Source organism: Morganella sp. HSTU-ASny43, from assembly GCF_022819185.1.
GTDB lineage: Bacteria > Pseudomonadota > Gammaproteobacteria > Enterobacterales > Enterobacteriaceae > Morganella > Morganella morganii.
Genome location: NZ_WSPG01000006.1, coordinates 1 through 115343 on the forward strand (window position 1 = coordinate 1; position 115343 = coordinate 115343).

At 52.1% G+C, this 115343-nt stretch carries 98 protein-coding genes and 1 other annotated feature (1 of these 99 running past the window's edge); of the genes, 48 read left to right on the top strand and 50 right to left on the bottom strand.

Annotated features, from left to right (window positions below; translation table 11 throughout):
• The first annotated feature begins 356 nt into the window (after nucleotides 1–356).
• The 3 genes from GN208_RS04490 (at nucleotide 357) to yeiB (ending at nucleotide 2585) form a co-directional block, all read left to right on the top strand.
• Nucleotides 357–545, top strand: coding sequence for a hypothetical protein (locus GN208_RS04490; RefSeq protein WP_015422563.1), 189 nt, complete (start codon nucleotides 357–359; stop codon nucleotides 543–545).
• Between the two features lie 225 nt (nucleotides 546–770).
• Nucleotides 771–1430, top strand: coding sequence for a GTP cyclohydrolase I FolE (folE, locus tag GN208_RS04495; RefSeq protein ID WP_004235735.1), 660 nt, complete (start codon nucleotides 771–773; stop codon nucleotides 1428–1430).
• A gap of 3 nt (nucleotides 1431–1433) precedes the next feature.
• On the top strand, nucleotides 1434–2585 hold the full coding sequence (yeiB, locus tag GN208_RS04500; protein ID WP_004235736.1) for a DUF418 domain-containing protein YeiB: 1152 nt from the start codon (nucleotides 1434–1436) through the stop codon (nucleotides 2583–2585).
• Between the two features lie 7 nt (nucleotides 2586–2592).
• Here yeiB and sanA read toward each other — a convergent pair whose 3' ends face one another.
• The 6 genes from sanA to metG all read right to left on the bottom strand — a co-directional run bounded on the left by sanA (nucleotide 2593) and on the right by metG (nucleotide 9722).
• Nucleotides 2593–3375, bottom strand: coding sequence for an outer membrane permeability protein SanA (gene sanA / locus GN208_RS04505; RefSeq protein ID WP_004235737.1), 783 nt, complete (start codon nucleotides 3373–3375; stop codon nucleotides 2593–2595).
• A gap of 135 nt (nucleotides 3376–3510) precedes the next feature.
• Nucleotides 3511–5208, bottom strand: coding sequence for an NAD-dependent malic enzyme (locus tag GN208_RS04510; protein WP_004235738.1), 1698 nt, complete (start codon nucleotides 5206–5208; stop codon nucleotides 3511–3513).
• 198 nt (nucleotides 5209–5406) lie between these two features.
• The gene (gene cdd / locus GN208_RS04515; RefSeq protein WP_004235739.1) at nucleotides 5407–6291 is read right to left on the bottom strand and encodes a cytidine deaminase; all 885 of its coding nucleotides are present in this window, start codon (nucleotides 6289–6291) and stop codon (nucleotides 5407–5409) included.
• 131 nt (nucleotides 6292–6422) lie between these two features.
• Nucleotides 6423–7118, bottom strand: a complete 696-nt coding sequence (locus GN208_RS04520; RefSeq protein ID WP_004241693.1) for a CidB/LrgB family autolysis modulator — start codon at nucleotides 7116–7118, stop codon at nucleotides 6423–6425.
• Nucleotides 7112–7564: a CidA/LrgA family protein gene (locus GN208_RS04525; protein WP_004235741.1), complete on the bottom strand. Its 453-nt coding sequence runs from the start codon at nucleotides 7562–7564 to the stop codon at nucleotides 7112–7114. Before GN208_RS04525 ends, GN208_RS04520 begins: the two co-directional genes overlap by 7 nt.
• Nucleotides 7565–7688: 124 nt before the next feature.
• On the bottom strand, nucleotides 7689–9722 hold the full coding sequence (gene metG / locus GN208_RS04530; protein WP_015422564.1) for a methionine--tRNA ligase: 2034 nt from the start codon (nucleotides 9720–9722) through the stop codon (nucleotides 7689–7691).
• Between the two features lie 256 nt (nucleotides 9723–9978).
• Here metG and apbC point away from each other — a divergent pair, with 256 nt between their 5' ends.
• The 6 genes from apbC to GN208_RS04560 all read left to right on the top strand — a co-directional run bounded on the left by apbC (nucleotide 9979) and on the right by GN208_RS04560 (nucleotide 16513).
• The gene (gene apbC / locus GN208_RS04535) at nucleotides 9979–11091 is read left to right on the top strand and encodes an iron-sulfur cluster carrier protein ApbC (RefSeq protein WP_004235745.1); all 1113 of its coding nucleotides are present in this window, start codon (nucleotides 9979–9981) and stop codon (nucleotides 11089–11091) included.
• 271 nt (nucleotides 11092–11362) lie between these two features.
• The gene (gene udk / locus GN208_RS04540; RefSeq protein WP_004235746.1) at nucleotides 11363–12007 is read left to right on the top strand and encodes a uridine kinase; all 645 of its coding nucleotides are present in this window, start codon (nucleotides 11363–11365) and stop codon (nucleotides 12005–12007) included.
• A 68-nt stretch (nucleotides 12008–12075) separates the two neighbouring features.
• Nucleotides 12076–12657 carry a dCTP deaminase gene (dcd, locus tag GN208_RS04545; RefSeq protein WP_004235748.1) on the top strand — a complete coding sequence of 194 codons (582 nt, stop codon included), beginning with the start codon at nucleotides 12076–12078 and terminating at the stop codon, nucleotides 12655–12657.
• A 59-nt stretch (nucleotides 12658–12716) separates the two neighbouring features.
• Nucleotides 12717–14579: an outer membrane assembly protein AsmA gene (gene asmA / locus GN208_RS04550; RefSeq protein ID WP_004235749.1), complete on the top strand. Its 1863-nt coding sequence runs from the start codon at nucleotides 12717–12719 to the stop codon at nucleotides 14577–14579.
• A 197-nt stretch (nucleotides 14580–14776) separates the two neighbouring features.
• Nucleotides 14777–16165, top strand: a complete 1389-nt coding sequence (dcuC, locus tag GN208_RS04555; protein ID WP_004235750.1) for an anaerobic C4-dicarboxylate transporter DcuC — start codon at nucleotides 14777–14779, stop codon at nucleotides 16163–16165.
• Nucleotides 16166–16234: 69 nt separating this feature from the next.
• Complete coding sequence (locus tag GN208_RS04560) at nucleotides 16235–16513, top strand: hypothetical protein (protein ID WP_004235751.1); 279 nt, start codon at nucleotides 16235–16237, stop codon at nucleotides 16511–16513.
• A 54-nt stretch (nucleotides 16514–16567) separates the two neighbouring features.
• On the opposite strand, the gene GN208_RS04565 is transcribed toward GN208_RS04560, so the two are convergent.
• From GN208_RS04565 to gndA, 3 genes are all read right to left on the bottom strand, one after another.
• Complete coding sequence (locus GN208_RS04565; RefSeq protein WP_029991050.1) at nucleotides 16568–16756, bottom strand: hypothetical protein; 189 nt, start codon at nucleotides 16754–16756, stop codon at nucleotides 16568–16570.
• An 80-nt stretch (nucleotides 16757–16836) separates the two neighbouring features.
• Complete coding sequence (locus GN208_RS04570; protein WP_004235753.1) at nucleotides 16837–17715, bottom strand: rhomboid family intramembrane serine protease; 879 nt, start codon at nucleotides 17713–17715, stop codon at nucleotides 16837–16839.
• A 116-nt stretch (nucleotides 17716–17831) separates the two neighbouring features.
• Entirely contained in the window at nucleotides 17832–19244 is a 1413-nt protein-coding gene (gene gndA / locus GN208_RS04575) for an NADP-dependent phosphogluconate dehydrogenase (RefSeq protein ID WP_004235757.1), read from the bottom strand.
• A gap of 237 nt (nucleotides 19245–19481) precedes the next feature.
• Here gndA and GN208_RS04580 point away from each other — a divergent pair, with 237 nt between their 5' ends.
• Nucleotides 19482–21056, top strand: a complete 1575-nt coding sequence (locus GN208_RS04580) for a TerC family protein (RefSeq protein WP_004235759.1) — start codon at nucleotides 19482–19484, stop codon at nucleotides 21054–21056.
• Between the two features lie 138 nt (nucleotides 21057–21194).
• Here GN208_RS04580 and GN208_RS04585 read toward each other — a convergent pair whose 3' ends face one another.
• Entirely contained in the window at nucleotides 21195–21392 is a 198-nt protein-coding gene (locus GN208_RS04585; RefSeq protein ID WP_032098883.1) for a hypothetical protein, read from the bottom strand.
• Nucleotides 21393–21504: 112 nt separating this feature from the next.
• On the opposite strand from GN208_RS04585, the gene GN208_RS04590 reads away from it, so the two are divergent.
• The gene (locus GN208_RS04590) at nucleotides 21505–23142 is read left to right on the top strand and encodes a Na+/H+ antiporter (protein WP_015422565.1); all 1638 of its coding nucleotides are present in this window, start codon (nucleotides 21505–21507) and stop codon (nucleotides 23140–23142) included.
• Nucleotides 23143–23186: 44 nt separating this feature from the next.
• On the opposite strand, the gene GN208_RS04595 is transcribed toward GN208_RS04590, so the two are convergent.
• The 11 genes from GN208_RS04595 to hisL form a co-directional block, all read right to left on the bottom strand.
• Nucleotides 23187–23855 (bottom strand): hypothetical protein, encoded by a 669-nt coding sequence (locus tag GN208_RS04595; RefSeq protein ID WP_004235762.1) that lies wholly within the window; start codon nucleotides 23853–23855, stop codon nucleotides 23187–23189.
• Nucleotides 23856–23876: 21 nt separating this feature from the next.
• Nucleotides 23877–24374, bottom strand: a complete 498-nt coding sequence (locus tag GN208_RS04600) for a YbaK/prolyl-tRNA synthetase associated domain-containing protein (protein WP_004235764.1) — start codon at nucleotides 24372–24374, stop codon at nucleotides 23877–23879.
• A gap of 91 nt (nucleotides 24375–24465) precedes the next feature.
• A complete protein-coding gene (hisIE, locus tag GN208_RS04605) occupies nucleotides 24466–25077 on the bottom strand; it encodes a bifunctional phosphoribosyl-AMP cyclohydrolase/phosphoribosyl-ATP diphosphatase HisIE (protein ID WP_004235765.1) in 612 nt (203 codons plus the stop codon).
• A gap of 6 nt (nucleotides 25078–25083) precedes the next feature.
• On the bottom strand, nucleotides 25084–25863 hold the full coding sequence (gene hisF, locus GN208_RS04610; RefSeq protein WP_004235766.1) for an imidazole glycerol phosphate synthase subunit HisF: 780 nt from the start codon (nucleotides 25861–25863) through the stop codon (nucleotides 25084–25086).
• Nucleotides 25845–26582 carry a 1-(5-phosphoribosyl)-5-[(5-phosphoribosylamino)methylideneamino]imidazole-4-carboxamide isomerase gene (gene hisA, locus GN208_RS04615; protein ID WP_004235767.1) on the bottom strand — a complete coding sequence of 246 codons (738 nt, stop codon included), beginning with the start codon at nucleotides 26580–26582 and terminating at the stop codon, nucleotides 25845–25847. The genes hisF and hisA overlap by 19 nt, the downstream gene beginning before the upstream one ends.
• Nucleotides 26579–27175 (bottom strand): imidazole glycerol phosphate synthase subunit HisH, encoded by a 597-nt coding sequence (gene hisH, locus GN208_RS04620; protein WP_004235768.1) that lies wholly within the window; start codon nucleotides 27173–27175, stop codon nucleotides 26579–26581. The genes hisA and hisH overlap by 4 nt, the downstream gene beginning before the upstream one ends.
• Entirely contained in the window at nucleotides 27175–28242 is a 1068-nt protein-coding gene (gene hisB, locus GN208_RS04625; protein ID WP_004235769.1) for a bifunctional histidinol-phosphatase/imidazoleglycerol-phosphate dehydratase HisB, read from the bottom strand. Before hisB ends, hisH begins: the two co-directional genes overlap by 1 nt.
• A gap of 19 nt (nucleotides 28243–28261) precedes the next feature.
• Entirely contained in the window at nucleotides 28262–29338 is a 1077-nt protein-coding gene (hisC, locus tag GN208_RS04630) for a histidinol-phosphate transaminase (protein WP_004235770.1), read from the bottom strand.
• Complete coding sequence (hisD, locus tag GN208_RS04635) at nucleotides 29335–30648, bottom strand: histidinol dehydrogenase (protein ID WP_032098906.1); 1314 nt, start codon at nucleotides 30646–30648, stop codon at nucleotides 29335–29337. The genes hisC and hisD overlap by 4 nt, the downstream gene beginning before the upstream one ends.
• A 14-nt stretch (nucleotides 30649–30662) precedes the next feature.
• Nucleotides 30663–31562 carry an ATP phosphoribosyltransferase gene (gene hisG, locus GN208_RS04640; RefSeq protein WP_004241717.1) on the bottom strand — a complete coding sequence of 300 codons (900 nt, stop codon included), beginning with the start codon at nucleotides 31560–31562 and terminating at the stop codon, nucleotides 30663–30665.
• Between the two features lie 34 nt (nucleotides 31563–31596).
• Nucleotides 31597–31721: a sequence feature (His leader region), on the bottom strand.
• Nucleotides 31697–31744: a his operon leader peptide gene (hisL, locus tag GN208_RS04645; RefSeq protein ID WP_101495319.1), complete on the bottom strand. Its 48-nt coding sequence runs from the start codon at nucleotides 31742–31744 to the stop codon at nucleotides 31697–31699. It overlaps the preceding feature by 25 nt.
• Before the next feature lie 198 nt (nucleotides 31745–31942).
• Here hisL and GN208_RS04650 point away from each other — a divergent pair, with 198 nt between their 5' ends.
• Complete coding sequence (locus GN208_RS04650; RefSeq protein ID WP_004235773.1) at nucleotides 31943–32770, top strand: SDR family oxidoreductase; 828 nt, start codon at nucleotides 31943–31945, stop codon at nucleotides 32768–32770.
• A gap of 3 nt (nucleotides 32771–32773) precedes the next feature.
• Here the strand turns inward: GN208_RS04650 and GN208_RS04655 are convergent, their stop codons facing one another.
• Complete coding sequence (locus GN208_RS04655) at nucleotides 32774–33394, bottom strand: glutathione S-transferase family protein (protein ID WP_004235774.1); 621 nt, start codon at nucleotides 33392–33394, stop codon at nucleotides 32774–32776.
• Nucleotides 33395–33608: 214 nt separating this feature from the next.
• Here GN208_RS04655 and GN208_RS04660 point away from each other — a divergent pair, with 214 nt between their 5' ends.
• The 3 genes from GN208_RS04660 (at nucleotide 33609) to GN208_RS04670 (ending at nucleotide 36217) form a co-directional block, all read left to right on the top strand.
• Nucleotides 33609–34811, top strand: a complete 1203-nt coding sequence (locus tag GN208_RS04660; RefSeq protein ID WP_004235775.1) for a serine hydrolase — start codon at nucleotides 33609–33611, stop codon at nucleotides 34809–34811.
• Between the two features lie 276 nt (nucleotides 34812–35087).
• Nucleotides 35088–35543, top strand: a complete 456-nt coding sequence (locus tag GN208_RS04665; protein ID WP_004235776.1) for a GNAT family N-acetyltransferase — start codon at nucleotides 35088–35090, stop codon at nucleotides 35541–35543.
• Nucleotides 35544–35695: 152 nt separating this feature from the next.
• Nucleotides 35696–36217, top strand: coding sequence for a LemA family protein (locus GN208_RS04670; protein ID WP_004235777.1), 522 nt, complete (start codon nucleotides 35696–35698; stop codon nucleotides 36215–36217).
• 55 nt (nucleotides 36218–36272) lie between these two features.
• Here the strand turns inward: GN208_RS04670 and GN208_RS04675 are convergent, their stop codons facing one another.
• From GN208_RS04675 to GN208_RS04695, 5 genes are all read right to left on the bottom strand, one after another.
• A complete protein-coding gene (locus GN208_RS04675; protein ID WP_243828301.1) occupies nucleotides 36273–37640 on the bottom strand; it encodes an L-serine ammonia-lyase in 1368 nt (455 codons plus the stop codon).
• Nucleotides 37641–37769: 129 nt separating this feature from the next.
• Complete coding sequence (locus GN208_RS04680) at nucleotides 37770–39089, bottom strand: HAAAP family serine/threonine permease (RefSeq protein ID WP_243828302.1); 1320 nt, start codon at nucleotides 39087–39089, stop codon at nucleotides 37770–37772.
• Nucleotides 39090–40039: 950 nt separating this feature from the next.
• Nucleotides 40040–41359 (bottom strand): HAAAP family serine/threonine permease, encoded by a 1320-nt coding sequence (locus tag GN208_RS04685; RefSeq protein ID WP_004235781.1) that lies wholly within the window; start codon nucleotides 41357–41359, stop codon nucleotides 40040–40042.
• 802 nt (nucleotides 41360–42161) lie between these two features.
• Nucleotides 42162–42770, bottom strand: a complete 609-nt coding sequence (gene ybjG / locus GN208_RS04690; protein WP_004241735.1) for an undecaprenyl-diphosphate phosphatase — start codon at nucleotides 42768–42770, stop codon at nucleotides 42162–42164.
• Between the two features lie 391 nt (nucleotides 42771–43161).
• Nucleotides 43162–43425 carry a GrxA family glutaredoxin gene (locus GN208_RS04695; protein ID WP_004235784.1) on the bottom strand — a complete coding sequence of 88 codons (264 nt, stop codon included), beginning with the start codon at nucleotides 43423–43425 and terminating at the stop codon, nucleotides 43162–43164.
• 173 nt (nucleotides 43426–43598) lie between these two features.
• Here GN208_RS04695 and GN208_RS04700 point away from each other — a divergent pair, with 173 nt between their 5' ends.
• The 3 genes from GN208_RS04700 (at nucleotide 43599) to rlmC (ending at nucleotide 45664) form a co-directional block, all read left to right on the top strand.
• Nucleotides 43599–43910 carry a YbjC family protein gene (locus tag GN208_RS04700; RefSeq protein WP_004235785.1) on the top strand — a complete coding sequence of 104 codons (312 nt, stop codon included), beginning with the start codon at nucleotides 43599–43601 and terminating at the stop codon, nucleotides 43908–43910.
• A 105-nt stretch (nucleotides 43911–44015) separates the two neighbouring features.
• Nucleotides 44016–44504 (top strand): YbjN domain-containing protein, encoded by a 489-nt coding sequence (locus GN208_RS04705; protein WP_004235786.1) that lies wholly within the window; start codon nucleotides 44016–44018, stop codon nucleotides 44502–44504.
• Nucleotides 44505–44539: 35 nt separating this feature from the next.
• Entirely contained in the window at nucleotides 44540–45664 is a 1125-nt protein-coding gene (rlmC, locus tag GN208_RS04710; protein WP_004235787.1) for a 23S rRNA (uracil(747)-C(5))-methyltransferase RlmC, read from the top strand.
• A gap of 63 nt (nucleotides 45665–45727) precedes the next feature.
• Here the strand turns inward: rlmC and artM are convergent, their stop codons facing one another.
• The 6 genes from artM to GN208_RS04740 form a co-directional block, all read right to left on the bottom strand.
• Entirely contained in the window at nucleotides 45728–46396 is a 669-nt protein-coding gene (gene artM / locus GN208_RS04715; protein WP_032098908.1) for an arginine ABC transporter permease ArtM, read from the bottom strand.
• A gap of 2 nt (nucleotides 46397–46398) precedes the next feature.
• On the bottom strand, nucleotides 46399–47103 hold the full coding sequence (artQ, locus tag GN208_RS04720) for an arginine ABC transporter permease ArtQ (protein WP_004235789.1): 705 nt from the start codon (nucleotides 47101–47103) through the stop codon (nucleotides 46399–46401).
• A gap of 15 nt (nucleotides 47104–47118) precedes the next feature.
• A complete protein-coding gene (gene artJ / locus GN208_RS04725; protein ID WP_004235790.1) occupies nucleotides 47119–47853 on the bottom strand; it encodes an arginine ABC transporter substrate-binding protein in 735 nt (244 codons plus the stop codon).
• 39 nt (nucleotides 47854–47892) lie between these two features.
• Nucleotides 47893–48621, bottom strand: coding sequence for an arginine ABC transporter ATP-binding protein ArtP (gene artP / locus GN208_RS04730; RefSeq protein WP_024474069.1), 729 nt, complete (start codon nucleotides 48619–48621; stop codon nucleotides 47893–47895).
• 118 nt (nucleotides 48622–48739) lie between these two features.
• Complete coding sequence (locus GN208_RS04735; RefSeq protein ID WP_004235792.1) at nucleotides 48740–50188, bottom strand: DUF2867 domain-containing protein; 1449 nt, start codon at nucleotides 50186–50188, stop codon at nucleotides 48740–48742.
• Nucleotides 50189–50201: 13 nt separating this feature from the next.
• Nucleotides 50202–51101 (bottom strand): lysine exporter LysO family protein, encoded by a 900-nt coding sequence (locus GN208_RS04740; protein ID WP_004235793.1) that lies wholly within the window; start codon nucleotides 51099–51101, stop codon nucleotides 50202–50204.
• Between the two features lie 236 nt (nucleotides 51102–51337).
• Between GN208_RS04740 and GN208_RS04745 the strand changes: the two genes are divergently transcribed.
• From GN208_RS04745 to macB, 3 genes are read left to right on the top strand one after another with little or no spacing between them, the layout of a single operon-like run.
• The gene (locus tag GN208_RS04745; RefSeq protein WP_004235795.1) at nucleotides 51338–53020 is read left to right on the top strand and encodes an ATP-dependent endonuclease; all 1683 of its coding nucleotides are present in this window, start codon (nucleotides 51338–51340) and stop codon (nucleotides 53018–53020) included.
• Nucleotides 53021–53034: 14 nt separating this feature from the next.
• Nucleotides 53035–54144: a macrolide transporter subunit MacA gene (macA, locus tag GN208_RS04750; RefSeq protein ID WP_004235796.1), complete on the top strand. Its 1110-nt coding sequence runs from the start codon at nucleotides 53035–53037 to the stop codon at nucleotides 54142–54144.
• Nucleotides 54145–54147: 3 nt separating this feature from the next.
• Nucleotides 54148–56094 (top strand): macrolide ABC transporter ATP-binding protein/permease MacB, encoded by a 1947-nt coding sequence (gene macB / locus GN208_RS04755; RefSeq protein WP_004235797.1) that lies wholly within the window; start codon nucleotides 54148–54150, stop codon nucleotides 56092–56094.
• Nucleotides 56095–56180: 86 nt separating this feature from the next.
• Here macB and cspD read toward each other — a convergent pair whose 3' ends face one another.
• Nucleotides 56181–56411 carry a cold shock domain-containing protein CspD gene (gene cspD, locus GN208_RS04760; protein WP_004235798.1) on the bottom strand — a complete coding sequence of 77 codons (231 nt, stop codon included), beginning with the start codon at nucleotides 56409–56411 and terminating at the stop codon, nucleotides 56181–56183.
• A gap of 258 nt (nucleotides 56412–56669) precedes the next feature.
• Here cspD and clpS point away from each other — a divergent pair, with 258 nt between their 5' ends.
• Both clpS and clpA read left to right on the top strand, forming a co-directional pair.
• Nucleotides 56670–56990 carry an ATP-dependent Clp protease adapter ClpS gene (gene clpS, locus GN208_RS04765; protein WP_015422570.1) on the top strand — a complete coding sequence of 107 codons (321 nt, stop codon included), beginning with the start codon at nucleotides 56670–56672 and terminating at the stop codon, nucleotides 56988–56990.
• A gap of 33 nt (nucleotides 56991–57023) precedes the next feature.
• Complete coding sequence (gene clpA, locus GN208_RS04770; RefSeq protein WP_004235801.1) at nucleotides 57024–59309, top strand: ATP-dependent Clp protease ATP-binding subunit ClpA; 2286 nt, start codon at nucleotides 57024–57026, stop codon at nucleotides 59307–59309.
• 76 nt (nucleotides 59310–59385) lie between these two features.
• On the opposite strand, the gene infA is transcribed toward clpA, so the two are convergent.
• The 5 genes from infA to trxB all read right to left on the bottom strand — a co-directional run bounded on the left by infA (nucleotide 59386) and on the right by trxB (nucleotide 65054).
• Nucleotides 59386–59604 (bottom strand): translation initiation factor IF-1, encoded by a 219-nt coding sequence (gene infA, locus GN208_RS04775; RefSeq protein WP_002211347.1) that lies wholly within the window; start codon nucleotides 59602–59604, stop codon nucleotides 59386–59388.
• Nucleotides 59605–59754: 150 nt separating this feature from the next.
• Nucleotides 59755–60474 carry a leucyl/phenylalanyl-tRNA--protein transferase gene (aat, locus tag GN208_RS04780; RefSeq protein ID WP_004235802.1) on the bottom strand — a complete coding sequence of 240 codons (720 nt, stop codon included), beginning with the start codon at nucleotides 60472–60474 and terminating at the stop codon, nucleotides 59755–59757.
• Nucleotides 60452–62218 carry a cysteine/glutathione ABC transporter ATP-binding protein/permease CydC gene (cydC, locus tag GN208_RS04785; RefSeq protein WP_243828303.1) on the bottom strand — a complete coding sequence of 589 codons (1767 nt, stop codon included), beginning with the start codon at nucleotides 62216–62218 and terminating at the stop codon, nucleotides 60452–60454. The genes aat and cydC overlap by 23 nt, the downstream gene beginning before the upstream one ends.
• 2 nt (nucleotides 62219–62220) lie before the next feature.
• Nucleotides 62221–63990, bottom strand: a complete 1770-nt coding sequence (cydD, locus tag GN208_RS04790; protein WP_015422571.1) for a cysteine/glutathione ABC transporter permease/ATP-binding protein CydD — start codon at nucleotides 63988–63990, stop codon at nucleotides 62221–62223.
• A gap of 104 nt (nucleotides 63991–64094) precedes the next feature.
• Nucleotides 64095–65054 carry a thioredoxin-disulfide reductase gene (trxB, locus tag GN208_RS04795; protein WP_004235805.1) on the bottom strand — a complete coding sequence of 320 codons (960 nt, stop codon included), beginning with the start codon at nucleotides 65052–65054 and terminating at the stop codon, nucleotides 64095–64097.
• Nucleotides 65055–65614: 560 nt separating this feature from the next.
• Here trxB and lrp point away from each other — a divergent pair.
• The 5 genes from lrp to serS all read left to right on the top strand — a co-directional run bounded on the left by lrp (nucleotide 65615) and on the right by serS (nucleotide 73339).
• Nucleotides 65615–66109, top strand: a complete 495-nt coding sequence (lrp, locus tag GN208_RS04800; protein ID WP_004235807.1) for a leucine-responsive transcriptional regulator Lrp — start codon at nucleotides 65615–65617, stop codon at nucleotides 66107–66109.
• Nucleotides 66110–66247: 138 nt separating this feature from the next.
• Nucleotides 66248–69805 (top strand): DNA translocase FtsK 4TM domain-containing protein, encoded by a 3558-nt coding sequence (locus tag GN208_RS04805; RefSeq protein ID WP_015422572.1) that lies wholly within the window; start codon nucleotides 66248–66250, stop codon nucleotides 69803–69805.
• A 62-nt stretch (nucleotides 69806–69867) separates the two neighbouring features.
• Complete coding sequence (gene lolA / locus GN208_RS04810; RefSeq protein WP_015422573.1) at nucleotides 69868–70479, top strand: outer membrane lipoprotein chaperone LolA; 612 nt, start codon at nucleotides 69868–69870, stop codon at nucleotides 70477–70479.
• A 7-nt stretch (nucleotides 70480–70486) separates the two neighbouring features.
• Nucleotides 70487–71830, top strand: a complete 1344-nt coding sequence (locus GN208_RS04815) for a replication-associated recombination protein A (RefSeq protein WP_015422574.1) — start codon at nucleotides 70487–70489, stop codon at nucleotides 71828–71830.
• Between the two features lie 216 nt (nucleotides 71831–72046).
• Entirely contained in the window at nucleotides 72047–73339 is a 1293-nt protein-coding gene (gene serS, locus GN208_RS04820; protein ID WP_004235811.1) for a serine--tRNA ligase, read from the top strand.
• 76 nt (nucleotides 73340–73415) lie between these two features.
• Here the strand turns inward: serS and GN208_RS04825 are convergent, their stop codons facing one another.
• The 5 genes from GN208_RS04825 to ycaO form a co-directional block, all read right to left on the bottom strand.
• A complete protein-coding gene (locus GN208_RS04825) occupies nucleotides 73416–74582 on the bottom strand; it encodes a CyaA/EF/ExoY family adenylyl cyclase toxin (protein ID WP_015422575.1) in 1167 nt (388 codons plus the stop codon).
• Between the two features lie 302 nt (nucleotides 74583–74884).
• A complete protein-coding gene (pflA, locus tag GN208_RS04830; RefSeq protein WP_004235814.1) occupies nucleotides 74885–75625 on the bottom strand; it encodes a pyruvate formate lyase 1-activating protein in 741 nt (246 codons plus the stop codon).
• Nucleotides 75626–75729: 104 nt separating this feature from the next.
• Nucleotides 75730–78012 (bottom strand): formate C-acetyltransferase, encoded by a 2283-nt coding sequence (pflB, locus tag GN208_RS04835; protein ID WP_004235815.1) that lies wholly within the window; start codon nucleotides 78010–78012, stop codon nucleotides 75730–75732.
• A 54-nt stretch (nucleotides 78013–78066) separates the two neighbouring features.
• Nucleotides 78067–78927: a formate transporter FocA gene (gene focA, locus GN208_RS04840; protein WP_004235816.1), complete on the bottom strand. Its 861-nt coding sequence runs from the start codon at nucleotides 78925–78927 to the stop codon at nucleotides 78067–78069.
• Nucleotides 78928–79232: 305 nt separating this feature from the next.
• Nucleotides 79233–81014 carry a 30S ribosomal protein S12 methylthiotransferase accessory factor YcaO gene (ycaO, locus tag GN208_RS04845; RefSeq protein WP_004235817.1) on the bottom strand — a complete coding sequence of 594 codons (1782 nt, stop codon included), beginning with the start codon at nucleotides 81012–81014 and terminating at the stop codon, nucleotides 79233–79235.
• 353 nt (nucleotides 81015–81367) lie between these two features.
• Here ycaO and serC point away from each other — a divergent pair, with 353 nt between their 5' ends.
• The 11 genes from serC to kdsB all read left to right on the top strand — a co-directional run bounded on the left by serC (nucleotide 81368) and on the right by kdsB (nucleotide 93943).
• Nucleotides 81368–82453 (top strand): 3-phosphoserine/phosphohydroxythreonine transaminase, encoded by a 1086-nt coding sequence (gene serC, locus GN208_RS04850; RefSeq protein ID WP_004235818.1) that lies wholly within the window; start codon nucleotides 81368–81370, stop codon nucleotides 82451–82453.
• A gap of 85 nt (nucleotides 82454–82538) precedes the next feature.
• The gene (gene aroA, locus GN208_RS04855) at nucleotides 82539–83816 is read left to right on the top strand and encodes a 3-phosphoshikimate 1-carboxyvinyltransferase (protein ID WP_004235819.1); all 1278 of its coding nucleotides are present in this window, start codon (nucleotides 82539–82541) and stop codon (nucleotides 83814–83816) included.
• Nucleotides 83817–83932: 116 nt separating this feature from the next.
• Nucleotides 83933–84622, top strand: coding sequence for a (d)CMP kinase (gene cmk / locus GN208_RS04860; protein WP_004235820.1), 690 nt, complete (start codon nucleotides 83933–83935; stop codon nucleotides 84620–84622).
• Between the two features lie 226 nt (nucleotides 84623–84848).
• Entirely contained in the window at nucleotides 84849–86522 is a 1674-nt protein-coding gene (gene rpsA, locus GN208_RS04865) for a 30S ribosomal protein S1 (RefSeq protein WP_004235822.1), read from the top strand.
• A 65-nt stretch (nucleotides 86523–86587) separates the two neighbouring features.
• Nucleotides 86588–86872 carry an integration host factor subunit beta gene (ihfB, locus tag GN208_RS04870; protein ID WP_004235823.1) on the top strand — a complete coding sequence of 95 codons (285 nt, stop codon included), beginning with the start codon at nucleotides 86588–86590 and terminating at the stop codon, nucleotides 86870–86872.
• A gap of 376 nt (nucleotides 86873–87248) precedes the next feature.
• The gene (locus GN208_RS04875) at nucleotides 87249–89549 is read left to right on the top strand and encodes a DNA internalization-related competence protein ComEC/Rec2 (RefSeq protein ID WP_004235824.1); all 2301 of its coding nucleotides are present in this window, start codon (nucleotides 87249–87251) and stop codon (nucleotides 89547–89549) included.
• 34 nt (nucleotides 89550–89583) lie between these two features.
• Nucleotides 89584–91332: a lipid A ABC transporter ATP-binding protein/permease MsbA gene (gene msbA, locus GN208_RS04880; protein ID WP_162268135.1), complete on the top strand. Its 1749-nt coding sequence runs from the start codon at nucleotides 89584–89586 to the stop codon at nucleotides 91330–91332.
• A gap of 12 nt (nucleotides 91333–91344) precedes the next feature.
• Nucleotides 91345–92328 carry a tetraacyldisaccharide 4'-kinase gene (gene lpxK, locus GN208_RS04885; protein WP_004235827.1) on the top strand — a complete coding sequence of 328 codons (984 nt, stop codon included), beginning with the start codon at nucleotides 91345–91347 and terminating at the stop codon, nucleotides 92326–92328.
• Nucleotides 92329–92689: 361 nt separating this feature from the next.
• Nucleotides 92690–92905 carry a cold shock domain-containing protein gene (locus tag GN208_RS04890; RefSeq protein WP_004241772.1) on the top strand — a complete coding sequence of 72 codons (216 nt, stop codon included), beginning with the start codon at nucleotides 92690–92692 and terminating at the stop codon, nucleotides 92903–92905.
• Nucleotides 92906–93011: 106 nt separating this feature from the next.
• Nucleotides 93012–93188, top strand: a complete 177-nt coding sequence (locus tag GN208_RS04895; RefSeq protein ID WP_004235830.1) for a Trm112 family protein — start codon at nucleotides 93012–93014, stop codon at nucleotides 93186–93188.
• A 5-nt stretch (nucleotides 93189–93193) separates the two neighbouring features.
• Complete coding sequence (gene kdsB, locus GN208_RS04900; protein ID WP_004235831.1) at nucleotides 93194–93943, top strand: 3-deoxy-manno-octulosonate cytidylyltransferase; 750 nt, start codon at nucleotides 93194–93196, stop codon at nucleotides 93941–93943.
• Between the two features lie 59 nt (nucleotides 93944–94002).
• Here the strand turns inward: kdsB and elyC are convergent, their stop codons facing one another.
• Nucleotides 94003–94800, bottom strand: coding sequence for an envelope biogenesis factor ElyC (gene elyC, locus GN208_RS04905; RefSeq protein ID WP_004235833.1), 798 nt, complete (start codon nucleotides 94798–94800; stop codon nucleotides 94003–94005).
• 209 nt (nucleotides 94801–95009) lie between these two features.
• Here elyC and cmoM point away from each other — a divergent pair, with 209 nt between their 5' ends.
• The 4 genes from cmoM to mukB are packed head-to-tail and all read left to right on the top strand — an operon-like array spanning nucleotide 95010 to nucleotide 102318.
• A complete protein-coding gene (cmoM, locus tag GN208_RS04910) occupies nucleotides 95010–95798 on the top strand; it encodes a tRNA uridine 5-oxyacetic acid(34) methyltransferase CmoM (RefSeq protein WP_004235834.1) in 789 nt (262 codons plus the stop codon).
• A complete protein-coding gene (gene mukF, locus GN208_RS04915; protein WP_004235835.1) occupies nucleotides 95791–97116 on the top strand; it encodes a chromosome partition protein MukF in 1326 nt (441 codons plus the stop codon). The genes cmoM and mukF overlap by 8 nt, the downstream gene beginning before the upstream one ends.
• Complete coding sequence (gene mukE, locus GN208_RS04920) at nucleotides 97097–97834, top strand: chromosome partition protein MukE (RefSeq protein ID WP_004235837.1); 738 nt, start codon at nucleotides 97097–97099, stop codon at nucleotides 97832–97834. Before mukF ends, mukE begins: the two co-directional genes overlap by 20 nt.
• Entirely contained in the window at nucleotides 97831–102318 is a 4488-nt protein-coding gene (gene mukB, locus GN208_RS04925; RefSeq protein ID WP_243828304.1) for a chromosome partition protein MukB, read from the top strand. The genes mukE and mukB overlap by 4 nt, the downstream gene beginning before the upstream one ends.
• 231 nt (nucleotides 102319–102549) lie before the next feature.
• On the opposite strand, the gene GN208_RS04930 is transcribed toward mukB, so the two are convergent.
• Nucleotides 102550–103227, bottom strand: a complete 678-nt coding sequence (locus GN208_RS04930; protein ID WP_004235839.1) for a hydrolase — start codon at nucleotides 103225–103227, stop codon at nucleotides 102550–102552.
• Between the two features lie 279 nt (nucleotides 103228–103506).
• Here GN208_RS04930 and aphA point away from each other — a divergent pair, with 279 nt between their 5' ends.
• The 4 genes from aphA (at nucleotide 103507) to GN208_RS04950 (ending at nucleotide 107993) form a co-directional block, all read left to right on the top strand.
• Nucleotides 103507–104220 (top strand): acid phosphatase AphA, encoded by a 714-nt coding sequence (gene aphA, locus GN208_RS04935; protein ID WP_004235840.1) that lies wholly within the window; start codon nucleotides 103507–103509, stop codon nucleotides 104218–104220.
• 337 nt (nucleotides 104221–104557) lie between these two features.
• Nucleotides 104558–106291 (top strand): L,D-transpeptidase, encoded by a 1734-nt coding sequence (ldtD, locus tag GN208_RS04940; RefSeq protein ID WP_015422577.1) that lies wholly within the window; start codon nucleotides 104558–104560, stop codon nucleotides 106289–106291.
• Between the two features lie 467 nt (nucleotides 106292–106758).
• Complete coding sequence (locus GN208_RS04945; protein ID WP_004235843.1) at nucleotides 106759–107307, top strand: YcbK family protein; 549 nt, start codon at nucleotides 106759–106761, stop codon at nucleotides 107305–107307.
• 38 nt (nucleotides 107308–107345) lie between these two features.
• Entirely contained in the window at nucleotides 107346–107993 is a 648-nt protein-coding gene (locus GN208_RS04950) for an MBL fold metallo-hydrolase (RefSeq protein WP_004235845.1), read from the top strand.
• A gap of 64 nt (nucleotides 107994–108057) precedes the next feature.
• Here the strand turns inward: GN208_RS04950 and GN208_RS04955 are convergent, their stop codons facing one another.
• The 4 genes from GN208_RS04955 to pncB all read right to left on the bottom strand — a co-directional run bounded on the left by GN208_RS04955 (nucleotide 108058) and on the right by pncB (nucleotide 113720).
• On the bottom strand, nucleotides 108058–109248 hold the full coding sequence (locus GN208_RS04955) for an amino acid aminotransferase (RefSeq protein ID WP_004235846.1): 1191 nt from the start codon (nucleotides 109246–109248) through the stop codon (nucleotides 108058–108060).
• Between the two features lie 237 nt (nucleotides 109249–109485).
• Entirely contained in the window at nucleotides 109486–110586 is a 1101-nt protein-coding gene (gene ompC / locus GN208_RS04960) for a porin OmpC (RefSeq protein ID WP_032098466.1), read from the bottom strand.
• 293 nt (nucleotides 110587–110879) lie between these two features.
• Nucleotides 110880–112280: an asparagine--tRNA ligase gene (gene asnS / locus GN208_RS04965; protein WP_004235849.1), complete on the bottom strand. Its 1401-nt coding sequence runs from the start codon at nucleotides 112278–112280 to the stop codon at nucleotides 110880–110882.
• Nucleotides 112281–112505: 225 nt separating this feature from the next.
• Nucleotides 112506–113720: a nicotinate phosphoribosyltransferase gene (pncB, locus tag GN208_RS04970; protein WP_015422578.1), complete on the bottom strand. Its 1215-nt coding sequence runs from the start codon at nucleotides 113718–113720 to the stop codon at nucleotides 112506–112508.
• A 274-nt stretch (nucleotides 113721–113994) separates the two neighbouring features.
• Between pncB and pepN the strand changes: the two genes are divergently transcribed.
• Nucleotides 113995–115343: the 5' portion of an aminopeptidase N gene (gene pepN, locus GN208_RS04975; protein ID WP_036423845.1), read on the top strand. It continues 1270 nt past the right edge of the window; only the first 1349 of its 2619 coding nucleotides appear in the window; the start codon lies at nucleotides 113995–113997; its stop codon lies off the right edge, out of view.

Consider the following 115343-nt stretch of genomic DNA (forward strand, 5'->3'; position numbering starts at 1 on the left):
CATTAAAAATAAAAAACGGATAATTAAAAAAACGGTTTTATAACTTAGCCTGTTTATGCTTTATTTAATTTTCAGGGCATAAAGTCATTATTCTGAAATATAACAGGGCAGTTATTCCCGATGAGAAAGAACAATTTTCTTCAGAAGGTAATCAATGATCTGAAAGATATACGATTGTGGTCCATGAGTATCAGCATGATACTGACATCTCTGACAGTAACGCACTCCTCACTGCGCATTGTCAGACCGGACAATGTGATGACCGATGTCTTTCTCACCCCTGTTATTTATGTGGGGTCTTATGTTCTGACAAAAAAGATACTGTATTTTATATTTGAATAATTGAGAGGTTAATTATGAAAGAATTAAATCAGGAACAATTATTGTTCGTTTCAGGTGCAGGGTTTATCTCTGCCGGAATGATGTTCGCCGGTATTGCATTTGATATCAGTGCTGTAATGATCTCAAATATCAGCCGGAACAATGAAGAAATTGTTTTTGCTGATCATAAGGATATTTCCCGTCTTCGTTATGATGTTATATAACACATCCGTTATCCGGCATTTTTCCGGCAAATGTTTCCGTCAGCGTCATTCCGGCTGATATCCGCATTATTAACAGGGATTTCCGGTGCAAACTTTTCATCACCAAAACCACAAAATGGATTAACAAAACGGTGTATTGCTCTAAAATAGCAGGGCGGCGGGTATTGACCGGCCGACGGGTGCAACACAGCACCGGGAGTCACCTGAAAAATAGTCGGAGAAGGTATGTCATCATTAAGCCGGGAAGCAGAACTTGTCCACGCCGCGCTCATCGCACGCGGGCTGGAGACACCATTGCGGGAGCAGACACTGCCGCCGGAAACCCGCAAGGTTCAGATTGAAGCGCATATGACAGAAATTATGAAGCTGCTCAATCTCGACCTGAGCGACGACAGTCTGGCAGATACCCCGAAACGTATCGCGAAGATGTATGTGGATGAAATTTTTTCAGGACTGGATTATCACAATTTCCCGAAAATCACCCTGATTGAAAATAAAATGAAAGTGGATGAAATGGTGACGGTCCGTGATATCACGCTGACCAGCACCTGTGAACACCACTTTGTCACTATCGACGGTAAAGCCACCGTTGCTTATATCCCGAAAGACACCGTTATCGGGTTATCGAAAATTAACCGCATTGTGCAGTTCTTTGCCCAGCGCCCGCAGGTTCAGGAACGTCTGACACAGCAAATTCTGCTGGCACTGCAAACGCTGCTCGGCACCACTAATGTGGCGGTATCCATTGACGCGGTGCATTATTGTGTCAAAGCGCGCGGCATCCGTGACGCAACCAGTACCACCACCACCACCTCACTGGGCGGGTTATTTAAATCCAGCCAGAATACCCGCCAGGAATTCCTGCGCGCGGCCCGTCATATTTAACGGATGAATACTTCAGTCACATCTGCCTCTGCCCGTATTGATGTCCTCGATATGGTGCGGGGGCTGGCCATCCTCGGTATTTTTATTCTGAACATCGGCGGATTCGCGCTGCCGTCTGCGGCCTATCTGAACCCGCTGTACACCCCGGCGGCGTCCGCAACAGATATCGCCACCTGGGCAGTATTAAGTGTGCTGGTGCAGGGGAAATTCCTCGGCATGTTTGCACTGCTGTTCGGTGCCACTCTGATGATGCTCAGCCGTTACAGCCAGCCCTGGAATATGGCGCGGTTACTGGTGCTTGGAGTGATCGGGCTGCTGCATACCGCTCTGCTCTGGGACGGGGATATCCTGCTGATGTACAGCCTGACCGGCGTTGCCGCCTGCCGGATCATCCATAATGTTTCCTCCCGCTGGTGGCTGAAGCTGGTGCCGGTGCTGATCCTGACCGGATTGTTTTTACTGTTTTTCCTGTTATCGGAAGGTGGTGAGCTGAAACTGTTGTACTGGCAGCCGTCGCAGGAAATGCTGGATTATGAAGTACTGATCGCCGACACCGGTGGTATTGCCGGCATGCTGGACAGAATCAGTACCATCAGCGGTATGCTGATGATGATGGTGGTTCAGTATGGCTGGCAGTTACTGGCAATGATGCTGCTGGGCGCAACACTGATGAAAAACGGCTGGCTGAAAGGGGCATATCCGCTGTCTCATTACCGGCGGCTGGCAGCGTGGCTGCTGATCCCGTCACTGCTGCTGCAGGCGGTTGTGATGTGGCTGGAATACCTGAACGACTGGAGTGTCTTCTGGATGGGCACTGTTGGTTATCCGCTGGCGGATATTTTGCAGCCGGTACAGACTACCGGGCTTATTGCTTTGTTTTATGGTTTGCAGCCACAGCTGAAACCGGTTGCCGCCTGTTTACAGCGGGTCGGGCGTACCGCACTGAGCAGTTATCTGCTGCAATCGGTGTGCGGGGTGATACTGTTTGAGTACCTAGGTTATTTCTGTCAGTTTGATCGCCTGACGCTGCTGGCATTTGTGCCGCTGATGTGGCTGATCAACATCCTGTTCTCAACCCTGTGGCTGCGTTATTTTTCTCAGGGGCCGGTGGAGTGGTTATGGCGGCAGGCAGCCAATAAGCTGGCAGCCCGCTGAAACCGGATTATTGCGCGGCGGGTGCCGGTTGTGTGTTATCCGCCGGTTTTTCCGGTGCCGCAGGTGGCTCCGGATAAAGCACATTCAGCTCTTCCGGTGTCACTGCCGGATATGACGGTACATTCTCCGGTAACGTTTGTGGTGCCGGAATCGATTCCTGCGGGCCGAGGAAACGCGGCTCGCGGTTGAGAATATATAAATCAGCCAGTGCGCCCAGCCGGGCAACCACTTCCCGCGCACGGACAGTAAACATATTCTTCGGGGAGGAAACCGCGTAACAGCGCGCCTCAATACCTTTTTCCATCGCGATATACAGCGCCCGTTCACAATGGAAGCGCTGGGTGATAATCGTAAAGCCATTGGTATCAAAGACTTTTCGTGTCCGTACCACAGAATCCAGCGTGCGGAATCCGGCAAAATCGAGCACAATTTTACTGGCCGGGATCCCGGCATTCACCAGATCCTTGCGCATCGTGCTCGGCTCATTGTAACTGTGCTGGGCATTATCGCCGCTCAGCAGCAGATACTTCACCTTGCCGCTGTTATATGCATTCACGGCACCCTGGATACGATACCGGTAATATTGGTTAATTGTCCCGTTTTTATAGTACTTAGCGGTACCGAGTACCATACCGACTTCACTCGGCGGCAGGTCATTGATATTTTCATAGATATAAGGCGCGGTTTTCCAGCTAATCCAGCGATCTGCCGCAATAGCCGCTGCTGCTGCCAGAATAATACCTGCCAGCATCCACAGAATGATCCGTTTCCATATCCGGGCTTTTCCCATTATTACTGAGACCTTTATCACTAATTAGTTACCATAAGGCTAAGATTACTTGAGCGGGGAAAGGCTGGCAAGGGTGAAAAAAAGAATAAAACCCGCACAAGTGCGGGTTTTCAGCGGCAGAATACCGGTTATTCGTCAGAAAGATGTCCGGCGGTAAACACGATATTCCGGATGCCAGAAGTTACGTTCGATAGCTTCATCGAGTGCACCGTCAGAGGTCACAGTCGCGACACCCTGGATCTGTGCTTCTTTGGCAACCTGTTTGGCGATGATACGGGAGACTTTTTTGATGTCCTCGATATCCGGCAGCAGTGAGCCTTCGCCGTTAACAACCATCGGTGAGCATTCAGCCAGCGCGCGGCTTGCTGCCATCATCATGCCGTCAGTCACACGTCTGGCACCGGCGGCCAGCACACCCAGACCAATCCCCGGGAAAATAAAGGAGTTGTTGCACTGGGAGATAGGATAGGTTTTATCCTTATAAATCACCGGATTAAACGGGCTGCCGGTTGCAACCAGTGCATGACCGTCTGTCCAGGCGATAATATCTTCCGGACGGGCTTCCACACGGGAGGTCGGGTTGGACAGCGGCATGACGACCGGACGCGCACAGTTTTTGTGCATTTCACGGATAATCTCTTCCGTAAACAGCCCCGGCTGACCGGAAACCCCGATAAGCACAGTCGGCTTAGCGTTACGGACCACATCTTCCAGTGAAATCGCATCATTCTGCACATCCCAGTCTGCAATAATGTCACTTTTGGTGATCAGTTTGCTCTGGAAATTCAGCAGGTTCGGCAGTTTGTCCGTCAGCAGGCCGAATCTGTCCACCATAAAGATACGGGCACGCGCCTGCTCTTCACTCAGGCCTTCAGACTTCATCTGCGCGATAATCTGCTCGGCGATACCACACCCGGCTGAACCGGCACCCAGGAAGGCAACAGTCTGGTCTTTCAGCTGTCCGCCTGCGGCACGGCTGGCGGCAATCAGGCTGCCGAGGGTGACTGATGCGGTACCCTGGATATCATCATTGAAGCAGCAGAGCTGATCGCGGTAGCGTTCCAGCAGCGGCATCGCGTTTTTCTGGGCGAAATCTTCAAACTGTAACAGCACATCCGGCCAGCGGCGCTTAACCGCATTGATAAATTCATCAACAAATTCATCATATTCTTCGCCGGTGATACGCGGGTGACGCCAGCCCATATAGAGCGGGTCATTCAGGCGCTGCTGGTTATTGGTGCCGACATCCAGCACGATAGGCAGGGTATACGCTGGGCTGATGCCGCCGCAGGCGGTATACAGAGAGAGTTTACCAATCGGGATCCCCATCCCGCCGATCCCCTGGTCACCCAGACCGAGGATCCGCTCACCGTCGGTTACCACGATGACTTTTACATTCTGCTTGGTGGCATTCTGCAGCATGTCATCAATGTAAGCGCGGTTCGGATAAGAGATAAACAGCCCGCGCGCACGGCGGTAGCTGTCCGAGAAATGCTCACAGGCCGCCCCGACAGTCGGGGTGTAAATGATCGGCATCATTTCTTTGAGGTGAGCATTGAGCAGGCGGTAGAACAGCGTTTCATTCGTATCCTGAATGTTACGCAGGTAGATATGTTTGTCAGTATCGTTTTTAAAATCAGAATACTGACGATAGGCGCGTTCAGTCTGCTCTTCGATGGTCTCCACCGCTTCAGGCAGCAGGCCGTGGAGGTTAAAATTACTGCGCTCTTCTTCGGAGAAGGCGCTTCCCTTATTCAGCAGCGGAAATTCTAACAGGATAGGGCCCGCATACGGGATATATAATGCACGTTTACTTTCGTATTCCAGTTCCATGTATGACTACTCTTTGCCAATTGACATTTTTAAGACAGGACGCACTGATCCTAAGTTATCTGAAAAATATGTACAGTAATTGTTACGAAATTAGTGATGCCGATGTGTGAAAGTGAGAGGCGGGATAGATTTATATTTAATAATCACGTAAAGGCTGATACCCGGAACAGATGGGGATCAGCCTCAGCGAAGACAGAATTAATAGCTGAACAGGGCGATATCCTGACACCCCAGGGCGCTCAGTGTGGCAGAGGTACTTTCCCACTGTGACAGCATGGCGTTACTGCCTTCCACCAGCACGGCGCGGTGAATGTCATGCAGGTCGCCGCCGGCCATATTCATAAAGATCAGCGCAGCCTGCAACGGCGGCAGTCCCGGGTTAAAGGCGGCATTTTCAATATACGCACCGCTGTAGATACGTCCGCGGCTGTCCTGAAGCGCCACACCGCTGTGAGAATGAGAATACGGCGCATGGCTGCGGTTGGCTGCCTCGAGCGCTTTTCCGACCACCGCATTGGTGGCGAGGAAATGATAACCGTGATGCACCTGGTCAAATAACCGGGTTTTAATCCCCAGATCCACCGGGCCGAAAGCATGCGGCAGCAGGGTTTTCAGCGGCATGGCAGCCAGTTCCGGTAACTGAATCAGCAGGTCTGTGCCGCTGTTCAGTTCATTCATAAACTGACGGCAGTGGCCGCATGGTGTGTAATTGACGGTGACTTTGCGCAAACCTTTCTCGCCGCGCAGCCAGGCGTGGGTGATCGCGCTCTGTTCTGCATGCACTGTTTGTTGTAACGGTACATGGCAGAATTCCATATTGGCACCGAAATAGAGGTTACCGCTCAGCCCGTGTGCAACTGCGCCGACATTAAACCGGGACACCGGCGTCACGGCACAGGCTGCGGCCAGCGGCAGCATAGCCAGCGCGAGGGCATCTTCATCAGTACCTGCGGCGTTGCAGAGTGCAGTGACCTGTTTGGCAGATAAGTATCCCGGGAAAGTATCAGCACAAACAATGTCCGTCAGCAGGGTCTGTAACGGGGAAGGGAGCGTGTTCAGGGCTGCATGAAAGCGGTTTTGCATAAAATGACCTCCATTATCAATGAGATCATTCTAGCGGGTAGTTATACATAATGAACGTGATTTTTATCACGTTCATTATGAAACGAATGAAACAAATATTGAATTTGCGAGATGGAGCTCAAATTTTCAGGTCAGCCGAATAATGCCAGCAGTACCGGGAAGATAAACGGCGCCATCAGAGAAGTAATAATCCCGCAGGTCATTAATGCCAGTGAACTGTAAGCGCCTTCCACATAATCCTCTTCCGCGCAGCGGGCAGTACCGAGAGCGTGAGAGGCTGTACCCATTGCCAGGCCGCGTGAGGCTTTGGTCGTAACCCGCAGGCGTCTGAACAGGGTATGGCCGAAAATCGCGCCGAGGATCCCGACGAAAATCACACATACAGCACTGATTGCCGCCACGCCGCCGATAGAATTGGACACCGCGATCGCAATCGGGGTGGTGACTGACTTAGGCAGGATAGAGGCCGCAATTTCCGGTGTCGCGCCCATCATAAAGGCAATAGCGGTGCCGGTAACCATGGCAATCACACTCCCGGCAAAGCAGATGGTGATGATGGATTTCCACTGTGCACGGATCTGATGCAGCTGTTCATACAGCGGAAACGCCAGTGCCACCACCGCAGGTTGCAGCAGATCGTTGAGAATGCGGCTGCCCTCAAAATAGTGGTTGTATGAAGTTCCGGTGAATATCAGCAGCGGAATGATAATCACGATGGATATCAGCAGCGGGTTTAATACCGGCAGCTTAAATTTGATATAGATAGCTCTGGCGAGAAAATAGACGCCGATGGTAAGCGGGAGCGACCACCAGATATGCGTTAACATTTGCGTTTCTCTTGTTGTTCAGTGTGTTCTGCTGCGGCCACCGCATCGGCTTCCTGCTGTTCCGGAACCGGAACATGGCGGCGGTGAATAAATTCAGAACTCAGCGCCACAGCACACATGGCGATAAAGGTACTGACGACACAGGCGACGAGGATCGGCAGCAACTGGGCGCTGAGGGTATCGTAATAGTTCATCACACCGATACCGATCGGCAGAAATAACATCGTCATGTTTTTCATTAATAAGGTACAGCCGGGCTGAACCCAGTGTGCCGGAACAATCTGCAGTGCGAGCAGCACAAAAAGCAGCAGCATGCCAACGATGCTGCCCGGGACGGAAAACGGCAGTAACACCGCGATAATATTGCCGGCAAACAGGCACAGATACAGGATCAGAAATGCCCGGAGATAGCGCCAGCCGGTTTCCGCTATCTGTTTTGGTTTCATGATAATGTTCCTTCTTGGATGAACTTATTCATCATACAATTAACTTTTTATTTGTGCTATAGGTCACATAAAAAAACCTGCACCGGAGCGCAGGTTTTTTTCAGTTTATTGTACAGAGAAGAACTTACTTCACCTGCTGACCTGGTTGTGCACCGGAATCCGGGCTGAGCAGGAAAATCTCGTTTCCGCCCGGGCCTGCGGCCATGACCATGCCTTCAGAGATCCCGAAACGCATTTTGCGTGGTGCGAGGTTAGCGACCATCACTGTCAGGCGGCCTTCCAGCGCTTTCGGATCCGGATACGCCTGGCGGATGCCGGAGAAGACCTGACGGGTTTCGCCACCGAGATCCAGTACCAGTTTCAGCAGTTTGTCAGAGCCGTCCACGAAATCGGCAGACATGATCTGTGCAATACGCATATCAACTTTGGCAAAATCATCAAAGCTGATGGTGTCCGCAATCGGATCATCTGCCAGCGGGCCGCTGACCGGTTTGGCTGACATCGCTTTGATATCCTCTTTGGAAGCTTCAATCATCTCTTCCACTTTCGCCATTTCAATACGGCTGAACAGGGCCTTGAAGTCTGCGATCTGATGATCCAGCAGCGGTTTGGCTATGCCGTCCAGTGTCAGTTCCTGATTCAGGAACGCTTCACTGCGGGCCGCCAGTTCCGGCATCACCGGTTTCAGGTAGGTCATCAGTGCGCGGAACAGGTTGATACCCATGGTGCAGATAGCGTGCAGCTCATCATCTTTACCTTCCTGTTTCGCCACCACCCACGGTGCTTTCTCATCAATATAGCGGTTGGCGACATCAGCCAGCGCCATGATTTCGCGGATAGCTTTGCCGAATTCCCGGCTGGTGTACTCTTCGCTGATGGTTTTTTCAGCATCGACAAACTGCTGATATAACTCAGGTTCAGCCAGGGTTGCACTCAGGCGGCCGTTAAAGCGTTTTTTGATAAATCCGGCGGTACGGGATGCCAGGTTGACCACTTTGTTAACGATGTCACTGTTAACACGCTGAACGAAATCTTCCAGGTTGAGGTCAATATCATCAATACGTGAAGAGAGTTTCGCCGCGTAGTAATAACGCAGGCTGTCTGCATTCAGATGATTCAGATAGGTGCGGGCCCGGATAAAGGTACCGCGTGATTTGGACATCTTCGCGCCGTTAACCGTCACATAGCCGTGGACAAACAGGTTGGTCGGCTTGCGATAACCGCTGCCTTCCAGCATGGCAGGCCAGAACAGGCTGTGGAAGTACACGATATCTTTACCGATAAAGTGGTACAGATCAGCGTCAGAATCTTTCTTCCAGAACTCGTTAAAATCGAGATTGCCGCGTTTGTCACACAGGTTTTTGAATGACCCCATGTAGCCGATTGGCGCATCCAGCCAGACATAGAAGTATTTGCCCGGTGCATCCGGGATCTCAAAGCCGAAATACGGCGCATCACGGCTGATATCCCACTGCTGCAGGCCGGAATCAAACCACTCCTGCATTTTGTTGGCGACCTGCTCCTGGAGCGCGCCGCTGCGGGTCCATGCCTGTAACATGTCAGCGAAAGCCGGCAGATCAAAGAAGTAATGCTCACTTTCGCGCAGCACCGGTGTGGCACCGGAGACCACGGAGCGCGGGTTAATCAGCTCGGTCGGGCTGTAGGTCGCGCTGCACACTTCGCAGTTATCGCCGTACTGGTCTTCCGCTTTACATTTCGGGCAGGTGCCTTTCACAAAGCGGTCCGGCAGGAACATGCCTTTTTCCGGATCATACAGCTGGGAAATGGTCCGGGTTTCAATATGACCGTTCTTTTTCAGTGCCAGATAGATGTTCCCGGATAACACCCGGTTCTCCTCGCTGTGCGTGGAGTGGTAGTTATCAAAGCTGATGGCGAAATCAGCAAAATCTTTCTGATGCTCAACGCTCATGTTGGCGATCATCTCTTCAGGAGAGATCCCCTGCTGTTGTGCCTTGAGCATAATCGGGGTGCCGTGAGCATCGTCGGCGCAGATGAAGTGAACCTCTTTGCCGCGCATTCGCTGAAAACGGACCCAAATATCAGCCTGGATATGTTCCAGCATATGACCGAGATGGATTGAACCGTTTGCATATGGCAACGCACAGGTTACCAAAATTTTATTAGCGATCTGAGACATAGAGTATTTCACTTCCTCAAATAATAAAGGGTCTTTGATGTTAACCGATCCCGTCCACCCCTGCCAGCAGTAATCCGGCTTTGTGTGTGGTTTTCCGGACTTTTTTCTGCCGTGAACATCCGGCGATAACCCTGCTGATTGCAGGGGATTTGTTTTGTGCGGGTTTGCGCGGAATGACTAAATTAATCAGTTGGCTTCTGCTATCATTGAAGCCGATAGTTACAGGCAATAAAAACGATAAATTTAAGGAGCCGGGATGAATGCGAAATCCCCCGGGGAGATGAACCCTGAATTGCTGAACGACCAGGTCGCGCAGGTACTGGCGACATTTGAGCATCCGACACTCAAACGCAACCTGATTGCCATCAAAGCGCTGAATCACTGCGCAATGCTGGATGATGTGCTGCATGTTGAGCTGGTGATGCCGTTTGTCTGGAAGCGCCCGTTTGAAGCACTGATTGAAGCAAAAACCAAAGAATTACGCAAAGTGACCGGTGCGGCGGCGGTGGACTGGAAACTGCGTCATGATATCGCGACACTGCGCCGGGCCAATGATCTGCCGGGCATTAACGGTGTCCGCAATATTCTGGCGGTCAGCTCCGGCAAAGGCGGTGTGGGTAAATCCAGTACCGCGGTTAACCTTGCGCTGGCACTGGCGGCGGAAGGGGCGAAAGTCGGTATCCTCGATGCGGATATTTACGGCCCGTCCATCCCGAACATGCTGGGCACCACCAAAGAGCGCCCGACCTCACCGGACGGCCAGCATATGGCCCCGATTATGGCTTACGGCCTGGCCTCTAACTCTATCGGCTATCTGGTGACAGATGATAACGCCATGGTCTGGCGCGGCCCGATGGCCAGTAAAGCCCTGATGCAGATGTTACAGGATACCCTGTGGCCGGATCTGGACTATCTGGTCATCGATATGCCGCCGGGCACCGGTGATATCCAGCTGACCCTCTCACAAAACATCCCTGTCACCGGTGCGGTGGTGGTAACCACACCGCAGGATATCGCGCTGGTGGATGCCATGAAAGGTATCGTCATGTTCAAGAAAGTGAACGTGCCGGTTCTGGGGATTGTGGAGAACATGAGTGCGCACATCTGCAGTAACTGCGGCCATGTCGAGCCGATTTTCGGCACCGGCGGGGCGGAGAAACTGGCGGAACGCTATCACACCAAACTGCTGGGACAGGTGCCGCTGCATATCTCGCTGCGTGAAGACCTCGATCGCGGCCAGCCGACGGTGATGCGTGACCCGGATGGCGAGTTTGCGGATATCTACCGTGAGATCGCCGTAAATGTGACGGCAGAAATGTTCTGGGAAGGGGATAAAATCCCGACAGAGATCGCTTTCCGCGCAGTTTAAGCGGAATTTATTTCTGCTCCGGCACGTCCGGAAAGTCAAAAAGACCAGTGCAGTGATGTGCTGGTCTTTTTTTCGGGTGGCCATAAGAGCGGTTACCCCGAAATAATGAGGCCGGATGCCCGATTATGCTGGAATCTCACGCCGTTACTCCCTATAATTCAGCGCCGGGCGGACACGTTTTGTTACTCACGGCCGGATAAGCATTAAAAGAGGCCGCAGCAGACCGTTTCGGTTTTTTTCTCTCCTATTTTCAAACCGGGTTATTTCAATTATGGCTGACACAGCACAGCAGCAGTGCACTATCATCGGCATCACCGGCGCATCCGCGTCAGGAAAAAGTCTGATTGCCAACACGCTTTATCACGAGTTACGTGCTCAGGTGGGCGATCACAATATCGGTGTGATTCCGGAAGACTGCTACTATAAAGATCAGAGCGATGTGCCGATGGAAGAGCGCATCAAGGTCAACTATGACCATCCGGGCTCTATGGATCACGAATTGCTGTTACAGCATCTGAAAACACTGAAATCCGGTAAGTCGATTCAGTTACCGCAATATGATTACGCCGAGCATACCCGCAAACCGGAATCGGTTCTGTTCAGCCCGAAACGGGTGATTATTCTTGAGGGTATCCTGCTGCTGACAGACAAACGTCTGCGCGAGCAGATGGACTTCTCCATTTTCGTCGACACCCCGCTGGATATCTGCCTGATGCGCCGCATCCGCCGTGATGTGAATGAGCGCGGACGCACACTGGACTCGGTGATTGCACAGTACAATAAAACCGTCCGTCCGATGTACCTGCAATTTATTGAACCAACAAAACAATATGCTGATATCATAGTGCCGCGGGGCGGTAAAAACCGCGTGGCGATTGATATTCTGAAAGCCAAAATCAGTCAGTTCTGCGAGTAAGCCGCCAACAACGATTAACCCGCGTTTATCCGCCGGTGATAAACGCTGAGTTTTATAAGGATGATACCATGCGACTTTGTGACCGTGACATTATTCAGTGGCTTGATGATGGCAGACTGACCATCTCCCCGCGTCCGCCGGTTGAGCGGATCAACGGGGCGACCGCAGATGTCCGCCTCGGGCATCAGTTCCGGGTTTTCCGGGGCCATACCGCCGCGTATATTGATCTCAGCGGCCCGAAAGAAGAAGTGAATGCGGCGCTGGAAAATGTCATGAGTGATGAAATCACCCTGACTGAAGATGAAGTGTTCTACCTGCATCCGGGTGAACTGGCACTGGCAGTGACACTGGAATCTGTCACACTGCCGGATAACCTGGTCGGCTGGCTGGACGGGCGTTCATCACTGGCACGCCTCGGGCTGATGGTCCACGTGACCGCACACCGGATCGATCCGGGCTGGCACGGGCAAATCGTACTGGAATTTTACAACTCAGGTAAGTTACCCTTGGCACTGCGGCCGGGAATGGTGATCGGTGCCCTGAGTTTTGAGCCGTTATCCGGCTCCGCTGACCGGCCGTATAACCGCCGCAGCGATGCAAAATACAAAAATCAGCAGGGAGCTGTGGGCAGCCGTATCAGCGAAGATTAAACGGCGGACAGTACTGTCCGCCAGCGGGTTCAACAGAGAATGGGAAAGGAACAGGGATTATGAAACGATTTTTCACCACGCTGATTATTCTGCTTGTCGTGATAGCGGCGGGCCTCGCGGCCTTAATCCTGCTGGTGAACCCGAATGATTTCCGCGACTATATCGTTAACAAGGTGAAGGAAGACACCGGTTACGAGCTGGTGATGAAAGATGATATGCGCTGGCATGTCTGGCCGAAACTGAGCATCATCACCGGTAAAATGTCCCTGACTGCCCCCGATGCCGCCGAACCGGTGGTAACTGCCGAAAATATGCGCCTCGACGTTGAACTCTGGCCGCTGCTGTCCCATCAGTTATCGGTTCGTGAAGTGATGCTTGACGGCGCACTGCTGAAAATCCTGCCTGAAACCGAATCAAAAGAGAAGAAAAGCGCTCCTGTTGCGCCGGGTAATCAGAAAGCCCGCCCGGTGCCTGTCGAACAGGAAAACAAATGGTCGTTTGATGTTGACCGCATCCGTATCGCCAACAGCCTGCTGGTCTGGCAGACAGAAGACGGTTCGCAGATCAACATGCGCGATATTAACTTCTCTCTTGAGCGTAATACCCCTGAACGCTATGTGATAGCGCTGAACAGTAATATTCTGCGCAATCAGCAGGAGCTCTCTTTCAGCCTGAGTTCTGATATTGACCTCTCCCAGTACCCGGTGCAGGTCAGCGGCAATATTAACCGCCTGAATTACCGTCTGTCCGGTGCCGGTCTGTATGCCAACGGCATCAACGGCAACGGTACGACCACCTATACCTGGCACGAAGCGGTCGGCCAGGCACCGCAGTCCCTGATCCTGGAAAATCTGAAACTGAGCGCTAACGAAAGCCAGCTCAGTGGCACAGTGGAAGCGGCACTCGGTGAAACCCCGCGTTATGATATCCAACTGACCTCCTCAAAACTGAATCTGGATAATCTGCTCGGTTATGAGCGTGCCGTACATGCAGAAAACGGGGAAAAAACCCCGGTTGCCACCAAACCGGCGGTGGTTACCACCGGCAGTGATGCGGATAAATATGATCTGACCTTTATGAACCACTTCAATGCCACTCTGGCGCTGAATGTGGATTCCCTGATTTACCAGGGAATGGAAATCGGCCAGCTGACGGTGAAAGCAGAGAACCGGGGCAGCATCACGGAAATCTCCAAAATGACCGGCAACGTGTTCGGCGGCCGTTTCTCTCTGCCGATGACGATTTATTCCGAAAAAGTTCCGGCACAGCTGCGTATCAAACCGCTGTTACAGAATATTGATGTCAAACCGTTGCTGGCGGCGTTTAAAATGCCGGAAAAATTCACCGGACGCCTGAGTTTTGACGGCGATCTGCGTGGTACCGGTTATGATCAGGACGCGGTCTTAAACAACTGGCGCGGTGACGTGGCACTGACCATCACTGATGTTAAGCTGCTCGGCCTGAATATTCCGTATCTTATCCAGCAGTCGCTCTCCCAGGCGACAGATAAAGTGGCGCAGCCGGAATCGATGGATGCTATGACCGAAGCGAAAAAACTGGAAGCTATCGGTACCCTGAATAACGGTGAAGTAAAAATCAGTAAAATTCTGGCAGTATCCGATGCCTTTAATATCACCGGCAGCGGCCGGACGAACCTGGTGAAACAGAATATGGATGTGAACCTGGGGGTTCAGATCTTAAAAGGCTGGGGGAAAACCAATGACCTGGTGACCTGGCTGCAGTCTGTCCGTATTCCGGTGGTGCTGTTCGGTAACTGGGATAATATTCAGTATAAGTTCGAAGTGGAAAACCTGTTGCGTAATCAGATACAGCAACGGGTAAAACAGGCAGCCGGAGAGTTGCTGAATGAAAAAACCGGAAAGGATCTCAAAGCTGTGGAATCCTTGCTTAACCGGTTATAAATTCGCGGACGATTTATACAAACAGAGCAGTGACGATAATTTATATTGTCACTGCTTTTTTAATGCCGGAGGCCGGAACACTTAAATGATACGGGTAATAACTAAGGTTCATTGACGCATATCATTTAATCTGTTCCCGGTTTTCGGCAGAGTGCATTAATCATTTTTATAAATAAAAATACCAGACAGGAGCAGAAATGTTAGATCTTCTTATTGGTGCTGTCGTCGCCGTCGGCGTCGGGCGCTATATTATTAAAGGGTATTCAGCCACAGGGGTGCTGATGGTCGGGGGCTTACTGCTTCTGATCATCAGTGTCATCATGGGGAAAAACATCCTGCCGTCCGCCGCCACCTCCACCGGCTGGGGACCGACAAACATTATTGAGTATGTGAAGTACCTGCTGATGAACCGCGGCGGCGACCTCGGTATGATGATCATGGTACTGTGCGGCTTTGCGGCTTATATGACTCATATCGGTGCCAACGACGTGGTCATCAAAATGGTCTCCAAACCGTTACAGGTCGTGAACTCTCCGTACCTGCTGATGATCGTGGCCTACTTTATTGCCTGTCTGATGTCTCTGGCGGTTTCCTCCGCCACCGGTCTCGGTGTGTTACTGATGGCAACCCTGTTCCCGGTGATGGTGAACGTGGGGATCAGCCGTGGTGCGGCGGCGGCTATCTGTGCCTCTCCGGCGGCAATTATCCTGGCACCGACCTCCGGCGATGTGGTAATTGCGGCAGAAGCATCTCAGATCCCGCTGAAAGAGTTTGCATTCAGCCTGACTCTGCCGATTTCTATCGTGGCGATTGTATCTATGGCGATTGCTCACTATTTCTGGCAGCGTTTCCTCGATCGCAAAGAAGATATCAAATCTGAGATCCTGGACGTCAAAGAAATCACCACCAATGCGCCGAAATTTTATGCCATTCTGCCGTTTATGCCGATCATCGGCGTACTGCTGTTTGATGGTAAGCCGTTCAGCATCGGTTTCCTGAGCCATATCGTGCTGCCTGAATTACACATCATCACGATTATTGTCGGCTGTATTATTTTGTCTGCCATTATTGAATTCGTCCGTGGTTTTGACGGCAAAAAAGTCTATGCCGGGCTGGATGTCTGCTACCGTGGTATGGCGGATGCCTTTGCCACCGTGGTTATGCTGCTGGTGGCGGCCGGTGTGTTCGCTCAGGGCCTGAGCACCGTCGGCTTTATCTCCGGTCTGATCAGCCTGGCGCAGTCTTTCGGTTCCGGCGCGATTATCATGATGATTGCTCTGGTGATTATTACCATGCTGGCGGCGATGACTACCGGTTCCGGTAATGCGCCGTTCTATGCGTTTGTGGAGCTGATCCCGCGCCTGGCACAGCAGATGGGTATCAACCCGGCGTACCTGGTGATCCCGATGTTACAGGCATCCAACCTCGGCCGTACCATGTCACCGGTTTCCGGTGTGGTGGTGGCGGTTGCCGGTATGGCGAAAATTTCACCGTTTGAAGTGGTGAAACGGACATCCGTTCCGGTGCTTGTCGGCCTGCTGGTGGTGATTGTCGCCACTGAGTTCCTGGTGCCGGTAACACTGTAAAACGACACGGGCCGCAGCGGTTATCCGCTGCGGCTTTTTTGTATCAGTACGGAAAGTGTGAGGTTGGCTTTGGATAAGATTTTTACCGGTGTGGTGCAGGGCACGGCGCTGATTCTAAAAATTGAAGAAAACAATGATCATCTGATTCATATTGTGCAGTTTCCGGAGGAATTATTAACGGGGCTGGCGATTGGTGATTCCGTATCGTATAACGGCTGCTGCCTGACTGTCGCAGCGATTGATAACAGCCATGTCGGGTTTTATCTTTTCACCGATACCCTGCTGAAAACCGCGCTCGGGCGGCTGGCTGCGGGTGATAAGGTCAATATCGAAAGAGTGGCGGCATAATGATATAAAAAAACCCCGTATCTGACGGGGTTTTTGTTCTGTGAGGGGCGTTAATTACACACGGTTAAAGGCAAGAATACGGACTGAACGCAGGTCAGCCTGAGACTCGTCGGCAATTTTCTGAGTAGCTTGTTCTAATGCATCCCGGGGTGACACACCGGCTTCGGTTTCTGTGATCTGATGTCCCTGTAAAGTGTCTCCGTTACGGGCACGCACTTTGTACGATACAAACCAATAATCCATATCATCACCTGCTTCTGTCATTAATCGTTTAATCACCATAGCGGTTTACGTCACTGATTAATGTGACCGGAATCAATCATTTAATTGTTTTTCTGTCCGGACGGCAGCGCATCAGCCTGAGCCGCGATATCTTCCAGAATCGTTTCCCGTTCAAAGAGCAATTGTTGTTCACGGCTTGAAGAGCAGGTGAACAGAAGCAGGATAAGCAGACCGGTTGCGGCGGCGGAAATCAGCCATGAACGGCGATCCATTCTGCGGTTACGGACACCGGAGGCAGCGGAATACAGCCATCCCAGAACGGCACCGCAAATCAGCCCGCTGAAATGGGCCACATTATCCGTCACCGGCTCCTCATCATCCGGCACTGCACTGAGTACCGACAGTACGATCAGGACAATCATGGTGATCAGCAGATTTTTATAACGCAGGCTGTCCGCCACCGACACGGACGGATCTTTCCGGGCCCGGATAAGATACATCACGGTGGTACCGGCAAGCCCCATAATGGCGCCGGAGGCCCCGACACCGACAGTCACCGGAATGCCGGACAGCGGAGACATATCGTTCTGAGTGGCCTGCCAGAGCGCGCTGGCAAAGGATGCGGAAATACCGGTAAACAGATAGATAAACAGCATTCTCATTTTGCCGGTCAGCGCTTCACAGTTAATGCCGAACACCAGAAGGGCGATGAGATTGACGCCCAGATGAAACGGATCGGAATGAAGCAGGATGCTGGTTATATAGCGCCACCAGTCGCCGGTCAGTGATAACTGATACACACTGCCGCCCGCCAGCAGCATATTGTAGACCTGGTCTGCCAGCGGCGAAGCGTAATTCACCTGCCAGATATAAACGCCGGTATTGAGCAGGGCAAGGAAAAAGGTGAGCAGCATGGCTGAGAGCCGGTACTCCGGCCGTGAAGGCAGAACCACATCACCCCAGGGATTTATGTTATTCATTATTATTTTGCGGATAATTTGATTTGATTAAGTCTATTTGAGGGGCAGGCAGGCTGTAAACAGGAAAAAGCCGGGATAATTATCCCAGCTCTGACAAATGCGGATAGCGGCAGGAATTAATTATTTTCCAGCCATTCGGTGTGGAACACGCCGTCTTTATCAGTACGTTTATAAGTATGTGCACCGAAATAGTCACGCTGTGCCTGGATCAGGTTCGCCGGCAGTACCGCGCTGCGGTAGCTGTCATAATAGGCGATAGCGGCAGAGAAGGTCGGTGTCGGGATACCGTGCTGAACACCGTAGCAGACCACATCACGCAGTGCCTGCTGATATTCATCGGCAATCTGTGTGAAGTAAGGGGCCAGCAGCAGGTTAGCCAGTGCCGGGTTTTCCGCATATGCGTCAGTGATTTTCTGCAGGAACTGGGCACGGATGATACAACCGGCGCGGAAGATTTTCGCGATTTCGCCGTAGTTCAGATCCCAGTTGTACTCATCAGAGGCAACGCGCAGCTGTGAGAAGCCCTGAGCATAAGAGACAATTTTACCCAGATACAGGGCGCGGCGGACTTTTTCAATAAACTCTGCTTTATCACCGCTGAACACAGCTGCTTTCGGTCCTTTCAGTACTTTGGAAGCCGCAACGCGCTGGTCTTTCAGAAACGAGATATAACGGGCAAATACGGATTCGGTGATCAGTGTCAGCGGCACGCCGAGGTCGAGCGCGCTCTGGCTGGTCCATTTACCGGTACCTTTGTTAGCGGCTTCATCGAGGATCACATCCACCAGATAGTTGCCGTCTTCATCTTTCTTGCGGAAGATATCTTTTGTGATATCAATCAGGTAGCTGCTCAGTTCGCCGTTGTTCCACTCACTGAAGACGGAAGCCAGTTCATCATTGCTGATGCCGAGGGCATTTTTCAGGACGGAGTAAGCTTCCGCAATCAGCTGCATATCGCCGTATTCGATACCGTTGTGAACCATTTTGACGTAATGACCGGCACCGTCAGCACCGATATAGGTCACACACGGCTCGCCTTCGGCCTGTGCCGCGATCTGTTTCAGGATCGGGGCAACCAGTTCGTAAGCTTCTTTTTGTCCGCCCGGCATAATGGACGGCCCTTTCAGTGCGCCTTCCTCACCACCGGAAACGCCGGTGCCGATAAAGTTAAAGCCCTGTGCGGACAGCTCTTTGTTACGGCGGATGGTGTCCTGAAAGAAGGTGTTACCGCCGTCGATCAGAATGTCGCCTTTATCGAGATGCGGAGTGAGGGACGCGATGGTTTTGTCGGTGGCTTCACCGGCTTTGACCATCAGCAGGATACGGCGGGGTTTTTCCAGGGAGTCAACAAACTCTTCAATGCTGTAGCTGGGAACCAGTTTTTTTCCCGGGTTTTCAGCAATCACTTCATCGGTTTTATCTGAAGAGCGGTTAAAAACAGAAACAGAATAACCGCGGCTTTCAATATTCAGTGCGAGGTTACGGCCCATAACGGCCATACCGACAACACCAATTTGTTGTTTGGACATGAAGACTCCTTCAGGAATTGACCCGTGACTAACGACGATTTCGTTAGCTGACTGTTAATTTCGTCACAGTTTAACGCATGTAAAGGCTGCGTGGTAGCGATTGATGCAAACGGTCTCGTCATAGCGCACAACAGGAACAGCGGCAAAGTACGGAATTTTTTATTGCTATTTGGCCGCACAATCCGCATTATTCCGGATGCAGCATAAGCTGTGTGAATAAAAGGTAAAACTAACCGTATGGAATGGATCGCTGATCCGTCGATTTGGGCCGGCCTGGCCACATTAATCGTACTCGAAATTGTTCTTGGTATTGATAACCTTGTTTTCATTGCCATTCTTGCCGATAAACTTCCTCCTGCACTGCGTGACAAAGCCCGTATAACCGGTCTGCTGTGTGCGCTGGTCATGCGTATTATTCTGCTGTTCAGCCTCTCCTGGCTTATCACGCTGACCAAACCGATGTTTACGATGTTCGGCCATCCGTTCAGTGCGCGTGACTTAATTATGCTGATCGGGGGTCTGTTCCTGCTGTTCAAAGCCACAATGGAGCTGAACGAACGGCTGGAAGGCGGTGAGCATAACGACGGGCAGCAGCGGAAAACCTCAAAATTCTGGGCGGTGGTGGCACAGATTATTGTGCTGGACGCCGTCTTCTCGCTGGACTCCGTGATCACGGCAGTCGGGATGGTGGACCACATCGGTGTGATGGTCACGGCGGTGATTATTGCCATGCTGCTGATGATCTGGGGCAGCCGTCCGCTGACCCGCTTTGTCAATGAGCACCCGACCATTGTTATCCTGTGTCTCAGCTTCCTGCTGATGATCGGTTTCAGCCTGGTGGCGGAAGGGTTCGGCTATCACATTCCGAAAGGTTACCTCTACGCGGCGATCGGTTTCTCCATCATGATTGAGATGCTCAACCAGGTGGCAATGTTTAACCGCCGTAAATTCCTGCGCGGGAGAAACTCTCTGCGCCAGCGCACGGCGGAAGCGGTACTGCGTATTCTGAGCGGCAAGCGCGAATCTTCAGAGCTGGATAACCGCACGGCGGATCTGATTTCGGATAATCAGGAAATTTTTGACCCGGAAGAGCGGCAGATGATTGTCCGCGTGCTGGGGCTGTCGCAGCGTAACGTCAACAGTATTATGACCTCGCGTCATGATGTGGAGATGCTGCGGATTGATGCGACCAGTGATGAAATTGCGGCACTGCTGATTAAAAATCCGCACACCCGCGTGGTGATCAAAGGCTCGGCGGATGATGATGAACTGCTGGGTGTGGTGCATGTGATTGACCTGCTGCATCAGCGTTTACAACAGGATACGCTGGATCTGCATGCGCTGATCAAACAGCCGCTGGTCTTCCCTGAACAGCTGTCATTACTGAAAGCGCTGGAGCAGTTCCGTCAGGCGCAGACACACTTTGCCTTTGTGGCCGATGAGTTCGGGTATGTCGAAGGGGTGGTGACACTGACAGATGTGATGGAAACCATTGCCGGTAATCTGCCGGTCAGCGGTGTTGAGAATGATGCCCGCCATGACATTCAGTTTACGGATGATAACAGCTGGATCACCAACGGCTTTATGCCGCTGGAGGATTTAATCAACTATATTCCGCTGACACTCGATGAAAAACGCGAGTATGAAACGGTGGCCGGTCTGCTGATGGAGCATTTGCAGCGTCTGCCGAAAGTCGGTGAGCAGATTAACATTGACGGCTGCCTGTTTGAGCCGCTGGAAATTCAGAATCACCGTATTAACCGTGTGAAAATCACACTGCCGGAGAATCCGGAAGACCGTGATGATTACTAAGGGTTAAAACAATAACGCCGCCGGAGACGGCGGCGTTATTCTCATTTCTGTGCAGGTTATTCAACCGGGGCACATTCAAAATCACTGAAGATTTTCTGGCTGTTTTTGGCGCGGGGTTTAAATTTTCCGGCTGGTTTGTTAGTTACAGGTAATAATCACGCGATCACCGGATCCGTTACTGATGCAGTATTCAGTAAATCCCCGGGCAGCGCCCATTGACCAGGTATCAGGGACTGCATAAGCAGAGCAGGCGGTAATCACACCGGCCAGTAGTATTTTTTCATTTAAGATATCTGTCAGGGTGGCCGGTAACGGGGTATTCAGATTTTGACACACAATAATTTTACAATTACTGATTTATCTGCTTTATTTTTATCTTTAATTGTATACCCTGCAATTCCTGAATTATGGTTATGTATCAGATTTCCTGAGGGATAAAAAACCGCCTATGTCTGTTGTGACACTGATCCTTGTTTTTTTGCTGGCTGTGATTGCCAGTGTGTTTATCTCCCGTCTGCTGGGGGACAAAATTCCGCTGCCTTTTATTCAGATTGCCATTGGCGCGGGGTTATCACTCTTCGGTTTTGATGTGGCGTTTGAGCCGCATCTGTTCCTGTTCCTTTTTATCCCGCCTCTGCTGTTTCTTGACGGCTGGCGTATTCCGAAGGAAGCGCTGTTCAGTGATATCAAACCGATTTTCTCGCTGGCCATCGGTCTGGTGTTCTTCACGGTTGTCGGCATGGGGCTGTTTATCCACTGGCTGATCCCGGCGGTTTCCCTGGCGGTTGCTTTTGCATTAGCGGCGATCCTGTCACCGACAGACCCGGTGTCTGTGGCGGCAATGACCGTCAATGCGCCGCTGCCGTCCCGTATGGCCCATATTCTGGAAGGGGAATCCCTCTTTAATGATGCCAGCGGCCTGGTGTGCTTCAGTTTTGCTGTAACAGCTGCACTGACCGGGACATTCTCTCTGCCGTCAGCTGCCGGGAAGTTTATGGTGGTAGCGCTGGGCGGAATTATGGTCGGTTTACTGATTGCCATGTTTATCGGGAAAGTGAACCAGTTCCTGGTGCAGCGTACCGGGGAAGACCCGGCGATTCAGATTATGATCAGCCTGCTGATCCCGTTTGTCTCTTATCTGGCGGCAGAGCACCTGGGTGTGTCCGGCATTCTGGCCGCAGTGGCAGCCGGTATCGCCATGCACTATGAGCGTATTGTCGGCCGTATGCAGTCTGCCACCCGCATGCAGAGCAAGGCGGTCTGGGACACCGTGCAGGTCGCGCTGAACGGAATGATCTTTATTCTGCTGGGTGAACAGTTACCGGGTATGTGGCGCTCAGTGCCGCAGGTGGCGGCAGATGCCGGAGCTTCCGCACCGTGGGTACTGCTGCTGTACGTGGTGATTATCACCTTTGGCCTGGCGGTGCTGCGTTTTGCCTGGGTATGGATTGCCATGACACTGACGGTTTTCCGCCAGCGCCGCAAAGGTAAGCAGTCTGATATGCCGCATCTGCGCCTGATGGCGATTATGGCAACTGCCGGTGTGCGCGGGGCGATTACCCTCGCCGGTATCCTGACACTGCCGATGCTGATGAATGACGGTTCACCGTTTCCGCACCGGGATCTGGCTATCTTTCTCGCTATGGGGGTGATTCTGTTTTCACTGGTGATTGCGGCGGTTGCACTGCCGGTGCTGACCAGAGGGCTGAATACGGACTTACCGCATGATAATGAAGAGCTGAATGCCCGTTTCACCCTGAATGAAGCCGCAATGAGCAATCTGCGTGTGCAGATGGCGGAGCCGCTGGAAGATATTGATGAAATGACACTGCGCACAGAAGTGGGGACTCATTTGCTGGAGATCTACGGCCGTCATCTTGACAGTAACAGTGATGACCAGACTGCCGGATTTGACTGGCATAATGTGATCCGCATGGAACGGCGGATGTCACTGACAGCGCTTCAGGCGGAGCGGGATGCCCTCAAACAGCTGCGTAAGAGTAAGAATATCAGTGAGCACACTTACACCCGGCTGGTGCAGGAACTGGATCTGAAAGAAGAGGCGCTGAAACTGGCGCTGCACTGACAGTAACAGAATAAAAATCAAAGACCCGCAGTGCGGGTCTTTTTTTACATCACAACACTGCTGCGGGTATGTGCCTGCAGAACCCGTGAGGCGGTCTGTGTCATGGTATCGTTGATTTCATCGAGCCAGTGATGAACCTGCTCAGCGGATAACTGCAGTGACGGGCAATCCCGGTCCTTCTGGTTGTTCTCTTCCAGTAACAGAACCAGTTCGGTATCCAGCAGAGACTGGATCATATCTATCCACAGGCCGATTTGCTGGTTCAGCGGCTTTCCGGCCGGAGAGGTGATGCAGTAGCGGTTGAGCCGTTCAGCGGCGGTATACTGAAAATCATCCCGCAGTGCCATCCGCTCTGCCAGTGTGGCGGTTTCAGGCGCGGGCAGCGGAGTACCGAGACAGGTAAACTCATAACTGTCTTCCCGGGTAAACAGACTGTCATTCAGCCGGATCTGCTTTTCCTCATAATGCATCAGGACTTCGCGCAGCAGGGCGCTGACCGCAAAAAAGTGGTCGGTTTTATGAAACTGGCTGCCGTTGAGATACGGCGCACTCAACTGCTGCCGCAGGGATTGCTCATCTTCCTCCGGCGAGGAGACAAAACGCCTGCGGGATTTCTGTGTTTTGAACCAGCGGCGCCAGCGGTGGCGCGACAGATACAGCAGCAGGCTGAGTAACAGCAGATAATAAAGCGAGTCTAAAAGTTCGTCCTGCATAAGCGCCTTCCCAAGCAAAAATCAAAGTTCACGGCGGACAAACGATACTGTTTCAGGATCGGCAATCCGCTGATAGTCCTTTGTATTCAGAATAATGGAGCACTCCAGGCTGCCGGCATTAAAGGCCAGCTCACTGAAACGTTCAAATAACATCGGATCGGCAACGAGACGGAGATCAGGGTGAAAGCTGAACGGCGGGATAGCACCGAACACACACTGTGTCAGTTCAGCTGTTTCTGCAGGGCTGGCGAGAGAGGCGCGGGTGCCGCCGGTTTTTTTTGCCAGTGCCTGTAAATCCGCCTGCTGATCAGAAGGCAGAATCGCAAGAACATACTGACGTACACCGTTTCCCTTGATATGACAAACCAGTGCTTTGGCACCCTGACCGTGGTGTGTGCCGCGCACTCTGGCGACTTCTTCGGTTTTCCCGGCGGAGGCATGATGTACCACACGGTAGCGGGCATTATGTTCATCCAGCCGGGCGGTCAGTTTCTCAAAAATCGGGGTCATATCACTCATAGTCTCTGCATTTGTTGCCAATATCCTGCCTATTATAGAAGGTTACGGCAACAAAAACAGCGGACAAAAAAGGATTTCCCCCGCTTTCGGATTAACGGTGACGGGAACGCAGTTTTTCAATAACAGCGGCCAGATCCAGATCGGCATCCTGGAGCAGTACCAGCAGGTGATAGAGCAGATCCGCGGATTCTGAGGTCAGTTCCGCCTTATCGCGGACAGTGGCGGCCAGTGCGGTTTCCACGCCTTCCTCGCCCACTTTCTGGGCAATCCGTTTGGTCCCGGCGGCATAGAGTTGTGCTGTGTAAGAGCTGTCCGGATCCGCCGTTTTGCGGGATTTTATAACAGACTCCAGTTCATACAGGAAACCCTGGGCTGTCTGTGCGGGCGCAAAACAGCTGTTGGTACCCTGATGACAGGTCGGGCCGATCGGGGTGACCAGCGCGAGCAGCGTGTCGTTATCACAATCTTTAAACAGGTCTTCCAGATTAAGGAAATGCCCGGACGATTCCCCTTTGGTCCACAACCGCTGTTTGGTGCGGGAATAAAACGTCACGCGTTTTTCGCTGATCGTTTTGTCCAGTGCGTCGCGGTTCATGTAGCCCAGCATCAGCACATCACCGGAGACGGCGTGCTGCACAATAACCGGCAGCAGATCGCCGGTTTTCTGCCAGTCCAGTTGTGCGATTTCCTGTTCCGTGAGCATCGTGTGTTACTCCTGTATTCTGACAACGATCCCGTCGCGGGCAAGTCCGCGTTTCAGGTCGCCGATATTAATAATTTGTTTGTGGAAGACAGAGGCGGCAAGCGCGCCGTCAACACCGGCCTGTAAAAACGCATCACGGAAGTGATCCGGATGACCGGCACCACCCGAGGCAATCAGCGGCACCTGACACACTTCACGCACTTTTTTCAGCTGCTCCAGGTCGTAGCCGTTGCGTACACCATCCTGGTTCATCATATTGAGGACGATCTCCCCGGCACCGCGCTGCTGCACTTCCTGTACCCAGTCGAGGGTGTTACGGGAAGTGGCGATGGTGCGTTTTTCATCACCGGTAAACTGATAGACCTGATAGTTTCCGCTTTCCGCATCGTGCCAGGTATCGATCCCGACGACAATGCACTGCACGCCGAAGCGGTCAGCCAGCCGGGTGATGAGAGTCGGGTCACTCAGCGCCGGGGAGTTCACGGAGATTTTATCCGCCCCGAAACTGAGGATCGCGGCAGCATCTTCGGTACTGCGGATCCCGCCTGCCACACAGAACGGAATATCAATCACTTCTGCTACTTTGGCTACCCAGCTTTTATCCACCACGCGACCATCAGAGGAGGCGGTGATATCATAGAATACCAGCTCATCCGCGCCTTCTTCGGCATAACGGCGGGCGAGGGGGACAATGTCGCCGATGATTTCGTGATTACGGAACTGAACCCCTTTGACCACCTGTCCGTCACGGACGTCCAGGCAGGGAATTATGCGTTTTGCCAGCATGCGATAGCCTCCGGTAATGTCATTTTGCCGTCGAGCAGCGCCCGGCCGACGATCACGCCCGCCACACCGGTGGCAGGCAGCGGGGCGATATCATTCAGCCCGCCGATACCGCCGGAGGCCTGGAAGGCAATCTCCGGGAACGCGGTACAGATTTCCTGATAAAGCGCCACATTGGAGCCGGCCAGGGTGCCGTCTTTCGAGATATCGGTACATAATACGTGGCGCAGCCCGGCAGAGGCGAAACCGCGGATTACGTCTTCGATGGTCTGCTCTGAATCTTCCTGCCAGCCGCTGACCGCAACCCGTTTTTTACCGTCTGCGCCGATGCGCACATCCAGCGCCAGCACGATGCGTTCTGCCCCCCAACGGGCAAACCAGCGTTTTACTTCTTCCGGGGATTTGATCGCCGTGGAGCCGACCACCACGCGGGCGGCACCGGCATCAAGCAGGGCGGCAACATCCTCTTCAGTACGGATCCCGCCGCCGATCTGTACCGGCACGCGCACACCCGCCAGCAGTGTTTTCAGCAACGGGATCTGGCGCTTCGCCGGGTCTTTGGCACCGGTTAAATCCACGAGGTGCAGCAGTTGCGCCCCTTCGCGCTCATAAGCTTGTAAACGGCTGAGCGGATCCGCGCCGTAATCGCGCTGTTTTGCATAATCGCCCTGGTGAAGGCGCACTACCTGTCCGTCAATTAAATCCAGTGCGGGAATGATCATGACGATTTCATCTCCAGAAAATTTTTAATCAGAGTAATGCCGGTTTTACCTGAACGTTCCGGGTGGAACTGCACGCCGTAAAAATTATCGCGGCAGAGAACACTGCTGAAAGCCTCACCGTACGTGGTGGTGGCTGCCGTGGCGTCGCTGACCGGACAGGAGTAACTGTGAACAAAGTAAAAATAGCTCTGCGGCGCGATATCACGGAACAGCGGCAGATCGGCGGTAAATTCAACAGTATTCCAGCCCATGTGCGGCACCGGCAGACCATCCGGCGTCATTTTCTGTACGGGGGTATCAATCAGACCGAGCAGATCGATATTTCCCTCTTCGCTGGTGGTGCCGAGCAGCTGCATGCCGAGGCAAATCCCCAGCACCGGCTGTGTCAGGGAACGGATGGTGCTCACCAGGCCGCGCGCTGTCAGATTTTCCATTGCCGCACCCGCCGTCCCGACCCCCGGCAGAAACACTTTATCTGCCTGACGGATAAGATCAGGGTCGGCGGTGACCAGCGGCTGATAACCCAGACGCTCAACCGCGTAGCGGACGGAGGCGATATTGGCACAGCCGGTATCGGTGATCACGATGCGCATCACAACACCCCTTTTGAACTCGGCAGAACATTACCTTCCACACGGATGGCCTGGCGCAGTGTCCGTCCGAACACTTTAAACAGGCTTTCAGCTCTGTGGTGATCGTTCTTCCCTTTGGTTTTCAGGTGTAACGTGCAGCCCATAGTGTAGGAGAGTGAGCGGAAGAAGTGCTCAATCATCTCAGTGCTCAGGTCGCCGACACGCTGATATTTAAAATCGGCTTTGTATTCCAGGTGCGGACGGCCGGAGATATCCAGAGCGCAGCGGGCAAGACACTCATCCATCGGCAGGGTAAAGCCGAAACGGGTGATACCGCGCTTATCGCCGAGTGCCAGTTTCAGGGCTTCGCCCAGCGCCAGTCCGGTATCTTCCACGGTGTGGTGATCATCAATCACCAGGTCGCCGCTGACCTGAATATTGAGGCGGAAACCGCCGTGGGTGGCAATCTGATCCAGCATGTGATCGAAAAAGCCGACACCGGTGCGGATGGTGCTGCCGCCTTCGCGGTCGAGCCATACTTCGGTGAGAATATCGGTCTCTTTGGTTCTGCGCTCCACGCGGCTGTAACGGTCACGGCGGGTCAGCTGCTCTGCGATACTGTTCCAGTCAGTGTCCGGCTGGCCGTAACGCAGGCCGGTAATGCCCATGTTTTCCGCGAGCTGAATGTCAGTTTCACGATCGCCGATCACATAGCTGTTTTTCGCGTCAATAACGCCCGGCAGCAGGTATTTTTCCACCAGCGTGATTTTCGGTTTGCGGCAGTTGCAGTTATCCGCCGGTTTGTGCGGACAAATCAGCACCTCATCAAAGGTAATGCCCTGAGAGGTGAAAATCTGCATCATCAGCTGGTGCGGTGCCTCGAAATCCGCCTGCGGGAAACTGTCTGTACCCAGTCCGTCCTGGTTGGTGACCATCACAAAGCGGTATCCGGCCTCTTTCAGCTTCAGCAGCGCGGGGATCACATCCGGCTCAAAAGCCAGTTTGTCTAATCTGTCCACCTGAAAATCCACCGGTGGTTCGGTGATCAGAGTGCCGTCGCGGTCAATAAATAAAACGTTCTGTGTCATGGTATCCGTTGTCCTCAGATTATGGCATTTCAAGCGCGGCGATAGCGGCAATCACCCGCAGGCATTCCGCCCGGGTGCCGACAGTAATGCGCAGACAGTTTTCCAGCCCGCGTTGTTTGCGCTGGTCACGTAAAATAATTCCCTCATCCCACAGACTACGGAAGACCCGCTCCGCATCACGGAAACGCACCAGAATGTAGTTGGTTTCGCTCGGGAAAACGGTTTCCGTCAGCGGCAGTTTGCCCAGCTCATCACACAGCATCTGCCGGTTGCTGCGGATTTCGCTGACGCGTGCCTGCATGACGGCAATGCCCTCCGGCAGCAGCGCTTCGGCGGCAATGGCGGCCACCGGGGATGACAGCGGATACGGCGCGATCACTTTCATCAGCACATTAATAATCTCCGCAGAGGCCAGTGTGAAGCCGCAGCGCAGTCCGGCGAGAGCAAATGCTTTGGAGAGCGTGCGCAGGATCACCAGGTTCGGGTATTCTTTCAGCCACGATGCCACACTGAACTCCGGGCAGAACTCGATATAGGCCTCATCGACCACAATCAGTGCGCGGTTATCAACGATATCAAACAGATAACGCAGATCCTGTTCGCGGATCGGGTTGCCGGTCGGGTTGTTCGGGTGGCAGACATACAGCACTTTGACGTTATCAAGGCTGGCCGCGATACTGTCCAGATCCAATTGCCAGCCATCCAGTGCCGGCACCACTTTCTGTGCGACACCAAAGGTTTCCGCACTGACGCTGTACATACCGTATGTCGGCGGGCAGAACAGCACGGCATCTTTTCCCGGTTCGCAGAAGGCACGGATCAGTAATTCAATGCTTTCATCTGCGCCGCGCCCCGCGATAACCTGCTCCGGACTGACACCGGCGTAAGCCGCATAGCGGTTGATCACGTTCGCAGGCTGACACTCCGGATAGCGGTTCAGGTTGCGATCCGTAAAGGTGAAATCCGGTGCCTGCGGATATTCGTTGGCGTTCAGCCAGACATCCCCGTTACCGCCGAGACGGCGTGCCGACTGATACGGCGTCAGTAACTGCACGTTTTCGCGGGCCAGTGCCATCGCGCTGAATGGTTTGTTCATCGGTTGTTTTCCTCCGCTTTCAGGGCATTCATCCGCAGTGTCACGGCATTTTTGTGCGCGGTGAGCAGTTCTGCCGCCGCCAGGGTTTCAATCGCGTCTGCCAGACCGGATAACCCGGCCGGGGTCAGCTTCTGCACGGTCATCCGTTTCATAAAATCCGCCAGTCCGAGGCTGGAATAGGTCGAGGTATAACCGTAAGTCGGCAGAACATGGTTGGTGCCGGAGGCATAATCACCCGCCGATTCCGGCGACCAGTCACCGAGGAACACGGAACCGGCACTGTTGATAGCAGGCAGCAGGGCATCAGGGTCGCGGGTCTGGATAATTAAGTGCTCCGGACCGTACTGATTGCTGATCGCCACACAGGTGTCCAGGTCGCGGGCAATAATAATGCGGCTGGCGGACAGGGCCTGACGGGCAATCTCTTTGCGTGATAATAATTCCAGTTGTGAATTGGTTTCCGCTACCACGCGCTGTGCCATTGCTTCATCCGGGGTGACCAGCACCACCTGAGAATCAGGGCCGTGTTCGGCCTGGGAGAGCAGGTCTGCTGCGACAAAGGCCGGGTTGGCACCGCTGTCGGCGATCACCAGTACTTCAGAAGGCCCGGCAGGCATATCAATGGCTGCACCGCCGATAGTCTGGCTGACCTGACGTTTCGCTTCGGTCACATAGGCGTTGCCCGGCCCGAAAATTTTGTCGGTGGCGGGAATGGTTTCTGTGCCGAATGCCATCGCGGCAATTGCCTGGGCACCGCCCACCTGATAAATGGTCTCCACACCGCAAAGTTGCGCAGCATATAAAATTTCATCGGCCACCGGCGGCGGCGAGCAGAGGATGATCCGGCGGCAACCGGCGATTTTTGCCGGGACAGCCAGCATCAGGACAGTGGAAATCAGCGGCGCGCTGCCGCCCGGGATATACAGCCCGACACTGTCCACCGGACGGGTCACCAGCTGGCAGCTGACGCCGGGCTGGGTTTCCACATCAATCACATCCGGGATCTGCGCCTCGTGAAAGCGGGTGATATTAGCTTTCGCAGTCGCCATGGCGGATTTCAGCGAATCCGGCAGTCGGTCAGCGGCGGCGGCAATCTCAGCAGCACTGATTTGCAGTTCTGTCACCTGTGTTTTGTCAAAGCGGGCACTCAGCGCGCGCAGGGCATCATCGCCGTTTTCCCGCACATCGCGGATGATGTCACTGACAACGCGGCTGATATCACCGGATGCCGCCATCGCCGGGCGCATCAGGGCATCCGCCTGCTGTTGTGCATCAAGGTTTTCCCAGCGGATCAAGGTATTAAAGGTCATTGCGGTCATTGTCATCACTCCATCATTTTTTCAATCGGCAGAACCAGAATGGAGCTGCAACCGAGGGCTTTCAGTTTCTCCATGGTTTCCCAGAACAGGGTTTCGCTGCTGACCATGTGCATCGCCACCAGATCCGGCTCACCGGCCAGCGGCAGCAGGGTCGGACGCTCTGCGCCCGGCAGCAGGGCGATCACTTCGTCCAGACGTTCTGACGGGGCGTGCATCATGATGTATTTGGATTCACGTGCCTGGATAACACCCTGGATACGGGTCATCATTCTGTCGATAAGCTGCTGTTTAGCGGGCGGCATGTCACCGTCGCGCTGAATCAGGCAGGCTTTGGAGCGGTAAATCACTTCCACTTCGCGCAGACCGTTGGCTTCCAGCGTGGCACCGGTGGAGACCAGGTCACAGATGGCATCGGCCAGACCGGCGCGCGGTGCCACTTCCACCGAGCCGTTTAGCAGACAGGATTTAAAGCGGATACCTTTCTGATCAAGATAACGTTTGAGCAGGAACGGGTAGGAGGTTGCGATACGGCTGTCCTGAAGACATTCCGCGCCGCTGTAGCTGAAATCCACCGGGGCGGCCAGCGAAAGGCGGCAGGTACCGAAATCCAGGCGGCGCAGCGTGAAGTAACGCGGGTTTTGTCCCTGTGCCTGACGGCTTAATAACTCTTCTTCCAGTACGTTTTCGCCGATGATACCGAGGTCAACCACGCCGTCCATCACCAGACCGGGAATATCGTCATCACGGACCCGCAGGATATCAATCGGCATATTCTCTGCGTAAGCAATCAGGCGCTGCTGTTGTAAGTTGATTTTTATGCCGCAGCGCGCGAGCAACTCGCGGGAGTCTTCACTTAAGCGACCTGATTTCTGAATGGCTATCCGTAAGCGCGTTTTATCTAACATTTTGATTATCCTTTGATTTTATAATTCTTTAGGTATAAAAAAACCCCCGGAAAAAAGATTCTTCCGGGGGTTCTCTCTTAGCACGCATGCCACCGGAAGCTCTGAACGTCTTCCGGCACCAATCGCCTGAAAGACTAGTCAGGGTGATGGTGGTGGTGATGGCTGAACTGGATGCGTGTCATGATAATCTCTCGTCGTTTATCTGCTTGTTGCTATCACGGATAATGTTGTCATTATGGTGATAACGATGTTTATAAATTGCTTGTCTTTCAACCTATAGAACTCACCCGGACTTTGCAACCCCTTTTTTGCAAAGAAAACAGAAATTAAGATAATTTACTGAAATTAAAGAAAAATAAGCCACAGAGAGGTCATGCACGATGAAAACAGTTTCCATCGCGGGGCTGGGCTGGCTGGGAATGCCGCTGGCACTGCATCTTGCGGATATCGGTATCCGTGTCAAAGGTACCAAAACCACGCCGGACGGCACAGAGGCGGCGAGGATGTGCGGTATTGAGTGTTATATGCTGAATCTGACACCAGAGCCGGAATGTAACGCTGATGATCTGGATGCTTTTTTGCAGACAGATATTCTGGTGATCACACTACCGGCATCAAGAACGGCGGGCGGTGGTTACCTGTATGTGAAGGCGGTGCAGAATCTGGTGGATCTGGCGGCGGCGCGCGGTGTGTCGCGGGTGATTTTTACCGGTTCAACAGCGGTTTACGGTAATCAGACCGGTAAGCTGACAGAGAACTCGCAGGTCGATCCGGTGACAGAATCCGCCAAAGCGATTGTTGAGATTGAACACTGGCTGAATGAGCTGCCGGGTGTTTCAGCGGATATTCTGCGTCTGGCCGGGCTGGTGGGGGAATCCCGTCATGCAGGGCGTTTCCTTGCGGGTAAAACGGCGGTGAAAGGGGCGAATCAGCCGGTCAATCTGGTGCATCAGGATGATGTGATTGCCGCGATCCGTTTGCTGATCCAGCGTCCGCACGGCGGTCATCTGTATAATCTGTGTGCGCCGCAGCACCCGTCACGGGCTGAATTTTATCCGGATATGTCCCGTCAGATTAATTTGCTGCCGCCGGTGTTCAGAGAAGAAGATATCACTGAAGGAAAAGAGATTGACGGCAGCCGCATCTGCCGGGAACTGGGCTTTGAGTATCAGTACCCTGATCCCGGCCGGATGCCGATGACGGAGTAAGTATTAACTGACCGGCAGTGCCACGATATCGCGGTACGCCGGGCGGGTTTCAATCAGTGCAAACCAGCGCTCGATATGCGGGAAGTCCGGTCGGTCATGACACACTTCCCGCCACGGATAGAGCAGCGGCGCCAGTGCCATATCCGCGATACTGAAGGTATCACCGGCGATATAATCACGCTGTGCAAGGTCATCATTGAGCATGGCAATCAGGCGATTCAGAGATTGTTTCAGCTCCTCCACCCGCGCCGGATCGCGCTGCTCTGCCGGAGTTCTGACCAGCAGTCCCATCATCGCTTTGATATACGGGAACAGACTGTCGTCTGACCAGTACATCCATTGTGCCGCCCGGGCGCGAAATTCCGCATTGTGCGGCAGCAGTGTGCCGTCATCATATTTATCCGCCAGATAACTGAGAATGGCATTGGATTCCCAGAGAATAAATTCACCGTCCTGATAGGTCGGAATAGTTTTATTCGGGTTCATGGCGAGGTATTCCGGGGTATCGAGACCGCCGAACGGCCCGCCCGCATCTTTCTGCTGATAAGTCAGCCCCAGTTCAGTCAGACACCATAAGACTTTCTTGACGTTAGACGAGTTTTTTCTGCCCCAGACGGTTATCATAGTGACTCCTGTTGATAGATATGCGATGACGTGTGCGTATTGTCGGTTATTTTGTGTCATGAAGTGTAAATTTTTACACGAAATCCCCGTAACAGGAAGAATCGCGTTAAAGTGTCATTGGCTTACCATTCATGAAATGAATATAGTATTCATTATCACAGAGTTATCACTCTTATTTTTGTCACGATGTACCGGGTTTAAAGAGGGAAGAGTAATGCAGACAGTAATCAGTTCACGGGTAACCGGTTTAATCGGCGGGCTTGCTTTCGGATTCTTAAGCATCGGCCACGCGTTTGCGGAGGAAACACCGGTTGCACCGCAGGTGGATGCAAAAGCGTATGTGCTGATGGACTACAACAGCGGGAAAATCCTGGCATCCGCGAATGCGGATGAGCGCCTTGACCCGGCGTCACTGACAAAAATTATGAGCAGTTATGTGGTCGGACAGGCGATTAAAGCCGGAAAAGTGACACCGGATGATATCGTCACCGTCGGCATCAATGCCTGGGCAACCGGTAACCCGGTGCTGAAAGGCTCTTCCCTGATGTTCCTCAAGCCCGATGACCGCGTAAAATTAATCGATCTGAACAAAGGGATGGTTATTCAGTCCGGCAATGACGCCAGTATTGCGCTGGCGGAATATGTCGCGGGCAGCCAGGAAACCTTTGTTTCGCAGATGAACAGTTATGCCAAACAGATTGGCCTGACAAATACCCATTTTAAAACGGTTCACGGGCTGGATTCCGAAGGGCAGTACAGTACCGCCAAAGATATGGCTCTGCTGACCCAGGCGCTGATCACCGATGTGCCGGATGAATATGTTATCCATAAAGAGAAAGAATTTACCTTCAATAAGATCCGTCAGCCGAACCGCAACCGCCTGTTGTGGAGCACTAATCTGAATGTGGATGGTGTAAAAACCGGTCACACCAGCGGAGCGGGACATAACCTGGTGGCTTCCGCGACCGACGGCCCGATGCGTCTGATTTCTGTGGTGCTGGGTGCACCGAGTGACCGTGTCCGCTTTGCCGAAAGCGAAAAAATCCTTTCCTGGGGCTTCCGTTTCTTTGAAACCGTGGCACCGGTGAAAGCCGATACCCCGCTGACCACTGAGCGCGTCTGGTTCGGGGATATTTCAGAAGTGCCGCTGGGCGCGGAAAAAGACATTTATGTCACTATCCCGAAAGGCAAACTCAAAGATCTGAAAGCGACCTTTGAGCTGGACAGCACCACGCTGGAAGCGCCGCTGGCGAAAAACCAGGTGGTCGGGAAAATCAACTTTATCCTTGATGATAAAGTCGTTGAACAGCGTCCGCTGGTAGTTCAGCAGCAGGTTGAGGAAGCCGGTTTCTTCGGCCGTATCTGGGATTATATTGTCCGCTTCTTTGCCGGACTGTGGCATTCCGTCTTCGGTTAATCACAACAGCCTGCCGGTTAACTGACCGGCAGGTTTTCTCTCCGTTTACCGGTAATTCCGGTATCACGTTCAGACAGTACTCCTGAAATCACGCCTCCATTCTTACTGCTGCCATTGTTGTATGTAACCTCAGTGACCCGCGAAGGTATCTTCCTGCGGAATTTAATCTGAATTAAGAAAGAAAAACACGGAATGCACCATCCCGTGCAGCTATTTTTTATCAGAGCGGCAATAATAGACAGGCAGAAAAAAACAGCGGTAACAACAGGAGAGGCGATGATTCGTTTATGTCCGGTCAGTAAAGATAACTGGGAAGCGTGTGTGGATCTGGAAGTGCGGGAGGATCAGGAGGATTTTGTGGCCTCCAATGTGTATTCCCTGGCACAGCTTCAGTTTGTGAATAATTTCAGTGCCGATGTGATTTATGACGATGAAACCATGATCGGTTTTGCCATGTACGGTATTGATGACGATGATGGCATGTTCTGGATCTGGCGCTTTATGCTGGATGCACAGTTTCAGGGCAAAGGGCTGGGTAAAGCCGCATTTGCTGCTTTACTGGAAAAAATCACCGCGATGAATAACGCCCGGGAGCAGCCGCTGCCCTGGCTGCGGTTGAGTTATGAGCCGGAAAATGAATTCGCAAAACACTTTTATCAGCGTTTCGGCTTTAAGGTGGTGCAGATGATGGATTTCGGGGAGGAAATGGCGCAAATGCCGCTATCATCATAAGGTTATTCCCCTTTCAGGCGGCAATTTATCATGCTGTCTGCTGAATTACCCTGTTGAAATCCGTATAAGATCCGATATTACATCCTGATATCGGATTTTTTTATAAAAAAGGACCGGTATTTTTACACACCGGTCAATAAAGGATTAAAGATATGGGGACAATTGTGTTTATCGCACTGGTCATTGCCGTGGCCGGAATTGTATGGATCCGGCGGGTATATCTCCGGATAAACCGCCTTCAGGCACCAATCACCGAAGCTTATGCGGCGATTGACGGCATGCTGCATCAGCGGGCGGAGAGGATCGGCCAGCTGGTGGATATGACGGAAAAAGCCGGTATCCGGGATGCAACGCTGTTTTATTCCTGGCAGGATGCGTATCCGCGCTATACAGAGGCGGCGACACTGGATGAGAGTGTCAGTGCCGCAAATGATATCAGCAGTGCTTTTTATCATATTATGACGCTGACAGAGACATTCCCGGTGCTGATTGCGGATCCGCAGTTTGTCCGTATTCAGCTGGGGATCTGTGATGTTGAGGATGCACTGAATCCCGGTATCCGCGCCTTTAATGAGGCGGTACTTCAGTACAATATTGCGGTTCAGCACTATCCGGACACCCTGGTGGCCGGGCTGTTCGGGTTCGGACCCAAAACACTGCTGCTGATGTCCTGATATGAAAAACCCCGCAATATGCGGGGTTTTTTGACTTTCCGGAGACCGGGGTTAATCAGTCACACGGGATCACTTTGATTGCCAGGCCGCCCTGTGAGGTTTCGCGGTATTTGGCGTTCATATCTTTACCGGTTTCATACATGGTTTCGATAACTTTATCGAGACAAACGCGCGGTTCGCTGACACGGCGCAGCGCCATACGGGCGGCGTTGACAGACTGAACAGCGGCAATGGCGTTACGCTCGATGCACGGTACCTGTACCTGCCCGGCGACCGGGTCACAGGTCAGACCGAGGTTGTGTTCCATCGCGATTTCCGCCGCGATAAAGACCTGCATCGGGCTGCCGCCCAGCAGTTCGGCCAGGCCGGCTGCCGCCATGGAGCAGGCAACACCGACTTCACCCTGACAACCCACTTCCGCACCGGAAATAGAGGCGTTCATTTTGTACAGTGAACCGATCACGCTGGATACCAGGAAATAGCGGGTATAGGCGTTTTCATTCACCGGACGGATGAATTTATCGTAATACGACAGTACTGCCGGGATGATCCCGCAGGCACCGTTGGTTGGTGCGGTAACAACACGGCCGCCGGCGGCGTTTTCTTCGTTAACGGCGAGGGCAAACATGTTGATCCAGTCAACAACCTGCATCGGGTCAGTGGAGGTGTTATCACTGGTAACCAGCTGACGGCGCAGTGCAGCGGCACGGCGTGGTACACGCAGCGGCCCCGGCAGCAGACCTTCGGTGTTCACACCACGCTCGATACCGGCTTTCATCACGTCCCAGACTGCCGCCAGGTGAGCAGAAAGCTCTTCCTTGCTGTGCAGCGCCAGTTCATTCTGCATAACCAGTGCTGACAGAGACAGCCCGGTTTCATTGCAGTGTTTCTGCAGATCAGCTGCATACTGGTACGGATAAGGCACTTTGGTTTCGCTGTCCGCAGCCTGGCCAAAATGCTCTTCATCGACGATAAAACCACCGCCGACGGAGTAATAGGTTTTCTTGTACAGTAATTCATCACCGGCGAATGCGCTGATGGACATGCCGTTTTCATGCAGCGGCAGGTTTTCTTTATGGAAGTTCATCCCGTTATCGCGCGGGAAATCCACTTCATGGCGTTGGTTTGCCAGCAAAAGGCGTTCACGTTCTTCAACATCCCTGATAAAGCCCGGTATCGCGTCAATATCAACAGAATCCGGCAGGTTACCCGCAAGACCCATAATGATAGCGATATCTGTTGCGTGACCTTTCCCTGTCAGAGACAGAGAGCCGTACACATCAACCTGAATGCGGGTGGTTTTTTCCAGCAGTCCGGCCGCGATAAGATCATCAGCGAACTGTTTACCTGCTTTCATCGGACCGACCGTGTGAGAACTCGACGGACCAATACCAATTTTGAAGATGTCAAATACACTGACCATATTGCTCGCCCCCTATGTTAAGGCGTGGATTAATAGTGTCGTGAAGATTCACGAAGCCGTTACTTTTCAGTTCCGGCTGATTATTGTTGTTGCTGTTGCCCGCCGGAGAGGGCAACAGTCATTTATTTATTAACCAAAAAACAGCTGATACAGATTGTAGAACACCGCTGAAATTGCAATGAGACCCATCACAACCACAAACAGATTACTCAGGTGACCGGCATATTTGCGCATCGCAGGTACTTTGCGGATGGCATACATCGGCATGATAAACAGCAGCATAGCGATGATCGGGCCGCCCAGGGTTTCAATCATACCCAGAATGCTCGGGTCTAATGTGGCAACAATCCAGGTGGTTACCAGCATAAACAGTGCAGTCAGTTTATTCAGTTTAGACGGTGCAATGCTTTTGCCCTTGACGCGTAATGCTTTGTTAACCAGACCGTTAAAGCCTTCACGGGCACCCAGGTAGTGACCCAGGAATGATTTGGTGATAGCAATAAACGCGATGAATGGTGCGATATAGGCAATCATCGGGTTCTGGAAGTGGTTTGCCAGGTAAGACAGAATAGAGATGTTCTGATCTTTTGCTTCCTGCAGGTTCTGCGGGGAGAGGCTCAGCACGCAGCTGAACACAAAGAACATCACAGTCAGTACCATCATAATGTGAGCGTACGCCAGAATGCGGGAGCATTTTTTCTCCGCATTTTCGCCGTACTCTTCACGCTTGGCGACAGCAAAGGCAGAGATAATCGGGGAATGGTTAAAGGAGAACACCATTACCGGAATCGCCAGCCACAGCGTTATCAGCAGACCATGACCGGTGACACTGGCCGTATTGCTGTCGAAAGTGAGGGTTTTGAATACATCAGTGCTCCAGTGCGGGATCAGATACAGCGCCAGCACCATCAGAACCGCCACAAACGGGAATACCAGCACGCTCATGGCTTTGACAATCGCGGCTTCACCGAAGCGGATAATACACATAATTCCGATAATCAGTACCAGTGACAGAATAATGCGCGGCGGCGCCGTCATATGCATCTGGTTAACGATAAAGCTTTCCACGGTGTTGGTGATTGCCACACTGTAGACCAGCAGGATCGGATAGATAGCAAAGAAATAGAGCAGGGTGATAAGGCCGCCGGCTTTGGCGCCGAAATGCTCTTCCACCACTTCAGTAATATCTTCGCCCGGATTTTTACCGGACAGCACGAAGCGGCACATACCGCGGTGTGCGAAAAAGGTCATCGGGAAGGCCAGCACGGCCATGATGATAAGCGGGATCAGCCCGCCGATACCGGCGTTAATCGGCAGAAACAGTACGCCTGCACCGATAGCGGTACCGTACAGTCCGAGCATCCAGACGGTATCGGACTTACGCCATTTGCGATAATCATTGCTGGTGTCAGTCTTGCTGACCACAACCTGCGGTTGTGTTGTATCCATAGAAGTCTCCAAAATGTACAACAATAACAACAATTAAAATTTTGCACGCTGATCTGTGCATTTATTCGTCTCTGAAATAGGGTCTATGTACGTAACCAGATAAAAAATAAGTAAAGCTAAAAAGTCACCGGCAATTGCTTACCGGTAAAAATAATAAACAGCAGCGACCTGATATCTGTAATGGATAAATAAAGGTCTCTGCATTAATTCATATTCAAAAGTACCCGAAATTGATAACTCTCTTTCTGATGGTGAAAATATACTGTTTTTCAGTGGAAAACACCGTGATCACAGTCTCAAATGCTATAAATCACAGTAAAACAGGCTCTGTTGCAAGATTTGATAAAATTGTTAATCCGGGTTTACGGAATGGAGTATGCCGAAACGGCATAGAGGGATTGTGTGCTCTGTAATAATGCGGTTTTTGTCTGTATTTTATTTAATTAAATTAATTTATTCATATATTAATAAATATATCACCCGCACAAACCGCATTATTTAAAAATAGTGGCAAGCCTGATTTTTACAGGATTAAAGACCCTGTTTAAAGTATGGTTTATTTGTGTTATCTGTTGTTTTTAATGTAAAAAATATTTTCTGATTAAGTATGTGACTGTACCGGAAGTATGTTGAAAGGCAGGCAGTATAAAATATGGCTTTATATAATGATCACATTGTCTGTCTCAGATGATTAAAATAATTATTTTAATCACGAATTAAGTCACTTGCGTGATACTGGTGTCATATAAAACAGAAATGTTAAATAAATACCAGAATAATATTCTGTGAACAAAAATAATACTGCCGGCAGTGAAAAATGCGGTTAAAAAAATCGCCGGCGGCAGAAATAAAACAGCGATAAAAAAATACCGGCGTGCAGGCCGGTATCGCGCCGGTACCAACAGAACCCGGCAGGTTGCCCGCCGGAGAGGGCAACAGTCATGTATTTATCAGCCAAAAAACAGCTGATACAGATTGTAAAACACTGCTGAAATGGCAATGAGACCGATCACAACCACAAACAGGTTGCTCAGGTGACCGGCATATTTACGCATCGCAGGGACTTTGCGGATAGCGTACATCGGCATGATAAACAGCAGCATGGCGATGATCGGGCCGCCCAGGGTTTCAATCATGCCCAGGATGCTCGGGTCCAGTGTGGCAACAATCCAGGAGGTCACCAGCATAAACAGTGCAGTCAGTTTATTCAGCTTAGACGGTGCAATGCTTTTACCTTTGGCGCGCAGTGCTTTGTTAACCAGACCATTAAAGCCTTCACGGGCACCCATATAGTGACCCAGGAACGCGTTGGTGATCGCAATAAAGGCGACTAACGGTGCGATATAGGCAATCATCGGATTATGGAAGAAGTTTGCCAGGTAAGACAGAATGGAGATGTTCTGATCTTTTGCTTCCTGCAGATTTTGCGGGGAGAGGCTCAGTACACAACTGAACACAAAGAACATCACTGTCAGTACCATCATAATGTGGGCGCATGCCAGAATGCGGGAGCATTTTTTCTCTGCGTTATCACCATATTCCTGACGTTTTGCGACACTGAATGCTGAAATAATCGGAGAATGGTTGAACGAAAATACCATCACCGGAATCGCCAGCCACAGCGTGACCATCAGACCGCGTCCGGTATCACCGGCAGAGTGACTGCTGAAAGATAGCGTATCAAATATCGCGGTATTCCAGTGCGGGATCAGATACAGCGCCAGCACCATCAGAACGGCCACAAACGGGAACACCAGCACACTCATCGCTTTGACAATCGCGGCTTCACCGAAGCGGATAATACACATAATCCCGACAATCAGTACCAGGGACAGAATAATGCGCGGCGGCGCCGTCATATGCATCTGGTTAACGATAAAACTTTCCACGGTGTTGGTGATAGCCACACTGTAGACCAGCAGGATCGGATAAATAGCAAAGAAATAGAGCAGGGTGATAAGGTTTCCCGCTTTGGCGCCGAAATGCTCTTCCACCACTTCAGTAATATCTTCACCCGGATTTTTACCGGACAATATAAAGCGGCACATACCACGGTGCGCGAAAAAGGTCATCGGGAAGGCCAGTACCGCCATGATGATAAGCGGAAGCAGCCCGCCGATACCGGCGTTAATCGGCAGAAACAGGATACCGGCCCCGATGGCTGTGCCGTACAGTCCGAGCATCCAGACGGTATCGGATTTACGCCATTTGCGGTAATCATTGCCGGTGTCAGTCTTGCTGACCACAGCCTGCGGATGTGTTGTTTCCATAGATGTCTCCAAATTTGCAACAAATAACAACGAAAAATTGCACGGTGAGCTGTGCACAAAATGTGTCTCTGAAGCAGGGTCTATGTACGCAACCGGATAAAAATAAGTAAAACGGGAAAATTACCTGTAATTGCTTACCGGTAAAAATAATAAACAGCAGCGACCTGATATCTGCACCGGGCAAATAAGGTCTCTGCATTAATTCATATTCAAAAGAATCTGAGATTGATAACTATCTTTTTGTAGTGAAAATGTACCGTTTTATAGTGAAAAACGCTGTGATCTGTATCTCAATTGCTATAAATATCATTAAAAGTGGTTATGTTGCAACATTTAATAATGATGTTAATCGGTTTTTGAGGAATGATGTATGCCGAAACGGCATAGGAGAGCAGATATTCTGCAATAATATCGTTTTCGCCTGTTTTTTATTTAAACAAATTTATTTATTCAGATGTGAATTAGTATATGTGCTGCACAATATCGCATTATTGCAGAACAGAGATAAAAACGTTTATCACTGGGTGAAAATCATTTCAGGAATATGAATAATTATGTTATTCATTGTTTTTTAACGATAAATTACTGTGCTTTTGAGTTTGTGGTGATTAAGAGAGAATGCGGGGAATCCGATAGTATAAAACAGGGATTATATAATGAGCCCATTGTATATCCCTGATGATTAAAATAATTTTTTTTAATCGCGAATTAAGTAGCCTGAGTGATATTGATGAAGAATAAAACAGAAATGTTAAATAAATACCGGCACACGGCCGGTATTGTTTGATTTACCTTTGTATTGTTATCCCTGCACCCAGCCTTTACGGATAGGCATGGCAAAACAGTGCCGGTAGAGCACCTGCAGCCGGTTTTGCAGTGCCGGGCCGAACAGGCTCCAGAGCAGCTCTGTCAGCGCACAGGCAATCAGCACAGTGATAAAGGCACCCAGCATATCCACCGGCCAGTGAACGCCGAGGAAAACCCGCGACCAAACAACAATCAGTGCCGGGATCATCAGCAGCAATCCTGCACGGACATTGCACCAGAACAGGCAGCCCAGTGCAAAGGTAAACACGATAATGCCGTGGTTGCTCGGGAATGAGGCCGTCGGTGCGTGATCAAGGAAACTGTGGCCGAACGGTTCGGCAAACGGACGGGCATGCGGCCAGAGTGTGCCGATAATCCAGGAGGCCGCGAAACCAATCAGCAGAGCAATGGCACTTTTGCAGACAGCGCGGCGCTGGCGGACCATATTCTCCGGTGTTCCCCGCAGCCAGAACCCTGCGGCGACAACCGGAAACAGCAGAACCAGATATTTAGCCGCGAAAGTGGCGGCAATAATCATGGCATGAGACGTTTCCGGCGTGGCATTAATCAGGAGAAAAAGCGAATGATTCAGATTTTCCAGCACAGCAGACTCCTTAAAAAACACACCTGTATATACCCGGTAATAAAATGACGGGTCAGGGTAGCCGTCTTGTGCATCAAGGTAAAGTAAAAATGTCTTGGTTAATCGTGCTATTACGTAACATTGCAGAAAACTGACAAAATCTGAAATAACAACAGGCGGGATAAACAGCAGGCAATAAAAAACCCGATAGTTAAAACCAAATTGGTGACTATCGGGCTTCCTCAATCTTGGGGATATTCAAAGAAAAGCAGTGGCACTTATTCAGACTGCGCCCCGGTAAGAAAGTTCGAAAAAAGATTCAAAAAAATGAAAATAATTTTTTGGTGTTGAAAATCAGCGGGATAGGGAGGAATAAATAAGCCGCTTCCCGGGCGGGAAACGGCCGGATAGCTTAGCTGAACAGACCAAGATTGGCTTTCGCGTAAGCTTCGAAATCAGTGCAGCCGCCGATGTGCTTTTCATCGATAAAAATCTGAGGAACCGTTTCAACCGGTTTGCCGACAGTGACAGATAAATCTTCTTTGCTGATGCCTTCAGCGTGAATATCAATATAGCGATAATCGAAGTCATCACGCTCATTTTTCAGTTTTTCTGCGAGTTCTTTCGCACGAACACAATAAGGACAACCCGGACGGCCAAAAATAACGGTATACATGAAAAGCTCCTTCATTCATCAGTAACACCGGAAGTGGTGCTTTAATGGGATAAATTATGCCTGTATCATAACGGATAGAAAAGAATGTTGTGACGATTTGTGCGGTAGTCCGCACCAATGGTTCAGTGACTATCCGCAGTGCGGACATAAAAGGCAGAATCACAGAGGATAAAATGACCAGAAAACAGCCGCGACAAATGCGTTCATTAGGGGATATGCCGCGCCCGGTAATTATCTGTGAGGTCATCGGTGTGATATTACTGGTGCTGGTCTATCTGGCGGTGAATGATTTTATTTCGCTGCCCGGATTTATGAGCAGCAAAAATGCCCTGATGGTGATGGCGTTTGCCGGCCTGGGATGTCTGGTACCGGCGGCAATCAATATTGTCTGGCGGGCCATCAGCGCCATGCCGTCCGTGGGTATTGACAGCAAAAGCGGGCCAGACAAAAAGACCCGGCAGAAGAAAAATGAAAAAAAGCAATAAAACGTTATTCCCCTTCACGTTTTTCAGCTAAGATCCGTCATTGGTCTGCGGGTGACGGTTTTCCCCGCTGTACTTTTGTTTTTCCGGTTAAAAGGTTTCAGGTTCATGATCATTCCCGATCTCACGATATTACGCACATGGCTGGATCAGATGAAACTCTCCTGTTTTGAGTGTGATTCCTGTCAGGCACTGCATCTGCCGCATATGCAAAATGTGGACGGTGTATTTGATGCCAAAATTGATATCCTTGACGATATGCTGGTGTTCTCGGCGCTGGCGGAAGTCCGCCCGACCGCGATTGTCCCGCTGATTGCCAACCTGAGCCAGATCAACGCCAGCTCGCTGCTGGTCAAAACCTTTATGGATATTCAGGATTCCGCCATGCCGAAGCTGGTGGTCTGTTACTCGCTGCCGCTCAGTGCCGGGCTGACATTTGAGCAGTTCTCTCTCTCCCTGCAACTGATGGAAGAGCAGGTCGGTGCAGTGATTTTTGAGCTGTTCAGTAACAATATGCTGTTTGATCCGAATGATGCGGAACCGGAAGATGAAGAAAGCTTCCGCGCTGATTCCGTTCCTTCTCCGGTGATCCACTGATTATCCGTACCACTTTCGATATCCGGGACACCATCATGCATTGCCCTCAGTATTCCGCCGGCCGCTGCCGTTCCTGTCAGTGGCTTGAAAAACCCTATATTCAGCAGATTGATGATAAAGAGCAGGATCTCCGCACGCTGCTCTCGCCGTTTGCCGTTAACAACTGGCTGCCGCCGGTCCGCAGCGCGGAAACCGCGTTCAGAAATAAAGCCAAGATGGTGGTCAGCGGCAGCGTGGAGCGCCCGGTGTTCGGGATCGTGACGGATAACGAACCGGTGGATTTATCGGACTGCCCGCTCTATCCGCCGCATTTTGCCGAGGTGTTTGCCGTACTGAAGCCCTTTATCGCCCGTGCCGGACTCACGCCGTACAATGTGGAACGCCGCCGTGGTGAGCTGAAATTCCTGCTTCTGACCGAAAGCCGCGCCAGCGGTAAAATGATGCTGCGCTTTGTGCTGCGCTCAGAGAAAAAAGTGGCGCAATTACAGGCGGCACTGCCGTTTTTGCAGGCGAAACTGCCGCAGTTATCGGTGATTTCCGCTAATATCCAGCCGGTCGCGATGGCGATTCTGGAAGGTGAGCAGGAAATTATCTTTACCCCGGATGAGGTACTGGAAGAGACCTTCAACGGCATTCCGCTCTATATCCGTCCGCACAGCTTTTTCCAGACCAATCCGGCTGTTGCCGCGCAGTTGTATCATACCGCCGGACAGTGGGTGCGTGAGCTGGGGATCACCCGTTTATGGGATCTGTTTTGCGGTGCGGGCGGATTCGGCCTGCACTGTGCGGATAAATCCACACAGCTGACCGGGATTGAAATCAGCCCGGAAGCGATAGCCTGCGCCACCCGCTCAGCGGAAAAAATGGGGCTGGAGAATGTCACCTTTCAGGCGCTGGATTCCGCGCAGTTTGCTCTCGGCAAATCCGCCGTACCGGAACTGGTGCTGGTGAACCCGCCGCGCCGGGGGATCGGTAAAGCGCTGTGTGATTATCTTAATACCATGGCACCGGAGACGATTATCTATTCCAGTTGCAATGCACAGAGCCTGGCACAGGACCTGGCGCATCTCACACAGTATCAGCCGCAGCGCGTGCAGCTGTTTGATATGTTCCCGCATACCGCACATTATGAAGTGCTGGTGCTGCTGACCCGGAAATAATCATCAGAGAATAAAAAAAACGGGGCTGCGTGTATACGTCAGCCCCGTTTCTGTATGAGCGGATCAGTTACGGTGTTCGAATGCCAGTGCGCGGCGTTCAATCAGACGCATCGCCAGCGTCAGCAGGCTGTTGACGGCCAGATAAATAATCCCCGCAGCAATAAAGACGTTCAGATCGTAATCCTGACCAAACAGGCGGCGGCTGTAACCCATCACTTCAAGCAGTGAAATTGTCGTGGCCAGTGAGGTACTTTTGAAAATCAGCACCACTTCGTTGGAATAGGACGACAATGCACGTTTAAAGGCATAGGGCAGGATAATCCGCATGGTCTGCTTCTGCGACATTCCCAGCGCCTGGCAGGACTGCCACTGACCTTTCGGAATTGCTTTCACTGCACCGTAGAACAGCAGTGTCGAATAGGCCGCACTGTTGAGCGCCAGTGTCACCATGGCACAGAGCCACGGGGAGGACATCAGTTCCCACAGCAGCGGATAGTTTTTCAGCCCTTCAAACTGCGCGGGCCCGAAATAAATCAGGAAAAACTGGACCAGCAGCGGCGTCCCGGTAAACAGGGTGATATACCCTTTGACCAGCGGCGTCAGAACCCGGGGTTTGAGAGAGAGTACCAGTGTAAACAGCACTGACAGCAGAAACGCCGTGATCAGTGCGGTAAAGGTCAGTGACAGACTGACCGGCAGGCCCGGTAAGACGGCAAGAATATAATCAAATATGCTCATTGGCCGCTCCGTTCAAAACGTGTGGTACGCAGTTCGATTCGTTTGAGGATGTACTGACTGACCAGCGTGATGGCGAGGTAGATAAGCGCCACGATGCTGTACCAGGTGAAAGGTTCTTCAGTACGGCGGGCAATGCTTTGTGTCTGCAGCATCAGTTCGTTAATACCAATCAGATAGACCAGCGCGGTATCTTTCAGCAGAACCAGCCACTGGTTACCCAGCCCCGGCAGGGCATGCCGCCACATCTGCGGCATAACAAAGCGGAGGAAAATGGTGGCGCGGCTCAGACCAAGCGCCTGGCCTGCTTCCCGCTGTCCGTCCGGCACCGCTTTCAGGGCGCCGCGCAGGGTTTGTGACGCATAGGCCGCATAGAGCAGAGACAGGGCGGTGATACCGCTGAAGATCGGCACATAGGGACCGTTGTCGATCTCAAGCGTCAGGGTGAAGAAGCCCAGATTGATACCGTCGCTCAGCTGAATAATCACTTCCTGTGTGCCGTAATAGACAAACAGGACCACCAGCAGCTCAGGTAAACCACGGATAAGCGTAACAAGACAGGTTCCGGCAAAGGCGACAGGTTTCCAGCGCACGGTTTCCCAGAGGGTAAACAGCATCGCGAGCACCAGACCGATCAGAAGTGCAGAAACAGCAAGGCCGACGGTTACCCCGGCGGCGCTTGCTAAAGAGAGAAAATCGTTCATTAATTTTTTATGTTATTACTCAAACCATTTCTTATAGAGGGTATCGTAAGTACCGTCCGCTTTGACCTCACCAAGCGCCTTGTTGAGTTTGTCTTTCAGCTCGCTGTTGCCCTTGCGGACCGCAATAGCCAGGCCGGTGCCGAAATATTCCGGATCGGTGACGCGCTCACCCACGGTTTTCAGATTGTCGTTGCTCTTCAGCCATTCATTGATAACAGCTGTGTCACCGAATACGGCGTCAATACGTCCGCCTTTCAGATCCAGTACCGCGTTCTGGTAGCTTTCATAAGGCACAATTTTCATGTCCTTAAACTGCTCCATCAGGTATTTCTGATGCGTGGTGCCGTTCTGGATACCAATCTGTTTCCCTTTGAGGCTGTCAATGCTATCAAATTTGCCCGCAACTGCAACGAAAACAGCAGAGTTATCATAATAGGTATTGGTGAAATCAACCTGCTTCTGACGCTCAGGTGTGACGTCAATTCCGGCCATCAGCGCGTCAAAACGCTTGTATTTCAGGCTCGGGATCAGGCTGTCAAACGCCTGGTTGGTAAAGGTGCATTCCGCATTGATTTTGGCACACATCGCCTGAGCCAGATCCACATCAAAACCGACGATTTCGTTTTTCTCATTCACGGTTTCAAACGGGGCATAACTCGCTTCTGTCGCGAAACGGATTTTTTCTTTTTCTGCCGCCGCTGCGGAGAAAGCAAACGCGCCGATTAATGCGGCAATAACCAGTTTTTTCATAGCAACATCCTATTTTTAATGTTCAGTGGCAGAAAATAATCAGTGTGACAGATAACCGGCAAATGCCTCTGTCTGCGGCGTGATAAAGCATTGGGCGCCGCCCTGTTCCACGATGCGGCCGTTTTCCATATACACCACCTTGCTGGCGGTTTTACGGGCGATATCCACTTCGTGAGTCACAATCACCTGGGTAATCCCGGTCTGTGACAGCTCTTTAATAATATCGACGACCTGAGAGGTAATCTCCGGGTCCAGTGCCGCTGTCGGCTCATCGAATAACAGTACCTGCGGCTCCATCATCAGGGCACGGGCAATTGCCACACGCTGCTGCTGGCCGCCGGATAAATGCAGCGGGAAACGGTTTGCAAAATCGGTCAGACGCAGACGTGTCAGCAGCTTTTCCGCTTTTGCCTGAGCCGCTTCTCTGGTCAGACCCAGCACCCGGATCGGTGCTTCTGTCAGGTTATCCATGACAGTCAGATGCGGCCACAGGTTATATTGCTGGAACACCATACCGACGTTCTGACGCAGGGAACGGATCTCTTTGGCAGATGGCGTGGTGGTAAAATCAAAATGGTGATCCGCAATGGTCAGTTCACCGGAACGCGGCATTTCAAGCAGGTTCAGTGCCCGCAGCAGCGAACTCTTACCGGCGCCGCTCGGCCCGAGCAGTACCATGGTTTCGCCTGCACCACATTCCAGGTTGATATCAAACAGCGCCTGATGCTGTCCGTAAAAGCAATTGATGTTTTTTAATTGAATACTCATGCTGTAATTCTGCATACTCAGTGACGTTGAGTGAATATTAACGCCGTAAGAATAAATATGCAATTATTTCTGCATAAAAAACTACTAAAAAAGCAAACTAATGACTTTTACTGAGTGATTATGTCTTATCAGATGCCGGGATGACGTATGCTGCCGCCCGTTTGACGATGGTTTTCGCCATTCCTTTAAAGATGAATAAATGAGCAGGCATCATGGCGAACCAGTAGAGCAGCCCGCTGAATCCGGCGGGATGCCACCAGGCACGGACATCCAGCGTCCGCTGGTGGCCGTGGTCGCGGATGGTAAAGGTCAGCCGTCCCAGCCCGGGGGCTTTCATGCCGAACAGCAGGGAGAGCTGCTGCCGGGGTTTCACGGTGATCACTTTCCAGCCGTCGATTTTATCCCCGGGTTCGAGGGTATCGCGATCCGGGCGGCCGTAAGTGATTTTATTACCGCACAGGTCATCCAGCCGGGCGCGGACTGACCACAGAATATTGGCGTAAAAATAGCCGTCTTTGCCGCCAATCTGCTGCACAACATGCCACAGGGCATCGGCGGAGGCAGAGGTATTCAGGGTAAAACCGGCCTGTTTGGGATAGAAACCGAAACCCGGCCGCCAGCGGGCGCGGACTTCCGGGTCATAACCCCAGTCTTCATTATCCACGGCATCCGTTTCATCTTTAAGGGTTTTGCGTACGGCATTATCAAAACTGAGCAGCGTCTGCGGGATCAGCGCCTGAAGCGGTTTTCCGTCGCCGGGCAGATCATATTTCAGCCCCATAATCAGCTCTTTGGCGATACCTTCCGGCACCGTGGTGATAAGCCGCAGAAAGTGAACTGAAATCAGCCGCAGCGGGATCGGCAGCGGGATCATCAGCCGCTTTTTACCGCTGATGGTAATAAAGTGGCGGAACATCTCCAGATAGCTGAGGTAATCCGGCCCCGTGGCATCAAAACGGCGGTTTTCGGTTGCAGGGTGAGAGAGCAGGCCGGTCAGGTAATTCAGCAGGTTTTCCAGTGCCACCGGCGAGGATTTTGAACGGGCCCAGCGCGGCGGGGTCAGGATCGGCAGGTTGTACACCATGTCGCGCATGATTTCGAATGCCGCTGAGCCGGGACCGACAATAATGGCAGCGCGGATCTCGGTGACCGGCACGCGGCTGTCCGCGAGAATTTCACCGGTCAGCCTGCGGGCGGCGAGGTGCGGGGAATCGCTGTCTTTGTGCTGCATGGCGCTCAGGTAAATGACTTCCCGCACCGCAGATTTATTCAGCATCTCCTGCACGTTTTCCGCCGCCAGGCGCTCCCGTGCCAATAAATCATCCTCATCCGTCATACTGTGGACGAGGTAATACACCACATCAATGTCCTGAAACAGCGTTTCCAGGGTGGATTTATCATACAGATCCGCATAGCAGCAGCGGGTGTTTTCCCAGCCCTGCGCCTGCATCCACTCCACCCGGCGGGCGGCGGCAGTGACCTGATGACCGGCGGCAATCAGCTGCGGGATAAGATTTTGTCCGACATAACCGCTGGCACCCAGCACTAAAATCCGTTGTTGTGGCATACGTTTTCACTCTTCAGGTAAACAGGGCTATCAGCACCGGGGCAAACAGACTGAGGACAAAGCCGTGCACAATCGCGGCCGGGACAATCGACACACCGCCGCTGCGCTGCAATACCGGCAGGGTAAAGTCCATCGTGGTGGCACCGCCGAGGCCGAGTGCTGCGGCGCGGTGGCGGTTGATCAGCAGCGGGATCAGCATAATCGCGGCAATCTCCCGCGCCAGGTCGTTAAAGAAGCCGACACTGCCGAGCACCGGGCCGAAAGCGTCGGTCAGCAGAATACCGGACAGCGAATACCAGCCGAAGCCGGAGGAGAGCGCCATCCCGGTTTTGACCGGCAGCCCGGCTATCAGTGCCGCGAGTGCGCCGCCGAGCAGCGAGGTGACCACTACAATCAGCGAGACCAGCATACCGCGGCGGTTGATCAGGATCTGGCGCAGCGTCATGCCGCTGTTGCGCAGCTGGATCCCGACGAGAAACAGCAGGAAAATCAGTGCGTATTCACTGGCGGCACCGGCAAAGGCGAGAAACGACCAGCCGAATAACCCGGTGGTAAAGCCAACCAGCAGCACACCACACAGTTGCAGGGATTCCAGCACCATATGCAGGCGGGAAGGCGGTTTTTGCTGTTTGTGAGCCGGAACCTGCCACGGGTATTTTTTGCCGTATAAAAACAGTCCGGCGAGGTTACAGCCCAGCACCACCACAGAAAAGGTCAGGGTGTACTGCACAATCACCAGCAGATTTGCCCCGAGGTTTTCCACCAGCGCCAGGCTTATCCCCATCAGAAATAGGATCACATACACCATCGCGCTCAGACCACGGCCGATGATTTTTTTCAGTGCCGTGCTGCTGACCGGGATGAGATAACCCGCAATGAGCGGGGCGAGAATAATTAATAACCCTGAATACATGTGTGTCGTTTCCGTAAAATAATGCCGTCTTTACTTATGTTCGTGTCAGTATCTGATTAAAAAGCAGGCGATTATAGCGGCATCCTCACCATAATTGCTACGTATCCCTCTGTTTTCGTGTTTAGTATAAGTCAAAACCGTTTTTATTTATTACATTGTGATAATACTTTATTGTGATCATTATTGTGACAGTATTGTCATAAAACAGGCGGTATCCGGCAAACAGTGAGGGAACTATGATTCTGGAAAGAGTGGAAATTCTGGGTTTTCGCGGTATTAACCGCCTGTCATTACCACTGACCGGCAATACGGTACTGATCGGTGAGAACGCCTGGGGGAAATCCAGCCTGCTGGATGCCCTGACGCTGACACTGTCACCGCAGGCACTGAATGCGAAATTTGTTCTGAGTGATTTTTATCACGCTGCTGACAGTGAAGCCGGGCCTGTCCGTCACTTACAGATCGTCCTGACATTCCGTGAAACCCGGCCCGGACGTTCCCGCTCCCGCCGTTTCCGTGAGCTGGCACCGCTGTGGCGCACTAACGGGGATGAATATCTGCGGATCAACTACCGTGTCAGCGCGGATCTGGCGGATGATAACACCATTACCAGTCAGCGCACTTTTCTGGATGAGGCGGGCGAGCCGCTGCTGCCGGCGGAAACCGATAAGTTTATCAGCGAGATTATCCGCCTCTATCCGGTGCTGCGTCTGCGCGATGCCCGTTTTATGCGCGGCCTGAGAAAAAATGAGCCTGATTGTGAGGATGAGGAATACGATCTCCGTACACAGACCGAGACGTTCAATAACCGGATGGCGGATCTGACCCGCGCTCTGGTGAGCAACCCGCAGACACTCTCCAATGATGATTTGCAGGACGGCCTTGAGGCTATGAAACAGCTGCTCAGCCACTACTTTGCCGAGCAGGGGGAATACCTGCTCGATCGCCGTAAAGCCAAACGGCTGAATATCGAACCGCGCCAGCGGGCGTGGCAGGCGCTGGAAGGGATCAACCGCGTGGTGGCAGGCCCCAATCAGCGTAATGTGCGGCTGATTATCCTCGGTATGTTTGCCGCGCTGCTCCAGTCCAACAGCGGTCTGAAACTCGACCCCTATGCCCGTCCGATCATTATCGTTGAAGACCCGGAAACCCGCCTGCATCCGATCATGTTGTCGGTGGCGTGGGGGCTGCTCAATCTGTTTTCCTTACAGCGCATTACCACCACCAACTCCGGTGAACTGCTCTCACTGGTACCGATTCATGATATCTGCCGCCTGGTGCGGGAATCCACCCGTGTTGCCGCCTACCGGCTGGGGGAAAACCATCTGTCACCGGAAGAGCTGCGGCGTATCTCATTCCATATCCGCTTTAACCGCCCGTCGGCACTGTTTGCCCGCTGCTGGCTGCTGGTGGAGGGTGAAACGGAAATCTGGCTGATGAACGACCTGGCAAAACAGTGTAACTATTACTTTGAGACCGAAGGGATCAAGGTGATTGAGTTTGCCCAGTGCGGTCTTAAACCTTTGTTAAAGTTTGCCAACAAAATGGGTATAGAATGGCATACTCTGGTTGACGGCGACGAAGCCGGTAAGAAATACGCGGCCACCGCCGCACATTTTTCATCGGGGCTCAATGATGTCGAGCAGGACAGACTGACCCGTCTTCCCGCGCCGGATATGGAGCATTTCTTATATCGCGAGGGGTTCAGCCGCCTGTATCACCAGGTCGCGGATATTCCGGAAAATATAAAAATGCCGGCCCGCCGGGTCATAACCAAAGCGATTCACCGCACCTCAAAACCGGATCTGGCGATCGCGATTGCCAACAATGCGGCCAGCCGGGGTGTGGATTCTATCCCGTTGTTGCTGCGCCGGATGTTCTCCCGCGTGGCATGGCTCGCCAGAGGGCGCGCTAACTGAGGAAAAAGGTGTTAATGAAAGCAGTTTCAAAGAAAAAAATAGTGACCGCCGGCATTCTGATTATTCTGATCGCCGGCGGTTTTTGGTTCTTTAACCGCGAAGATGCGCCGGTCAGCTATATGACAGCGGATGTGCAGCGCGGCACACTCGAAAAGAAAGTGATGGCCACCGGCAAGCTGGATGCACTGCAGAAAGTGGATGTCGGTGCCCAGGTCAACGGGCAGCTGCAGACCCTGAACGTCAAAGAGGGTGATTTTGTTAAGAAAGGCGATCTGCTGGCGGTCATCGACCCGGTCAAAGCACAGAACGTGGTGATTGAGGCCGAGCAGACGGTCAGTGAAATCAAAGCGCGGCTGAAGCAGGCAGAGGCGGAGTATGCCTTTGCACAGGCAACCTATCAGCGGCGGCTGGCACTGGCAAAAACTCAGGTTATCTCAAAGCAGGATGTGGACGAGGCGCGGCGCAATATGGATGTGCAGCGTGCGGCGATTGATACCTATAAAGCGCAGGTGGCACGCAATCAGGCCACACTCGATACCGCCCGCAATGATTTGCAGTACACCAATATCCGTGCGCCGATGGACGGCGTGGTGACGGAGCTGAAAACATTACAGGGCCAGACGGTGATTGCCATGCAGCAGGCGCCGACCATCCTCTCCCTGGCGGATCTCGATACCATGCTGGTGAATGCGGAAGTCTCCGAGGCGGATGTGGTGTATCTGAAACCCGGCCAGAAAGCCACGTTCAGCGTGCTGGGCGCGCCGGACAAAACCTTCAGCGGCGTGATCACCGATATCCTGCCGAAACCGCAGAAAATCAATGACGCCATTTTCTATTATGCCCGTTTTGAAGTGCCGAACCCGCAGCATGTGCTGAAACTGGACATGACTGCCCAGGTCACTATCGCGCTGGAAAACCGCGAAAACGTGCTGAAAATTCCGCTGGCGGCACTGGGTAAAGAGATCTCCCCGACTGAATACGAAGTGCAGGTGCTGGTGAATGGTCAGCCGGAAACCCGTCAGGTGACACTCGGTACCCGTAATGATGTGGAAGCCGAGGTGGTTAAAGGCCTGGCGGAGCATGAGAAAGTGGTGACCGGTATTGATGACGGCACAGCAGGATAATTCATGAGCGCATTATTAGAACTGCGGAATATTTACCGCCGTTATCCTTCCGGAGACAGCAGTGTCACGGTGCTGGATGATGTCTCACTGACTATCAGTGCCGGTGAAATGGTGGCGATTATCGGCCAGTCCGGCTCCGGTAAATCCACGCTGATGAATATCCTCGGCTGCCTGGACACGCCGAGTGACGGGCACTATTTTGTTGCCGGAAAAAACACGGCAGAGCTGAGCGGTGATGAACTGGCGGCGCTGCGCCGTGAACATTTCGGCTTTATTTTTCAGCGTTACCATCTGTTATCCCACCTCAGTGCTGAGCAAAATGTGGAAATGCCGGCTATCTATGCCGGACTGAGCGCCCGTGAGCGCCGTGAACGGGCCGCAGCGCTGTTGCAGCGCCTGGGGCTGTGTGAGCGGCTGATTTACCGGCCGGGACAGCTCTCCGGCGGACAGCAGCAGCGTGTCAGTATCGCCCGTGCCCTGATGAACGGCGGGGAAGTGATCCTCGCGGATGAACCGACCGGCGCACTCGACAGTCAGTCGGGCAAAGAGGTGATGGCTATTCTGCGCCAGCTCTGTGACGCCGGACATACGGTGATTATCGTCACCCATGATCCGTCCATTGCCGCACAGGCGGCGCGGATCATTGAAATCAAAGACGGACATATCCTCAGCGACAGCGGATCAGTCATTAACCCGCAGGCGAAAGCGCTGGCTGCGAAACCAGCGCTGAAAAGCAGCGCGTTCAGCCGTTTCCTCGGCCGCTTTAATGAAGCGCTGCTGATGGCGTGGCGCGCCATGGTGGTCAACAAGATGCGGACTCTGCTCACCATGCTGGGCATTATTATCGGGATTGCCTCCGTGGTGACCATTCTGGTGATCGGGGATGCTGCCAAAGCACTGGTGTTGTCGGATATCAAATCCATCGGTACCAACACCATTTTTGTCTATCCCGGCAAAGATTTCGGCAGTGACCCGGGGCAGGATCAGCAATCTCTGAAGCCCGGCGATGTGGATGTGATCCGCCAGCAGCCGTATGTTTATGCGGCGTCAGCGGAAATAGAGAACAGTGCGCGTCTGCGCCGGGGCAATCTTGATTCTGCAGCCCGTATCACCGGCATCGGGCCGGACTTTTTCACTGTGTATGACATGCGTTTCGGCGAAGGGCGGGCGTTCTCTCCGGAGATGTACGAGCGCCGCTCCCAGGTTGTCATCATCGATATGAATACCAAACGCAAACTCTTTCCGCATCAGAATAATGTGATCGGGGAAATGCTGCTGGTGGGCAACATGCCTGCAACGGTGGTCGGTGTGATTGCGGATCGCAAATCCATGTTCGGTAACTCAAAAACCTTACAGGTCTGGATGCCGTACACCACCCTGACTGGGCGGCTGATGCAGCGCAACTATCTGGATATGATCTCTGTGCGCATCCGCGACGGTTACAACACCAAAAATGCGGAAGAGCAGCTGGTACGGCTGATGACGCTGCGCCACGGCAAAAAAGATACCTTCACCTACAACCTCGACAGCATTGTGAAAACCGTGGATAAAACCACGACCACCATGCAGCTCTTCCTGACGCTGGTGGCGGTAATTTCGCTGGTGGTGGGGGGAATTGGTGTGATGAACATCATGCTGGTCAGTGTGACAGAGCGCACCCGCGAAATCGGCATCCGTATGGCGGTTGGTGCGCGGGCAGGGGATGTGATGCAGCAGTTCCTGATTGAGGCGGTGCTGGTGTGTCTGATGGGCGGGGCTATCGGCCTCGGGCTCTCATACTCTATTGCCTTTGCCGCCAAAATGGCACTGCCGGACTGGGAATTTGTCTTCCGCCCTGCGGCGATTGTCAGCGCGGTGATCTGTTCGACCGCTATCGGGATCATCTTCGGCTTTCTGCCGGCCAGAAATGCAGCTAAACTTGATCCTATTGATGCACTGGCGCGGGAGTAACCGCGCACAGTCTGAAAATACGAATACGTCGCGGAATGACGATTGACATTGCCGCGACGATCCGCATAATTTTGTTAAATACCGTGTTACGGCGCTGTGGTGTCGTCATCTTCAGTAACCGGAATAATCACACTGACGTGATGCCCTTTTGGTCCCTGAATGGTGTCATAATTCACTTTCTGACCCGCCTTCAGCGTGCGGTAGCCGTCCATCTGAATCGTCGAATAGTGTACAAAAATATCGTCACCACCATCCGACGGGCAGATAAACCCGAAACCCTTGGCGTTGTTGAACCACTTAACAGTACCTGTTTCCATACTGTTACAACCCTCATCTGTCAAACGATTGAAAAATGCTGCACAATGCACCATATGATCCATAATACTCAGTAATGAAGTATCAGCTGTACGCGGATATACTGGTTACGTTGTACATTATTTATACTCTATTGAATTAGAGGGTAACGTCAAGCCTTTGTTTACAGCAACACTGTATTGGCCTGTAAAGTTTGATACAGATAACGCTAAGTATTGATACGCCTGATGTGGCGTACGTTTTCTATAACCGGAATAGCAATGAGTCACTATCAATCTGAATCACAAACGGATGTCACGCTCAGGGAAAAAGCGCTGCAGAAGATACAGCCACCGTCAATGTACAAGGTGGTTTTAAACAACGACGACTATACCCCTATGGACTTTGTGGTTGAAGTTTTACAAAAGTTCTTTTCTTATAATGTTGATCGTGCGACGCAGATTATGCTCGACATCCATTATCAGGGAAAAGGGATCTGCGGGGTATTTACCGCTGAAATCGCTGAAATGAAAACAACACTGGTCAATACGTACGCGAAAGACAACGATCATCCGTTGCTGTGTACACTCGAGAAGGTATAAGAATACACTTTGTTTCTCTGAATGGAGGTGCCTATGCTCAATCAAGAATTAGAGCTCAGTCTGAATATCGCCTTTGCCAAAGCAAGGGACAACCGGCATGAATTTATGACCGTAGAGCACCTGCTGCTGGCGTTATTAGGTAACAAATCAGCCCGTGAGGCGCTTGAAGCCTGCCGCGTTAACCTGGCCATCCTGCGCCAGGAACTTGAGCATTTTATTGAACAGACCACACCGCTGCTGCCGGAAGGGGATGATCGTGAAACCCAGCCGACACTCAGTTTCCAGCGCGTGTTGCAGCGCGCCGTTTTCCATGTTCAGTCATCGGGCCGTAATGAAGTCAACGGCGCGAATGTGCTGGTGGCCATTTTCAGTGAGCAGGAGTCCCAGGGGGCTTATCTGCTGCGCAAGCATGATGTCAGCCGTCTGGATATTGTGAATTTCATCTCTCACGGCACCACCAAAGGTGAGGATGAAAATGAGAGCGGCCCGTCCTTTGATGAGCCGTCACAGTCTGCTGCCGAAGAGAGTACCGGCGGTGAGGACAGTCTGGATAATTTCACCACCAATCTTAATGACCTGGCCCGTAAAGGCCAGATTGACCCGCTGATCGGCCGTCAGGCGGAGCTGGAGCGCACCATTCAGGTGCTGTGCCGCCGCCGTAAAAATAACCCGCTGTTTGTCGGGGAATCCGGGGTCGGTAAAACCGCGATTGCGGAAGGGCTCGCCTGGCGTATCGAGCAGGATGATGTACCGGAAGTGATCAAAGGCTATACCATTTTTTCTCTGGATATCGGCTCACTCCTGGCCGGTACCAAGTACCGCGGTGATTTCGAGAAGCGCTTTAAGGCACTGCTGAAAGTGCTGGAGAAAAACGAAAAAAGCATTCTGTTTATTGATGAGATCCACACCATCATTGGTGCCGGTGCGGCATCCGGTGGTCAGGTGGATGCGGCAAACCTGATTAAACCGTTATTATCCAACGGGAAGATCCGGGTGATTGGTTCCACAACCTATCAGGAATTCAGCAATATCTTTGACAAAGATAAAGCGCTGACCCGCCGTTTCCAGAAAATTGATATCAATGAACCGACTGCCGATGAAACCGTGCGTATCATTAACGGCCTGAAAGCCCGATATGAGGCACACCACGATGTGCGTTACACCGCGAAAGCTATTCAGGCGGCTGTGGATCTGTCGGTGAAATACATCACTGACCGCCATCTGCCGGATAAAGCGATTGATGTCATTGATGAAGCCGGGGCAAGAACCCGTCTGATGCCGCTGAGCCGCCGTAAGAAAACCATTGGCGTCGGTGAAATTGAGGCAATTGTGGCACGGATCGCGCGTATCCCGGAAAAAACCGTTTCCAGCAGTGACAAAGATCTGCTGCGTAACCTCGACAGCCGCCTGAAAATGCTGGTCTTCGGCCAGGATCCGGCGATTGATGCTCTGACGGAATCCATCAAAATGAGCCGTGCGGGTCTGGGGAACGAGCAGAAACCGATTGGTGCCTTCCTGCTGGCAGGGCCGACCGGGGTCGGGAAAACCGAAGTCACTGTGCAGTTATCCAAAGCAATGGGTATCAAGCTGCTGCGCTTTGATATGTCCGAGTACATGGAGCGTCACACCGTCAGTCGTCTGATTGGTGCACCTCCGGGCTATGTCGGGTTTGATCAGGGCGGATTGCTGACGGATGCGGTTATCAAACACCCGCATGCGGTGGTGCTGCTTGATGAGATCGAAAAAGCGCACCCGGATGTCTTTAACCTGTTATTACAGGTGATGGATAACGGGACACTGACCGATAACAACGGGCGCAAAGCGGATTTCCGTAACGTGATCCTGGTGATGACCACCAACGCCGGTGTGCGTGAAACCCAGCGTAAATCCATCGGGTTTACCGAGCAGGACAACAGCACTGACGCGATGGCGGAAATCAAACGGGTGTTCACACCGGAGTTCCGTAACCGTCTGGACGGCATTGTCTGGTTTAATGCGCTGTCGCAGCCGATTATCGCTCAGGTGGTCGACAAGTTCATTGTTGAACTCCAGGCGCAGCTGGATGCGAAAGGTGTTTCCATTGAAGTGTCTGCCCGTGCCCGTACATGGCTGGCAGAAAAAGGGTATGACCCGGCGATGGGCGCACGTCCGATGGCCCGTGTGATTCAGGATAAACTGAAAAAACCGCTGGCGAACGAATTACTGTTCGGTGAGCTGGTGAACGGCGGTTCGGTGATTATCGATCTTGATAAGAAGAAAGATGAACTGACTTACCGCTTCAGTGCCCTGAAAGAGAAATCCGGCGACCCGGTAGCCTGACAGAAACGATCACCACAGGACACGCACTCCGGTGCGTTGCCTGTGGTGTCTTTTTATGAGGCGTGGCCTGCAGGGATCAGCGGCTACGGAAGACGATACGGCCTTTGCTCAGGTCATATGGGGTCAGTTCTACTGTAACCTTGTCGCCTGTCAGGATGCGGATATAGTTTTTACGCATTTTACCGGAGATATGTGCAGTCACAACGTGTCCGTTTTCCAGTTCCACACGGAACATCGTGTTCGGCAGTGTATCTAACACAGTGCCTTGCATTTCAATATTGTCTTCTTTGGCCATCTAATCCTCTAATGTTAATAACCAGTATTTTCAAACCGCAAGATAATGCCGAAAAACCGGGATTATGTAAAGGAATGATATTTTTTAAGCACCGCGTCTGAAACATAAAACGGGCTGAAACATACCATTTCCTGTTGGTTTACAGCGATTTTATAAAAAAGGCGGTAGTTGTGACGGCACCGGACGTGCTAATGTCTGCGGCTGCCAGCATGACTGCGGTAAATGATTATCACGCAGCTGATAAAGCTGACGGATAAACGCCTGTCGCGGGATCTCCCGCGCACCGAATGATTCGGTGTAATGATTCAGTATCTGACAATCAAACATCCTGCCGCCGTGGCCGGTAAAATGGGCAAAAAAGGTCATAAAAGCGATTTTTGACCCGTTACTGACACGGTTGAACATTGACTCCCCGCAGAACAGTAACCCGGTATTCAGGCCATACAGCCCGCCGACCAGCGCGTCATCATCCCACACTTCGACCGAATGAGCACGTCCTGCCTGATGCAGCCGGATATAGGCGGCCACAATATCCTCTCCTATCCAGGTACCCTCGTCCCGCTCTGTACAGGCCCGGATGACCTGCTCAAAGGCATGATTCAGTGTCACCCTGTACGGGTGTTTTTTCAGAATCTTGTGCAGCGAACGGCTGACATGCAGCTCCGCCGGATACAATACCGCACGCGGATCCGGCGACCACCACAGAATGGGTTCACCGGGGGAATACCACGGGAAAATCCCTTCCCGGTAGGCGAGCAGCAACCGGGAAGGAGAGAGATCCCCGCCGGTGGCCAGCAGCCCGTCCGGGTCGGTCAGCGCGTGTTCAACAGGCGGAAAGAGAAGTTCCTCATCCAGCTGATAAAACGGCATCTGATCCCCCGGTCATTACCGGAATACGGTTCACAAACTGATAATAACGGCCTCTGCGCGCCAGCAGCGCGTCGTGAGAGCCTTGTTCGGCTATCTGCCCGCCGTCCATCACGCACAGCGTGTCCATGTGTTCCAGGCCCTGTAAACGGTGGGTGATGATAAGCATGGTCCGGTCACGGCCGATATCCCGCAGCAGGGCGAGAATATGCTGCTCAGTATCTGCATCCAGGCCTTCTGTCGGCTCATCGAGCAGCAGGAACGGCGCATTATGCAGCAGGGCGCGGGCGATACCGAGACGGCGCTGTTCGCCGCCGGAAAGCAGACGGCCGCCTTCGCCGATCCAGGCATTCAGGCCCTGGTCGTTATCCAGCAGATTTTCCAGCCCGACCTGTGCCAGCACCGCATTCAGCTGTGCATCGGTTGCTTCGTTATTTCCGATCCGCAGATTACCGCGCAGTGTGTTATTGAACACATGAATACGTTGCGGAACCACTGCCATCAGTGACCGGAGGGTATTTTCATCATAAGCGGCAATCGGCTGGTCATTCAGGCGGATTTCACCTTCACTGACATCCCATGCACGGGTCAGCAGCTGCAGTAAGGTGGATTTCCCGCAGCCGGTTTTCCCCAGCAGGGCAAGGTGTTCACCGGCACGCAGTGTCAGGGAGATATCTTTCAGCACCGGCAGCGGCTGTCGCGGATAGGTAAACCCGACACCACTGAGGCTGACGCTGACCTGTGCGGAGGCTGCAGGACCACTGGCCGGGAAAGTCACTTCCGGTTTGGTGTCGACTATCTGCGATACACGCTCTGCGGAGGTCATCACCTGGCCGAGATGCTGGAAAGCCACTGCCACCGGGCCTAATGCCTCAAATGCTGCCAGGGCACAGAACACAAACAGAGCGATAATGGCGCCGCTTTCGCGGTACGGCCAACTGACTCCGGATGCCATCCACAGCATCAGCGCAACAGCAAACCCGGTCGCCAGAATGATAATCGCCTGGGAAAGCCCGGTCAGCCCGGCCTGGTGCTGCTGCTGTACCAGCCAGCGTTGTTCAGTCTCCGCCAGTTGCTCGCGGAAGCGGGACTGCGCACCGAAAATAGTCAGTTCTGCCTGTCCCTGTAATGCGCTGGTCAGCAGGGTGCGGTACTGTGCACGGAGTGTGGTCAGCTGCACGCCGATTGGCTTACCGGCGTAATAGAACACCACCGGCAGGGCAAACAGCAGGAAGGTCATAAACCCGCCCAGTGCATAAGCGATAGTCAGATCGAGAAAACCCAGCCCGAATGTCAGCACTGCAATCACCACCAGCGCGGCAACAATCGGCGAAATCACCCGCAGATAGAGGTGATCCAGCGTTTCCACATCCCCGACCAGCCGGTTGAGCAGTTCTCCCTGACGGAAGCGGGCAATACCGCCCGGTGTCAGCGGCAGGATTTTCTCAAAGGCAAATACCCGCAGATGCTTCAGCACACGGAAGGTCGCGCTGTGGCTGACCAGCCGTTCCGCATAGCGTCCGGCGGTGCGGGAGATAGCGGCACCGCGCACCCCGGCGGCAGGCAGCATATAGTTAAAAAAGGCAATTCCCGGCACACCGGCAATCGCCGTTCCGGCCAGGAACCAGCCGGACAGCGTCAGCAGCCCGATACTGGCGAGCAGCGTGGCAATCGCCAGCAGGATCCCGAGTGTCAGTAAAAACCAGTGGCGGCGGTAGAGGGCTAAAAACGGCAGTAAAACACGCATGATTACAGATCCCCCGTCCGGTGTGACAGCAGCTGTGCAAATGCACCCTGTTGCTGTTGCAGAGCAGCATAGCTGCCCTGTTCAATAATCAGACCTTTATCCATCACCCAGACTTCATCATAGTCACGGGTTTCTTCCAGCAGGTGTGTCACCAGCAGGGTGGTTTGCTGATGTGCCGCCTCATTCAGGGCATGCATCACGCGCTCCTCACTGTGGGCATCCAGGCTGGCGGAAGGCTCATCCAGCAGCAGCAGATGGCACGGATTGAGCAGGGCACGTGCCACTGCAATCCGCTGTGCCTGGCCGACAGAGAGCCGCGCGGCATTATCCCCGACCACGGTATTGACCCCGTCAGGCAGCGAATCAATAAAATCGGTCACATAGGCTTTTTCCATCACCGCCGTGATTTCCTCAGGAGAGGCATCCGGGCGGCTCAGGCGGATATTGTCCAGAATGGTCTGTTCCGGCAGATGCGGGTTTTGTCCCACCCAGCTCAGCTGTGTCCGCCAGCTTTCCGGGCGGATATCACGCAGCTCCTGCTGATTGATCCGGATACTGCCTTCATACGGCAGAAAACCCAGCAGCAGATTGAGCAGCGAACTTTTCCCTGCACCGCTCTGGCCGACAAGCGCGATACGCTGTCCGGCATTCAGGGTGAAATTCAGCGGCCCGGCCAGTTTTTCCCCTGACGGGGCAAAAATCACCAGATCGGTTGCGGTAACAGCAATCTGCTCTGCCGGTGCCAGCGGTTCTGTGCCCGGTAATTCGTCATCATTGTTTTCGGCGGATAACAGGGTAAACAGGGATTCTGCCGCGCCCACCGCCTGTGCTTTGGCGTGGTAATAGGTACCGAGGTCACGCAGCGGCTGGAAAAACTCCGGCGCGAGGATCAGAGCAATAAACCCGGCAAACAGCGTGACACCCATGCCGTAGCTGCCGAAATTCAGTTCACCGAGATAGGAAAAACCAAAATAAACCGCGACGACAGCAATCGAGATCGCCGCGAAAAACTCCAGCACAGCGGAGGAGAGGAATGCCATGCGCAGCACTTCCATGGTGCGCGAGCGGAAATCCTCGGTGGCGTCATCAATCTGTTTCACTTCCTCACGACCACGGTGGAAGAAGCGGATGGTTTCCAGCCCGCGCAGGCGGTCGAGGAAATCGCCGCTCAGGCGGCTCAGGGCCAGAAAGTTACGGCGGTTGGCATCGGCGGCACCCAGGCCCACCAGCGCCATAAAAACGGGGATCAGCGGCGCTGTCACCAGCAGAATCAGGGCTGCCGCCCAGTTGATCGGGAACAGCGTGATCAGAATCATCATTGGTATGGTGGCGGACAGGGTCATCTGCGGCAGATAGCGGGAATAGTAATCCTGCATATCATCAATCTGCTCGAGAATAATTGTCGCCCAGCTGCCCGCCGGTTTGCCTTTTACCCGTACCGGCCCGAGCTGTTCCAGTTTATCCAGTACTGTCCGGCGGATATCACGTCTCACCACCTGTCCGCAGATAAACCCGACCCGTTCGCGGATCGCGGCAACAACGGCGCGGGCAATAAACAGTATGACCAGTACAGTGAACGGAGTGAGGAGCTGTTCGCGGGGCACGTGCTCCATAATGAGGGACTGAAGGAGGACAGCGAGGCACCAGGCCTGGCCGATAATCAGTAAACCGCTGAGCACACCCAGCAACATCGAGAGGCGTAACCATCGCCGGGCCGGTGCCGCCTGAAGTTTTAACCAGCGGACGAGTTCTGACTGTCTTGATTTATCCATTTTTTCTGTATGCAGGTGATAAGTAAAAATACGGCTGAAATCAGCAGGATAATGTCATGGTACACGAAAAGGCGCTACAGATATAGCGCCCTGAAAATGCTGGATTATTTGCTGTCTGCGAGGCTGTCGAGATAGCGCTCGGCATCCAGTGCGGCCATGCATCCGGTTCCCGCAGAGGTGATCGCCTGACGGTAGATATGATCCATCACATCACCGGCGGCAAACACACCCGGAACGGATGTCTGTGTTGCATTACCGTGCGTGCCGGACTGAACACGGATATAGCCGTTTTCCAGATCCAGATGTCCCTCAAAAATACCGGTATTCGGGCTGTGGCCGATGGCGATAAAGCAGCCCATCACCGGCAGCTCTTCGGTTGCGTCACTTTTGGTGTCACGCAGACGGACAGCGGTCACACCCATCTGGTCGCCGAGTACTTCATCCAGGGTGCGGTCAGTGTGCAGAACGATATTGCCGTTCTGAACCTTATCCATCAGACGGCTGATAAGGATTTTTTCAGCACGGAAGCTGTCACGGCGGTGGATCAGATGCACTTCTGACGCGATATTGGAGAGATACAGCGCCTCTTCCACGGCAGTGTTACCGCCGCCGACCACTGCGACTTTCTGGTTACGGTAGAAAAAGCCGTCGCAGGTGGCACAGGCGGACACACCACGGCCTTTGAAGGCCTCTTCTGACGGCAGGCCGATATAACGGGCGGATGCGCCGGTGGCGATAATCAGCGCGTCACAGGTATAGGTATTTTCCCCGGTCAGGGTAAACGGGCGTTTGCTGAAATCCACGTCAGTGATGTAGTCATTGATGATTTCAGTCTCAAATTTTTCGGCGTGAGCCTGCATACGCTCCATCAGGACCGGCCCGGTCAGACCTTCCGGGTCACCCGGCCAGTTTTCCACTTCGGTGGTGGTGGTTAACTGACCACCGACTTCCACCCCGGTAATCAGTACCGGATTTAAATTCGCCCGTGCCGCATAAACCGCAGCGGTATATCCGGCAGGGCCGGAACCCAGAATAATTAATTTACTGTGTCGGGTTGCGTTCATGAACACCTCATTAACAGAATGGCAAAAAAGCGTGTACAGGATTGTAGGAGAAACGAAGGGGTAAAAAAAGGAATAAAAACGGCAGAGCACAAAATTGAAATCAGCCGGAAATGAGTAGATTTTCAGGCGATTGTACGAGAAAGTGATTATTCAGAAGATTCCTAAGTTGTTTGAATATCACACCAAAAGCACGTCCTGTTTGTCAGCGAAACGTTTTTCTGTCATTTTCTTCAACAGGTTGTTCTGATTTTTGTTCATTTGCTTTGACAATCGGCTGCGCATTTGCGAAAACATCAGTGTAAGAGATTTTTATCCGTCGGGTTAATACATCCTGTTACACCGGTGATGTGTTTGTCCTGATGACGAAGCATGGTAATTTCAGCTTACGACTATAGCGATAATAATCTGAATGTTCCGGTAAACTGGCGCCGGTTGCGTATTCTAATAATCAGAAATGCAAAGAATTGGCCTGAAAACATGTTTTCCGATGCTGATTTTGTTCCGTCAGGTAAAGGAAGTGTTATGGGTGTAGGAAAATAGTAAATAAGAGAGATAACGAGATGATTGATAACAAAAAGCGTCCGGGTAAAGATCTTGACAGAATCGACAGGAATATTCTTAACGAATTGCAGAAAGATGGCCGTATCTCTAACGTCGAACTCTCCAAACGTGTGGGTCTGTCTCCGACTCCGTGTCTGGAACGTGTGCGCCGTTTAGAGCGTCAGGGCTTTATCACCGGGTATACCGCGCTGCTGAATCCGCACTATCTGGATGCCTCCCTGCTGGTATTCGTGGAAATTACCCTTAACCGCGGGGCACCGGATGTGTTTGAACAGTTCAACACCGCCGTGCAGAAGCTGGAAGAGATTCAGGAATGTCACCTGGTTTCCGGTGATTTTGACTACCTGTTGAAAACTCGTGTGCCGGACATGTCGGCTTACCGCAAACTGCTGGGTGAAACTCTTCTGCGTCTGCCGGGCGTGAACGACACCCGTACTTACGTGGTGATGGAAGAGGTCAAACAAAGTAACCGTCTGGTCATCAAGACCCGTTAATTTGTTTCCTGCGTCATGTGCAAAACGGGATAAATCAGTTACACTCCTGTTTATGCATACAGTTTCAACGCTGAGCTACCCTCAGCGTTGTTCCGTTTTACTGACAGGAAAAAACCGGACGTTGCGTCAGGAAATGACATGAGCCAGGAATATACAGAAGACAAACACATCAAATTCAGAAAAATCAGCAGCGGCCGCCGGTTGCTGGAAGCCGTCCTTATTGTGATCGGGTTGTGCGCCGTCTTTCTGCTGGTTGCTCTCTTATCGTTTAATCCGTCAGACCCGAGCTGGTCCCAGACCACCTGGCATGAGCCGGTGAAGAATCTGGCCGGCAGTATCGGGGCCTGGTTTGCGGATATTCTCTTTTCCGCCTTTGGCATACTGGCTTACACCGTACCCCCGCTGATGATTCTGGGGTGCTGGTCGGCCTTCCGCAGTAATGAAAATAAAGATTACGTGGACTTTTTCTCACTCTCGATGCGTATCATCGGGGGGCTGACACTCATTCTCTCATCCTGTGCCCTGGCATCCCTGAATGTGGATGATATGCAGAACTTCGCGGCAGGCGGGGTGATCGGCAGTTTATTCAGCTCTGCGCTGATGCCGTGGTTTAATGCCCTCGGCGCGACACTCGCGCTGCTCAGTCTCTGGGCTATCGGTCTGATGCTGCTGACCGGCTGGTCGTGGATCACCATCGCCGAAAAAACCGGTGCAGCGGTCCTTTCCCCGATTACCTTCATCACCAATCACTCCCGTGACCGTTATGACGATCAGTATCACGACGACCGTGAATATGACGATGAGGACGAGTACTACGACGATGAGAAAACGGATGAGCAGACAGAGCACAACAACATACCGCAGACAGCAACTGCCGCAGCTCTGACTGCTGTTGCGCCTGACAGTGAGGCACAGACTCAGACTGCACAGTACCGTGAATACGATGATGCGGACGATGTGCTGTTTTCCGCACCAAATGCGGCGGAACTGGCGCATCAGGCACATTATGAGGATCCGGCGGATAACAGCGATCCGCTGCTGACCCCGGTACAGAATCTCTCCGCATATCCGGAAACCGCCGCTGAATCTGTGGTGCCTGTTGTGCATGCACAGGAACCGGCTGAACAGGAACACACCGCACCGGCTGCGGATGAACCTGAACACTACCGTTTTGATGTCCCGGATGCTTACCGGACAACCGTTGACCTGAATGCCCCGATCAATCTACCGGATATTCAGCCTGAACCGGCAGCACCGCAATGGGAAAACCCGTTTGCGGGAAGCGGCCGTACAGAACCGGTCTTTACGTTCGACCTGCCTGATGTGCCGGATACCGGTGATAACGGCAGCGCACATCTGAGCTCTGCGGCCGCAGCAACCGCAGCGGCGGCTTTTGGTGCCGTACAGGTCAAACAGGGGCTCGGCCCTGAACTGCCGCGTCCGAATCCGGTGCGCCTCCCGACCCGGCGCGAGCTTTACGGCATCCGCATTCCGTCTCAGCGTGACGCGGAACTTGAACGTCTGCGCCGTGAGCAGGATGAATTTGCACAACTGCATCAGCCGGAACATCAGGCCGCACAGACTGAGCCGGATGAAGACGACGTATTACAGGCGCGTCTGCGTGATGAGTTTATGACGCAGCAGCGTAACCGCTACGGTGATGATGAGACGGACATGTCTCCGGCAGCAGAGCCGGTGCAGGCAGTAACTGAACCGGAAATTACCACCGGTACATCCTCCGCCTTTATCCCGGCTGCATCTGCCTATCAGGCACCGGTCAGCCATCACTCCTTTGCATCCGCACCGCCGGTAGCGGATGTTCACCCGGCGGCAGAAGAAGACGATGAAGATGAGCAGGAAGCTCAGCGTCTTCAGGCGCAGTTTATGCAGATGCAGCAACAGCGCTACAGCGGGCAGGCTGACGCTATTTTATCTGATCTGGCCGAACTGAAAGCCTTCTCTCCGGTGGAGGATCTGGTGGATCCGGAACCGGCAGTGCCGCTGTTTATCCCGACACCGGTCACCGCCCCTGCGGCAGAACCGGCTCCGGTTTATGCCGCACTGGAGACCGCTGCTCAGCGCTTTGAACCTGTTGCCGCACCACAGCAGAATGCGGCACCGGTAACGTCACAGGAAGCACAGTTACAAAAACAGATGGAAGAGAGCCTGTTCCATCCGTTCCTGGTCCGCAATGACCAGCCGCTGCCGAAATCAACCACCCCGATGCCGTCTCTGGATCTGCTGGCTTCACCGCCGGGTACCATTGAGCCGGTGGATGAATTTGCGATGGAGCAGACAGCCCGTCTGATTGAGGCGCGGCTCAATGACTTCCGCATCAAAGCCCGTGTGGTCGGTTATGAACCGGGTCCGGTGATCACCCGCTTTGAGCTGGATCTGGCACCGGGCGTGAAAGCCTCGCGTATTTCCAACCTGTCCCGCGACCTGGCGCGTTCACTCTCGACTGTAGCGGTGCGTGTGGTGGAAGTTATCCCGGGCAAGCCGTATGTGGGGCTGGAACTGCCGAATGAAAAACGTCAGACCGTCTATCTGCGCGAAGTGCTGGACTGCGATGAATTCCGCGATACGCCATCACCGCTCTCTGTGGTGCTGGGGAAAGATATCTCCGGTCAGCCGGTGGTGGCGGATCTGGGTAAAATGCCGCACCTGCTGGTCGCCGGTACAACGGGCTCCGGTAAATCGGTCGGCGTAAACGCCATGATTATCAGCATCCTGTATAAAGCGAAACCGGAAGAAGTCCGCTTTATCATGATCGACCCGAAAATGCTGGAACTCTCTGTTTATGAAGGCATTCCGCACCTGCTGACCCAGGTGGTGACCGACATGAAAGACGCCGCCAATGCTCTCGGTTGGTGTGTGGCGGAAATGGAACGGCGCTATAAACTGATGTCTGCTCTCGGGGTGCGTAACCTCGCGGGCTATAACGAAAAAATCCTGATGGCGGAATCCATGGGACGGCCGATTCCGGATCCGTTCTGGAAACCGACAGACAGCATGGAAATGACGCATCCGGTTCTGAAAAAAGAGCCGTATATTGTGGTCATGGTGGACGAATTTGCTGACCTGATGATGACCGCCGGTAAAAAAGTGGAAGAACACATCGCCCGTCTGGCACAGAAAGCCCGTGCAGCGGGGATCCACCTCGTACTGGCGACACAGCGTCCGTCAGTGGATGTTATCACCGGTCTGATTAAAGCCAACATCCCGACCCGTATTGCCTTTACCGTATCCAGTAAGATTGACTCACGAACCATCCTCGACCAGGGCGGCGCGGAATCTCTGCTGGGTAACGGGGACATGCTCTATCTGCCGCAGGGTGCCAATGCGCCGCTGCGTGTTCACGGCGCGTTTGTCCGTGACCAGGAAGTGCATGATGTGGTGAATGACTGGAAAGCCCGTGGTCGTCCGGAATATATCGATAATATCACCCGTGGTGGCGATGACGGAGAAGGCGGCAGTTCTGTCAGCGGGGAAGATCTGGATCCGTTGTTCGATCAGGCGGTACAATTCGTCACAGAAAAACAGCGGGTCTCCATTTCCGGTGTTCAGCGTCAGTTCCGCATCGGTTATAACCGGGCGGCGCGGATCGTGGAAGAAATGGAAGAACAGGGCATTGTCAGTGAACCGGGCCATAACGGTAACCGCGAAGTACTGGCTCCGTCCTCAAATAACTTTTAATGACGCCGCTGCCTGCAAAGGCGGCGTCTGATTTATCCGAACGCATCATCAGGAATGCATACATGAAAAAGGTGTTTATCACAGCCTGCCTTCTGGCAGGTGTCGCAGTCAGTGCAGCACACGCAGATACCCGCAGTGACCTTCAGTCACGTCTGGGAAAAGTGAACAGTTTCCATGCGAATTTCGCACAGACCGTCACTGATGCTGACGGCGCACTGGTTCAGGAAGGAACAGGGGATTTATGGGTGAAACGCCCGAACCTGTTCAACTGGCAGATGAGCGCGCCGGATGAAAGTGTGCTGGTCTCTGACGGCAAAACACTGTGGTTCTATAACCCGTTTGTTGAGCAGGTTACTGCCACCTGGCTGAAAGATGCCACACAAAATACCCCGTTTATGCTGATCACGCGTAACGACCCGGCTGACTGGCAGCAGTACATGGTGAGCCAGCGAGGCGACAGCTTTGAGCTGAAACCGAAAACCAGCGACGGCAATCTGAAATTATTTACTATCACTGTAACTCCGGACGGTATTATTCAGCAGTTTGCCGCCGTTGAGCAGGATGGCCAGAAAAGCAGCTATCAGCTCAAAGGGCAGCAGAGTACTGATGTGAATATGAGCAAATTCACCTTTACACCGCCGAAGGGGGTTACGCTGGACGATCAGCGTCAATGAGGCGTCAGTGACTAACTTTTCTCTCGATTTTTCGCAAAACGATTACCAGCCTCTGGCCGCCAGAATGCGGCCGGGGACACTGGAACAGTATATCGGACAGACTCACCTGCTGGCAGAGGGCAAACCGCTGCCGCGGGCTATCCGCGCCGGACAGCTCCACTCCATGATTCTGTGGGGACCGCCGGGCACCGGGAAAACCACCCTGGCGGAAGTGATCGGCCACTATGCGGATGCGGATATCGAACGCCTGTCCGCTGTGACCTCCGGGGTAAAAGAGATCCGCGAAGCTATCGAGCGGGCGCGTCAGAACCGTAATCTGGGGCGCCGCACCATTCTGTTTGTGGATGAGGTACACCGCTTCAATAAAAGCCAGCAGGATGCATTTCTGCCGCATATTGAGGATGGTACAGTCACCTTTATCGGTGCCACCACCGAAAACCCGTCATTTGAACTCAACTCCGCACTGTTATCCCGCGCCCGTGTTTATCTGCTCAAATCCCTGTCACCGGAAGATATCGAAGCGGTTCTGATTCAGGCGCTGAATGATTCTGAGCGCGGACTGGGCGGACAAAATATCGTCCTGCCGGATGAGACCCGTAAACTGCTGGCCGAACTGGTCGCCGGTGATGCCCGCCGTTCGCTGAATGTGCTGGAAATGATGGCGGATATGGCCGAAACCGGTGCTGACGGCAAACGTGTTCTGACCACAGAACTGCTGAAGGAAGTCAGCGGGGAACGCAGCGCCCGCTTTGATAACAAAGGCGACCGCTACTACGACCTGATTTCCGCGCTGCACAAGTCAGTGCGCGGCTCGGCACCGGATGCCGCACTCTACTGGTATGCCCGGATTATCACCGCAGGCGGGGATCCGCTCTATGTGGCGCGTCGTCTGCTGGCGATTGCATCAGAAGATGTCGGTAATGCGGATCCGCGCGCCATGCAGGTCGCCATTTCAGCATGGGACTGCTTTACCCGTGTGGGACCGGCGGAAGGTGAGCGGGCGATTGCCCAGGCGATTGTTTATCTCGCCTGTGCACCGAAAAGTAACGCCGTTTACACCGCCTTCAAAGCGGCGATGCGTGACGCAAAAGAAGGGCGGGATTATGACGTGCCGGAGCATCTGCGCAACGCGCCGACCAAACTGATGAAAGAAATGGGGCTCGGCAAAGAGTACCGTTACGCCCATGACGAAACGAATGCGTATGCTGCCGGAGAAGTCTATTTTCCGCCTGAAATGCGTGATACCCGTTACTATTTTCCGGCAAACCGGGGCATGGAAGGAAAAATCGGCGAGAAACTCGCCTGGCTTGCTGAGCAGGATCAAAATAGCCCGATAAAACGCTACCGTTAATGCCGCTGTTGCGGTAAGGTGTGAAATGTAAGAATAGGTAAATGGCTTAAAACACTCAGAATGTTCATCCTGCATACAGTGCGGGTTTCCGGGCGGATTAAGACGTTTCACAGTTGCGTTAATAACAGCCGCACTGCCGGAAAGCAGGAAAACACTTTTCGCCGGTTGCATCTCCGTTACTGACACTCACGTTATAACAACAAGCACAGGAATAGCATGCTCGATCCAAATTTACTGCGTAATGAGCTGGACGCGGTTGCCGAAAAACTGGCTCGCAGGGGTTTTACCCTGGATGTGGACACGCTGCGCACTCTCGAAGAGCGCCGCAAGGTTTTACAAGTTGAAACTGAAACTCTGCAGGCTGAACGCAACTCCCGATCGAAGTCCATTGGTGAAGCGAAAGCCCGCGGTGAAGACATTGAAGCAGTGCGCCGTGAAGTGAACCTGTTAGGGGATAAACTGGATGCTGCCAAATCTGCGCTGGATGAAGTGCAGGCCGAGTTACGCACCATTGCTCTGAATATTCCTAACCTTCCGGCAGACGAAGTGCCGTTTGGTAAAGATGACAGCGATAACCCTGAAGTCAGCCGCTGGGGCACACCTAAGCAGTATGATTTCGAAGTGCGCGATCACGTTTCACTGGGCGAAATGACTGATGGCCTGGATTTCCCGGCTGCCGTCAAACTGACCGGTGCGCGTTTCGTCGTGATGAAAGGCCAGATTGCCCGCCTGCATCGCGCTATCGCACAGTTCATGCTGGATCTGCACACAGAACAGCACGGCTATCAGGAAATCTATGTACCGTATCTGGTTAACCACGATACGCTGTACGGTACCGGTCAGTTACCGAAATTTGCCGGTGACCTGTTCCATACCAAACCACTGGAAGAAGAAGCGGAAACCAGCAGCTATGCGCTGATCCCGACAGCCGAAGTGCCTGTCACCAACCTGGTCCGTGACGAAATTCTGGATGAAGCTGATCTGCCGCTGCGTATGACCGCTCATACACCGTGCTTCCGTTCCGAAGCGGGTTCGTATGGCCGTGATACCCGTGGTCTGATTCGTATGCACCAGTTTGACAAGGTTGAGCTGGTTCAGATTGTGCATCCGGAAAAATCCATGGAAGCTCTGGAAGAACTGACCGGCCACGCTGAGAAAGTATTACAGCTGCTGAACCTGCCATACCGTAAAGTGCTGCTGTGCACCGGCGATATGGGCTTCGGTTCCCGTAAAACCTATGACCTCGAAGTCTGGGTTCCGGCGCAGAACACCTACCGTGAAATCTCATCCTGCTCTAACTGCTGGGATTTCCAGGCGCGCCGTATGCAGGCTCGCTTCCGTGGTAAAGATGATAAAAAACCACAGCTGGTTCATACCCTGAACGGCTCCGGTCTGGCTGTCGGCCGTACCCTTGTGGCTATCATGGAAAACTATCAGCAGGCTGATGGTCGTATCGAAATTCCGGAAGTATTACGTCCGTATATGAAAGGTCTGACACATATCGGCTGATTGCCGGTCAGTTGTCACTGATCTGATAAAAATCCCGCCGGTGAAAATCTGCGGGATTTTTTATATCCCTGAACCATCACAGGGTATTAAACAGTTTTCTGGTAGCTTCAAAGCTTTCCCGGCGCAGTGACGGGATCTCATCACTCCACAGCGGGTTATGGGGTACCATAAAGCCATGACATTCCAGTGTATAGATCACTGTCCGCAAACCCTCAATATCGTTTGCCAGCAGCATTTGCGGTAATCCGTCCAGCGGCTCCGGCAGGAAAAAGGTGGCAGGGAAATTGGCCCCCATCTCAGAAAAAGGGTTAGTGGCATCCATACTGTGATGCACGACTTCTCTGCCTTCCCCGCGAAACAGAACTGCATTAATCTGTAGGATCAGCGCGGTGATTCTCGGGGTGTTATTACCAAAATGAGGATCTTCCCTCTCCAGTAATTCACGGCGGATAATCTCTTTTGTCGACCCGCGGCGCAGCAGATAAGGCCGTTTCTCCGCAAATGCGTCTGCGCTGACATCCGGGTTATACGGAATATCCTGACTGCCGAAATCTTCCGTACGGGGAGCCACAATCATCAGGTCATAGTCAGCGGTCAGTGGTTTATTCAGCTGCGGGGAACAGAGAACACGTACCGGTGTATCATCTTTCTGCACATAGATAGCATATAAATCATTTTCAGCCGGTTTCGCGGTGAATAAATGCAGATGACCATGAGGCGACTTGCTTTCGAGTGTGATAAATCCGTTTTTATCCGGCTGATGGCGGGTAAGTAATCCCATATCAACCAGTTCGTTTATACGCGAACCGGTTATTTGCAGATTATCTGCGATAGCATGCCCATCCCGCAGGCATTCTGCGACTTTCCTGTTCATCAGTTCAGTCTTATGTTTCTGTCCGCACAGTTTACTGTAAAACTGATCAACCGGAATAAAGCCGGCCATCGGCCCCCAGTTGGCACTTTTCCCTTTGATATTAAAATTTTTGGTCGGGTAACCGGCACTGATAAGGCCGGTTGCGGTCGCCTCAACCGGACGGAAGCTGATCACCAGTTGCTGCTTTTCAGCTAATGCCTGAAGCGGGGCAAGATGCTCTGCAGCGATACCTGTCTGTGAAATGACGGTTTGCCGGTCTGTTATCAGCCCCGGGAATGCGGCTGTGGCATCGGAAGAAAGCGGGGGCGATGATATTTCCGGGGGACTGACAGAATCGGGTAAAGAAGGTGAGCCGGAGATCTTGTACATGTGTTGATTATCCATTGTTGCCAAAAGGTCAGGATAAAAAACTGGCAGGAAAAAAGTGTCAGAAAACAACCGGAAACAGTATAAATAAGATTACAGGCTGACTATATTTTCTGTTTAGGTTGCAGATTTAGTTATTTCCGGCTCTGCTAGGAGATGTATTTTATTGGTTTTTAAATCTTAAATTTTATTCTTCTTCGGTTTCAGACGCCGCCCGGTAAGTAAAACAAAAGATAAACGAACAGGGGGGATACAAATAAAAACAGCACACCGGGGTGTGCTGTCAGAAATAGCAGTGAGATAACTTAATACATCACTTTATGACCATAGCTTTCCAGGATGGATTTCACTTTTTCCATGGTCTCTTTTGACGGCGGCTTAACACCATCAAGTTTGTATTCTTCATTCATTGCCGTCCATTTATGCTTTCCTAACTCGTGGTAAGGCAGCAGTTCAATCTTCTCGATATTCTTCATATCTTTGGTGAAATCACCGAGAAGGTGGGCGGAATGCTCATCATCAGACCAGCCCGGCACGACGACATAGCGTACCCAGGTTTTCTGATTGCGTTCAGCGAGATAACGGGCGAACTGTAATGTGCGGTGATTGGATACGCCGACTAAATTCTGGTGGATGCTGTCATCGAGTTGTTTTAAATCCAGCATAACCAAATCGGTTACTTCCATCAGCTCGTCAATGACCGGGTCATAACGGCGGACAAAACCATTGGTATCCAGGCAGGTGTGAATACCTTCTTTTTTACACTCACGGAACCAGTCACGCACGAACTCAGCCTGCAGTATCGCTTCACCACCGGATGCTGTCACACCGCCGCCGGATGCATTCATAAAGTGGCGGTATGTGACCGCTTCTTTCATTAACTCGTCCACAGTGACTTCCTGACCGTCATGCAGATCCCATGTATCGCGGTTATGACAATACAGGCAACGCATCAGACAGCCCTGGAAAAAGACGATAAAACGAATGCCCGGGCCATCAACGGTCCCGCAGGATTCAAATGAGTGAATACGACCTAATACTGACATGACAGGATTACTCCAAAACTGACCAGTTATAATAAAGGCCCCGAAACAGAGGGGCCTTTTAGTTTATGTCATTTTAATAAGACAGCAAATGGTTACCGCACAAATTACATGGATTTTGTGAATGTACGGGTAATAACGTCTTTCTGCTGTTCTTTAGTCAGTGAGTTGAAACGAACTGCGTAGCCTGAAACACGGATAGTCAGCTGAGGATATTTCTCAGGATTTTCCATTGCTTCTAACAGCATTTCACGGTTCATTACGTTCACGTTCAGGTGCTGACCACCTTCGATGCTTGATTCGTGGTGGAAGTAACCATCCATCAGGCCTGCCAGGTTAGTACGACGAACATCGTCATCTTTACCTAATGCGTTTGGTACGATAGAGAAGGTGTAAGAAATACCATCTTTCGCGTAAGCAAACGGCAGTTTAGCAACGGAAGTCAGAGAGGCAACAGCACCTTTCTGGTCACGGCCGTGCATAGGGTTAGCACCTGGTCCGAACGGAGCGCCTGCGCGACGGCCGTCCGGAGTGTTACCGGTTTTCTTACCATACACAACGTTAGAAGTGATGGTCAGAATTGACTGTGTAGGAACCGCGTTACGGTACATGTGGTGTTTCTGAATTTTCTTCATGAAACGTTCAACGATGTCACATGCGATGTCATCAACACGGGAGTCGTTGTTACCGAACTGCGGATATTCGCCTTCGATTTTGAAGTCAACAGCCAGGCCGCTTTCGTCAATAATCGGGCTTACTTTCGCATATTTAATAGCAGACAGGGAGTCAGCTGCAACAGACAGACCTGCGATACCACATGCCATAGTACGATATACGTCACGGTCATGCAGAGCCATCAGAGCTGCTTCGTAGCTGTACTTGTCGTGCATATAGTGGATGCAGTTCAGTGCAGTTACATAGTTAGTTGCCAGCCAGTCCATGAATTCATCCAGACGAGCCATAACAACATCATAATCCAGAACATCTGTGTGAATTGGTTCGTGTTTAGGACCAACCTGGATTTTCAGTTTTTCGTCAACACCGCCGTTGATTGCATACAGCAGGGTTTTAGCCATGTTTGCACGGGCACCGAAGAACTGCATTTGTTTACCGACAACCATCGGGCTCACGCAGCATGCGATTGCGTAGTCATCGTTATCAAAGTCAGGACGCATCAGGTCATCGTTCTCATACTGTACAGAAGAGGTATCGATAGACACTTTAGCTGCATAACGTTTGAAGTTCAGAGGCAGTTTTTCAGACCACAGGATGGTCATGTTTGGTTCCGGTGAAGGACCCATGGTGTACAGGGTGTTCAGGAAACGGAAGCTGTTTTTGGTTACCAGAGTACGGCCGTCGGTACCCATACCTGCCAGTGATTCTGTTGCCCAGATTGGGTCACCGGAGAACAGTTCATCATACTCAGGGGTACGCAGGAAGCGGACCATACGCAGTTTCATGATCAGGTGGTCAACGATTTCCTGAGCTTCAACTTCGGTGATTTTACCTTGTTCCAGGTCACGCTGAATGTAAACGTCCAGGAATGTGGAAACACGGCCGAAGGACATTGCAGCACCATTCTGAGACTTAACAGCAGCCAGGTAGCCGAAGTAAGTCCACTGTGCAGCTTCCTGAGCGTTAGCAGCAGGACGGGAGATATCCAGACCGTATTTGGCAGCCATTTCTTTCATCTGGCCTAATGCACGGTGCTGTTCTGCGATTTCTTCACGCAGCTGGATAGTTTCACGCAGATCTTCGCCGCTTTCTAATTTAGCCTGCAGAGAAGTGAACTGTGCGAATTTGTCTTTCATCAGGAAGTCGATACCGTACAGTGCAACACGACGGTAGTCACCGATGATACGACCACGGCCGTATGCGTCAGGCAGACCGGTCAGAACACCGGATTTACGGCAGCGGATGATGTCCGGAGTATAAACGTCGAACACACCCTGGTTGTGCGTTTTACGGTATTCGGTGAAGATTTTTTCGATTTCCGGGTTCATTTCGCGGCCGTAGGCTTTGCATGAACCTTCGATCATACGGATACCACCGAACGGCAGCATTGCACGTTTCAGAGGTTTTTCAGTCTGCAGACCAACGACTTTTTCTAAAGACTGGTCGATGTAACCGGCATCGTGAGAAGTGATAGTAGACGGCAGATCAGTGTCAAAATCGATAGGAGCGTGGGTACTGTTTTCGATTTTGATGCCTTCCATAACTTTCGCCCACAGAGCAGTTGTTGCCTCTGTAGCGCCCGCTAAGAAAGACTCATCGCCTTCATATGGGGTGTAGTTTTTCTGGATAAAGTCACGGACGTTAACTTCCTGTGACCAGTCACCCAGATTAAAGCCTTGCCATGCTGAAGCGAATTTTTCATTTAATTCTGACATGATACTTTACCTTTTAACAATGGAACTTAGAAATTCAGTCGTGATAAACAGAGATTAATGCTTCTGGTCACCGCGTAAATGAATCAGCCAATAAGTCAGACCTACTAAAACTGCACCACCAATAATGTTGCCGATGGTGACCGGAATCAGGTTGTTAATCACGAAATCAGAAACTGTCAGGGACGGAAACTGTTCAGGCGACGAACCAACCATAGTCCAGAATTCAGAAGGTGCAAAATTTTTAATCGCAATCCCCATCGGGATCATAAACATATTGGCGATACTGTGCTCAAATCCGCTGGCAACAAACATACCGATAGGTAAGACTAAAGCTAAAAGTTTATCGGTCAGACTACGGCCTGCGTAGCTCATCCATACCGCCAGACAAACCATTAAGTTTGCCAGAATCCCGAGACAGACGGCTTCAATAAAGGTGTGATGAAGCTTATGATCCGCTGTTTGCAGGATATTTAATCCCCACAGCCCGTCGGCTGCCATATACTGTCCGGCGTACCAGATGAGGGCGACAAAGAAGAGGGCGCCGACCAGGTTACCGAAATACACGCGGGTCCAGTTTGCAAACATCTGTCCCCAGGTGATACGCCCGGTGGCTTTTGCCACGCTGGTTAATACGGTGGAGGTGAATAAGTCAGCCCCGCAAACCACAACCAGCATCAGACCGAGCGAGAAACATAAACCACCGATAAGTTTAGCGATACCAAAAGGCACTATGCCTGCGGTACCGGTGGTGGCTGTAATATAAAAGACAAAACCTACTGAGATGAATATTCCTGCCATAAATGCAGATAAGTATGTGATGTGAGGGGCTTTCGTTGCTTTATAGACACCCACATCGTCTGCAACATGTGCCATATCGGCAGGAGATAATAAATTAAAAAGTGCGTCAGTTTTCATAATGCTAACTGTCTCTTGATTCCAAATAATTATAGCACGCAATGATAGTAACAAAGGGTGAAAAAATTAAACTTGATGTGGATCATAAAGGCGTTCAAGAGAATCGTCAAATACCCTGAAAAAAGTTGAAAAATCAATGTAAGTTTATGTATATAAAGGAAAAACAATTTTTTAAAAATTGTAATATATTTTTATTTTTTGTTTTTTATTTAATTAAAGTAAAAAATCAGGTTAACTTGTCGTTTTTGTGTTACTTAAAACGAACAAATTAACCTAATATTTACGTTTATTGCTATTTACGACGATTAAATCGCATTTTTATCGTTTGGCCAAAAATGCGCTTTTGCTTTTTGCAGTTTTTCATAAGCTGCCAGCAGTGCCTGATGAGCAGGAAATGCCGTTAAATTATTATCTGATGCACATAACCCGAAGAAACAATTTTTGCCGTTCAGGGCATCCAGCGCCGCATTCAGGGTTTCCTGACCATACATACGGGCAAACGCCGGCAGGTACTGTTCTGTGTCCCGCTCCGGCTCCTGCGTTAACAGCAGCAGGGTATGCAGACAGCGGTAATAGTTTGCCCGTGCGGCACTGAGAACACTGGCGTTGAAGTCCTGTGTCCACTCCACCCAGGCCAGCGCCTGATCGGTATCACCACCGGCCAGTGCCAGCATGGATTTCAGCTCACCGATGCGCAGGGTGGACCAGCCGTTATCTTTACCGGCGGCAATGCCCAGCAATTCACGGACACGGGTAAAATCGTCATGGCCTTCTTCATCCAGCTGCGCCAGCAGAGAGAGATAATCTTCCTGACGGTAACGGCTTTCCGGCAGCGCGAGAATGGTTTCACGCAGATGAATACCCATGGCGTTATTGGCCATATGCAAATCTTCCACCGGATAGATATCTGACATGCCCGGCACCAGGATACGGCAGGCATACACACCGAGATGCTCATAATCGGCAATATACACTTCGTGGCCGGATGCCGCGAACTGTGCCATCAGTGTGGTGAATTCTTCTTCGGTGGTGCCGCGGAACTGCCAGTCAGCGAAATCATAATCCGCATCCTGTTTAAACAGATCCCAGCTGATCAGGCCGCTTGAATCAATAAAGTGAGTTTCCAGGTTGGTCTGATCCGCCACTTCCTCGTCATCAAAGGTCGGTGCAGTGAAAACATCGAGGTCTTTCAGGCTGCGTCCCTGTAACAGCTCAGTGACAGTCCGCTCCAGTGCAACACCGAAATCAGGATGAGCGCCGAAAGAGGCAAAACAGGTACCGTTGGCCGGGTTAAACAGCACCACACAGATAACCGGATACTGACCGCCGAGAGAGGCATCAAAACAGAAGATCGGGAAACCTTCGCTTTCCAGGGTGCGGATTGACTCAGTGACCTGCGGATAACGCGCCAGCACCTCTTCCGGGATCGCCGGTAAGCTGATGCGCTCAGCAATAATGCGGTTTTTCACATAACGTTCAAAGACTTCCGATAATCCCTGCACGCGGGCTTCATTGCGGGTGTTCCCGGCGGACATGCCGTTGGACACATACAGGTTGGCGACGATATTCATCGGAATATATACCGTTTTGCCGTCAGACTGGCGGGTAAACGGCAGGGCGCAGATACCGCGCTCCTCATTGGAGGATTGCAGGTCAATCAGCTGGCTGCCCTGCAAATCATTTTCCGGATCATAATAATCGCGCAGATACTGATCGAGAATACCGTCCGGCAGTGAGTCATCCTCTGTCAGCGGGAACCATTTCTCATCCGGATAGTGAACAAACTCCCCGTTGGCAATGGTTTCGCCCAGCCAGAAATCAGCAAAAAAGTAGTTGGTGGACAGACGCTCAAAATACTCGCCCAGGGCGGAGGCCAGCGCGGCTTTTTTAGTGGCCCCTTTGCCGTTGGTAAAGCAGAGCGGGCAGTCAGTATCACGGATATGCACGGACCAGACGTTCGGCACCGGGTTGAGCCACGAGGCTTCTTCTATATTGAAACCCAGTTGCTGCAGTTTCTGCTGAAAACGGCTGATGGAATCTTCGAGAGCGGCATCTTTGCCGGGAATAAAAGTATGTGTTTGCGTCATGGGATCCACAATTGCTGTAACGGCCCGCTGCACGCGGACTCAGGAATACCGGGGAAGAAAGGCGCACATAATACGGATTTTTCGTGTCAGCGGCTACCTTTGTGAATGTAAAGTTACCACCGGGTTATTCCGCTGTATTTCCGCCGTCTGTCATGAATCCCCGGAAATACATTATATAATATCCCAATCTGATAGTCAGAGGCAGTCAGATATTCTGCCGGGCGACAAAAAGGGTTTACCGCCCATCATGCAATAAGCGTTGCAGCGAAGGGTGGGGAGTGATAAAACCGACAGACAGGGCGTATTCATATGATGGATATACAGGGCATTAATTTACAGATAGGGTGAGGTCAATGAGTCAGGTATATAACTTTAGTGCCGGTCCGGCTATGCTGCCGGTAGAAGTGCTGCGCCGTGCTGAGCAGGAACTGTGCAACTGGCGCGGGCTCGGCACCTCAGTCATGGAAATCAGTCACCGCAGTAAAGAGTTTATGTCGGTGGCAAAGGAAGCGGAAAATAATCTGCGTCAGATCCTCGCGGTGCCGGATAACTATAAAGTGCTGTTCTGTCACGGCGGCGCACGCGGACATTTTGCCGCACTGCCGATGAACCTGCTGGGCGAGAAAACCAAAGCGGATTATGTGGTGGGCGGATACTGGGCGGAATGTGCGGCAGAAGAAGCAAAAAAATATTGCACACCGAACATTATTAATGTCAGAACCGAATCGGAAGACGGTATCGGCGTGAAGCCGATGGGCGAATGGCAGCTCAGTGATGATGCAGCCTATGTTCACTACTGCCCGAATGAAACCATTGATGGTATCGCTATCCATGAAGAGCCGGATTTCGGCGATAAAATCGTGATTGCGGATTACTCCTCGGCCATCCTGTCCAAACCGCTGGATGTCAGCCGTTTCGGGATGATTTATGCGGGCGCGCAGAAAAATATCGGCCCGGCCGGGCTGACCCTGGTGATTATCCGTGAGGATCTGCTGGGCAAAGCGCGCAGAGAAACCCCGTCCATCCTCGACTATACCGTACTGAGTGAATGTGACTCCATGTTCAACACCCCGCCGACCTTTGCCTGGTATCTCTCCGGCATGGTCTTTAAGTGGCTGATTGAACAGGGCGGTTTACAGGAAATCGCCCGGATCAACTATGATAAAGCACAACTGCTTTACTCTGCGGTGGATCACAGTGATTTCTATATTAACCGTGTGGCGGCGGCCAACCGTTCCCTGATGAACGTGCCGTTCCAGATGTCTGATCCGTCACTGGACAGCAAATTCCTCGCCGAAGCACAGGCACAGGGACTGGTCTCCCTGAAAGGGCACAAAGTCGCCGGCGGGATGCGCGCCTCCATTTATAATGCGATGCCGTATGAAGGCGTGCGCGCACTGGCTGAATTTATGGCGGAGTTTGAAAGCCGTCACAGCTGATTTTTTGCAGACATTTTTCTGGGACCGGGTAAGCATCCGGCCCCGTTTTTCGTTTTTATGTTTACACACCGGAGAATAACTTCGTATGGATTCCCTGACGTTACAACCCATCGCCCGCATTAACGGGACGATTAACCTGCCCGGCTCCAAGAGTGTCTCCAACCGGGCACTGCTGCTGGCGGCACAGGCAGCGGGCACAACACGCCTTATCAACCTGCTCGACAGCGATGATATCCGCCATATGCTCAGCGCACTGCGGGAACTGGGGATCCGTTATCAGCTTTCTGACGACAAAACCGAATGTATTGTGGAAGGTCAGGGCAAACCGATCAGCGGATTTAAAGGTATTGAGCTGTTCCTCGGCAATGCCGGAACGGCGATGCGCCCGCTGACGGCGGCACTGTGTCTCGGGGATAATGACATTACCCTGACCGGCGAACCGCGTATGAAAGAGCGCCCGATTGGTCATCTGACCGATGCACTGCGCCAGGGCGGCGCACAGATTGATTTCCCTGAGAATGACGGTTATCCGCCGCTGCGGATCCGCGGTGGTTTTACCGGTGGCCGTATCAGTGTGGACGGTTCCGTATCCAGCCAGTTTCTGACCGCGCTGCTGATGGCCGCACCACCGGCAGAGAATGACACCGAAATTACCATCTCGGGCGAACTGGTCTCCAAACCGTATATCGATATCACGCTGGCGATGATGTCCTCTTTTGGCATCACGGTGGTGAATGAAGATTACCGGCGTTTCCTGATCAAAGGAAAACAGCAGTATCAGTCCCCGGGTGAATATCTGGTGGAAGGGGATGCGTCATCCGCCTCCTATTTCCTCGCGGCGGCAGCCATTAAAGGCGGCACCGTGCGGGTTACCGGCATCGGGCGTAACAGTCTGCAGGGTGACACGCAATTTGCGGCAGTGCTGGAAAAAATGGGCGCGAAAGTGACATTTGCGGACACGTACATTGAATGTACCCGCGATACTCTGCACGGCATCGATATGGATATGAACGCCATCCCGGATGCGGCGATGACGATTGCCACTACTGCGCTGTTCGCCGAAGGGACAACCACTATCCGCAATATCTATAACTGGCGGGTGAAAGAGACAGACCGTCTCAGTGCAATGGCAGCTGAACTGCGTAAAGTCGGCGCACAGGTGGAAGAGGGGCATGATTACATTCAGGTCACCCCGCCGGCAAAACTGCAGCATGCGGAAATTGAAACCTATAACGATCACCGCATCGCCATGTGTTTCTCGCTGGTGGCACTGTCAGACACCCCGGTCACGATCCTCGATCCGGGCTGTACGGCAAAAACCTTCCCCGGCTACTTCAGTGAGCTGGCGGCACTGTCAGAATAAAAAAACGCTGTTCTGCGCGCAGGGCGTTTCCTCTGCTGTCACAGATGCGTATAATACGGGCATCTTTTTTCAGGCGGCCGTTGTGACGGCCGCCGGACTGCGACAGGAGAGCGCGCATGGCAGTATATGTTCCGGTCATTACCATTGACGGCCCGAGCGGCGCGGGCAAAGGCACCCTTTGTCACGCACTGGCAAACGAAATGGGATGGCATTTACTGGACTCCGGCGCAATTTACCGCGTTCTGGCACTGGCGGCACTGCATCATCATGTGGATATCACCTCGGAAGATGCACTGGTTCCGCTGGCGGCTAATCTGGATGTGAAATTCCTGGCAAAAGACACCGGCCCTGAGACAATTCTGGAAGGTGAGGATGTCAGCCGGGCTATCCGTCAGGAAGAAGTGGGTATGACAGCCTCGCAAATCGCGGCGTTCCCGCGTGTCCGTGAAGCTCTGCTGCGCCGTCAGCGCGCATTCCGTGTGGCGCCGGGCCTGATTGCCGACGGCCGCGACATGGGCACGGTAGTATTCCCGGATGCCCCGGTGAAAATTTTCCTCGACGCGAGTGCGCAGGAGCGCGCCCACCGCCGGATGAAGCAGTTGCAGGACAAAGGCTTTAGTGTTAATTTTGACCGCCTTCTTGCTGAGATAGAAGAGCGTGATTTCCGCGACCGCAACCGTGCGGTTGCCCCGCTGGTGGCTGCCGGCGATGCGCTGATTCTGGACTCAACAACCATGTCAATTGACGACGTTATTGCCGAAGCTCTTCGTTATACGAAGGAAAAACTGGCAGAAACGGCGGAATGATAAACAAAATTTGCGGAAAATCTGACTGAAAACGTGTTTTTTAGTAGGTTTCTGTATTCGTTTTTGTTTATAATGTTAAGTTGAAGTTTTTTACCGGCAGAGAACAAGGCAAAGAAGCAGTTTTCTGCCACCCCTTTGTGACAAGGAATGTTGCAAGGTATGTGAAGCAACCCCATTCGGCCGGATGCTAAATGGACGTTAATACTTAAACACTTGAAGATCAAACATGACTGAATCTTTTGCTCAACTCTTTGAAGAATCCCTGCAGGCTATCGAAACCCGTCCGGGCGCTATCGTCCGTGGTACTGTTGTCGCTATCGATAAAGACGTAGTTCTGGTTGACGCAGGTCTGAAATCAGAATCTGCTATCCCGGTAGAACAGTTCAAAAATGCTCAGGGCGAGCTGGAAATCCAGGTTGGCGACGAAGTTGATGTTGCTCTGGACGCAGTAGAAGACGGTTTCGGTGAAACTGTTCTGTCCCGCGAGAAAGCAAAACGCCACGAAGCATGGCTGATGCTGGAAAAAGCATACGAAGAAGCTGAAACTGTTACCGGTGTTATCAACGGTAAAGTTAAAGGCGGTTTCACTGTCGAACTGAACGGCATCCGTGCGTTCCTGCCGGGTTCACTGGTTGACGTGCGTCCTGTTCGTGACACCACGCATCTGGAAGGCAAAGAGCTTGAGTTCAAAGTAATCAAGCTGGATCAGAAACGCAACAACGTGGTTGTTTCCCGTCGTGCAGTTATCGAGTCAGAAAACAGCGCAGAGCGCGATCAGCTGCTGGAAAACCTGCAGGAAGGCATGGAAGTTAAAGGTATCGTTAAGAACCTCACTGACTACGGTGCATTCGTTGATCTGGGCGGCGTTGATGGTCTGCTGCATATCACTGATATGGCGTGGAAACGTGTTAAACACCCAAGCGAAATCGTGAATGTCGGCGACGAAATCACTGTTAAAGTGCTGAAATTCGACCGCGAACGTACCCGCGTATCTCTGGGCCTGAAACAGCTGGGCGAAGATCCTTGGGTCGCAATCGCTAAGCGTTACCCTGAGAACACCCGTCTGACCGGTCGCGTGACCAACCTGACTGACTACGGCTGCTTCGTTGAAATCGAAGAAGGCGTTGAAGGCCTGGTACACGTTTCTGAAATGGACTGGACCAACAAAAACATCCACCCATCTAAAGTTGTTAACGTGGGCGACGTTGTTGAAGTTATGGTTCTGGACATCGACGAAGAACGTCGTCGTATCTCCCTGGGCCTGAAGCAGTGCAAATCTAACCCATGGCAGCAGTTCGCGGAAACTCACAACAAAGGTGACCGCGTTGAAGGTAAAATCAAGTCAATCACTGACTTCGGTATCTTCATTGGTTTAGATGGCGGCATCGATGGTCTGGTTCACCTGTCTGACATCTCCTGGAACGTTGCAGGCGAAGAAGCAGTACGTGAATACAAAAAAGGCGACGAAATCGCAGCTGTTGTTCTGCAGGTTGATGCAGAGCGCGAGCGTATCTCTCTGGGCGTTAAGCAGTTAGCTGAAGATCCGTTCAACAACTACACCGCTGTTACCAAGAAAGGTGCTATCGTCACCGGTAAAGTAACTGCAGTAGACGCTAAAGGCGCAACTGTTGAGCTGATGGATGGCGTTGAAGGTTACCTGCGTGCATCAGAAGCTTCACGCGATCGCGTTGAAGATGCTACTCTGGTTCTGAGCGTTGGTGATGAAGTTGAAGCTAAATACACTGGTGTTGATCGTAAAAACCGTGTAATCAACCTGTCTGTACGTGCAAAAGACGAAGCGGATGAAAAAGACGCTATCGCTACTGTGAACAAGCAGGAAGAAGCTGGCTTCTCTAACAACGCAATGGCAGAAGCTTTCAAAGCAGCTAAAGGCGAGTAATTAAGCAGCAGCAGGCCGCGCAAGCGGTCTGCTTTTATGATAATCAGGGTAGTCCAGGAGGTTATATGACCAAATCTGAACTGATTGAGAAGCTGGCAGGCCAACAATCTCATCTTCCGGCTAAAGTTGTTGAAGAAGCAGTAAAAGAGATCCTTGAGCATATGGCAAATACGCTTGCTGACGGCGAACGTATTGAAATCCGTGGATTCGGCAGTTTTTCTCTGCACTACCGTGCACCGCGGGTAGGTCGTAACCCGAAAACCGGCGAACAGGTGGAACTGGAAGGTAAACACGTTCCTCACTTCAAACCGGGCAAAGAGTTACGCGACCGCGCAAATATCTATGCTTGATTATTGACAGAGATAATAAAAATGACGCCACCGGCGTCATTTTTTTTGCAGCAAACATTAAATTATCATTATTATAAAAATGTTAATATTGTATTAATAAATTATGGTTGTGTAAGGTTCTGGTGTTGGCAAGTTGAATTCGTTTATTAATAATAGGTTACCGGTGACATCATATTCAGTTCGCCATAAAATACTATTGGAAATTAGACAGTGTTTATAATTAAGCAAATAATTGTGAGTTGACTCGCATAAAATAATTGATTACTTGTATGCCTGAAATATAAATTCGTGACGACACGCATTTTTCTATTATCGTAATAACACGTGATACCCGTCATAACATAATACCGGCCTGTTTACCTTCCCGGTGAGTAATATGTCTGTTATGGCTGTGATGAAATATCTGTTTCCCCGTCCGTTGCCGCTCTGGCACGCTGCGGCTGCTGTTGTGACCGGGCATATGCCGCTGTTGCTGATTCCGCGGTTGTTGTTACCGGCAGAAAGCCAGCTGTTATTCACTGGTATTTGTTTGCTTTTTCTTATCCGCACCAGGCTGAGTTTTTTTATCCGCATTGTTGCCGGTACTTTTCTGGCAGTAAATATTCATATCGGTAATACATTATCACTCTTTTCCGCTGAACTACCCGATAATATCGATATTATGATCCATGATGTCATGATTAACTCATCTGACTATTATTCCGTCAGAGGGCGGATTATTAATATAAATAATAAAATGTATGATGATACTGTTTTTATTAATATAAAAATAAAAGGTTCATTTAAACCGGCATGTTCCGGTGAAGTCTGGCGTATATTTCGACCTGTACTGAGGCCGGTACACGGTCAGTTAAATGAAGGACAGTCAAACCGGCAGCAATATTTACTGTCAGAGCGGGTTTTGTTTTCTCTGACGCCGGGACGCAGTGAAAAACTATCTTCAGACTGCAATCAGCGTCAGAAAATGATTGCGACATACCTTCCCGCAATGGATAACCTGCCGCATAACGGACTGATGGCGGCGCTGTTATTTGGTGAACGGCGCGGCATCACCGCAGAGCAGCGCAGACTGGTGCAGGAAACCGGAGTGGCTCATGTGGTGGCTATTTCCGGGTTGCATATCGGGCTGGCGGCGTTATGGGGATGGTGGGCCGGGCGGTTATTGTTGCTGCTGTTACCGCTGCGTATGGTGACACCTGTTATTCCGTCTGTGCTGTCAGTCTGTGCCGCTGTTGCTTATGTCTGGCTGGCCGGGTTTGCGGTTCCGGCCTGCCGGGCATTGTCTGCGCTGCTGTTGTGGCATCTGCTGCGCTGGCGGCATTACCATCTGCCGGCGTATCAGTTTGTTATGATCAGTGGCGCTCTGTTGCTGCTGGCGGATCCGCTGACAATTTTATCCGCCGGATTCTGGCTGTCTTATACTGCGGTTACCGCATTGCTGTTCTGGCATCACACCGGCGTTTTCTCCCGCAGTAATGTATTCATCCCGCTGACACCTTTTGCCCGCCTGTGGCGCAATATCAGGTTGTTCCTCTCTTATCAATGCGGATTATTTTTGTTACTGCTGCCGGTTCAGGGCTATTTCTTTGGCGGCGTGAATATTCTGTCGTTTCTGAGTAATCTGTGGGTGGTACCGGTGATCTCCTTTCTGACGGTGCCGCTGCTGTTTGCCGGGTTATTGATCGGGCCCGCACTGCCGCTGGCGGATTTCTCTCTGGCGCTGGCATTATGGCCGCTGCCGTTTCTGGCACAAGGGTGGATGGTTACCGGACACATCGCTCTGATATGGATACCACTGATGTGGGCGGCTGTTTATATCATCAGGCTGGATATGTGGCGGCAGCACCCGTTGCTGCTGCCGGGGATGGTGTTCAGTTGCTGTCTGTATCTGCGGAAAACTCCGCTGCCTGAATGGTCGGTTACCGTACTGGATATCGGGCACGGGCTGGCGGCGGTGGTGATAAAAGACGGCAGGGCGGTCGTGTATGATACCGGCAACCGCTTCGGGACACGGGATGACGGGCTGCGTACCGTATTGCCTTATCTGCGTTATCACCGCCTGACCCCGGACTGGATTATGATCAGCCATGACCACCGTGACCACACCGGGGGACTGGGCTCTCTGCGCAGTGCTTATCCTGCCGCTGTGGTCAAAGGCAATATTCCGCAGGCTGATACACCCTGCCGCCGCGGGGAGCGCTGGCTGTGGCAGTCATTGTATTTTGAGGTGTTATGGCCGGACGAAAAATATCAGCTGAGCAAAAATGACGGCTCCTGTGTTATCCGCATCAGTGACGGTAAACATCAGGTTTTGCTGACCGGGGATATCGAAAAACAGGCAGAAAAACAGCTGATCAAGTATAAAGATGAACTCTCCGCCACAGTACTGCAAGTTCCGCACCATGGCAGCAAAACCTCTTCATCAGAATTTTTTATTCGTGCGGTAAATCCCGCTTTCGCACTGGTTTCTGTTGCGCGCTATAGCCCGTGGCGTCTGCCTTCTGATAAAGTACGCCGTCGCTATCACAATCTCGGCGTGCAGTGGCATGATACTGCGCACAGCGGCCAGATTTCTGTGTCCTTTTTTGCTGATGAGGTATCCGTCGCGACTTACCGTACCCATCTCTCCGCCCGCTGGTTCAGCGCATGGTTTGGAGATCAGCCGGTAAACGGGTAATATAGGCAGCTAATTTTTAGTATTGGTAAACGCAATAATGAAAGATATTGATATTTCAACCCGGCAAACATTCCGCCGGTTATGGCCGACAATCGCACCGTTTAAAACAGGTATCATCGTGGCGGCTATTGCGTTAGTCATCAATGCGGGCGGCGATGCATTTATGCTGTCGCTGCTGAAACCGCTGCTTGATGAAGGTTTCGGCACTGCCGACAATGATTTTCTCCGTATCATGCCGCTGATTATCCTGGGGCTGATGCTGTTACGCGGTATCTCCAGTTTTGTTTCAGGCTACTGCCTCTCCTGGGTGTCCGGCAAAGTGGTTATGACTATGCGCCGTAACCTGTTCCGGCATATGATGGGCATGCCGGTTTCCTTCTTTGATCAGCAATCCACCGGGACACTGCTCTCCCGTATCACCTATGATTCCGAACAGGTGGCTTCGTCTTCTTCCGGCGCACTGGTTACGGTCGTCCGTGAAGGCGCTTATATTATTGCGCTGTTCAGCCTTATGTTTTACAACAGCTGGCAGCTGTCGCTGATTCTGATTGTTATTGCGCCGATTGTGGCTTTTGTTATCCGCAAAGTCTCTGTCCGCTTCCGCGAAATCAGTAAAAACATGCAGAGCGGCATGGGACAGGTCAGCGCCAGTGCTGAACAGATGCTGAAAGGGCATAAAGAAGTGCTGATTTTCGGCGGTCAGAAAGTGGAAAATGATCGTTTCGATAAAGTCAGCAACCATATGCGCCGCCAGGGCATGAAACTGGTTACCGCATCATCTATTGCTGACCCGATTATTCAGATCATTGCCTCCTTTGCGCTGGCATTTGTGCTGTTTGCCGCCAGTTTCCCTGAAATTAAAGAAGCGCTGAGTGCCGGTTCCATTACGGTGGTCTTCTCCTCCATGATTGCCCTGATGCGCCCACTGAAATCCCTGACCAACGTGAACGCCCAGTTCCAGCGCGGGATGGCGGCTTGTCAGACACTGTTTGTTCTGCTTGATATGGAGCAGGAAAAAGACACCGGCACCAAAGTGCTGAAAGATGCCAAAGGTGATGTGGCGTTTGAGAATGTGACTTTCCGTTATCAGGGGAAAGAGAACCCGGCGCTGAAAAATGTGTCGTTCACTATTCCGTCAGGCAAAACGGTGGCACTGGTCGGGCGCTCCGGCTCCGGGAAATCCACCATTGCCAATCTGATCACCCGTTTCTATGAAATTGAAAGCGGACACATTACGATCGACGGCAATGATATCCGCGATTACACGCTGGCATCACTGCGCAGTCAGGTGGCGCTGGTGTCGCAGAATGTTCACCTCTTCAATGATACGGTCGCGAATAATATCGCTTATGCCACAGAAGGTAAGTACACCCGCGAGCAGATTGAAAAAGCCGCTGAAATGGCTTATGCCATGGACTTTATCAATAAGATGGAGAAGGGACTGGATACCGAAATCGGTGAGAACGGTGTTCTGCTTTCCGGTGGTCAGCGCCAGCGTATTGCAATTGCCCGTGCATTGCTGCGTGACGCACCGATCCTTATCCTCGACGAAGCAACCTCGGCACTGGATACTGAATCTGAGCGTGCGATTCAGGCCGCGCTCGATGAGTTACAGAAAAACCGTACCTGTCTGGTGATCGCTCACCGCTTATCCACCATTGAGAAAGCGGATGAAATCCTCGTGGTGCAGGACGGCGAAGTGCAGGAGCGCGGTACGCATGATGAACTGGTGAAACAGCCGGGTATCTATGCACAGCTCTATAACATGCAGTTTGGTCACTAAGCGGCACTGCTGATGATCGATAAGATTTGGTCCGGCCGCTCAAAGCTTTACTGGCTGCTTCTGCCGTTCTCGTTTTTGTACGGGGCGGTGAGCGGTCTGCGGCGTCTGCTGTTCCGCTGCGGACTGAAAAAATCCCGCCGTATGCCGGTACCGGTGGTGGTGGTCGGTAACCTGACTGCCGGCGGTAACGGCAAAACACCGGTGGTTATCTGGTTGACAGAGCAACTGCTGGCCCGCGGCTACCGTCCCGGGGTGGTTTCCCGCGGGTACGGCGGTAAATCGGATCATTATCCGCTGCTTATCACGAAAGACACGACGACAGCACAGGCCGGTGATGAGCCGGTGCTGATTGCCCGCCGTACCGGTGTGCCGGTTGCGGTCGCGCCAGACCGTGCCGCAGCGGTAGAAGCTATTTTGCAGCATGCACCGGTGGATGTGATCATCACCGATGATGGTTTGCAGCATTACGCACTACAGCGCGATATGGAAATCGTGGTGATTGACGGCGAACGCCGTTTCGGTAACGGCTGGTGGCTGCCTGCCGGGCCGATGCGGGAACGGGCAGGGCGTCTGAAACAGGTGGATGCGGTGATTGTCAACGGTGGTACCGCACAACCCGGGGAAACCGCTATGCAACTGGTGCCGGGAGAGGCTGTTAACCTGGCTGACGGCACCCGTAAACCGGCGGCTGAAATCGGTGAGTGTGTGGCGATGGCCGGTATCGGGCACCCGCCGCGTTTTTTTGCCACGCTGAACTCCCTCGGCGTGACACCGGCACAGTGTATTGCGTTTCCGGATCACCAGTCTTACAGCCCTGAACAGCTTTCCGCACTGATAAAACCCGGTCAGTCACTCCTGATGACAGAGAAGGATGCAGTGAAATGTTTTGCCTTTTCTGCAACTGACTGGTGGTATTTACCGGTCAGTGCCGCCATTCCCGCAAAATCCGCCGATTTAATTCTGGATAAAGTCATATCTCACATAAAAAATGCATAAAGGGACTTGCGCTTTTTATCTGAATATGGCTTAATCAAAAAAGTTGTATTTCTGTGATGTATTTCATATCTCACTGTGCAACCAATCCGCGTGTCAACACATATTCTGATCCCGCTGTCATAATTTTTTCACACCACCTTGTTAATCTTGTGGTGCGGATGACCGGATCCCGCGGATAAACGGTATGTTTTGCAGCAGGTGTCTGACCGGCTGCAAATCAGAATAAAAAATAATAACTATAATGTTTTGCTCATTACCGGGTGGCTGTTCGCAAAGAGAGCACCCGTGTTGCCCGGCCGGAGCAGACATAACCAGCGATGGGGTGTATACCATTCCTGGTGATATAAAAGGAGTTAATACTATGTCTAAACAATTACAACTTGGCCGCGTTAAATGGTATGACGCGAAAGAAGGTTACGGTTTCATCTCCCCGGTTAACGGCGGCGATGATATCTGGGTAACCCGTAACGGGATCGCCAATTCCCGTAACAAATTACTGTGCGAAGGGCAGGAAGTGGAATTCTCACTGACCCGCGGCAGTTATGGTATTGCAGCGAACGATGTGATCGCGCTGTAATATGGGTAAAAACGCGATTATCTCAGTGATATCGCAACAACAGAGTTAACGGTGAGACCGGGCTTATGTTATTCTGAGCCAACGTTTTTATCTCATTGGGGGACGTATGGATCACCGTTTACTCGAAATCGTGGCCTGCCCTGTTTGCCACGGCAAACTCAGCTACGACAAGCAAAATCTCGAACTCATCTGCAAAGGCTGCCGTCTGGCCTATCCCGTCCGCGACGATATCCCTGTCTTATTAGAGAATGAAGCCCGCGAATTGCCGGTCTCAGAAGGATAATCTCCATGTTTACAGTTATCATTCCTGCGCGTTATGCCTCCACGCGTCTGCCCGGTAAACCGCTGGCGGATATCTGCGGCAAGCCGATGATTGTCCGTGTGATGGAGCAGGCAAAACGTTCCGGTGCCGCGAGAGTCATTGTCGCTACTGACACACAGGCGGTATTTGATGCCGTGATTGCAGAGGGCGGCGAAGCCTGTATGACGCGCGAAGATCATCAGTCCGGGACCGAGCGCCTGGCGGAAGTGATTGATCACTACCGGTTTGCTGATGATGAGATTATCGTGAATGTTCAGGGGGATGAGCCATTAATCCCTGACAGTATTATTGCGCAGGTTGCTGAAAATCTGGCAGCCAGCGAAGCCGGTATGGCCACCCTGGCGGTAAAAATCACCTCAGCGGAAGAAGCCTTTAACCCGAATGCGGTGAAAGTGGTGATGGATAAACAGGGCTATGCGCTCTATTTCTCCCGGGCCACCATTCCGTGGGATCGCGAGCGTTTCATGCACAGCCGTGACAGCGCCGGTGATAATTTCCTGCGCCATATCGGGATTTACGCCTACCGCGCCGGGTTTATCCGCCGCTATATTCAGTGGGAAACCAGCCCGCTGGAGAAAATCGAAATGCTCGAGCAGCTGCGTGTACTCTGGTACGGTGAAAAAATTCATGTCGCGGAGGCATCCGAAGCGCCGGGCACCGGTGTTGATACCCCGGAAGATCTTGAAACCGTGCGCAGATTGTTTGCCGCCCGCTGAGAAATATCAGTCATAAACAAAAACGCGGGTCACTTCTGAACCCGCGTTTTTGTTGTCTTCTATTCCTGTCCTTCATTATCTGACGATTTTACTGACTGCCAGAGCCGCCCCAGCCCTTCATACCAGACCCGCTCACTGTGTGATAGATAGTACGCGGAAGGAATGGTTTTTTCCCAGCTGTGCAGCGGGGTGGTGACGGCCAGCTGGTTAGCCGGTGCCGGGATAGGGTGCAGGCCGCGCGCATCAAAGAAGGCTTTGGCGCGGGTCATATGGTTAGCGGAGGTCACCAGCAGGAACGGTGCATCGTCCACCACTTTTTTCACTTCGGCGGCTTCCTCTTCGGTATCTTTCGGCAATACCAGCGGCAGTGTGCGTTCAGCAGGGATCCCCAGTGACTGCGCAACTTGCGCTGCGGCCTCTGCGCTGCTGATACTGTTTGCGCCCGGCCCGCCGGTGAAAATCAGCGTCGCCTGCGGGTAACGCAGTGCAAGGCGCACACCTTCGGTGACGCGCGGCAGACTGTTACTGATCAGGTTGGCGGAAGGTGACCATTCCGGGTTATAGGTAAAGCCGCCGCCGAGCACCACGATATAGCGCAGTTCCTGTTGCTGAACTTCTGCCGGGGTAATGAGCTCATAACGTTTTTCATACGGTTTTTCTGTTGTCAGCAGCAGAGCATCCGCCACCGGTTGCAGGCTGAGCAGCACCAGCCCGAGCCAGCTCACGGTGATCAGGGTTTTACCGGTTTTCTGCCATCGGGAAAACCACAGCAGCAGTAATCCGGCCAGGATCAGCAGGAGCATAAACGGCAGCGGCATCAGAAAACCGCCGAGGTATTTTTTCAGGGCAAACAGCATGAGCGCACCTTAAATATGATTGATTTATCACCGGTTAACGGCAGGAGTCTGCACAAATCGGGTGACATTAGACACGTCTGTGACACAATAGTTACCGACTTTGCATATTGCACTGCTCTGCCCGGCAATACAATTGAAGATAGCCGGATTGCGCGGGAAACCGCCGCAGACTGACCCGAAATATCCCCCGGAACTGAACACAGGTTTTCATGGTTGATCGTAATTTTGACGATATCGCGGAGAAATTCACCCGCAATATCTATGGCACAACAAAAGGGCAAATCCGCGAAGCGGTGGTCTGGCAGGATCTGGACGCCTTACTGACCCGGCTGAAACCGGGTCCGCTGCGCATTCTGGATGCGGGCGGCGGTGACGGTTTTTTCTCCCGCCGTCTGGCTGCGCTGGGGCATCAGGTGGTATTGTGCGACCTGTCAGAAGAGATGATTGCCCGCGCACAACAGGCCGCGCTGGATGACGGCGTGGCAGAAAATATGTCCTTTATTCATTGTGCGGCACAGGATATCGCACTTCACACTGAAGGGGCGTTTGATCTGGTATTATTTCATGCCGTTTTGGAGTGGATCACAGATCAAAAAGGTGCAATTGAAGCACTGACCGCTATAATAGCGGGCGGTGGTGCATTATCGTTAATGTTTTACAATGCGAACGGACTTGTGATGCGAAATGCGATATTAGGCAATTTTCATCTGGCAACCCCGGAAATTCAGCGCCGCCGCAAGCGTTCGTTATCGCCGCAGAATCCCCTTATGCCGGAACAGGTTTATCAGTGGCTGGATGATTGTCGTCTGACGATTGAGGCAAAAACCGGCGTGCGGGTTTTCCATGATTATCTGCAGAGCCGCCAGTTACAAAACCGTGATTTCCCGGCGCTGCTGGCACTGGAGCAACGCTATTGCCGTCAGGAGCCTTATATCAGCTTAGGCCGCTATATTCACGTTATGGCACGAAAACCGATCAGAAGGATGGACAATGAGTGAGTTTACCCAAACAGTCCCGGAACTCGTGGCATGGGCGCGAAAGAATGATTTCTCCATCGCGCTGCCGCCGGAACGGCTGGCTTTTTTACTGTCTGTTGCGGTGCTCAACAGTGAGCGCATCGACGGTGAAATGAGCGAGGGGGAACTGGTGGATGCCTTCCGCGAAGTCTGCAAAGGCTTTGAACAGACAACGGAATCTGTTGCGGTCCGCGCGAACAATGCCATCAATGATATGGTGCGCCAGAAAATATTTAACCGCTTTACCAGTGATATCTTTGAGGGTAATGCGATTTACCGGCTGACCCCGCTCGGGATCGGCATCAGTGATTATTACATCCGTCAGCGTGAATTTTCCTCACTGCGTTTATCCATGCAGCTCTCGATTGTGGCCGGTGAACTGAGCCGCGCGGCAGATGCCGCCGAAGAGGGCGGGGATGAATTCCACTGGCACCGTAATGTGTTTGCCCCGCTGAAATATTCCGTGGCGGAGATCTTCGACAGCATTGATATGTCGCAGCGCGTTATGGATGAGCAGCAAAACGGCGTCAAAGACGATATCGCCAAACTGCTGAATCAGGACTGGCAGGCCGCGATTGCCAACTGTGAACAGTTGCTGTCAGAAACCTCTCTCACACTGCGGGAACTGCAGGATACGCTCGAAGCCGCCGGTGACAAATTACAGGCGAACCTGCTGCGTATTCAGGATGCCAATATGAGTGCCGCCACCGGCTCCGAACTGGTGGATAAACTGATTTTTGATCTGCAGGCCAAGCTCGACCGCATTATCAGCTGGGGCCAGCAATCTATTGATTTATGGATTGGTTATGACCGCCATGTCCATAAATTTATCCGTACCGCTATCGATATGGATAAAAACCGTATTTTCTCGCAGCGTCTGCGCCATTCTGTTCAGCACTATTTTGACTCGCCGTGGGCCCTTAATGTGGCTAATGCGGAGCGTCTGCTGGATATGCGTGACGAAGAGATGGCACTGCGTGATGACGAAGTGACCGGGGAATTACCGCCGGATCTGGAATATGAAGAGTTCAGCGAGGTCAACGAAGAGCTTGCCGCCATGATGGAAACTGCGCTGGCTGTGTATAAAGCACAGGCGAAGCCGCTGGATCTGGGCGCAGTTCTGCGTGATTACCTCGCGAAATATCCGCGCAGCCGCCAGTTCGATGTGGCACGGATTATCGTGGATCAGGCCGTCCGCCTCGGGGTGGCTGATGCTGATTTCTCAGGCATCCCGGCAGAATGGTCAGCAATTAATGAATACGGAGCGAAGGTGCAGGCACATGTCATCGACACATATTGAACAATTTATGTCAGCAAAGCTGGCTCAGGCACTTGCCAACAACCTTTTTCCGGAACTTGACAGCCAGTTGCGCGCAGGCCGCCATATCGGCGTGGATGATCTGGATAATCATGCCTTTCTGATGGATTTCCAGGATGAACTGGAAGGCTTTTACGCCCGTTATAACGTGGAACTGGTCCGTGCACCGGAAGGGTTCTTCTATCTGCGCCCGCGTTCCAGCACACTGATCCCGCGCTCGGTGTTATCCGAACTGGAAATGCTGGTCGGTAAAGTGCTGTGCTATCTGTATCTCAGCCCGGAGCGTCTCGCCAACCAGGGTATTTTCTCCACGGCAGAGCTCTATGAGGAACTGCTGTCACTGGCGGATGAAGCCAAATTACTGAAAGTGGTGAATAACCGCTCCACCGGCTCTGACCTGGACAAACAGAAATTACTGGAAAAAACCCGAGGTGCGCTGAACCGCCTGCGCCGCCTGGGCATGATCACGTTTGTCTCTGCGGATAACAGCCAGTTTGTGATTGCCGAATCCGTTTTCCGCTTCGGGGCAGATGTCCGCAGCGGGGATGACCCGCGTGAGGCGCAGCTGCGTCTTATCCGTGACGGTGAGGCCCAATCCCTGACGGAAGATGAAAAATACCCGCGCCCTGAGGATCAGGACGATGATAATGAAGAATCTGATAATGACAACGCGACGGATGAAGCGGAGGATGAAGAATGATTGAACGTGGTAAATTCCGCTCGCTCACGTTAGTCAACTGGAACGGCTTTTTTGCGCGCACTTTTGATCTGGATGAGCTGGTCACCACCTTGTCCGGCGGTAACGGTGCCGGTAAATCCACCACCATGGCGGCCTTTATTACCGCCATGATCCCGGATTTGACCCTGCTGCACTTCCGTAACACCACTGAAGCCGGGGCAACATCCGGTTCCCGTGATAAAGGTCTGCACGGTAAACTGCGTCCGGGCGTGTGCTACGCCATGCTGGATGTGGTGAACTCCCGCCATCAGCGTGTGCTGGTGGGGGTGCGTCTTCAGCAGATTGCCGGACGTGATAAAAAAGTCGATATCAAATCCTTTATGATTCAGGGATTACCGACACAGTATTCCCCGACACAGATTGTCAGCGAACAGCTGAGTGAACGCCAGGTGCGGGTTCTGCCGCTGAATGACCTGAAAGCCCGCCTGGATGATATCGAAGGTGTGCATTTCAAACAGTTTAACTCGATTACTGATTACCATTCGGTTCTGTTCGAGCTGGGTGTTATCCCGAAACGTCTGCGTTCTGCAGGGGACCGCAGCAAATTCTACCGCCTGATCGAAGCTTCGCTCTACGGCGGTATCTCCAGTGCTATCACCCGTTCCCTGCGTGACTATTTACTGCCGGAGAACAGCGGGGTGCGCAAAGCCTTCCAGGATATGGAAGGGGCACTGCGCGAAAACCGTATCACACTGGAAGCTATCCGCGTTACCCAGTCTGACCGTGACCTGTTCAAACACCTGATCACTGAAGCGACCGCGTATGTTTCTGCAGATTATATGCGTCACGCCAATGAGCGCCGTGTGTATATCGACCAGGCACTCTCTGTGCGCCGGGAACTGCTCGGCAGCCGCAAACAGCTGATCAGCGAACAGTTCCGTCAGGTGGAAATGTCCCGCGAGCTGGCGGAGCAGACGGCCTCATCCGCCGATCTGGAAACGGATTACCAGGCAGCCAGTGATCATCTGACACTGGTGCAGACGGCCATGCGTCAGCAGGAAAAAATTGACCGTTATCAGGCTGATGTCGAAGAGCTGACATTCCGTCTGGAAGAACAGACTGAAGTGGCGGAAGAAGCCGCAGAACAGCTGGCGGAATATGAAGAACGCAACCATGTTGCGGAAGAAGAAGTGGATGAGCTGAAAAGCCAACTGGCCGATTACCAGCAGGCGCTGGATGTTCAGCAGACCCGCGCCATTCAGTATCAGCAGGCATTACAGGCGCTGGAACGCGCCAAAGCGGTGTGTCAGCTGCCGCAGCTGGATATTGATTCACTGGATGAATGGCTGGAAACCTTCCGCGCCCGCGAAGAGCAGGCAACCGAATCCCTGTTAGTGCTTGAGCAGAAAATGAGTGTGGCGCAGGCCGCACACAGCCAGTTCTCTCAGGCCTATGAACTGGTGAAATCGGTGGTCGGTGAAGTCAGCCGCAGTGAAGCTTACCAGACCGCCCGTGAATTATTGCGCGAACTGCCGTCACAGCAGATGATGGCCGACCGCGTCCAGCCGCTGCGCCAGCAGTTATCCGAACTGGAACAGCGTCTGCACAGCCAGCACAATGCGCAGAAATCGCTGGATGATTTCTGCAAACGCATCGGGCAGCAGGTTGAGGCGGACGGGCTCGATGAGATGCTGATGACCCTTGAGGCGCAGCAGGAAAGCCTGAGTGTCAGTGTCAGTGAAAGCAGCGAGCGCCGTATGGAAATGCGTCAGCAGACTGAGCAGCTGAAGCAGCAAATCCAGTCCCTGACCGTCAAAGCCCCGGCGTGGCTGGCGGCGCAGGAAGCTCTGACGCAATTGTGTGAGCAGTCTCATGAGACGTTCACCAGCGCCAATGATGTCACTGAATATATGCAGCAGTTGCTGGAGCGTGAGCGCGAAGTGACTGTTGAGCGTGATGAAATCGCGCTGAAAAAAGCACAGCTGGAAAAAGATATTGAACGGCTCAGTCAGCCGAGCGGCGCGGAAGATGGCCGTATGCTTGGCCTGGCAGAGCGTTTCGGTGGTATATTGCTGTCGGAAATCTATGACGACATCACGATTGATGACGCACCGTATTTCTCCGCCTTATACGGCCCGGCGCGCCATGCGATTGTGGTGCCGGATCTCAGCGCCGTGCGTCCGATGCTGGATGCCCTCGATGATTGTCCGGAAGATCTCTATCTGATTGAAGGGGATCCGCAATCCTTTGATGACAGCGTCTTCACCACCGAAGAGCTGGAGCGTGCGGTGCTGGTGCGCAGCACCGATCGCCAGTGGCGTTACTCCCGCTTCCCGTCTGTGCCGCTGTTCGGCCGTGCGGCGCGGGAAAATCAGCTGGCAGTGCTGGAACATGAACGGGATGAGCTGGCAGAACGCCTGGCGACACTCTCTTATGATGTCCAGAAAATGCAGCGTGCTCATCAGGCATTCAGCCGTTTTGTCGGCAAAAATATCTCAGTGGCCTTTGAGGCTGACCCGGAAGCGGAAATCCGCACACTGAATCAGCGCCGTAATGAGCTGGAGCGCGAGCTGGCACAGTTTGAGGATCAGACTGCCGTTGCCCGTCAGCAGTATGCGCAGATCAAAGAAAATCTGAGCATCCTTAACCGTCTGATCCCGAATACCGCTCTGCTGCTTGATGAAACACTGGCAGATCGCGCGGATGAGATCCGTGATGCGCTGACGGATGCACAGGAATCCGCCCGTCATATTCAGCAGTACGGTGCAGCGCTGCGCAAACTGGAGCCGATGGTAGCTGTTCTCCAGAGTGATCCGGAGCAGCATGAAGCTCTGATCCGCGATTATGAAAACGCGAAACAGGTGCAGCAGCAGGCCCGTCAGCAGGCGTTTGCCCTGGAAGAAGTCGCGCAGCGCCGTCAGCACTTTAATTACGGCGGATCCGCCGGCATGCTGACAGAAAATGCCGATCTTAATGACAAACTGCGTCAGCGTCTGGAACACGCGGAGTCTGATCGTGCCCGTACACGTGAGATGCTGCGCCAGCAGCAGACCAAATGCGCGGAGTTCAATCAGGTTCTGGCCTCACTGCGCAGCTCGTATGAAACCAAATCGGACATGCTGCGCGAACTTGAGCGCGAAATGAGCGAAATTGGTGTTCAGGCGGATGCCAATGCGGAAGAGCGTGCCCGTGTGCGCCGTGATGAACTGTACAACCAGGTCAGCCATAACCGCGCCCGTATCAATCAGCTGGAAAAACAGCTGGGGATCGGCGAGTCGGAAATGGATAATCTGCAAAAACGTCTGCGCAAAGCAGAGCGCGATTACCAGCAGCTCCGCGAGCAGGTCGTGACCGCCAAAGCGGGCTGGTGTGCGGTGATGCGGATGGTGAAAGAAAGTGGCGTTGAGCGCCGCCTCCACCGCCGTGAGCTGGCTTATGAAGATGCGGACACACTGCGTTCCATGTCGGATAAAGCCCTCGGTGCACTGCGTCAGGCCGTGGCGGATAACGAACATCTGCGTGATGCACTGCGCCTGTCCGAAGATCCGAAGCGTCCGGAACGCAAAGTACAGTTCTTTATCGAAGTGTACCGCCACCTGCGCGAACGTATCCGCCAGGATATTATCAAAACTGATGATCCGATTGACGCTATTGAACAGATGGAAATCGAGCTGGCACGGCTGACCGACGAACTGACCGCCCGTGAACAGAAACTGGCGATCAGCTCGAAAAGTGTGGCCAATATCATCCGCAAAACTATTCAGCGCGAACAGAACCGTATCCGCATGCTTAACCAGGGCCTGCAGGCCGTGGCATTCGGTCAGGTCAAAGGGGTGCGCCTGAATGTGAATATCCGCGAAAGCCACGCGATACTGCTGGATGTGCTGTCCGAAGAGCACGAGCAGCATCAGGACCTGTTCGCCAGCCAGCGTCTGACCTTCTCTGAAGCGATGGCGAAACTCTATCAGCGTCTGAACCCGCAGGTGGATATGGGGCAGCGTCTGCCGCAGACCATCGGTGAGGAACTGCTGGATTACCGTAACTATCTCGAGCTGGAAGTGGAAGTCAACCGTGGTTCTGACGGCTGGCTGAAAGCCGAGAGCGGCGCGTTATCCACCGGTGAGGCGATTGGTACCGGGATGTCCATTCTGGTGATGGTGGTGCAGAGCTGGGAAGAAGAATCCCGCCGTCTGCGCAGCAAAGATATTTCGCCGTGCCGTCTGCTGTTCCTGGATGAAGCAGCGCGTCTGGATGCGAAATCTATAGCCACCCTGTTTGAGCTGTGCGATCGCTTACAGATGCAGCTGATTATTGCGGCACCAGAAAATATCAGTCCGGAGAAAGGCACAACGTACAAACTGGTACGTAAAGTCTTCAATAATCAGGAACATGTGCATGTGGTGGGATTGCGCGGCTTCGGCCAGCCGGAACCAACGCCGGCACCGGAAGCATTGCCTGAGCCGGTGACGGAAGAGGAGGATGACGGGGAAGAAGAGCAGGATTAATTTCTCCCTCCGGTCTTTTCTCTGAAGCGGATGAGCACATTGCTGTGCTCATCCGTGATTGCAGACAAAGCAGGATAAAACGTGGTTTTTCCTGCTTTGTGTTATCAGCCGAAAATCAATAAATTGATTTTCCTGGTTTATTTTTACAACCCCTGTCGGTCGTTGCCAACCCTTGCAGGTTTGTCAACGGCCTGAGATGAGCGCAGCAGTGCGCTCATCCGTTTTTTTATATCAGCGCTGTGAATCTAAAATCTCGTTGTTATTTACAACGTCCTGCGCTTTGGTATAGCTCTCAATCAGTAACTGATAGGCCGGGAAAATCTGTGTGTACGCCTGTGCCCATTCTGCCGCATCCGCACGGTTCCAGGTTTTTTGCAGTTCAGAGGCCACCGCTGCAGTATCCATCGGTACCACACCAGCCTGGACAACGCGCGCCAGGGTGATTTCCTGAGCCATCTTGGTATAGGTACCGGAAGCATCAATTACCGCAAACACCTGATAACCGTCAGCCACGGCGCTGATCGCCGGGAATGCCATACAAACGCTGGTAATGGTACCGGCGATGATTAACTGCTTTTTACCGGATGCTTTCACTGCAGCCACAAACTCCGGGTTATCCCAGGCATTAATTTCACCTTTACGGGCAATATACTGAGCATGTGGTGCATTTTGGTGAATTTCCGGGATCAGCGGTCCATTCGGACCCTGCGGCACAGACGCGGTGGTGATCACCGGAATATTGGCGAGCGTTGCCATTTTTGCCAGCACAGCGGCTCTGGCGCGTAATTCAGTCATCGGCATATCGCCGACAGTCTGGAACAATCCGCTCTGATGATCGATTAACAACATCAGTGCATCATCAGGATTAATAACAGGACGCTGACCATTAAAGTTTGCCGGATTACTCATTTTAAGACCCTCACTTATGGTAATTTGATGGTAATTTTTGTTTAAACAGTGTGTTTCTCAGAAACGTTCTGTTGTGCGGATTAAAATTAATCCATAAGCGAAAAGCTGAGTAGTGCGGATATTGATAAACAATGTTCTGAATTCAGAACAATCATGCGGCTGTCAGCCGGTATAAAGCGGCGGGGATTCCTCACCGTGTGATCTGAATAACGTTAATATGAAACCGGAATGGTTAGATTCTCACTCCGCGTGATCGACACAGAAAATTAAGGATATACAATGCGTAAACTGACCCTCACCCTGAGTGCCCTGGCACTCGCTCTGAGCCTCAACAGTGTGGCTGATGCCAAAGTGTACATGCCGGAAAAAGTCAGTGACGGCGTGACCGTTGCTCAGCTGGCAGAACAGCATGCCATTCACTGGATTTCGGTTGAACAGATTGAAGAGAGCCTGAAAGGGCAGCCGCCGATGGCGGTGGGCTTTGATATTGACGACACTGTCTTATTCTCAAGCCCGGGCTTTTACCGCGGCAAACTGGAATACTCCCCGAACGACTACAGTTATCTGAAAAACCCGGAATTCTGGGAAAAAATGAATAATGAGTGGGATAAATTCAGTATGCCGAAAAAATCCGGTATGGAACTGGTTCAGATGCACCTGAAACGTGGTGATACCGTTTATTTCATCACCGGGCGCAGCAAAACCAAAACAGAAACGGTCACCAAATATGTTCAGGAAGGGCTGCGTATCCCGGCAGATAAAATGAACCCGGTTATTTTTGCCGGTGATGAGGAAGGGCAGAATAATAAAGTCAGCTGGATGCGTGATCACAAACTGAAAATTTATTACGGTGATGCGGATGCCGATATTGCCGCAGCACGGGAACTGAATATCCGCGGTATCCGGGTATTACGCGCTTCGAACTCCTCGTATCAGCCGCTGCCGAAAGCCGGTCAGTTCGGCGAGGAAGTGGTTATTAATTCCGAATATTAATCATAACCTGTCAGTCATCTAAGCTCCGCCCCCGGCGGAGTTTTTTATTTGTGTTGTTTATTGTCCGGCGCAGATTTGTTTATCCGGGAAGAAAAGCAGAGAATGAGATGTATTTCATCGCACTCAATACATGCGTTTGCGTAATTAGTGCAGTGTATTCCTCTTAAAAAGATGTATTTGCGCCTTTTTTCTACGATTTTTTCGTTATCCTATTTTCAATTATTCTCTGACAGGTAAAATCAGCAGGGAAGTCATTTAAACGATACATTTACTATACTGACCATAAGTATTAACAATTGGCCGGAACAGACATAATAAAAAATAAGAGAGGGATGTTATGGTGACGGGAGTTAAAAAAGTTGTTCCCATTTCCGCCATGATAGGAACACTGTTACTGACGCCTGTTTCGTGGGCCTCAACAGCACCGGTAACGCATCTGACTGAAGCAGATGCCAAAGTGGAAAATCTGAAAGCATTTTCAGAATCACCGGAAAGTACAGAAGCACAGGCCGCAGAGCCGGTGGCCGGTGTTAATGCACTGCCTCTGAGCGATGTCGCTGACAGTATCCGCCGTGAAGTTCCGGCGGCAACACCGTTACTTTATACCGACACACTGACAAACATTTATGCGGAACATCAGCTGAAACCGCTGTGGACCGATGAAAAAGCGCGTCTGTCCCTGGAAAATCAGCTGGCGGAAGCCGCACTTGCCGGATTCCAGCCGCAGTTCACGGCCTGGCTGAATGCCCTGGCACAACCGGATCTGTCCCCGCTGGCGCGGGATATGATTTTAACGGATGCGGCATTGGGTTATCTCTATTACCTCGACAACGTGAGCACCAAAGGCGATAAATGGCTGTACGGCGCCCGTCCGTTCACGTTTGCGGCTGTCAGTGCCCCGTCACTGGCGCGGCTGAATACAGCGGCTCATAACGGCACTCTGGCGGCATTTACCGATACGCTGTTACCGGCGAATAAGATGTATCAGCCGATGCGCAAAGCCATGCTGACAGAACTGGCGGATACCGCGCCGTGGCCGGAAATGGTGATTAACCGGACATTGCGTCCGGGGGAAAGCCATGAATCTGTCGGGGCACTGCGTGAGATCCTGCACCGCTTTAATCTGATCTCTGCCAATGACATGATGAGCGCCGGTGCTGTTTATGATAAAACGCTGGTGGCGGCTGTTAAACAGTTTCAGTTACAGCACGGCCTGGAAGCCGATGGTGTCATCGGTAAACAGACCCGTGAGTGGCTGAATAAGACACCACAGATGCGTGCTGCCATTATGGCGGTGAATATTCAGCGTCTGCGCATTACGCCGGACAATGAACCGACCGCTATTCTGGTCAATATTCCGGATTTTTCCCTGTATTTCTATGTGGATAATAATCTGATCCTGGAATCCAGAACCATTGTCGGCCGTGCGGAGCGCAAAACGCCGATTATGTCCAGCGCCCTGAATAATGTGGTGATTAACCCGCCGTGGACGGTTCCGCCGACCATGAGCCGCCAGGATGTTGTGCCGCGCGGCAGGGCTGATCCGAGCTATTTCAGCAGCCGTGGTTACACTATCTATAACGGCTGGAGTAACAACGCCTCTGTGGTTGATCCGTACAGCATTGACTGGAGTATTATCACGCCGTCAAACTTCCCGTACCGGATAACCCAGGCACCGGGCCCGTCCAACTCGCTGGGACGCTATAAATTCAATATGCCGAACTCAGAGGCGATTTATCTGCATGACACCCCGAACCACAGCCTGTTTAATAAAAATATGCGGGCCATCAGTTCCGGCTGTGTGCGGGTGAATAAAGCCAAAGATCTCGCGGCGATACTCCTTGGTGATGCGGGCTGGAACGAAACCCGTGTGGATGGTGCGCTGAAAGCGGGCAGTACCCGTTACGTCTCTATCCCGAACCGTATTCCGGTTTATCTTTATTATCAGACTGCCTGGGTAAACGCGGAGAATATCCCGCAATATCGCGCGGATATTTACCGTTACGATGACAACAGCCTGAAAGGTATTGATAAATTAACTGACATTACGCCTTTCCTGATAAAAAGCTGATCACATGAAGCCGTTTATTTATTACAAATAAGCGGCTTTTTTCTTCTGAAATATAATTAACCGGAAAACGATGTGCAGATAAAAATAATTCACTGCGCAATATTATATTCTGTCATTCCGTTAATTAACTAAAAGTGATTAATTTTGTGATATCACCGTTCCCGGCAAAGGCTCAGCGGATGCGGCATCGTGCCCGTCACACACCGGGTGTTCATGAAAATGTCGGTGAGGTTTACTTTCTGAGTAAAAATGTGTTTTTTTATTTGACTCCGGGGGATTGAATCGGTAAAAAATAGACGGTCAGTTTTGTTTATTGCTGTTTTTTTCATATTGACATTAATATTGAAATAACCTGACGAAAATTTACAGAAATAGACAAAACCGATCCGCTGCGGGTCTGAACGGTGAACACAATTATCGCTGTCCGGCCATGTAATATTTAATCAGATAAAGAGTGATTACCGTCAATGGATACAATTGATAACGACCGCCGTAAATGGCTGGGTTTTGGTGCGGCGGCGCTGGGGTTGGCTTTATTACCGAATCACGCATTTGCGTCCCTGACCACACCCCGGCCGAAAATTTTACGGTTTGAAAATCTCAATACCGGTGAATTTTTGAAAGCAGAATTTTTTGACGGTAAACGTTATAACCGCTCTGAACTGGCCCGCCTGAACAAGTTGTTCCGCGACCACCGCAGTAATAAAGTCAAAACCATTGACCCGCACCTGTTTGACCAGATGTATCTGTTGCAGGTGATGATGAACATCAATAAACCTATTCAGCTGGTGTCAGGTTACCGTTCTCTGGTCACTAATAATGAACTGCGCAGAACCACCTCCGGTGTGGCGAAGAAAAGTTATCACACCCGCGGACAGGCAATGGATTTCCGTATTCCGGGTATCCAGTTAAGTCAGGTTCGTAAAGCAGCCATGAAAATGCGGGCTGGTGGTGTGGGTTACTATCCGTCCAGTAATTTCGTTCATATGGATACAGGACCGGTCAGAACGTGGTAATCTGTTGTTATTACCCGCTTTAACCGGAGTTTTGTGTCATGCAATATCATATTATCCCTGTCACCGGCTTTATGCAGAACTGTACCCTGATTTGGTGCGATGAAACTAAAGCCGCTGCTATTGTCGATCCCGGCGGTGAAGCGCCGCGTCTTATCCGTGAAATTGAACAACGCGGTCTGAAACTGGAAAAAATCCTCCTGACTCACGGTCACTTTGATCATGTCGGCGCAACTGCGGATGTGGCAGAGCACTTTAATGTGCCGATCGTCGGCCCGCAGAAGGAAGATGCTTTCTGGATTGAGGGGCTGACACAGCAGAGCCAGATGTTCGGTGTGGAGCCATGTCGTGCATTTACCCCGGATCAGTGGCTGGAAGAGGGCGACAAGGTCACTGTCGGCAATCTTGAGCTGGATGTGCTGCACTGCCCGGGTCATACGCCGGGTCATGTGGTGTTTGTGGATAAGCAGGACAAACTGATTTCAATGGGTGATGTGCTGTTCAGAGGGGGTGTCGGCCGCAGTGACTTCCCGCGCGGTAATCATCAGGATCTGATCCGCTCCATTAAAGAAAAAGTGCTGCCGCTGGGGGATGAGTACCGTTTTATCCCGGGCCACGGCCCGATGTCCACACTCGGGGAAGAGCGCCGCACAAATCCGTTCCTGCAGGATGAGCAACCGGTCTGGTAAGCAATATCATTGCAGAAATAAAAATGCCTGACACAGTCAGGCATTTTTTATGGTCAAAACGAAATTACAGTACTGCGACAATGGCTTCGCACAGCGGAACCATATTTTCCAGTGTCAGACCGGCAACGTTGATACGACCGGAGCTGACGGCATAGACCGCATATTCATCACGCAGACGTGCAACCTGCTCTTTGGTCAGGCCGCTGAAAGAGAACATACCGTTCTGGCGGATAATAAAGCTGAAGTCCTGCTTCGCGCCTTTTTCCTGTAAGGTGTTCACAAAGAGCTGACGCATGCGCTTGATGCGCTCACGCATGGTGGTCAGTTCCTGGATCCACTCTTCTTTCAGTTCCGGATCAGACAATACTGTTGTTACCACAGCGCCACCGTGTGACGGCGGGTTAGAGTAGTTGGTGCGGATAACGATTTTGATCTGGCTGAACGCGCGATCAGCGGTATCCGGATCAGCCGCAACCAGGGTGCAGGCACCGACACGTTCATTGTACATGCCGAAGTTTTTGGAATAAGAGCTGGCCACCAGCATTTCAGGATGAGATTTTGCGAAAATACGCAGCCCCTGAGCATCCTCATCCAGACCGGCAGCAAAGCCCTGATAAGCAAAGTCAAAGACCGGCAGCAGACCTTTTTCTTTTACCAGAACAGACAATTGTGCCCACTGCTCAGCAGTCGGGTCAATACCGGTCGGGTTGTGGCAGCAGCCGTGCAGCAGGATCACATCACCGGCCTGCGCCGCTTCCAGGCTTGCCAGCATGCCATTGAAATCCAGTGAATGGTTTTCGGCATCATAGTAATTGTAAGTGCAGATTTCCAGACCGGCACCGGCAAAGATACCGTTGTGGTTAGGCCAGGTCGGGTTGCTTATCCAGACACGTTTTGCGCTGGTTTGTTTAGCAATGAAATCAGCCGCGATACGCAGCGCACCAGTGCCGCCCGGCGCCTGTGCGGTACGGGCGCGTTTGGCGGTGATGATGTCACTGTTATCACCAAACAGCAGTGCCTGAGTTACTGTTCCGAATTCAGGGATCCCGGTAATCGGCAGGTAGTTTTTCGTGGTTTCATTATCCAGCAGATACTTTTCCGCTTTTTTAACGCAGCTCAGTACCGGTGTTTTACCGGTTTCATCTTTATAAACACCAATACCTAAATTGATTTTGTTTTCACGGGGGTCCTGACGGAAGCTGTCAGCCAGACCTAAGATCGGGTCGGCAGGCGCGGCAGTAATATTCTCAAACATAGTTGTTGATCCCAATAGTATCTGATAGTGCGGATAAGAGGACTGTCACAAGGTTATCAGGTTAACTCCCTGTAAATCATTTGCCAACTGTTTACAGAAAAAAGACGAAGATCTTGTGAAGTGGGTGACGTCCTGTTGAGGTTTGCATGAAAATGCATCACAAAACGCGTTAAACAGATAACAAAAAACCCACGGCAAGCCGTGGGTTTTGTATTCATACTTAGCGTTAAAGCTAAATCAGAACTGGTAGGTCAGACCTAAACCAACAACATCACCAGTGTTGATTTTAGCACCGCGGGTGAAGTCATTGTTGTCCAGCAGGTTGATTTTGTAATCAACAACTGCAGACATGTTTTTGTTGAAGTAGTAGTAAGCACCCAGGTCGATGTATTTAACCAGGTCTTCGCTGCCTTTGCTACCGTTATCCAGGTCTTTACCTTTAGACTGCAGGTAAGCGATGGATGGACGCAGACCGAAGTCGAACTGGTACTGTGCTACTAATTCGAAGTTCTGAGTTTTGTTAGCGATGTCATCAGCTTCGCCGTATTTGGTCATGTTACGGGTTTCACCGTACAGAGCGGCCAGGTACAGGTTGTTAGCGTCGTATTTAGCACCAACGTTCCATGCTTCAGCACGTTTACCTTCAGCACCGAACATACCTTTCTGCTGGTTGATAGTACGAGCAGAGTTAGAGTAGCCAGCACCCAGAGTCACGCCCCAGCCCAGGTCGTAAGAAGATGATAAACCATAACCGTCACCATTCGCTTTAGCGCTGTCACGTGCTGCGATAGAGTTATCGTCGTTAGCACCCTGATACTGCAGAGCGAAGTTCAGACCATCAACGTAACCGAACATGTCGGTGTTACGGTAGGTCAGCAGGTTAGCATTACGACCGGTCATGAATACGTCGGTCTGTGCCATGGTGTCGCCACCGAACAGTGGCAGAACGTCGGTCCATGCTGCAGTGTCATATACCACACCGTAGTTACGGCCGTAGTCGATTGAACCGAATTCAGCGAATTTGAAACCAGCGTAAGCTAAACGTACTTTGTTTTTGTTGTCGCCTTCAACGCCGTTGGTTTTGATTTCGTTTTCGAAACGACCGAAACCGGTCAGTTGGTCAGTGATCTGAGTTTCACCTTTGATGCCGAAACGAACGCGTGAATCGTCGCCATCTTCTTTAGAGCCATTGTCATCAGACTTAGCGAACATGTGACGAACGTCAACTTTACCGTACAGGTCTACTTTGTTGCCGTCTTTGTTGTAGATTTCAGCTGCGTTTGCTGCACCAGCAACTAACAGAGCCGGGATAACCACTGCAAGAATATTGCGTTTCATTATTATTACCCTCATTGGTGTTATTCGGACACCTGCCACTGCCAGAAATAGTTCTGAAAAAAATTTGGAACTATTTATGAGAGTTTAGTGTCGTCTGTGTCGGCGACCAGTGTTCCATTGGTAAAATATTTTATCTACCCTGAAAGTGCTACAAAAACGAAGAATCTGTAACAAATGGCAAAAAAGTATTTCAAAATGTAAATAATCGGGAACTTTTTGAACAGTCAGATCATCAGACATAAAAAAAGCCGACCTGAAGGCCGGCTTTTTACATTCAATATTTTTGATGAAAATCAGAATGTGGCGCTGCGCGGGGTGCGCGGGAACGGGATGGTTTCACGGATATTTGAGACACCCGTCACATATGATACCAAACGCTCGAAGCCCAGACCGAAACCGGCGTGCGGCACTGTGCCGTAGCGGCGCAGATCACGGTACCACCAGTAATCTTCTTTATTCATACCCAGTTCATCGAAGCGGGCATCGAGTCTGTCCAGACGCTCTTCACGCTGGGAACCCCCGATGATTTCACCGATTCCCGGTGCCAGCACGTCCATCGCTGCCACGGTTTTGCCGTCTTCGTTTTCACGCATATAGAAGGCTTTGATCGCTTTCGGGTAGTTTTTAACGACCACAGGCGCTTTGAAATGTTCTTCCGCCAGGTAACGCTCGTGCTCAGAGGACATATCCACGCCCCAGTACACGTCGTTTTCAAAGGTTTTGCCGCAGTTTTCCAGGATTTTGATCGCGTCGGTGTAATCAACCTGTGCGAAATCGGAAGTGACAAAACGTTCCAGACGTTCGATTGCTTCTTTATTAATACGCTCAGCAAAGAATTCGAGGTCGTCGCGGCGCTCTTCCAGAACGGCTTTGAAGACATATTTCAGCATGGCTTCGGCCAGACCGGCGATATCATTCAGGTTGGCAAACGCCACTTCCGGCTCAACCATCCAGAATTCCGCCAGGTGGCGGCTGGTGTTGGAGTTTTCCGCACGGAATGTCGGGCCGAAGGTGTAGATTTTGCTCAGCGCAGAGGCATAAGCTTCACCGTTCAGCTGACCGGATACAGTCAGGAAGGCTTCCCGGCCGAAAAAGTCTTCGCTGAAATCCACTTCGCCTTTGTCGTTACGCGGCAGGTTGTGGAAATCCAGAGTGGAGACGCGGAACATTTCACCGGCACCTTCGGTATCGGAGGTGGTGATCAGCGGGGTGGATACCCAGAAGAAACCCTGCTCGTCGAAGAAACGGTGTAATGCCTGGGATAAGGTATGACGGACACGGGCAACCGCGCCAATCAGGTTAGTGCGCGGACGCAGGTGCGCCACTTCACGCAGATACTCGACAGAGTGGCGTTTTGCCGCCATCGGGTAGGTATCCGGATCATCAACCATACCGACCACACGAACCTGTGAGGCATGGATTTCAAAGCTTTGTCCCTGGCCCGGGGAAGCAACCACTTTCCCGGTAACTTCAACAGAACAGCCCGCCGTTAAATGAAGCACTTCATCATTATAATTAGGTAAATTATTTTCGATGACGGCCTGTACCGGATTAAAGCAGGAACCGTCGTAGACGGCGAGGAATGAGATCCCGGCTTTTGAATCTCTCCTTGTACGGACCCAACCCTGTACCGTGACTTCGCTGTCAACAGGTACACGGCCTTGCAGTACATCGACCACAGGCGCTATGCTCATAGTTGAAACTCTCTCTTCTTATATATAGGTCTGTTACACGCGTTACCCGCCATCCTCTGAGATGTGAGTAACAGAATAGTCATCAGTTGCCGTCAAACGGGCAATCTCACTATGTTACTTGCTCACTCTCAGGAAACAAGCAGAAATTAGGGGGTAACAGCCCGAAAAACAGAAAAAATAACCGTCTTTTTCTGTTCTCCGGGAGCAGGTATATAAAAGGAGGGATCAGCAGGCGCGCTGAACGTGGGGAATATCAAATGCGCGGCGCAGTTTATCGACAAATTCATCATCTTCACAGATGGTTTTGCCGGGGCTGTCAGAGAGCTTGGCAACCGGTTTACCGTTGCATTCCACCAGCTTGATAACAATATTGAGCGGCTCGACATCCGGGATATTGCAGGTCAGGCGGGTGCCGATACCGAACACCAGATTTATCCGGTCACAGAAATGGGCATAAAGCGCGAGGGCTTTGCGGAAATCCAGGTTATCTGAAAAGACCAGGGTTTTGCTCATCGGGTCGATACCCAGCTTTTCATAATGAGCAATGGCTTTTTCACCCCATTCCACCGGATCCCCGGAATCGTGGCGCAGGCCCTGATAGGCGCGGGCAAACGGGGCATCGAAATCGCGCAGGAAAGCATCCATCGTGATGCAGTCTGTTAAGGCGACACCAAGCTGATCCGGATATTCATCAAGCCAGGTCTGGAGGGCAGCGCGCTGGCTGTTGGCCAGTTCCGCACTGATCTGCTGATGTGCCTGGAACCATTCATGTGCCTGGGTGCCGACCGGCTCCAGATCGAGTTTTTCCGCCAGCAGGTAATTGCTGGTGCCGACCAGATACGGGAAATGCTGTTTCAGTTCAGTGACAATGGCTTTCTGAACATCAAAAGAGAAACGGCGGCGGGTACCGAAATCCATCAGTTTAAAGCGGCTGAGATCCAGCCCGGCCTGCTCTGCATCCTGATAAAAACGTGCTACCAGCTCACGCAGACGGATAACGGCATCTTCCGGCGTGACCTGCGGTGATTCATGATGGTGGACGAGTTCACTGATCAGCGCCAGCAGCGGCACTTCCCACAGGATAACTTCCACCCACGGGCCGCTGATACGGACAGCCAGCTGGCCGTTGCTGTCACAGCGGATATTCACCTGTGACGGATCAAAACGGAACTGACGGAACCAGGCGAGGTAGTCCGCCGAAAAGAACGGCAGGCGGGCCAGGTAGTTGTACTCGTCATCACTGACTGACAGCTCTGCCATCATTGCCACCCGGCGGCGCAGTTCATCTGCGTACTGCCCCAGCCGTTTGCTGCTCCGGCAGCGGAATTCCGCGACCACAGGAATTGAGCGGTAATGATGGAACACTGCCTGCTGCATATGCAGCTTATACGCATCGGTATCCAGCAGTGATGTGATAATCGGGGTTGCTTCTGAATTCATGGCGCTTTCAGCATCCTCACGGAGCAATCAACCTAAACAGGTTATAGCTTACTATTATCTGCGTATAGTAACACGTTATTTTCCCTGTGCGTGATGTTCAGCGCGCAATCACATTATTTGTTAACATTTTATTCATATTTAGTACTGTACCGCACCGTCAGGAAATCAGGGCGTATCACAAACTGCTAAAATTTCGTTTACCACGGCGCCTGAATTATGAGAGCCTAAGTACAGCGTAATTGTAATCATTTAATAAAACAGTGAAGAGAAAACCATGACACAACAGCGGCAGGCGAAGTATCGTCAGGACTATCAGGCTCCTGACTATACCATTACCCATATTGATCTCGATTTTGCGCTCGACCCGCAGACGACAGTGGTGACTGCCGTCAGTCAGGTGAAGCGCCTGAATGACAACGCCTCTGAGCTGGTGCTTGCCGGTGAGGGGCTGACCCTGAAGCAGCTGACCATTGACGGCAAAGTCTGGTCAGATTACCGCGAAGAACCCGGTTCGCTGCGCATTATGAATGTGCCTGAACAATTCACCCTGCAAATTATTAATGAAATCAGCCCGGCGGAAAATACCGCACTTGAGGGGCTGTATGTGTCCGGTGATGCACTCTGCACACAGTGTGAGGCGGAAGGTTTCCGTCATATCACGTATTACCCTGACCGTCCGGATGTGCTGGCGCGTTACACCACCCGGATCACGGCGGACAAAGCCCGCTATCCGTATCTGTTATCCAACGGTAACCGGATTGATGCCGGGGAATCCGGGGATAAACACTGGGTGAAATGGGAAGATCCGTTCCCGAAACCAAGTTACCTGTTTGCTCTGGTGGCCGGTGATTTTGATGTGCTGCGCGATACTTTTACCACCCGCAGCGGCCGTGATGTGGCGCTGGAGCTGTTTGTCGACAAAGGTAACCTCGATCGTGCCGGCTGGGCGATGACCTCCCTGAAAAATGCCATGAAATGGGATGAGGAGCGCTTTGGTTTCGAGTATGACCTCGACATCTATATGATTGTGGCTGTTGATTTCTTTAATATGGGCGCGATGGAGAACAAAGGGCTGAATGTCTTTAACTCCAAATATGTGCTGGCGAAGAATGAAACAGCGACGGATAAAGATTATCTCGGGATTGAATCTGTTATCGGTCATGAATATTTCCATAACTGGACCGGTAACCGTATCACCTGCCGTGACTGGTTCCAGCTCAGCCTGAAAGAAGGGCTGACCGTTTTCCGTGACCAGGAATTCAGCTCTGACCTCGGTTCCCGCCCGGTAAACCGTATCAATAATGTCCGCGTGATGCGTGCCGCTCAGTTTGCCGAGGACGCCGGTCCGATGGCGCACCCGATCCGTCCGGACAAAGTCATTGAAATGAATAACTTCTATACGCTGACGGTGTATGAGAAGGGCTCTGAAGTGATCCGCATGATCCACACGCTGCTCGGCGAAGAGCAGTTCCAGGCGGGGATGCAGCTTTATGTTCACCGCCATGACGGCAGCGCCGCGACCTGTGATGATTTTGTGCAGGCGATGGAAGATGCGTCTAATGTCGATCTGACACTGTTCCGCCGCTGGTACAGCCAGTCCGGTACGCCGCTGGTGACTGTACG

What these genes read in the sequence shown, in the direction of transcription:
- cydC (WP_243828303.1), bottom strand. Translation starts at nt 62,218, where the DNA reads ATGCGTGTTTTACTGCCGTTTTTAGCCCTCTACCGCCGCCACTGGTTT.
- apbC (WP_004235745.1), top strand. Translation starts at nt 9,979, where the DNA reads ATGAATGCGAAATCCCCCGGGGAGATGAACCCTGAATTGCTGAACGAC.
- macA (WP_004235796.1), top strand. Translation starts at nt 53,035, where the DNA reads ATGAAAGCAGTTTCAAAGAAAAAAATAGTGACCGCCGGCATTCTGATT.
- cdd (WP_004235739.1), bottom strand. Translation starts at nt 6,291, where the DNA reads ATGCAAAACCGCTTTCATGCAGCCCTGAACACGCTCCCTTCCCCGTTA.
- GN208_RS04520 (WP_004241693.1), bottom strand. Translation starts at nt 7,118, where the DNA reads ATGTTAACGCATATCTGGTGGTCGCTCCCGCTTACCATCGGCGTCTAT.
- GN208_RS04740 (WP_004235793.1), bottom strand. Translation starts at nt 51,101, where the DNA reads ATGTATTCAGGGTTATTAATTATTCTCGCCCCGCTCATTGCGGGTTAT.
- serS (WP_004235811.1), top strand. Translation starts at nt 72,047, where the DNA reads ATGCTCGATCCAAATTTACTGCGTAATGAGCTGGACGCGGTTGCCGAA.
- trxB (WP_004235805.1), bottom strand. Translation starts at nt 65,054, where the DNA reads ATGAACGCAACCCGACACAGTAAATTAATTATTCTGGGTTCCGGCCCT.
- aroA (WP_004235819.1), top strand. Translation starts at nt 82,539, where the DNA reads ATGGATTCCCTGACGTTACAACCCATCGCCCGCATTAACGGGACGATT.
- dcuC (WP_004235750.1), top strand. Translation starts at nt 14,777, where the DNA reads ATGTTAGATCTTCTTATTGGTGCTGTCGTCGCCGTCGGCGTCGGGCGC.
- GN208_RS04650 (WP_004235773.1), top strand. Translation starts at nt 31,943, where the DNA reads ATGAAAACAGTTTCCATCGCGGGGCTGGGCTGGCTGGGAATGCCGCTG.
- GN208_RS04890 (WP_004241772.1), top strand. Translation starts at nt 92,690, where the DNA reads ATGTCTAAACAATTACAACTTGGCCGCGTTAAATGGTATGACGCGAAA.
- aphA (WP_004235840.1), top strand. Translation starts at nt 103,507, where the DNA reads ATGCGTAAACTGACCCTCACCCTGAGTGCCCTGGCACTCGCTCTGAGC.
- GN208_RS04680 (WP_243828302.1), bottom strand. Translation starts at nt 39,089, where the DNA reads ATGGATACAACACAACCGCAGGTTGTGGTCAGCAAGACTGACACCAGC.
- clpA (WP_004235801.1), top strand. Translation starts at nt 57,024, where the DNA reads ATGCTCAATCAAGAATTAGAGCTCAGTCTGAATATCGCCTTTGCCAAA.
- GN208_RS04565 (WP_029991050.1), bottom strand. Translation starts at nt 16,756, where the DNA reads ATGGATTATTGGTTTGTATCGTACAAAGTGCGTGCCCGTAACGGAGAC.
- GN208_RS04655 (WP_004235774.1), bottom strand. Translation starts at nt 33,394, where the DNA reads ATGATAACCGTCTGGGGCAGAAAAAACTCGTCTAACGTCAAGAAAGTC.
- dcd (WP_004235748.1), top strand. Translation starts at nt 12,076, where the DNA reads ATGCGACTTTGTGACCGTGACATTATTCAGTGGCTTGATGATGGCAGA.
- ihfB (WP_004235823.1), top strand. Translation starts at nt 86,588, where the DNA reads ATGACCAAATCTGAACTGATTGAGAAGCTGGCAGGCCAACAATCTCAT.
- metG (WP_015422564.1), bottom strand. Translation starts at nt 9,722, where the DNA reads ATGTCTCAGATCGCTAATAAAATTTTGGTAACCTGTGCGTTGCCATAT.
- GN208_RS04525 (WP_004235741.1), bottom strand. Translation starts at nt 7,564, where the DNA reads ATGAAACCAAAACAGATAGCGGAAACCGGCTGGCGCTATCTCCGGGCA.
- kdsB (WP_004235831.1), top strand. Translation starts at nt 93,194, where the DNA reads ATGTTTACAGTTATCATTCCTGCGCGTTATGCCTCCACGCGTCTGCCC.
- lpxK (WP_004235827.1), top strand. Translation starts at nt 91,345, where the DNA reads ATGATCGATAAGATTTGGTCCGGCCGCTCAAAGCTTTACTGGCTGCTT.
- GN208_RS04700 (WP_004235785.1), top strand. Translation starts at nt 43,599, where the DNA reads ATGACCAGAAAACAGCCGCGACAAATGCGTTCATTAGGGGATATGCCG.
- hisC (WP_004235770.1), bottom strand. Translation starts at nt 29,338, where the DNA reads ATGAACAAACCATTCAGCGCGATGGCACTGGCCCGCGAAAACGTGCAG.
- pncB (WP_015422578.1), bottom strand. Translation starts at nt 113,720, where the DNA reads ATGAATTCAGAAGCAACCCCGATTATCACATCACTGCTGGATACCGAT.
- GN208_RS04735 (WP_004235792.1), bottom strand. Translation starts at nt 50,188, where the DNA reads ATGCCACAACAACGGATTTTAGTGCTGGGTGCCAGCGGTTATGTCGGA.
- rpsA (WP_004235822.1), top strand. Translation starts at nt 84,849, where the DNA reads ATGACTGAATCTTTTGCTCAACTCTTTGAAGAATCCCTGCAGGCTATC.
- GN208_RS04580 (WP_004235759.1), top strand. Translation starts at nt 19,482, where the DNA reads ATGGAATGGATCGCTGATCCGTCGATTTGGGCCGGCCTGGCCACATTA.
- GN208_RS04670 (WP_004235777.1), top strand. Translation starts at nt 35,696, where the DNA reads ATGGGGACAATTGTGTTTATCGCACTGGTCATTGCCGTGGCCGGAATT.
- hisH (WP_004235768.1), bottom strand. Translation starts at nt 27,175, where the DNA reads ATGCGCATCGTGATCACCGATACCGGCTGTGCCAATATCGCCTCCGTC.
- hisA (WP_004235767.1), bottom strand. Translation starts at nt 26,582, where the DNA reads ATGATCATTCCCGCACTGGATTTAATTGACGGACAGGTAGTGCGCCTT.
- hisD (WP_032098906.1), bottom strand. Translation starts at nt 30,648, where the DNA reads ATGACCTTTAATACCTTGATCCGCTGGGAAAACCTTGATGCACAACAG.
- mukF (WP_004235835.1), top strand. Translation starts at nt 95,791, where the DNA reads ATGAGTGAGTTTACCCAAACAGTCCCGGAACTCGTGGCATGGGCGCGA.
- pflA (WP_004235814.1), bottom strand. Translation starts at nt 75,625, where the DNA reads ATGTCAGTATTAGGTCGTATTCACTCATTTGAATCCTGCGGGACCGTT.
- lolA (WP_015422573.1), top strand. Translation starts at nt 69,868, where the DNA reads ATGAAAAAGGTGTTTATCACAGCCTGCCTTCTGGCAGGTGTCGCAGTC.
- folE (WP_004235735.1), top strand. Translation starts at nt 771, where the DNA reads ATGTCATCATTAAGCCGGGAAGCAGAACTTGTCCACGCCGCGCTCATC.
- GN208_RS04825 (WP_015422575.1), bottom strand. Translation starts at nt 74,582, where the DNA reads ATGTACAAGATCTCCGGCTCACCTTCTTTACCCGATTCTGTCAGTCCC.
- asnS (WP_004235849.1), bottom strand. Translation starts at nt 112,280, where the DNA reads ATGAGCATAGCGCCTGTGGTCGATGTACTGCAAGGCCGTGTACCTGTT.
- GN208_RS04660 (WP_004235775.1), top strand. Translation starts at nt 33,609, where the DNA reads ATGCAGACAGTAATCAGTTCACGGGTAACCGGTTTAATCGGCGGGCTT.
- aat (WP_004235802.1), bottom strand. Translation starts at nt 60,474, where the DNA reads ATGCCGTTTTATCAGCTGGATGAGGAACTTCTCTTTCCGCCTGTTGAA.
- hisG (WP_004241717.1), bottom strand. Translation starts at nt 31,562, where the DNA reads ATGTTAGATAAAACGCGCTTACGGATAGCCATTCAGAAATCAGGTCGC.
- GN208_RS04945 (WP_004235843.1), top strand. Translation starts at nt 106,759, where the DNA reads ATGGATACAATTGATAACGACCGCCGTAAATGGCTGGGTTTTGGTGCG.
- gndA (WP_004235757.1), bottom strand. Translation starts at nt 19,244, where the DNA reads ATGTCCAAACAACAAATTGGTGTTGTCGGTATGGCCGTTATGGGCCGT.
- artP (WP_024474069.1), bottom strand. Translation starts at nt 48,621, where the DNA reads ATGAGTATTCAATTAAAAAACATCAATTGCTTTTACGGACAGCATCAG.
- elyC (WP_004235833.1), bottom strand. Translation starts at nt 94,800, where the DNA reads ATGCTGTTTGCCCTGAAAAAATACCTCGGCGGTTTTCTGATGCCGCTG.
- serC (WP_004235818.1), top strand. Translation starts at nt 81,368, where the DNA reads ATGAGTCAGGTATATAACTTTAGTGCCGGTCCGGCTATGCTGCCGGTA.
- GN208_RS04685 (WP_004235781.1), bottom strand. Translation starts at nt 41,359, where the DNA reads ATGGAAACAACACATCCGCAGGCTGTGGTCAGCAAGACTGACACCGGC.
- cydD (WP_015422571.1), bottom strand. Translation starts at nt 63,990, where the DNA reads ATGGATAAATCAAGACAGTCAGAACTCGTCCGCTGGTTAAAACTTCAG.
- GN208_RS04675 (WP_243828301.1), bottom strand. Translation starts at nt 37,640, where the DNA reads ATGGTCAGTGTATTTGACATCTTCAAAATTGGTATTGGTCCGTCGAGT.
- mukB (WP_243828304.1), top strand. Translation starts at nt 97,831, where the DNA reads ATGATTGAACGTGGTAAATTCCGCTCGCTCACGTTAGTCAACTGGAAC.
- macB (WP_004235797.1), top strand. Translation starts at nt 54,148, where the DNA reads ATGAGCGCATTATTAGAACTGCGGAATATTTACCGCCGTTATCCTTCC.
- GN208_RS04745 (WP_004235795.1), top strand. Translation starts at nt 51,338, where the DNA reads ATGATTCTGGAAAGAGTGGAAATTCTGGGTTTTCGCGGTATTAACCGC.
- GN208_RS04955 (WP_004235846.1), bottom strand. Translation starts at nt 109,248, where the DNA reads ATGTTTGAGAATATTACTGCCGCGCCTGCCGACCCGATCTTAGGTCTG.
- yeiB (WP_004235736.1), top strand. Translation starts at nt 1,434, where the DNA reads ATGAATACTTCAGTCACATCTGCCTCTGCCCGTATTGATGTCCTCGAT.
- GN208_RS04895 (WP_004235830.1), top strand. Translation starts at nt 93,012, where the DNA reads ATGGATCACCGTTTACTCGAAATCGTGGCCTGCCCTGTTTGCCACGGC.
- GN208_RS04950 (WP_004235845.1), top strand. Translation starts at nt 107,346, where the DNA reads ATGCAATATCATATTATCCCTGTCACCGGCTTTATGCAGAACTGTACC.
- ompC (WP_032098466.1), bottom strand. Translation starts at nt 110,586, where the DNA reads ATGAAACGCAATATTCTTGCAGTGGTTATCCCGGCTCTGTTAGTTGCT.
- rlmC (WP_004235787.1), top strand. Translation starts at nt 44,540, where the DNA reads ATGCATTGCCCTCAGTATTCCGCCGGCCGCTGCCGTTCCTGTCAGTGG.
- artJ (WP_004235790.1), bottom strand. Translation starts at nt 47,853, where the DNA reads ATGAAAAAACTGGTTATTGCCGCATTAATCGGCGCGTTTGCTTTCTCC.
- cmk (WP_004235820.1), top strand. Translation starts at nt 83,933, where the DNA reads ATGGCAGTATATGTTCCGGTCATTACCATTGACGGCCCGAGCGGCGCG.
- hisB (WP_004235769.1), bottom strand. Translation starts at nt 28,242, where the DNA reads ATGACACAGAACGTTTTATTTATTGACCGCGACGGCACTCTGATCACC.
- infA (WP_002211347.1), bottom strand. Translation starts at nt 59,604, where the DNA reads ATGGCCAAAGAAGACAATATTGAAATGCAAGGCACTGTGTTAGATACA.
- hisIE (WP_004235765.1), bottom strand. Translation starts at nt 25,077, where the DNA reads ATGCTCACGGAACAGGAAATCGCACAACTGGACTGGCAGAAAACCGGC.
- mukE (WP_004235837.1), top strand. Translation starts at nt 97,097, where the DNA reads ATGTCATCGACACATATTGAACAATTTATGTCAGCAAAGCTGGCTCAG.
- GN208_RS04695 (WP_004235784.1), bottom strand. Translation starts at nt 43,425, where the DNA reads ATGTATACCGTTATTTTTGGCCGTCCGGGTTGTCCTTATTGTGTTCGT.
- focA (WP_004235816.1), bottom strand. Translation starts at nt 78,927, where the DNA reads ATGAAAACTGACGCACTTTTTAATTTATTATCTCCTGCCGATATGGCA.
- GN208_RS04590 (WP_015422565.1), top strand. Translation starts at nt 21,505, where the DNA reads ATGTCTGTTGTGACACTGATCCTTGTTTTTTTGCTGGCTGTGATTGCC.
- lrp (WP_004235807.1), top strand. Translation starts at nt 65,615, where the DNA reads ATGATTGATAACAAAAAGCGTCCGGGTAAAGATCTTGACAGAATCGAC.
- GN208_RS04510 (WP_004235738.1), bottom strand. Translation starts at nt 5,208, where the DNA reads ATGGAACTGGAATACGAAAGTAAACGTGCATTATATATCCCGTATGCG.
- GN208_RS04570 (WP_004235753.1), bottom strand. Translation starts at nt 17,715, where the DNA reads ATGAATAACATAAATCCCTGGGGTGATGTGGTTCTGCCTTCACGGCCG.
- GN208_RS04665 (WP_004235776.1), top strand. Translation starts at nt 35,088, where the DNA reads ATGATTCGTTTATGTCCGGTCAGTAAAGATAACTGGGAAGCGTGTGTG.
- GN208_RS04705 (WP_004235786.1), top strand. Translation starts at nt 44,016, where the DNA reads ATGATCATTCCCGATCTCACGATATTACGCACATGGCTGGATCAGATG.
- asmA (WP_004235749.1), top strand. Translation starts at nt 12,717, where the DNA reads ATGAAACGATTTTTCACCACGCTGATTATTCTGCTTGTCGTGATAGCG.
- artQ (WP_004235789.1), bottom strand. Translation starts at nt 47,103, where the DNA reads ATGAACGATTTTCTCTCTTTAGCAAGCGCCGCCGGGGTAACCGTCGGC.
- pflB (WP_004235815.1), bottom strand. Translation starts at nt 78,012, where the DNA reads ATGTCAGAATTAAATGAAAAATTCGCTTCAGCATGGCAAGGCTTTAAT.
- GN208_RS04490 (WP_015422563.1), top strand. Translation starts at nt 357, where the DNA reads ATGAAAGAATTAAATCAGGAACAATTATTGTTCGTTTCAGGTGCAGGG.
- cspD (WP_004235798.1), bottom strand. Translation starts at nt 56,411, where the DNA reads ATGGAAACAGGTACTGTTAAGTGGTTCAACAACGCCAAGGGTTTCGGG.
- sanA (WP_004235737.1), bottom strand. Translation starts at nt 3,375, where the DNA reads ATGGGAAAAGCCCGGATATGGAAACGGATCATTCTGTGGATGCTGGCA.
- GN208_RS04600 (WP_004235764.1), bottom strand. Translation starts at nt 24,374, where the DNA reads ATGAGTGATATGACCCCGATTTTTGAGAAACTGACCGCCCGGCTGGAT.
- GN208_RS04805 (WP_015422572.1), top strand. Translation starts at nt 66,248, where the DNA reads ATGAGCCAGGAATATACAGAAGACAAACACATCAAATTCAGAAAAATC.
- clpS (WP_015422570.1), top strand. Translation starts at nt 56,670, where the DNA reads ATGAGTCACTATCAATCTGAATCACAAACGGATGTCACGCTCAGGGAA.
- ycaO (WP_004235817.1), bottom strand. Translation starts at nt 81,014, where the DNA reads ATGACGCAAACACATACTTTTATTCCCGGCAAAGATGCCGCTCTCGAA.
- cmoM (WP_004235834.1), top strand. Translation starts at nt 95,010, where the DNA reads ATGGTTGATCGTAATTTTGACGATATCGCGGAGAAATTCACCCGCAAT.
- ldtD (WP_015422577.1), top strand. Translation starts at nt 104,558, where the DNA reads ATGGTGACGGGAGTTAAAAAAGTTGTTCCCATTTCCGCCATGATAGGA.
- GN208_RS04930 (WP_004235839.1), bottom strand. Translation starts at nt 103,227, where the DNA reads ATGAGTAATCCGGCAAACTTTAATGGTCAGCGTCCTGTTATTAATCCT.
- GN208_RS04595 (WP_004235762.1), bottom strand. Translation starts at nt 23,855, where the DNA reads ATGCAGGACGAACTTTTAGACTCGCTTTATTATCTGCTGTTACTCAGC.
- udk (WP_004235746.1), top strand. Translation starts at nt 11,363, where the DNA reads ATGGCTGACACAGCACAGCAGCAGTGCACTATCATCGGCATCACCGGC.
- hisF (WP_004235766.1), bottom strand. Translation starts at nt 25,863, where the DNA reads ATGCTGGCAAAACGCATAATTCCCTGCCTGGACGTCCGTGACGGACAG.
- GN208_RS04875 (WP_004235824.1), top strand. Translation starts at nt 87,249, where the DNA reads ATGTCTGTTATGGCTGTGATGAAATATCTGTTTCCCCGTCCGTTGCCG.